Annotated in this window: 107 protein-coding genes, 1 tRNA gene and 2 pseudogenes (1 of these 110 cut by a window edge); 46 read left to right on the top strand and 64 right to left on the bottom strand. The window is 66.9% G+C overall.

The genetic code is table 11. The features are described 5' to 3' along the window. Nucleotides 1–655, top strand: partial view of a DUF3488 and transglutaminase-like domain-containing protein gene (locus tag MMF96_RS06005; protein ID WP_309145220.1) — the 3' end only. It extends 1952 nt beyond the left edge of the window; only the last 655 of its 2607 coding nucleotides appear in the window; its start codon lies beyond the left edge, outside the window; it ends in the stop codon at nt 653–655. Nucleotides 656–672: 17 nt separating this feature from the next. Here MMF96_RS06005 and MMF96_RS06000 read toward each other — a convergent pair whose 3' ends face one another. Further along, nucleotides 673–2166 carry an NAD-dependent succinate-semialdehyde dehydrogenase gene (locus MMF96_RS06000; protein ID WP_256882898.1) on the bottom strand — a complete coding sequence of 498 codons (1494 nt, stop codon included), beginning with the start codon at nt 2164–2166 and terminating at the stop codon, nt 673–675. A gap of 400 nt (nt 2167–2566) precedes the next feature. Then, complete coding sequence (gene rsmI, locus MMF96_RS05995) at nt 2567–3574, bottom strand: 16S rRNA (cytidine(1402)-2'-O)-methyltransferase (RefSeq protein WP_256882897.1); 1008 nt, start codon at nt 3572–3574, stop codon at nt 2567–2569. Nucleotides 3575–3697: 123 nt separating this feature from the next. Here rsmI and MMF96_RS05990 point away from each other — a divergent pair, with 123 nt between their 5' ends. The 4 genes from MMF96_RS05990 to MMF96_RS05975 all read left to right on the top strand — a co-directional run bounded on the left by MMF96_RS05990 (nt 3698) and on the right by MMF96_RS05975 (nt 7097). Continuing rightward, a complete protein-coding gene (locus tag MMF96_RS05990; RefSeq protein ID WP_256882896.1) occupies nt 3698–4300 on the top strand; it encodes a DUF1214 domain-containing protein in 603 nt (200 codons plus the stop codon). A gap of 1 nt (nt 4301) precedes the next feature. Next, a complete protein-coding gene (locus MMF96_RS05985; protein WP_256882895.1) occupies nt 4302–4958 on the top strand; it encodes a DUF1254 domain-containing protein in 657 nt (218 codons plus the stop codon). An 11-nt stretch (nt 4959–4969) separates the two neighbouring features. Then, the gene (locus MMF96_RS05980; protein ID WP_256882894.1) at nt 4970–5275 is read left to right on the top strand and encodes a hypothetical protein; all 306 of its coding nucleotides are present in this window, start codon (nt 4970–4972) and stop codon (nt 5273–5275) included. A gap of 88 nt (nt 5276–5363) precedes the next feature. After that, nucleotides 5364–7097 carry a dolichyl-phosphate-mannose--protein mannosyltransferase gene (locus MMF96_RS05975; protein ID WP_256882893.1) on the top strand — a complete coding sequence of 578 codons (1734 nt, stop codon included), beginning with the start codon at nt 5364–5366 and terminating at the stop codon, nt 7095–7097. 55 nt (nt 7098–7152) lie between these two features. On the opposite strand, the gene MMF96_RS05970 is transcribed toward MMF96_RS05975, so the two are convergent. The 3 genes from MMF96_RS05970 to MMF96_RS05960 all read right to left on the bottom strand — a co-directional run bounded on the left by MMF96_RS05970 (nt 7153) and on the right by MMF96_RS05960 (nt 8981). Further along, on the bottom strand, nt 7153–7716 hold the full coding sequence (locus MMF96_RS05970; protein WP_256882892.1) for a hypothetical protein: 564 nt from the start codon (nt 7714–7716) through the stop codon (nt 7153–7155). A gap of 93 nt (nt 7717–7809) precedes the next feature. After that, the gene (locus MMF96_RS05965; protein ID WP_256882891.1) at nt 7810–8625 is read right to left on the bottom strand and encodes an ImmA/IrrE family metallo-endopeptidase; all 816 of its coding nucleotides are present in this window, start codon (nt 8623–8625) and stop codon (nt 7810–7812) included. A gap of 20 nt (nt 8626–8645) precedes the next feature. Continuing rightward, a complete protein-coding gene (locus MMF96_RS05960; RefSeq protein WP_256882890.1) occupies nt 8646–8981 on the bottom strand; it encodes a helix-turn-helix transcriptional regulator in 336 nt (111 codons plus the stop codon). A gap of 96 nt (nt 8982–9077) precedes the next feature. Between MMF96_RS05960 and MMF96_RS05955 the strand changes: the two genes are divergently transcribed. Both MMF96_RS05955 and MMF96_RS05950 read left to right on the top strand, forming a co-directional pair. Beyond that, complete coding sequence (locus tag MMF96_RS05955; protein WP_256882889.1) at nt 9078–9305, top strand: hypothetical protein; 228 nt, start codon at nt 9078–9080, stop codon at nt 9303–9305. Between the two features lie 89 nt (nt 9306–9394). Next, a complete protein-coding gene (locus MMF96_RS05950; RefSeq protein ID WP_256882888.1) occupies nt 9395–10600 on the top strand; it encodes a Fic family protein in 1206 nt (401 codons plus the stop codon). A 656-nt stretch (nt 10601–11256) separates the two neighbouring features. Here MMF96_RS05950 and MMF96_RS05945 read toward each other — a convergent pair. Together MMF96_RS05945 and MMF96_RS05940 are read right to left on the bottom strand one after the other, a co-directional pair. Then, nucleotides 11257–12606 (bottom strand): TIGR01906 family membrane protein, encoded by a 1350-nt coding sequence (locus MMF96_RS05945; protein ID WP_256882887.1) that lies wholly within the window; start codon nt 12604–12606, stop codon nt 11257–11259. 85 nt (nt 12607–12691) lie between these two features. Next, the gene (locus MMF96_RS05940) at nt 12692–13684 is read right to left on the bottom strand and encodes a stage II sporulation protein M (protein WP_256882886.1); all 993 of its coding nucleotides are present in this window, start codon (nt 13682–13684) and stop codon (nt 12692–12694) included. Nucleotides 13685–13738: 54 nt separating this feature from the next. Between MMF96_RS05940 and MMF96_RS05935 the strand changes: the two genes are divergently transcribed. The 11 genes from MMF96_RS05935 (at nt 13739) to MMF96_RS05885 (ending at nt 24015) form a co-directional block, all read left to right on the top strand. After that, nucleotides 13739–14542, top strand: a complete 804-nt coding sequence (locus tag MMF96_RS05935; RefSeq protein WP_256882885.1) for an RDD family protein — start codon at nt 13739–13741, stop codon at nt 14540–14542. Nucleotides 14543–14724: 182 nt separating this feature from the next. Continuing rightward, nucleotides 14725–14952 carry a Flp family type IVb pilin gene (locus MMF96_RS05930; RefSeq protein WP_256882884.1) on the top strand — a complete coding sequence of 76 codons (228 nt, stop codon included), beginning with the start codon at nt 14725–14727 and terminating at the stop codon, nt 14950–14952. A gap of 513 nt (nt 14953–15465) precedes the next feature. Further along, nucleotides 15466–15660 carry a Flp family type IVb pilin gene (locus tag MMF96_RS05925; RefSeq protein WP_256882883.1) on the top strand — a complete coding sequence of 65 codons (195 nt, stop codon included), beginning with the start codon at nt 15466–15468 and terminating at the stop codon, nt 15658–15660. Nucleotides 15661–15862: 202 nt separating this feature from the next. Beyond that, nucleotides 15863–16240 carry a TadE/TadG family type IV pilus assembly protein gene (locus tag MMF96_RS05920; protein ID WP_256882959.1) on the top strand — a complete coding sequence of 126 codons (378 nt, stop codon included), beginning with the start codon at nt 15863–15865 and terminating at the stop codon, nt 16238–16240. 38 nt (nt 16241–16278) lie between these two features. Next, nucleotides 16279–17253 carry a TadE/TadG family type IV pilus assembly protein gene (locus MMF96_RS05915; RefSeq protein ID WP_256882882.1) on the top strand — a complete coding sequence of 325 codons (975 nt, stop codon included), beginning with the start codon at nt 16279–16281 and terminating at the stop codon, nt 17251–17253. Nucleotides 17254–17274: 21 nt separating this feature from the next. Continuing rightward, on the top strand, nt 17275–18036 hold the full coding sequence (locus MMF96_RS05910) for an RcpC/CpaB family pilus assembly protein (RefSeq protein ID WP_256882881.1): 762 nt from the start codon (nt 17275–17277) through the stop codon (nt 18034–18036). After that, on the top strand, nt 18033–19232 hold the full coding sequence (locus MMF96_RS05905; protein ID WP_256882880.1) for an AAA family ATPase: 1200 nt from the start codon (nt 18033–18035) through the stop codon (nt 19230–19232). Before MMF96_RS05910 ends, MMF96_RS05905 begins: the two co-directional genes overlap by 4 nt. After that, on the top strand, nt 19229–20698 hold the full coding sequence (locus MMF96_RS05900) for a CpaF family protein (RefSeq protein WP_256882879.1): 1470 nt from the start codon (nt 19229–19231) through the stop codon (nt 20696–20698). The genes MMF96_RS05905 and MMF96_RS05900 overlap by 4 nt, the downstream gene beginning before the upstream one ends. Next, nucleotides 20695–21648: a type II secretion system F family protein gene (locus MMF96_RS05895; protein ID WP_256882878.1), complete on the top strand. Its 954-nt coding sequence runs from the start codon at nt 20695–20697 to the stop codon at nt 21646–21648. Before MMF96_RS05900 ends, MMF96_RS05895 begins: the two co-directional genes overlap by 4 nt. 11 nt (nt 21649–21659) lie before the next feature. After that, nucleotides 21660–22553, top strand: coding sequence for a type II secretion system F family protein (locus MMF96_RS05890; RefSeq protein WP_256882877.1), 894 nt, complete (start codon nt 21660–21662; stop codon nt 22551–22553). 79 nt (nt 22554–22632) lie between these two features. Beyond that, complete coding sequence (locus MMF96_RS05885) at nt 22633–24015, top strand: glycosyltransferase family 87 protein (RefSeq protein ID WP_256882876.1); 1383 nt, start codon at nt 22633–22635, stop codon at nt 24013–24015. Here MMF96_RS05885 and MMF96_RS05880 read toward each other — a convergent pair. From MMF96_RS05880 to MMF96_RS05865, 5 genes are all read right to left on the bottom strand, one after another. Then, nucleotides 23975–24478, bottom strand: coding sequence for an A24 family peptidase (locus tag MMF96_RS05880; RefSeq protein ID WP_256882875.1), 504 nt, complete (start codon nt 24476–24478; stop codon nt 23975–23977). The genes MMF96_RS05885 and MMF96_RS05880 overlap by 41 nt on opposite strands. Nucleotides 24479–24508: 30 nt before the next feature. Beyond that, nucleotides 24509–25753 (bottom strand): Ig-like domain-containing protein, encoded by a 1245-nt coding sequence (locus tag MMF96_RS05875; protein WP_256882874.1) that lies wholly within the window; start codon nt 25751–25753, stop codon nt 24509–24511. 1284 nt (nt 25754–27037) lie between these two features. Continuing rightward, nucleotides 27038–27430 carry a DUF6188 family protein gene (locus MMF96_RS19860; protein ID WP_375141406.1) on the bottom strand — a complete coding sequence of 131 codons (393 nt, stop codon included), beginning with the start codon at nt 27428–27430 and terminating at the stop codon, nt 27038–27040. Further along, nucleotides 27430–28986, bottom strand: coding sequence for an RHS repeat domain-containing protein (locus MMF96_RS05870; protein WP_256882873.1), 1557 nt, complete (start codon nt 28984–28986; stop codon nt 27430–27432). Before MMF96_RS05870 ends, MMF96_RS19860 begins: the two co-directional genes overlap by 1 nt. After that, nucleotides 28959–29543: an RHS repeat domain-containing protein gene (locus MMF96_RS05865; protein WP_256882872.1), complete on the bottom strand. Its 585-nt coding sequence runs from the start codon at nt 29541–29543 to the stop codon at nt 28959–28961. The genes MMF96_RS05870 and MMF96_RS05865 overlap by 28 nt, the downstream gene beginning before the upstream one ends. 2505 nt (nt 29544–32048) lie before the next feature. Here MMF96_RS05865 and MMF96_RS05860 point away from each other — a divergent pair. The 3 genes and pseudogenes from MMF96_RS05860 to MMF96_RS05850 form a co-directional block, all read left to right on the top strand. Then, nucleotides 32049–32294, top strand: a pseudogene (locus MMF96_RS05860) (transposase); the annotation flags it as partial. A gap of 319 nt (nt 32295–32613) precedes the next feature. Continuing rightward, nucleotides 32614–32970, top strand: a complete 357-nt coding sequence (locus MMF96_RS05855) for a hypothetical protein (RefSeq protein ID WP_256882871.1) — start codon at nt 32614–32616, stop codon at nt 32968–32970. After that, the gene (locus MMF96_RS05850; protein WP_256882870.1) at nt 32967–33956 is read left to right on the top strand and encodes a pentapeptide repeat-containing protein; all 990 of its coding nucleotides are present in this window, start codon (nt 32967–32969) and stop codon (nt 33954–33956) included. The genes MMF96_RS05855 and MMF96_RS05850 overlap by 4 nt, the downstream gene beginning before the upstream one ends. Nucleotides 33957–34421: 465 nt before the next feature. On the opposite strand, the gene MMF96_RS05845 is transcribed toward MMF96_RS05850, so the two are convergent. After that, the gene (locus MMF96_RS05845; RefSeq protein WP_256882869.1) at nt 34422–34994 is read right to left on the bottom strand and encodes a hypothetical protein; all 573 of its coding nucleotides are present in this window, start codon (nt 34992–34994) and stop codon (nt 34422–34424) included. A 27-nt stretch (nt 34995–35021) separates the two neighbouring features. Here MMF96_RS05845 and MMF96_RS05840 point away from each other — a divergent pair, with 27 nt between their 5' ends. The 3 genes from MMF96_RS05840 to MMF96_RS05835 all read left to right on the top strand — a co-directional run bounded on the left by MMF96_RS05840 (nt 35022) and on the right by MMF96_RS05835 (nt 36128). Further along, entirely contained in the window at nt 35022–35351 is a 330-nt protein-coding gene (locus tag MMF96_RS05840) for a helix-turn-helix domain-containing protein (RefSeq protein ID WP_256882868.1), read from the top strand. Nucleotides 35352–35463: 112 nt separating this feature from the next. Next, nucleotides 35464–35694 carry a helix-turn-helix domain-containing protein gene (locus tag MMF96_RS19855; RefSeq protein WP_176617254.1) on the top strand — a complete coding sequence of 77 codons (231 nt, stop codon included), beginning with the start codon at nt 35464–35466 and terminating at the stop codon, nt 35692–35694. A 44-nt stretch (nt 35695–35738) separates the two neighbouring features. Continuing rightward, nucleotides 35739–36128: a hypothetical protein gene (locus tag MMF96_RS05835; protein WP_256882867.1), complete on the top strand. Its 390-nt coding sequence runs from the start codon at nt 35739–35741 to the stop codon at nt 36126–36128. A 557-nt stretch (nt 36129–36685) separates the two neighbouring features. Here the strand turns inward: MMF96_RS05835 and MMF96_RS05830 are convergent. The 3 genes from MMF96_RS05830 to MMF96_RS05820 are packed head-to-tail and all read right to left on the bottom strand — an operon-like array spanning nt 36686 to nt 39809. Continuing rightward, nucleotides 36686–37603, bottom strand: coding sequence for a diacylglycerol kinase family protein (locus MMF96_RS05830; protein WP_256882866.1), 918 nt, complete (start codon nt 37601–37603; stop codon nt 36686–36688). After that, nucleotides 37600–39171 carry a glycerol-3-phosphate dehydrogenase/oxidase gene (locus MMF96_RS05825; protein ID WP_256882865.1) on the bottom strand — a complete coding sequence of 524 codons (1572 nt, stop codon included), beginning with the start codon at nt 39169–39171 and terminating at the stop codon, nt 37600–37602. The genes MMF96_RS05830 and MMF96_RS05825 overlap by 4 nt, the downstream gene beginning before the upstream one ends. Nucleotides 39172–39173: 2 nt before the next feature. Then, nucleotides 39174–39809: a TetR/AcrR family transcriptional regulator gene (locus tag MMF96_RS05820; protein ID WP_256882864.1), complete on the bottom strand. Its 636-nt coding sequence runs from the start codon at nt 39807–39809 to the stop codon at nt 39174–39176. Nucleotides 39810–39826: 17 nt separating this feature from the next. Between MMF96_RS05820 and MMF96_RS05815 the strand changes: the two genes are divergently transcribed. Further along, the gene (locus tag MMF96_RS05815; protein WP_256882863.1) at nt 39827–41524 is read left to right on the top strand and encodes an FAD-binding oxidoreductase; all 1698 of its coding nucleotides are present in this window, start codon (nt 39827–39829) and stop codon (nt 41522–41524) included. Then, complete coding sequence (locus MMF96_RS05810) at nt 41521–42348, top strand: SDR family oxidoreductase (RefSeq protein WP_256882862.1); 828 nt, start codon at nt 41521–41523, stop codon at nt 42346–42348. Before MMF96_RS05815 ends, MMF96_RS05810 begins: the two co-directional genes overlap by 4 nt. On the opposite strand, the gene MMF96_RS05805 is transcribed toward MMF96_RS05810, so the two are convergent. From MMF96_RS05805 to MMF96_RS05790, 4 genes are all read right to left on the bottom strand, one after another. Next, nucleotides 42332–43174, bottom strand: a complete 843-nt coding sequence (locus tag MMF96_RS05805) for an MBL fold metallo-hydrolase (protein ID WP_256882861.1) — start codon at nt 43172–43174, stop codon at nt 42332–42334. The genes MMF96_RS05810 and MMF96_RS05805 overlap by 17 nt on opposite strands. A gap of 3 nt (nt 43175–43177) precedes the next feature. Next, nucleotides 43178–44671 (bottom strand): adenosylhomocysteinase, encoded by a 1494-nt coding sequence (ahcY, locus tag MMF96_RS05800; RefSeq protein ID WP_256882860.1) that lies wholly within the window; start codon nt 44669–44671, stop codon nt 43178–43180. Between the two features lie 46 nt (nt 44672–44717). Further along, entirely contained in the window at nt 44718–44897 is a 180-nt protein-coding gene (locus MMF96_RS05795) for a hypothetical protein (RefSeq protein ID WP_176617263.1), read from the bottom strand. A 320-nt stretch (nt 44898–45217) separates the two neighbouring features. Further along, complete coding sequence (locus tag MMF96_RS05790) at nt 45218–45604, bottom strand: DUF3499 domain-containing protein (protein WP_256882859.1); 387 nt, start codon at nt 45602–45604, stop codon at nt 45218–45220. A 72-nt stretch (nt 45605–45676) separates the two neighbouring features. On the opposite strand from MMF96_RS05790, the gene MMF96_RS05785 reads away from it, so the two are divergent. Further along, nucleotides 45677–46183, top strand: coding sequence for a metallopeptidase family protein (locus MMF96_RS05785; protein ID WP_256127926.1), 507 nt, complete (start codon nt 45677–45679; stop codon nt 46181–46183). 3 nt (nt 46184–46186) lie between these two features. Here MMF96_RS05785 and MMF96_RS05780 read toward each other — a convergent pair whose 3' ends face one another. From MMF96_RS05780 to MMF96_RS05770, 3 genes are read right to left on the bottom strand one after another with little or no spacing between them, the layout of a single operon-like run. Further along, nucleotides 46187–47986, bottom strand: coding sequence for a DUF5719 family protein (locus MMF96_RS05780; RefSeq protein ID WP_256882858.1), 1800 nt, complete (start codon nt 47984–47986; stop codon nt 46187–46189). Then, a complete protein-coding gene (locus MMF96_RS05775; protein WP_256882857.1) occupies nt 47979–51533 on the bottom strand; it encodes a glycosyltransferase family 2 protein in 3555 nt (1184 codons plus the stop codon). Before MMF96_RS05775 ends, MMF96_RS05780 begins: the two co-directional genes overlap by 8 nt. A gap of 29 nt (nt 51534–51562) precedes the next feature. Then, complete coding sequence (locus MMF96_RS05770) at nt 51563–52087, bottom strand: WhiB family transcriptional regulator (RefSeq protein ID WP_256882958.1); 525 nt, start codon at nt 52085–52087, stop codon at nt 51563–51565. A 520-nt stretch (nt 52088–52607) separates the two neighbouring features. Between MMF96_RS05770 and MMF96_RS05765 the strand changes: the two genes are divergently transcribed. After that, nucleotides 52608–53474 carry a TIGR03089 family protein gene (locus MMF96_RS05765; RefSeq protein ID WP_256882856.1) on the top strand — a complete coding sequence of 289 codons (867 nt, stop codon included), beginning with the start codon at nt 52608–52610 and terminating at the stop codon, nt 53472–53474. A 9-nt stretch (nt 53475–53483) separates the two neighbouring features. Here MMF96_RS05765 and MMF96_RS05760 read toward each other — a convergent pair whose 3' ends face one another. Further along, complete coding sequence (locus MMF96_RS05760; RefSeq protein ID WP_218063144.1) at nt 53484–53987, bottom strand: GtrA family protein; 504 nt, start codon at nt 53985–53987, stop codon at nt 53484–53486. Nucleotides 53988–54185: 198 nt separating this feature from the next. On the opposite strand from MMF96_RS05760, the gene MMF96_RS05755 reads away from it, so the two are divergent. From MMF96_RS05755 to manA, 4 genes are read left to right on the top strand one after another with little or no spacing between them, the layout of a single operon-like run. Next, the gene (locus tag MMF96_RS05755) at nt 54186–55340 is read left to right on the top strand and encodes a 5-(carboxyamino)imidazole ribonucleotide synthase (protein ID WP_256882855.1); all 1155 of its coding nucleotides are present in this window, start codon (nt 54186–54188) and stop codon (nt 55338–55340) included. Between the two features lie 12 nt (nt 55341–55352). Next, nucleotides 55353–55907, top strand: a complete 555-nt coding sequence (purE, locus tag MMF96_RS05750) for a 5-(carboxyamino)imidazole ribonucleotide mutase (protein ID WP_256882854.1) — start codon at nt 55353–55355, stop codon at nt 55905–55907. Nucleotides 55908–55916: 9 nt separating this feature from the next. Continuing rightward, nucleotides 55917–57563 carry an LCP family protein gene (locus MMF96_RS05745; protein WP_176617271.1) on the top strand — a complete coding sequence of 549 codons (1647 nt, stop codon included), beginning with the start codon at nt 55917–55919 and terminating at the stop codon, nt 57561–57563. A 43-nt stretch (nt 57564–57606) separates the two neighbouring features. Then, nucleotides 57607–58854, top strand: coding sequence for a mannose-6-phosphate isomerase, class I (gene manA, locus MMF96_RS05740; protein WP_256882853.1), 1248 nt, complete (start codon nt 57607–57609; stop codon nt 58852–58854). A 225-nt stretch (nt 58855–59079) separates the two neighbouring features. Here manA and MMF96_RS05735 read toward each other — a convergent pair whose 3' ends face one another. From MMF96_RS05735 to glpX, 3 genes are all read right to left on the bottom strand, one after another. After that, nucleotides 59080–60015 carry a hypothetical protein gene (locus MMF96_RS05735; protein WP_256882852.1) on the bottom strand — a complete coding sequence of 312 codons (936 nt, stop codon included), beginning with the start codon at nt 60013–60015 and terminating at the stop codon, nt 59080–59082. A 248-nt stretch (nt 60016–60263) separates the two neighbouring features. After that, nucleotides 60264–61271, bottom strand: coding sequence for a peptidoglycan bridge formation glycyltransferase FemA/FemB family protein (locus tag MMF96_RS05730; protein WP_256882851.1), 1008 nt, complete (start codon nt 61269–61271; stop codon nt 60264–60266). 144 nt (nt 61272–61415) lie between these two features. Continuing rightward, nucleotides 61416–62453 (bottom strand): class II fructose-bisphosphatase, encoded by a 1038-nt coding sequence (glpX, locus tag MMF96_RS05725; protein WP_176617275.1) that lies wholly within the window; start codon nt 62451–62453, stop codon nt 61416–61418. Between the two features lie 213 nt (nt 62454–62666). Between glpX and MMF96_RS05720 the strand changes: the two genes are divergently transcribed. The 6 genes from MMF96_RS05720 (at nt 62667) to MMF96_RS05695 (ending at nt 68431) form a co-directional block, all read left to right on the top strand. Continuing rightward, the gene (locus tag MMF96_RS05720) at nt 62667–63302 is read left to right on the top strand and encodes a DUF4245 domain-containing protein (RefSeq protein WP_256882850.1); all 636 of its coding nucleotides are present in this window, start codon (nt 62667–62669) and stop codon (nt 63300–63302) included. 29 nt (nt 63303–63331) lie between these two features. Beyond that, nucleotides 63332–63955 (top strand): carbonic anhydrase, encoded by a 624-nt coding sequence (locus MMF96_RS05715; RefSeq protein WP_309145222.1) that lies wholly within the window; start codon nt 63332–63334, stop codon nt 63953–63955. A 115-nt stretch (nt 63956–64070) separates the two neighbouring features. Further along, nucleotides 64071–65501, top strand: a complete 1431-nt coding sequence (locus MMF96_RS05710; RefSeq protein WP_256882849.1) for a class II fumarate hydratase — start codon at nt 64071–64073, stop codon at nt 65499–65501. A 203-nt stretch (nt 65502–65704) separates the two neighbouring features. Beyond that, a complete protein-coding gene (locus tag MMF96_RS05705) occupies nt 65705–66373 on the top strand; it encodes a TetR family transcriptional regulator (RefSeq protein WP_256882848.1) in 669 nt (222 codons plus the stop codon). After that, nucleotides 66370–68043 carry an MDR family MFS transporter gene (locus MMF96_RS05700; protein ID WP_256882847.1) on the top strand — a complete coding sequence of 558 codons (1674 nt, stop codon included), beginning with the start codon at nt 66370–66372 and terminating at the stop codon, nt 68041–68043. The genes MMF96_RS05705 and MMF96_RS05700 overlap by 4 nt, the downstream gene beginning before the upstream one ends. A gap of 163 nt (nt 68044–68206) precedes the next feature. Continuing rightward, nucleotides 68207–68431, top strand: coding sequence for a helix-turn-helix domain-containing protein (locus MMF96_RS05695; protein WP_256882846.1), 225 nt, complete (start codon nt 68207–68209; stop codon nt 68429–68431). Between the two features lie 132 nt (nt 68432–68563). On the opposite strand, the gene MMF96_RS05690 is transcribed toward MMF96_RS05695, so the two are convergent. Together MMF96_RS05690 and MMF96_RS05685 are read right to left on the bottom strand one after the other, a co-directional pair. Beyond that, complete coding sequence (locus MMF96_RS05690) at nt 68564–69034, bottom strand: NUDIX domain-containing protein (protein ID WP_176617925.1); 471 nt, start codon at nt 69032–69034, stop codon at nt 68564–68566. 135 nt (nt 69035–69169) lie between these two features. Beyond that, nucleotides 69170–69685, bottom strand: a complete 516-nt coding sequence (locus tag MMF96_RS05685) for an A24 family peptidase (RefSeq protein ID WP_176617924.1) — start codon at nt 69683–69685, stop codon at nt 69170–69172. 69 nt (nt 69686–69754) lie between these two features. Between MMF96_RS05685 and MMF96_RS05680 the strand changes: the two genes are divergently transcribed. Then, the gene (locus MMF96_RS05680) at nt 69755–70543 is read left to right on the top strand and encodes a hypothetical protein (RefSeq protein WP_256882845.1); all 789 of its coding nucleotides are present in this window, start codon (nt 69755–69757) and stop codon (nt 70541–70543) included. 58 nt (nt 70544–70601) lie between these two features. Here MMF96_RS05680 and MMF96_RS05675 read toward each other — a convergent pair whose 3' ends face one another. The 4 genes from MMF96_RS05675 to MMF96_RS05660 form a co-directional block, all read right to left on the bottom strand. Further along, nucleotides 70602–71531 carry a DMT family transporter gene (locus MMF96_RS05675; protein WP_256882844.1) on the bottom strand — a complete coding sequence of 310 codons (930 nt, stop codon included), beginning with the start codon at nt 71529–71531 and terminating at the stop codon, nt 70602–70604. Nucleotides 71532–71645: 114 nt separating this feature from the next. After that, on the bottom strand, nt 71646–72974 hold the full coding sequence (locus MMF96_RS05670) for a PhoH family protein (protein ID WP_256882957.1): 1329 nt from the start codon (nt 72972–72974) through the stop codon (nt 71646–71648). A 167-nt stretch (nt 72975–73141) separates the two neighbouring features. Continuing rightward, on the bottom strand, nt 73142–73762 hold the full coding sequence (locus MMF96_RS05665) for a YoaK family protein (protein ID WP_256882843.1): 621 nt from the start codon (nt 73760–73762) through the stop codon (nt 73142–73144). A 43-nt stretch (nt 73763–73805) separates the two neighbouring features. Continuing rightward, on the bottom strand, nt 73806–74588 hold the full coding sequence (locus MMF96_RS05660) for an isoprenyl transferase (RefSeq protein WP_176617920.1): 783 nt from the start codon (nt 74586–74588) through the stop codon (nt 73806–73808). 152 nt (nt 74589–74740) lie between these two features. Here MMF96_RS05660 and MMF96_RS05655 point away from each other — a divergent pair, with 152 nt between their 5' ends. After that, nucleotides 74741–75400 carry a hemolysin III family protein gene (locus MMF96_RS05655; RefSeq protein WP_176617919.1) on the top strand — a complete coding sequence of 220 codons (660 nt, stop codon included), beginning with the start codon at nt 74741–74743 and terminating at the stop codon, nt 75398–75400. Nucleotides 75401–75505: 105 nt separating this feature from the next. On the opposite strand, the gene MMF96_RS05650 is transcribed toward MMF96_RS05655, so the two are convergent. From MMF96_RS05650 to mca, 3 genes are all read right to left on the bottom strand, one after another. Next, nucleotides 75506–77716, bottom strand: coding sequence for a thioredoxin domain-containing protein (locus MMF96_RS05650; RefSeq protein ID WP_256882842.1), 2211 nt, complete (start codon nt 77714–77716; stop codon nt 75506–75508). 21 nt (nt 77717–77737) lie between these two features. Beyond that, a complete protein-coding gene (locus MMF96_RS05645; RefSeq protein ID WP_256882841.1) occupies nt 77738–78100 on the bottom strand; it encodes a hypothetical protein in 363 nt (120 codons plus the stop codon). A 74-nt stretch (nt 78101–78174) separates the two neighbouring features. Next, nucleotides 78175–79077, bottom strand: a complete 903-nt coding sequence (gene mca / locus MMF96_RS05640) for a mycothiol conjugate amidase Mca (RefSeq protein ID WP_371131029.1) — start codon at nt 79075–79077, stop codon at nt 78175–78177. Nucleotides 79078–79288: 211 nt separating this feature from the next. On the opposite strand from mca, the gene MMF96_RS05635 reads away from it, so the two are divergent. Then, nucleotides 79289–79654: a DUF4307 domain-containing protein gene (locus MMF96_RS05635; protein ID WP_256882840.1), complete on the top strand. Its 366-nt coding sequence runs from the start codon at nt 79289–79291 to the stop codon at nt 79652–79654. Nucleotides 79655–79799: 145 nt separating this feature from the next. Beyond that, entirely contained in the window at nt 79800–80291 is a 492-nt protein-coding gene (greA, locus tag MMF96_RS05630) for a transcription elongation factor GreA (protein WP_176617914.1), read from the top strand. Nucleotides 80292–80388: 97 nt separating this feature from the next. Here the strand turns inward: greA and ilvA are convergent, their stop codons facing one another. From ilvA to MMF96_RS05615, 3 genes are all read right to left on the bottom strand, one after another. Next, nucleotides 80389–81627, bottom strand: coding sequence for a threonine ammonia-lyase (ilvA, locus tag MMF96_RS05625; RefSeq protein WP_256882839.1), 1239 nt, complete (start codon nt 81625–81627; stop codon nt 80389–80391). Nucleotides 81628–81678: 51 nt separating this feature from the next. Continuing rightward, nucleotides 81679–82899, bottom strand: coding sequence for an AI-2E family transporter (locus MMF96_RS05620; RefSeq protein WP_256882838.1), 1221 nt, complete (start codon nt 82897–82899; stop codon nt 81679–81681). A gap of 87 nt (nt 82900–82986) precedes the next feature. Next, entirely contained in the window at nt 82987–83940 is a 954-nt protein-coding gene (locus MMF96_RS05615) for an aldose 1-epimerase family protein (protein ID WP_256882837.1), read from the bottom strand. A gap of 159 nt (nt 83941–84099) precedes the next feature. Between MMF96_RS05615 and MMF96_RS05610 the strand changes: the two genes are divergently transcribed. From MMF96_RS05610 to galK, 3 genes are read left to right on the top strand one after another with little or no spacing between them, the layout of a single operon-like run. Next, the gene (locus MMF96_RS05610; protein ID WP_256882836.1) at nt 84100–84927 is read left to right on the top strand and encodes a DeoR/GlpR family DNA-binding transcription regulator; all 828 of its coding nucleotides are present in this window, start codon (nt 84100–84102) and stop codon (nt 84925–84927) included. Then, a complete protein-coding gene (gene galT, locus MMF96_RS05605; RefSeq protein ID WP_176617909.1) occupies nt 84924–86078 on the top strand; it encodes a galactose-1-phosphate uridylyltransferase in 1155 nt (384 codons plus the stop codon). The genes MMF96_RS05610 and galT overlap by 4 nt, the downstream gene beginning before the upstream one ends. Then, the gene (gene galK / locus MMF96_RS05600) at nt 86075–87292 is read left to right on the top strand and encodes a galactokinase (protein ID WP_256882835.1); all 1218 of its coding nucleotides are present in this window, start codon (nt 86075–86077) and stop codon (nt 87290–87292) included. Before galT ends, galK begins: the two co-directional genes overlap by 4 nt. 89 nt (nt 87293–87381) lie before the next feature. Here galK and MMF96_RS05595 read toward each other — a convergent pair whose 3' ends face one another. From MMF96_RS05595 to eno, 11 genes are all read right to left on the bottom strand, one after another. Then, nucleotides 87382–88569, bottom strand: a complete 1188-nt coding sequence (locus MMF96_RS05595; RefSeq protein WP_176617907.1) for a TerC family protein — start codon at nt 88567–88569, stop codon at nt 87382–87384. Between the two features lie 107 nt (nt 88570–88676). Then, nucleotides 88677–89522 carry a Bax inhibitor-1/YccA family protein gene (locus MMF96_RS05590; RefSeq protein ID WP_256882834.1) on the bottom strand — a complete coding sequence of 282 codons (846 nt, stop codon included), beginning with the start codon at nt 89520–89522 and terminating at the stop codon, nt 88677–88679. Nucleotides 89523–89723: 201 nt separating this feature from the next. After that, nucleotides 89724–89799 (bottom strand) — tRNA-Leu (locus MMF96_RS05585). 66 nt (nt 89800–89865) lie between these two features. Then, nucleotides 89866–90366, bottom strand: coding sequence for a GNAT family N-acetyltransferase (locus MMF96_RS05580; protein ID WP_176617905.1), 501 nt, complete (start codon nt 90364–90366; stop codon nt 89866–89868). 192 nt (nt 90367–90558) lie between these two features. Next, a complete protein-coding gene (locus MMF96_RS05575; protein WP_176617904.1) occupies nt 90559–92034 on the bottom strand; it encodes an NAD(P)/FAD-dependent oxidoreductase in 1476 nt (491 codons plus the stop codon). Nucleotides 92035–92147: 113 nt separating this feature from the next. Further along, nucleotides 92148–92660, bottom strand: coding sequence for a hypothetical protein (locus tag MMF96_RS05570; RefSeq protein WP_256882833.1), 513 nt, complete (start codon nt 92658–92660; stop codon nt 92148–92150). Between the two features lie 100 nt (nt 92661–92760). After that, the gene (locus MMF96_RS05565; protein ID WP_375141405.1) at nt 92761–94251 is read right to left on the bottom strand and encodes a S8 family serine peptidase; all 1491 of its coding nucleotides are present in this window, start codon (nt 94249–94251) and stop codon (nt 92761–92763) included. A 32-nt stretch (nt 94252–94283) separates the two neighbouring features. After that, nucleotides 94284–95258 (bottom strand): Ppx/GppA phosphatase family protein, encoded by a 975-nt coding sequence (locus MMF96_RS05560; protein WP_176617902.1) that lies wholly within the window; start codon nt 95256–95258, stop codon nt 94284–94286. Nucleotides 95259–95306: 48 nt separating this feature from the next. After that, the gene (locus MMF96_RS05555) at nt 95307–95918 is read right to left on the bottom strand and encodes a DUF501 domain-containing protein (RefSeq protein ID WP_256882832.1); all 612 of its coding nucleotides are present in this window, start codon (nt 95916–95918) and stop codon (nt 95307–95309) included. Nucleotides 95919–96089: 171 nt separating this feature from the next. Continuing rightward, complete coding sequence (locus tag MMF96_RS05550) at nt 96090–96848, bottom strand: septum formation initiator family protein (RefSeq protein ID WP_256882831.1); 759 nt, start codon at nt 96846–96848, stop codon at nt 96090–96092. 133 nt (nt 96849–96981) lie between these two features. Then, complete coding sequence (eno, locus tag MMF96_RS05545) at nt 96982–98262, bottom strand: phosphopyruvate hydratase (RefSeq protein WP_176617900.1); 1281 nt, start codon at nt 98260–98262, stop codon at nt 96982–96984. 489 nt (nt 98263–98751) lie between these two features. On the opposite strand from eno, the gene MMF96_RS19580 reads away from it, so the two are divergent. Next, complete coding sequence (locus MMF96_RS19580; RefSeq protein ID WP_306295728.1) at nt 98752–99666, top strand: PadR family transcriptional regulator; 915 nt, start codon at nt 98752–98754, stop codon at nt 99664–99666. Nucleotides 99667–99760: 94 nt separating this feature from the next. Here the strand turns inward: MMF96_RS19580 and MMF96_RS05535 are convergent, their stop codons facing one another. From MMF96_RS05535 to MMF96_RS05470, 14 genes and pseudogenes are all read right to left on the bottom strand, one after another. Continuing rightward, nucleotides 99761–100465 carry a MazG nucleotide pyrophosphohydrolase domain-containing protein gene (locus tag MMF96_RS05535; protein WP_176617898.1) on the bottom strand — a complete coding sequence of 235 codons (705 nt, stop codon included), beginning with the start codon at nt 100463–100465 and terminating at the stop codon, nt 99761–99763. After that, nucleotides 100452–101600 (bottom strand): adenosine deaminase, encoded by a 1149-nt coding sequence (locus tag MMF96_RS05530; protein ID WP_256882830.1) that lies wholly within the window; start codon nt 101598–101600, stop codon nt 100452–100454. Before MMF96_RS05530 ends, MMF96_RS05535 begins: the two co-directional genes overlap by 14 nt. 34 nt (nt 101601–101634) lie before the next feature. After that, on the bottom strand, nt 101635–102531 hold the full coding sequence (locus MMF96_RS05525) for a DedA family protein (RefSeq protein WP_256882829.1): 897 nt from the start codon (nt 102529–102531) through the stop codon (nt 101635–101637). A gap of 282 nt (nt 102532–102813) precedes the next feature. Next, on the bottom strand, nt 102814–104136 hold the full coding sequence (locus MMF96_RS05520) for a thymidine phosphorylase (protein ID WP_256882828.1): 1323 nt from the start codon (nt 104134–104136) through the stop codon (nt 102814–102816). After that, the gene (locus MMF96_RS05515) at nt 104133–104591 is read right to left on the bottom strand and encodes a cytidine deaminase (RefSeq protein ID WP_256882827.1); all 459 of its coding nucleotides are present in this window, start codon (nt 104589–104591) and stop codon (nt 104133–104135) included. Before MMF96_RS05515 ends, MMF96_RS05520 begins: the two co-directional genes overlap by 4 nt. Nucleotides 104592–104599: 8 nt before the next feature. Beyond that, the gene (locus MMF96_RS05510) at nt 104600–105895 is read right to left on the bottom strand and encodes an ABC transporter permease (RefSeq protein WP_176617894.1); all 1296 of its coding nucleotides are present in this window, start codon (nt 105893–105895) and stop codon (nt 104600–104602) included. Then, nucleotides 105892–107100: an ABC transporter permease gene (locus tag MMF96_RS05505; RefSeq protein WP_256882826.1), complete on the bottom strand. Its 1209-nt coding sequence runs from the start codon at nt 107098–107100 to the stop codon at nt 105892–105894. The genes MMF96_RS05510 and MMF96_RS05505 overlap by 4 nt, the downstream gene beginning before the upstream one ends. Continuing rightward, entirely contained in the window at nt 107093–108697 is a 1605-nt protein-coding gene (locus tag MMF96_RS05500; protein WP_256882825.1) for an ABC transporter ATP-binding protein, read from the bottom strand. Before MMF96_RS05500 ends, MMF96_RS05505 begins: the two co-directional genes overlap by 8 nt. Nucleotides 108698–108818: 121 nt before the next feature. Then, nucleotides 108819–109868 (bottom strand): BMP family protein, encoded by a 1050-nt coding sequence (locus tag MMF96_RS05495; RefSeq protein WP_176617929.1) that lies wholly within the window; start codon nt 109866–109868, stop codon nt 108819–108821. A 230-nt stretch (nt 109869–110098) separates the two neighbouring features. Beyond that, complete coding sequence (locus MMF96_RS05490; RefSeq protein WP_256882824.1) at nt 110099–111112, bottom strand: NADP-dependent oxidoreductase; 1014 nt, start codon at nt 111110–111112, stop codon at nt 110099–110101. Continuing rightward, nucleotides 111109–111543, bottom strand: a complete 435-nt coding sequence (locus tag MMF96_RS05485) for an organic hydroperoxide resistance protein (protein ID WP_176617890.1) — start codon at nt 111541–111543, stop codon at nt 111109–111111. The genes MMF96_RS05490 and MMF96_RS05485 overlap by 4 nt, the downstream gene beginning before the upstream one ends. A 60-nt stretch (nt 111544–111603) precedes the next feature. Beyond that, nucleotides 111604–112053 carry a MarR family winged helix-turn-helix transcriptional regulator gene (locus tag MMF96_RS05480; protein WP_176617889.1) on the bottom strand — a complete coding sequence of 150 codons (450 nt, stop codon included), beginning with the start codon at nt 112051–112053 and terminating at the stop codon, nt 111604–111606. Between the two features lie 123 nt (nt 112054–112176). After that, a complete protein-coding gene (locus tag MMF96_RS05475; protein ID WP_176617888.1) occupies nt 112177–113379 on the bottom strand; it encodes an amidohydrolase in 1203 nt (400 codons plus the stop codon). 89 nt (nt 113380–113468) lie between these two features. Then, nucleotides 113469–113665, bottom strand: a pseudogene (locus tag MMF96_RS05470) (mannose-1-phosphate guanylyltransferase); the annotation flags it as partial.

The raw sequence follows: 113665 nt of genomic DNA, 5'->3' as shown, positions 1-113665 counted from the left end.
GCGCCCGGAACGGATCAGCGCTTCGGTGGTGGGCGTGCTGCTGGTGCTGCTGGGGCTGGCCGCCCCGGCCTTTGCCCGCAGCCAGCTACGACGCCGGCGCCTGGCCCAGGTGCGCGGCGCCGGGTCCGGCGGGCGCGGGCGTGCCGGCGGGCGCAGGCCTGCCGGCGGGCGCAGGCCTGCCGGCGGGCCGCCTGAAGCGCCGGAGCTGCTGGCGTGGCGGGAGTTCATCGACTCGGCCATCGACTACGGCTACCGTTACAACCCATCCGAAACGCCGTCACTGCAGGCGGCCGGCATTGCCCGGCTGGCCGGGCTCGGGGGCCCGGAATTCGCAGGCGCCGGCATTGCCCGGCTGGCCGGGCTCGGGGGCGCCGCGGAATTCGCGGGCACCCCGGCCGGCACCCCGGGATCTGCCCCGGCAGCGGGCAGCGCCCCGGCCGGCACCAGGACCGCGGCAAAATCCGCCGCGGAGCTGCTGCGCGATGCCTACGAAAACGCGGTCTACGGTCCCCCGCCGGAGGAGCCTGCCGCCGCCCGCGACGACCTGGCCGACGCCGTCGAAACCGTCATCGGGCGGCTGAAGGGCCGGGCGGGAACGTGGGCGCGCCTCCGGGCGGCAGCGTTGCCGCCGTCGCTGTTCAGCCGCAACCGCTGATTCCCGCCCCCGTCAGGTCAGGCGTTCTGCGGGTTCGGGAAGCCGATGTACTGGGTGTACTGGTATTCCTCGATGCCTTCCACACTGCCTTCGCGGCCCAGGCCGGACTGCTTGACGCCGCCGAACGGTGCCGCGGCGTTGGAGATGACGCCTGCGTTCAGGCCCATCATGCCGGTCTCGATGCGGTTGGCCATGCGCAGGCCGCGGGCGTAGTCCTTGGTGAAGACGTAGGCGACCAGGCCGTATTCGGTGTCGTTGGCCAGGGCCACGGCCTCGTCCTCGTTCTTGAACGTGACGATGGGCGCCACCGGGCCAAAGATTTCCTCGCTCAGGATCCGGGCGCCGGGCTCCACGCCCTGCAGCACGGTGGGCTGGTAAAAGTAGCCGGGTCCGTCCACGAGGGCGCCGCCCACCACCGCACGGGCGCCGTCGGCCACGGCGTCGGTGACGAGTGAGTGCACCTTGTCCCGGCTCTTGGCGTCGATCAGCGGGCCCACCTTGGTTTCCGGTGCCGTGCCGCGCCCCACGGCGGCGCCGCCCATTTTCGCGGCGAACTTGGCGGCGAATTCCTCCGCGACCGATTCGTGCACCAGGAAGCGGTTGGCGGCCGTGCAGGCCTCGCCCATGTTGCGCATCTTGGCCGCCATGGCGCCGTCCACCGCGGCGTCGAGGTCGGCGTCGTCGAACACCAGGAACGGGGCGTTGCCGCCAAGCTCCATGGAGGTGCGCAGGACGGTGTTGGAGGCGTCGGCGAGCAGGCGGCGGCCCACGGGGGTGGAGCCGGTGAAGGACAGCTTGCGCAGGCGCGGGTCCTGGATCAGCGGTCCGGTGACGGCGCCGGCGGTCGACGTCGTGACGACGTTAAGCACCCCGGCCGGCAGCCCGGCCTCGAGCAGCACCTTGGCGAACAGCTGGCTGGTGAGCGGGGTGAGGTTGGCGGGCTTGAGCACCATGGTGCAGCCGGCGGCGATGGCGGGGGCGATCTTGCGGGTGGCCATGGCGAGCGGGAAGTTCCAGGGGGTGATCAGCAGGCACGGGCCCACGGGCTTCTTCTGGACCAGTATCTGCGCGGTGCCTTCGGGGTTGCCCGAGTAGCGGCCGAACGAGCGCACCGCCTCCTCGGAGAACCAGCGCAGGAATTCGGCGCCGTACTTGACCTCGCCCATGGACTCGGCCAGCGGCTTGCCCATTTCCAGGGTCATCAGGAGGGCAAAGTCGTCGGCGCGGGCCGTGACGATGTCGAAGGCGCGCCGCAGGATCTCGCCGCGTTCGCGCGGTGCCGTGGCGGCCCACGCGTCCTGGGCGGCGACGGCGGCGTCGAGCGCGGCGGCCCCGTCCGCGGCGCCGGCGTCGGCCAGCGTCAGCAGGGCCTTGCCTGTTGACGGGTCCTCGACGTCGAACGTCTTGCCGGATGCCGCCGGGCGCCACTGGCCGTCGATCAGCAGTCCGGTGGGGACGCCTGCCAGGAGGGCGCTTTCGCGTTCGGTCAGTTCGGTGGCGGTCACAGTCATGATGACTCCTTCGTCTGTCGGCGGGCCCGGGCGTGGCGCACTGGGCAGCAGCATGGTGCTATGCGTCCCACGCTAGTTCTCCGGCGCCGGGGGTGTCTACGCATGCACGCACTACTGGCACGGGTTTTGCTGTGCATTTGTCCAACGGGGGTTGCGTGCTTCCGTGCGCCGGCGGTCCGCGCTGCGGGGCCTTGCTTTATGCGCCGGATTCGCCGCGGGTTTGGCGCACGTTGTCCTGTAGCGCCAAACCCGGAATGGGTCCGGCGCATAAGAAAACCCGCCGTACCTTATGCGCCGGACTGACACCTGGGTTTGGCGCATAAAGGGAAGCACGACGCCGGGCACCCCCTCCCCTGCCCCGTCACCGTGCGCCGGGCGCACGCGGGGCGCCGCGCCGGGACTACCCCCGGGCGGCGAGCACGGCGCTGTACAGTTCGCGCTTGCTGACGTGGACGTCGTGGGCAATGACGGCCACGGCCTCCTTCATGCGCATGCCCTGGCCCATCAGTTCGTTCACGGCGGCCACGTGGTCCTCGGGCGTGCCGGGGTCGGCGGCGGGTGCTCCGGCCACCACGATGGCAATTTCGCCGCGGATCTCCGCTGCCTCGGCCCATTCGAGCAGGCCGGAGAGCGGTTTGCGGATCACTTCCTCGTAGGTCTTGGTCAGTTCCCGGCACACTGCGCCCTGGCGCGACGGCCCAAAGGCGGTGTGCAGCGCCCGCAGCATGGCCTCGAGCCGGTGCGGCGCCTCAAAGAACACCATGGTGCGTGGTTCCAGGGCCAGCTCGTGTAGCCGCGTGGCGCGCTCACCGGACTTCCGTGGCAGGAACCCTTCAAAGCAGAAGCGGTCGGTGGGCAGCCCGGACAGGGCCAGCGCGGTCAGCACGGCGGACGGCCCCGGGGCAACCGTCACCCGGATGCCGGCGGCCACGGCGGCTTCCACCAGCCGGTAGCCGGGATCGGACACGGAGGGCATGCCGGCGTCGGTCACCATGAGCAGCACCTTGCCGGACTGCACCTGGGCCAGCAGTTCGGGGGTCTTGGCGGCCTCGTTGTGCTCGTGGTAGCTGACAATGCGGCCGGAGACGGTCACGCCCAGCGAGGTGACGAGCCGGTGCAGCCGCCGCGTGTCCTCGGCCGCCACGATGTCCGCGTGCCCGAGCCAGGAAACCAGCCGGGCGGAGGCGTCGCCCATGTTCCCGATGGGCGTGGCGGCCAGGACAATGTACCCTTCGCCGGGAGCCGTTGCGGGCGCCAGCGACGCATCCTGCACGGCGTCTGACACGGCGCCCGGCGCATCCGATTCGTCACCAAAATCCGCCTCAGCCGGGCGGCTCCCGGGCCCGCCCGGCACCGGGCCAGGCCCTGAGTCGTTGCCGGCGGGTTCGGGGTCCAGGTGTTCTTCCATGACTCAAGCGTAGTTGGCCCCGCCCGGCCGGATGCCCGCGGCACCACGGCGGTGCTGCCGGCCGGCAGATTCGATGATGACGTCCACCGGCTAAAAGGGCTGGCCAGCGGGTACTGTGTGGACATGACGAACGTCCTCGCGTGGGTCTCGGGTTCCGGTGTGGTGCAGGGCATCATCATCGGCGGCACACTGGCGTTCCTATCAGCGGTGGTCATCATGAACGTGGTGGGCAGGACCCTCACCACCACGGTCAACGGCTGGAGCAGCATCCGCCAATGCGGCCAGCCGGGCAACGGGATCCTGGTACGTGCCGCCTGCGCCAAGGCGCTGCCCGCCGTGAACGTGTTTGAAGAGGCGGCGTATTGGACCAGCACCACGGATGCCTCGGGACAACGGTTGACCAGCAGCCATGACTACGTCCTGCATTTTCCGGCCGGGCAGTTCCCGCCGAATGACGCCTTCTGGACGCTCACGGCCACCGACATGGTCGGCTACATGGTGAACAATCCGGCCAACCGCCTGGGCATCGGCAGCCGGTCAACCCTCGCAAAAAACCCTGACGGTTCCACCGATATCCATCTCCAGTCGAAGGCGCCGGACAGACACGCGGAGAACTGGCTGCCGACGCCGTCCGGGAACTTCAAGCTCATGCTGCGCGCCTACCTGCCCGGTGCGGCCATTCTTGACGGCAGCTACCAGGTGCCGCACGTTGCCAGGACGCAGTGACATGAACCGCCTGATCCTGAAATACGGGTATCCCTTGACGGCAGCCATACTGCTCGTCTTCGCCTGGGTGGTGTACCGGCGGATCGCAGTCGGGAGCACGATCCTCCCGCTCGTCGTCGCGGCCGTCGTCGTCTGGGTGATCGGTGCGCCTGCCTTCATTTACCTCTGGCCGCGCCTGACGGTCGGCGGCTACAAGCGGGCGATCCTCAAGCATGGTTTCGGTGCCGGCCCCATCCCCGTCAACAGCCTGTACGCCGTGCCCGGCACTTTTTCCCCGTCGACGGCGAGCGGGAGCCTGCTAGCCACCGGAACCAACGACCTGCTCTACATCGGCGGCTGGATCGACCTGAAGAACGGGCCGCAAGTCCTGCACGTACCGGACATGGCCGGCCGTTACTACAGCCTGCAGTTCACCGATCCGTCGACGGGCGCCAATTTTGCCTACGTGGGCAAGCGCACCACCGGAACCCAGGCGGGCGACTATGTCCTCACCGGGCCCGGCTGGAAGGGATCCCTGCCGGCTGGCATGGCTCGGATTTCCGCGCCCACTAATTCCCTGCTCGCCATCGGCCGGGTGATCATCGAGAACGACGACGACGTTCCCGCCGCGTATGGGCTGGCGAAGCAAATTCAGCTCGCACCGCTGCAACAACCATAAGGAGATCGGCCATGTCCGCAACGCTGAAACTGGCACACAGGGCCATCGGGGTGGAGGTCCGCCGCGGCCCCTACGACGCCGTGGTCGACGGCCAATTTGTCCGGAGCCTGACTATGAACGAGACCATCGACATTCCGGTGGAACCCGGACACCACACCCTCCAGGTCCGCAGCGGCCGAAACTCCAGCCGCATCAGGACCTTCGACGTCGCCGACGGCGAAGTTGCCAGCTTCCGGTGCACCGGCAAGAGCATCCTGCCGGTCTTCCTCCTGTCCTTCGTGGTGCCCAGCCTGGGCATCTCGCTCAAGCGCGAGTAGCGCCAGCAGCGCCAGTAGCGCCAGTAGCGCAATCAGTCCGGGTGGCGGGAACGCGCCACGCAAGGCCCATCGCCGCCAGAAAGGTAGCATGGGCAAGGTGCATACCAACGCCGCGGAACCCGACGTCCCCACCCCGGACCTCCCCGCAGAAGCGTCCACAGCACCATCCACGGCAACGGCGGCGACGCCCGTACTTCAGGCGCCCGCCGCACGGCGCTGGCTCGTCGACCCGGCCCAGGCGTTCACGCGGACGGCCCTCGCGCAAAGGCTGAACGGCGTCCGTGCCGGTTTCCGCCAGACCCCGGCCAGCCTGCGCCTCTGGTTCTGGCTGGCACCGGTGCTGACGGCGGTGGTCGGCGGCGTGCTGCGCTTTGTCCGCCTCGGCCAGCCGCACTCCCTCGTGTTCGACGAGACCTATTACGTCAAGGACGCCTACAGCCTCCTGCAAAGCGGCTACGAGCGCAATTGGGCCGAGAAGGCGAACGACCTCTTCACCAAGGGGGACTTCTCCGGCCTCCAGGGCACGCCCGAGTACGTGGTGCATCCGCCCGTCGGCAAGTGGATGATCGCGTTCGGCATGTGGCTGTTCGGCCCGGACAGCTCGTTCGGCTGGCGGTTCTCGGCCGCCCTGGTGGGCACCCTTTCGATCTTCCTGCTCGCGCTGATCGCCCAAAAAATGTTCCGCTCCACCATCCTGGGCGCCGTCGCCGGGCTGCTGTTCGCCGTCGACGGGCACGCAATCGTGCAGTCGCGCACCTCGCTGCTGGACATTTTTGTCATGTTTTGGGCGCTGGTGGCCTTTGGCGCCCTGCTCCTGGACCGTGATGACGGACGACGCCGGCTGGCCGCCCGGCTCTCCCATCTCGCCTCCCCGGACGGCCGGGTCCCGGCGAAGAATCTGCTGTATGGCCCGTGGCTGGGCATGAGGTGGTGGCGGCTGGCGGCCGGAATTTCGCTGGGCCTGTGCACGGGCACCAAGTGGTCGGGGGTGTTCTTCCTGGCTGCCTTTGGCGTGATGACCGTGGTGTGGGACATGAGCGCCCGCCGCATCGCGGGGGTCCGGTACTGGGCCACCGGTGCCATCGTCAAGGACGGCGTGCTTGCCTTCGTCAGCATGGTCCCGGTGGCCGCGGCCACCTACCTGGCCTCGTGGACGGGCTGGTTCCTTTCCACGAACGGGTACGACCGCAACTGGGCCGCGACCAACCCGGGCGGGGCGTGGGACTGGGTCCCGGCGTCGCTCCGGTCCCTGTGGCACTACCACCTGACGGCCTACAACTTCCACACCGGCCTCGAGACGGACCACCCCTACAAGGCGAACGCGTGGTCGTGGCTGGTGATGGGCCGCCCGACGTCGTTTTACGCGCAGTATCCGCTCAAGGGCCAGTCGGGCTGCACGGCGGACAAATGCGCGGCCATGGTCACCAGCCTGGGCAACCCGCTGATCTGGTGGTGCGGCACGCTGGCCCTGCTGTTCCTGGTGGGCGTCTGGGCCGCCCGGCGCGACTGGCGCGCGGCCGCCATCCTGGTGGGCTTCGCGGCCGGATTCGTCCCGTGGCTGCTGTACCCGGAACGGACCATCTTCTTCTTTTATGCCATCGCGTACGAGCCGTACATGATCCTGGGTGTCACGCTGGTGCTGGGCATGATCATGGGCAAGGCGTCCGCTCCCCCATGGCGCAGGCAGCAGGGCGCCCTCTTCGCCGGCATCTTCGTGGTGCTGGCGGTGGCGTTGAGCGCCTACTTCTACCCCCTCTGGTCCGCCGAGGTGGTCCCGTTCGACTACTGGCGCCAGCACATGTGGCTGCCGTCCTGGATCTAGGCGTTCGGCGGTGGTTCACCCAACCGTGGTCCTCGCTACTCGGGATACAAACAGCCTAAGGTTGCTTCCTTGATTTAAAGGCTTCGATCTTGCGCCAATGGTCTTTGTCGAGGAGCCCGGTCTGAGCTACGGGCAAGAGTGCGGAGTCCAATGGCTGCATCCGGGCATAGAGTTTGGACATCTCGGCCCGGTTGCCGATTTTTCCCATGTAAGCGGCAAGACGAAGAACCTGAACGGTATCGATGATCTTAATTGAGTTGTCGGCTGCCAACTGTTGCCCCATCCCATCCTCAATGAGTAGGATCGCTTCCCGGCCTTGGCGACGGAGGACTACGGCATGGGCGACTGCCATAATTTCACCCAGATCACGAGGATTCAACTTGCGTTCCTCCATTGCCAGCCCCGTCAGCCGGCGGACCTCGCGATCCAGAACTTCATAGCCCGGAGTGCCCATGGAGGAGTCCAGAATCGCAACATGACCATTCCCGGTGAGCTTCTTCCAGTTGGCCGATACATTCGAGAAATCAGCTTGTGGCCCGCGGTTGCCCTTCATTCTGGCGACCTCTACGTCCACCTCGGCAGGAACCATGAGCTCATACCGCTGGCGCAATACCTCCAACAGCAGCCCTTGCCGGGACACAGCACAAAAGGTGATGCAAGGGCCCGCGTCCATGATGGCGGGCTGTTGGGGGGAACATGTGAGGATCTGGACTCACACGGCGTCCAGCCCGAAAAAGTCGGCGTCGCTTACCCTGCTGTCCTCGACAGATGGCCGTGGCTGGGGGACGATTCCGGCGTCCTTAAGTTCTGCCAAAAAGGCAAGAGGGTCTTCACCGCCTAGTCGCGCGAGTGCATTGAGGTGAATTACGTGCTTCTCGTAGCCTTCGGTCGCACGTTCCATGAGGCTCCGAGGTGGCCGTGGAGTGCTTGATTCTGTTGCACTGGCTTTGTAGTCGTCCAACCAGCCGAAGCGGGTGCTGAGTGTACGGGCTGAATAAGTCCGAAAGTCTTCAGCTTGGCTTGGTGTAATGAGGCCCAGAATTGAAAGCTGGATGAGGATGACGGATGGGGAGACATTGAAGTGACGTGTCAGTGAAGACAAATCGCGCAACTCCAGTGGCCTGCCACGGGCAATGTTGCTTACAAAGCCTCGAATGCCTTCCAAGGGAGCCAAGAGGTGGCGGGCAAAGGTGTCCGCGTCTTTCTCACTGTCCGTCCTGGCGGAGCAGTCGGGGGGGATCTCATCCAAATAATCGTCATGGACGATGTGAGCCAGTTCGTGGGCCAGCGACAGCCTTTGGCGTCCGGGTACGTTGGTAGTGGCAACACCCACCACGGTGCGGTGTCGTTTAGGGTCCTTGACGACCATCGCATCCATGCCCTCTGGCATCGGGAGGACGGCAACCAGTATCGCCGAACCCATCGTTTCGACAAGCTCGTGCATATCGGCGATGGGGGCGACGCCCAGACCATAATGGCCTCGGAGTGCGGCTGTCTCACGGTGGGCGGCTCGTTCCCTTGGGTTCATTGCCGGGAGGCTGGCCGCACTCATCGTGCAGGTATCCCTTGATGGTCGAGAAATTCGTCCATCTCAAGGAAATAAACCAGGCGGTCTTTGACCGACTCGGCGTCAGCCGACGGCTTGTTGGCTCTGGTGGCGACCAAAACGCGGTCCTCCAACGGGCATTCGTCGAGGATGGAGCCCAAGCTGCGTCCGAGCGCTTGGGCGATCAGGGCGATCTCGCCCAATTGGGCCTGGCGTGATGCGCTCTCGATGCGGGAAAGCGTGGACTGGGGCACGCCTGAGGCCGCAGCCAGCTGCCGCTGGGACATGCGCGCCTGAGTTCTAAGGGCAACGATGCGGCCCGGAACGTGCGATGACATTATGCCTTCCAATTCACTGAATCACTTTTCATCCTTATTGATTCAATCATACCTTCATTCTTTCTGGCTTCGAAGTGTCGCACAGGCCCAGGAACCGTGTCCATCGGACTTGGGCGGATGCCTGTTGATGGAAAACCAAGGGTCGTTCCGGTCATGGGCAAGGCGTCGGCTCCCCCATGGCGCAGGCAGCAGGGCGCCCTCTTCGCCGGCATCTTCGTGGTGCTGGCGGTGGCATTGAGCGCCTACTTCTACCCCTTGTGGTCCGCCGAGGTGATCCCGTTCGACTACTGGCGCCAGCACATGTGGCTGCCGTCCTGGATCTAGGCGTTCGGCGGCCGCGGGCGGTTGCTCATAAGATCGCCACTTATTTTTATGACTAACTCCTGTTAGTCATAAAAATAGCACGGCGCTTTATGAGTACCGATGCCCTGGGCCAAGGTGGGGGCCAGTGGCCCAACAATCAGCGGGAGCAGCAGACTTGGGTCCCGGCCACCGCTGGCCAAGCGATGTACCGGCAATCCCAGGTCAACCGATACAAGTCGGCCGTGCCGCCAATGATCGCCGCCCAGACTCCCAGTCCTGACGACGAGGCGCTCCAACTTGCCGAGCGGGCCACCTCCGAGTTAACCAGGTTTGATGCGGAGATCGGACACAAGGTGGCAACGTTTGCCCCTGTATTGCTACGTTCCGAGTCAGCCTCGTCCTCACAGATCGAGAACCTGACGGGCAGCGCCCAGGCCATCTTCAGCGCCGAGCTCGGACTCAAGAAGAGCCGAAATGCCGAATTGATCGCCGCCAACACCAAGGCAATGACGGCTGCGCTTCAACTCGCGGGGAACATCTCGTCGAACTCCATCTTGGAGATGCACGGCGTGCTCATGGACAACCAAAGTATCCACGCTGCCGGTCGACGGCGTGATGAGCCAGTCTGGATCGGCACACGAAGCGACACTCCCATTGGGGCCGATTTCGTCGCTCCGCACCACAGCAGGGTGCCCGGAATTGTCGACGATGTTGTCGCCTTCTCGTCCCGCCTCGACGTGCCGGCGCTGGTATCGGTGGCGGTGAGCCATGCCCAGTTTGAGACGATCCACCCATTTACGGACGGCAACGGTCGAACAGGGCGCGCCCTGGCCCAGTCCATTCTCCGATTCCGTGGTGTAACCACAAACGTGGCCATTCCGGTATCAGCCGGCTTGCTGGCCGACATCGGGGGCTACCACATGGCCCTCACTGCATACCGAGCCGGGGATGTCAGCCCCATAGTCCGTGCGTTCGCCAACGCCGCCCTGCGGGCGGTGTCCAACACGAGCGAGCTGGTCGAAGGGATTGAGGCCATCCAGGCCTCGTGGAAGCATCGTCTCACTGCACGCAAGGGCAGCAACGCATGGCGGATTTTGGCGCTGGTGGCTCGGCGCCCGGTCATCGACTCGGCCACGACTGCCCTGGAACTGGGGGTCAAGCAACCCAATGTTTACCCTCCACTGAAAACCTTGGTCGACGCCGGAATCCTGAAATCCAAGGCCGAACACAAGCCCGGACCGTTCTGGCGCAGCGACGAAATTTTGGAAGCCATCGATGGGTTCGCCAAACGAGCCGGGCGCCGGCAGAAGTCCTAATCCCGACGTTCCACCGCCCCTTGCGAATTTTCATGACCGACCCGGGGCGCTTCCTTTCAGCTGCACATCACCAAATCTGATAAACGTCAGACAGTATGGGCTCATGGATACCAAGGCCACTTTTACAGAGCTTCTCCGGTCACCGAAGGATGTCTTGTCGCATATTGATGAGGGCGACATCATCGTTTCCCGCCGTGACGGAGACTTCATCGCCCGCCTGCACCAACCCTTTCCGGGATCACATTCCTCTCCGCTGAGGGGAAGAAGTTGTTTGCCGAAGAGGAGGTGGGCGTTGCCCGCGGCTGTGCGGCCATCGGACATTACAGCCGACCCGCTGTCACGATTACAGCATGGGAAGCCACGGCGGCTGCATTGGCGGAGGGACTCTCAGGTGAGGGCTCTGATCTCCACTACCTTGCGGAGCCCGTCACGGTTCAGCGCCCCTGAACACCGTGGTGAAAAGGACTGTCCTATCAGGGCAGTCCTTCGACAGGTACCAGGACAAACTTAACTACAGTGGCCGCATTTGGCATGCCGTTATCGCTATTGCCGGCAAGGGGTCCACACGTACGCCCGGGCGCGTTCTCATTGAGACGATTGCCGGCGCCCACTGCCGCGAGGCGCCCTAACCTCGACGGCGGCGGGCGGGTGGAGCGTTACTGGGCGGCGGCGCGGCGTCCGGGGCGTTTGGCACGGACCACGGCCTGGCGGCGGTCCTTCGTGGGCCAGGTGAAGGCCAGCGTCAGGGAGGAGACCACCAGCACGAACGCACCGATGAAGATGCCGGCGTCGGACCAGAACTGGCTCGGAAACAGGCGGATCAGGGTGTCGTCCGTGTAGAACGTCCAGGTGCCGTTGGCGAAGAAGATCCGGTGGAAGTCGGTGAAGAACGTCTCCCAGCCCATGAACGCCAGGACGCCCAGGCCAATGATCAGCACCAGTGTCACAATGGACCCGGCGAACAACCCGCGCCGCACCCCGCCCGTACTGCGCCGGGACAGGTAGATGATGCCGATGACCATGACGATGGCCAGCACCAGGCCCAGCAGGAACGCAAAGTCGATCAACGACTTCACATCCGCCATGTGTGCCACCTCCCGTTCCAGGAACAGCGGGGTGCCCTGCGGGTTGACCAGGTCGCCAAGGTAGCGGCGGCCGGCAAAGTTCAGCAGGTAGTCCACGGTGTAGGAGCCGTAGGTGAGGCGGTCGTCCGTGGAGAAGCCAAAGGAATCCACGGGGAAGCCCGGGCGGTGGTACTCGATCCAGAGGAACGCGTTGGTGGTGACGAGCCGGATGGCCAGCACCAGCAGCACCACGGGGTAAAACACGGCCAGCAGCACCTGGAACACGCGGGGCAGCACGGGCTTGGTGTTGGCGGCCTGTTGCCGGGCGGCCAGGCGGCGGTCCACCTCCTCCTGCGGCGGGCGGACCTGCAGCATGCTGGTGGGCGACTGCTCCACGTATACGTCCTCCGTGCCGGCGTCCACCGCTTCGGCCTTGGCGGGCCCGGCGTTATTGCCGGCCGACGCCGGTGCCGTTGCGTAAGTGCCCTGCGAGGCGGAAGGCGCCGTGGCCGCGCCCGGCCCGGATGCACGAGCCGCCCCGGCCTGGGCACTGTCCGCCGATTCCGGATCGGAGTCGGCGGGCAACTTGGGCATGCGTGTGGCGGGGCGCATGGGTTCGGGAATGCCGTCGGCGGGCATGTCGATCTTGATCCTGCTGGCGGAGGACTGTGCCGGGGCGGGACGTTGCCCCGGGGCGCCGGCAGGTGCAGCTGCGCCGCTGCCGGCAGTGACCGGAGCCCCATCGGCACCCGTGGAAGCCGCGGAATCGGCAGAAACCGCCGGATCCGCCGCGGGCGTGCCGGAGCCGGCGCCGGGGTATGCGGCGGGCGCAGCACCTGACGGGGCAGCCCCGGAAGGTGCGACCCCGGGCTTGGCAGGGGTTGCGGGGGTGGAGTCGGCGGCGGGCACGGCGGGGGCTTTTGGGGGCTGGTTCTCTGTCACACCCGCAAGGATACCGGCGGATCCTGCCCCGGTGCTGGTGCCACCCCGGGCGCCGCCAAACTGGCGCCGCACTCACAGGTGGGGTTCAGGTGGAAGGGGCGGCAGCCCCGGCGTCGTCCGCGGAAAGGTCACCGCGCTCCCCGGCCAGCCAGGCGCGCCGGCCCAACACCAGGGTGTACGTCCAATACGCGGCCAGGACCAGGGCGCCGATGGTGATCTTGGCCCAGACGGGCAGCGGGCTGGGGGTGACGTAGGCTTCCACGAGCCCGGAGACGAACAGGACAAAGACCAGTCCGACGGCGGTGGTCATCAGGGAGCGGCCCTCCAGTGCCAGGGAGTCGAGCCGGCTGCGCGGCCCGGGGCTCACCCAGGCCCAGAAGATGCGCAGCCCGGCGGCGGAGGCGATGAAGATGCTGGTCAGTTCCATGAGCCCGTGCGGGAGGATGTAGCTGAAAAAGGTGTCGCCGCGGCCGTAGGCGAACATGACGCCGCCGGTGATGCCCACGTTTTGGGCGTTCGTGAACAGCGAGTACGGCACAAACACGCCGGTGATGCCCAGGGCCACGCATTGGGCGGCGATCCAGGCGTTGTTGGTCCACACGGCGCCGGCGAAGGAGGCGGCGGGGTTTTCGGAGTAGTAGTTGACGAAGTCGTGGTTGACCAGTTGCTGGAGGCTGGCGTCGCTGCCCAGCGCGGCGAGCACGGCCGGGTTGCCGGCGGCCCACGCCGCGAAGAGCGCTGCGATGACGATGAAGACGGCGCCCACAATGACCGTCAGCCAGCGCAGCCGGTAAAAGGCCGCGGGCAGCGAGATCGTGAAGAAGCGGGCCACGTCCACGAACACGTTGGACTTCGCGCCGGTGAAGCGGGTGCGGGCGTTGGCCAGGATGGCGGAGAGGGAGGCGGAGAGGGCGCCTTCGGCGGCCACGGAGCGGATCAGGGACAGCTGGGCGGAGGTGCTTTGGTACAGCTCCAGGAGCTCGTCCGCCTCGCCGCCGGTGAGCCGGCGTTTCCGGGCAAGCGAATTCAGCCGCTCCCACTGCGGGCGGTGCACTGCGGTAAACGCGTCCAGGTCCACGCAGCCAGCCTACCGGGAAGCGTGGCTTGGCGGCGGCCTCACTAGACTGGTTTCATGTCCGCGATCATTACCGGCGAGGCCGTTGTCCTGGAACTGCGGCCGGCCTCGTTTGCCGCCCGCTCGCTGGGTTCCGCCATCGACGTCCTGGTGACCGTGGTGCTGGCTGTCGGCGCCATTTTTGTGATGGGCGCCGTGCCGGGGCTGCTGGACGGGGCCGCGGCCCGCGCCGTCGTCCTGGTGACGTTGGTGGGCATTGTGGTGGCGCTGCCCGTCGCGGTGGAGACCGTGACGCGCGGCAAGTCCGTGGGCAAGCTGGTCATGGGCTTGCGCATAGTGCGCGACGACGGCGGCTCCATCCGCTTCCGGCAGGCCCTGGTCCGTGGTCTGCTGGCGGTATTTGAGATTTACATGTCCCTGGGCTCCGTGGCGTTTTTGGTGTGCCTGTTCAACGACAAGTCCAAGCGCCTGGGTGACATGATGGCCGGTACCTATGCCATCCGCGACCGGGCACCCAAGTACCAGCCGCTGCAGGTGCACACCGTGCCGGCGCTGGCACCGTGGGCACAGCTGGCGGACATCGGCCGGCTGCCGGACCCGCTGGCCCGGCGCATCTCCGTGTTTCTGCGGCAGGGCGCGCGGATGGCGGAGTCTTCGCGTAGCTCGATGGGCCTGGCGTTGGCGGACGAGGCAGCGGCCTTTGTGGCACCGCTGCCGCCGGCCGGCACTCCCCCGGAGGTGTTTCTGGCCGCCCTGATTTCGGAGCGCCGGGACCGAGAATTTGCCCGGTTGACGGCCGGCGAAGCGCAGGCGGCGCAGCTGCGTACCCGCCTGAACGCCCATGGCGTTGGAAGCAAGTAGTGGGTCTGAGTACTTGTTTTTCTGCTGCTTCGCGTAAACGAGTGCCCGCCACTCTATAAGGCCGAGTACTTGCCGGTGTTTAGTTGGTCCTAATCGGGCCGGCTGATTGCCGGCACGGGGGCAGCTTCCAGCCGAGGTTGCCTGGTCTCAGGCGGGAAACCGCCGCTTTGAAGGGCACTGACATGTTGATGATGTACGTGTTTGCTTCCGCAGTCCCGGCCGCTTGGTGGGCCAGGATGCGGTTGACTGGGGAGGAATCCGGGGAAAAGGGCGCCACCGCCACTGAGTACGCGATTCTGGTGGGGTTCATTGCCGTGGCCATTGTTGGCGGCGTGACAGCGTTCGGCACGGCCTTGGACGGGTACTATACCGACATTACCGCGGCCGTCAGCGCGGCACTCAACCCGTAACCGCGATTTTTCGCGAATTTTACCAATTCCGTAATTGATTGCGCGGTCCAATAGGCCGTGAATTTGTCATGCACAAATATTATTCACGAATTTTCAGCTGAAAATCGGTTAGCTTCTTGACCGTGATCACGAATTGATCACGGAGCCCAACAAGTAGTACCCGAAGCCGCCCGAATTTTTGATTGAAAATCATCCGATCACCGGTGCGAAACTGCCCCCGTTCCCAGCATCCGCGCGGAATCTTTTGAATAAAAAAACGTTTTCGAAAGTAGAGTGTTGACCACTCTAGAGACGAACAGGCCGGCTGGAGTTTAGTTGTTCTCAGCCGGGGGAAAAGATTTCACCGGGCATCAACCGAAGTTCCACAGCTGGTCTCACAAGGTCTCTCGCAAGGGTCACTCATAGGTCTCTCACCAGGTCTCACATTGATCCTTCGCACGATTCCCCGGACCCGCCTACGGTCTTCGGCCAAATTGGTCACCTTTCATGAAAGTAGGCAAGACAATGTTGAAGATGTACGTAACCCTTCAGTCCCTGTTCATCGCCGGCGTCGACCGTGTCAAGGACGGTGAGCGTGGAGCAACCGCAACAGAGTACGCCCTGCTCGTAGCCTTCATCGCCCTGGCCATCGTCGGAGGCGTCACCGCATTCGGCACCAACCTCGGATCGTTTTTCAACGGCCTGGGTAGCAAGGTCGGCATTCTTTAGCCTTGAATTCACTCTGTTGGCCGGTGTGCCAGGAATTGACACACCGGCCAACAGGCTCAAGCATTCTGGTCAAAGTGTTGCGTATATCGGCAATCAATATTTTTGTTTTCAATTTTCGATCTCCCCGCACCAAGCGGCTCTCGGTCTAAGCGGACCAAGCACAGTCCGGCAGTGCGAGACAAACAACTTCTGGGGTGGCGTGATGAAGAACCAGCGATCAGAAAAGGGCGCAGCGGCCGTCGAGTTCGCGCTGGTCGTGCCGCTGTTGTTCCTAATTCTTTTCGGGATCATCGATTTTGGACGCGCTTACAACGCCCAAATTTCCCTAACCCAAGCGGCCAGGGCTGCAGTACGCAGCCTGGTGGTATCGAACGACACGGCAAAGGCTGACACTGCGGCTTTTGCCAACACTGTGGGGCTTTCCGGTGTGGTGCCCGTCTATAGTCCCGCGGGGTGTCCCAACCCGGCCACCGTGCCGGCCACCACCGTGACAGCCACTGTCACATACACACTCGATGCCATAGGAGGCTTTCTCCCTCTGACACTTACCGGCACAGCGAGCATGCAATGCGGTGGCTAAGCAAGTGCCTCAGGCTTTTCAAAGGACCGGAGACCGCGATGAAGAACGAACGAGACAATGAACGTGGCGCCGTCACCGTTCTCACCGCTGTGTGCATGGTGGTTCTCCTGATGATGGTGGCCATGGTGATCGACGCAGGCATGGCCTACGCAGAAAAGGCGCAGCTGCAGAACGGCGCCGACGCAGCGGCCCTGGCCGTTGCCGGCAACTGCGCCAAGAACCCGGCGTCCTGCACCGCAGCCACCCAGCAGGGGTTGGCCAATTCCATGGCAAACCGAAATTCCAACGATGGATCCAGCAGCGTATCTTTGGACATCACCTCCGCCACCGTCACGGCCACCACGTCGACGGTCAGCGGAGGTAACAGCTTCCTTTCGATGCCTCTTTCCGCCATCACTGGTTTTTCAACTGCCCAGGTACGGGCCCAAGCCGCGGCGTCGTGGGGGGGGATTTACTCAGGCACTCCAATACTGCCCTTGACAGTCGGTGCCTGTGAACTTGACCCGACGAAGTATCCCATGGACGGGACGGACAGGGTCGTGGCCATGCACGGTACCTTTGGCGGAACTGGGGCAAACAAGGAAGTCAAGTGTAGTTCGTGGAATCCTGATGCCGGCCTGAACATGCCTGGCGGTTTTGGATGGCTCGACACCACCAGCAGTTGCCAACCGAATGTCACCATCGACAATCCTTGGGTGGACTCAGGGACCGGTAACAGTATCCCCACAGGCTGCACAAGCCTCTTTTCGTCCAGTCTCGTGGGCCAAACGGTACTCATCCCAATCTTTGGATATGCCGACGGCACGGGCGCCACTGGCACGTACAAGATCCTGGGGTGGGGCGTTTTTGTAGTCAAAGGCTGGAATTTCCCGAGCACAAAGGTCAACTGGCCCTCGGGAAGCAGCACCACAGGGCTCTATGGCCATTTCACCAAGCAGATCAGCTACGCAGAGGGCTTCACGATGGGTGGAACCACTACCTACGGAGCAACCCAAGTGAATCTCGTCAAGTAGCAAAATCAAAGGAGAATTACCGTGAAAGCACGCCTTCTGGGGGGCATCGCAGCCATAGTATTAGCCATTCTTGGCACTGTGATGCTGGTCAATTACGTAAACGGTGCCGATACCCGGGCACTCGCAGGAACCGAGACCACAAGTGTTGTCGTGGTTCAAAAGGCAATCGCCTCCGGCACCGCAGTCTCAAGTTTTGGAGACGCCGTCGCAGTGAAAATGGTCCCCAAGAACATGATGGCGGAGGGCGCACTTTCCGATCTCAAGTCGGTCCAGAACAAAGTGGCCGCGATGAACCTTTTGCCAGGCGACCAGATCTCCGATGCCAGGCTCACGGATGCCGCCACCTACAAGGGCAGCAATCCGGCCAATGTACCTAACACGATGCAAGAGATCAGCTTCTCGGTCACAGCAGATCGCGTCGTTGGAGGCCAACTCCAGCCCGGAGACACAGCTGCTCTCTACTTCAGCTACGACGAATCCACAGTCGTCGCCAAGCCGGGACCTTCTACTAAGGCCGCTCTCCGCAAAGTATTGGTTGTAGGCATGCAGGCTGCAGTCCAAGGTTCGTCCAGCACACCCACATCGGCCAGCACTCCGGCACCGACAACTGCACCCTCGACCGTGGGCCCAGCCAGTTACGTGGTCACCGTGGCATTGGCCCCGGCAGACGCCATCAAACTGGTCCATGCAGCCGAATTTGGGCACGTCTGGGTGGCGAAGGAAGCCGCCGGGACCGTTGGAGCTTCACCAGCGCCACTGTTCAAGGGGGATGTGTTCAAGTGAGCCGCTTCAATGTGATCACCACCGTGCCGGAGTTCGAGCGCCGGGTGCGCTCGGCAGCCAGCGGTACGCTGACCGGCACCGTGCAGTCCATCCCAAGTGTTCCGTTCCCGGCCGGCCCGGAGGAAATTCTGGCCCGGCAGACCGGTGAACCTGTGGAAGTTGTTGTGGTGGGGCCTGGGGTACCGGTGGACAAGGCCATCAAGCTGGCGTCCGTATTCGACCTCATGTACCCGGAAATCAGTGTCCTGCTGGTACATGAAACGACGGAAGACCTCGCGCTGCAGGCCATGCGCAGTGGCGTCCGTGACCTGCTCAGTCCCGATGCCGACATCGACACCATCCGGGTCATGCTGGAACGCGCCAGCCTGGCTGCTGCCAGCCGGCGCCGGGGCCTCACCCCCGCCCATGAACCGGAACGCGAGCAGGGACGTGTCATCGCCGTCATGTCACCAAAGGGCGGGGTTGGCAAAACCACCGTTTCGACCAATTTGGCCATCGGCCTGGCCAAACTTGCCCCCATGTCGGTCGTACTGGTCGACTTTGATGTGCAGTTCGGTGACGTGGCCTCCGGACTGCAGTTAAGCCCCGAGCACACCTTGGCGGACGCCGTAAGAGGCGCTGCGGCCAATGACTCCATGGTGCTCAAGGCCTACCTGACGGTCCACCCGGCCGGCATCTACGTCTTGGCTGCACCGATCAGTCCCAACGAATCGGAGCATATTACCGGCGAGCAGGTGGGCCGGGTCCTGGCGCAACTGGCAGCCGAGTTTGCCTATGTGGTGGTGGATTCGTCCCCCGGACTGGGCGACCATGTCATTGCCACCCTGGAACAGGCCACCGATGCAGTGTGGGTCTGTGGCATGGACATTCCCAGCATCAAGGGCCTCCGCGCCGCCCTCGGAGTGCTTCACGAGATCAACCTGGTGCCGCCGGGCCGGCATGTGGTGCTGAACTTTGCCGACAAATACAGCGGCCTGCGCGTCCAGGACGTGGAGGAGACGCTGGGAATTCCTGTGGATGTGGTGCTTCCCCGGTCCAAGAGCATACCGCTTTCCACCAACCGGGGCGTTCCCTTGTTGCAGGACAAGGTTCGTGACGCAGCAGCCAAGGGCCTGCGCAAACTCGTTGCACGTTTCGATCCGAAGGTATTGGCACAGCCACAGAAGAAGGTACACAGGAGGGTGGTCATCTCATGAATCTCTCAGAACGTCTTGCCGCCGCGCGCGGCGAGTCCCCCAAAGTGGCACAACAAGAAGCCGCGCCCAACGTCCAAACGTCCTCAGGCTACGCGCATCCGGGACTGTATCTGCCTCCCAACCCCAACACCCCGGATAAAAGCGACTCCGAGCAGGATCACGCTGTTCGACAGCCGCTTGCTGACGGACTGTCCGGTCTCAAGGCCAGGGCCACAGAAACCCTTTTCGAACGGCTGGGAGCACGCTTAAGTGATCCCACCATGGTCGAGGAGGAGCTCAACAAGCTTGCCAGCGCCGAACTGGCAGGCATCATCGCCGAGGAACAGGCGGCGCTTTCCGGCGACGAACGGCGTCGGCTTATTAAGGAAGTCTCCGACGATGTCCTGGGGTACGGCCCGCTCCAGGAAATGCTGGACGACCCCACAATCACTGAAATCATGGTCAACGGCACGGATGCCATCTACATTGAACGGCTGGGGCAGATTGTCCACACTAACCACCGGTTCGGCTCCGAAGCGCAACTTAGGCGGGTCATTGACAAGATCGTTTCCCGCGTAGGCCGTCGAATTGACGAGTCCTCGCCCTTGGTTGATGCCCGTCTGGAAGACGGCTCACGTGTCAACGTCATCATCCCGCCGCTGGCCGTCAATGGCCCCACCATGACCATTCGGAAATTCAGCCATGTTCCGCTCACGGTGCAAAACCTCATCGACTTTGGCACCTTGTCAGTGGAGATGGCCGAACTCCTCAACGCCTGTGTATGGGCACGGATGAACATCCTGGTCTCCGGTGGTACGGGCACCGGGAAGACCACCCTGCTCAATGTATTGTCTTCCTTCATTCCGCCCAGTGACCGCATCATAACCATTGAAGATGCCGTGGAATTGCAATTACAGCAGGATCATGTGATTCGCCTGGAAAGCCGGCCGCCCAACATTGAGGGCAAAGGTGAAGTTGCCATTCGCGAACTGGTCAGGAACTCGCTGCGCATGCGCCCTGACCGCATTGTGGTGGGGGAGGTCCGCGGCGGTGAAAGCCTGGACATGCTCCAGGCCATGAACACCGGCCACGACGGCTCCCTCTCCACAGTTCACGCCAATTCCCCTCGGGACTGCATTTCCCGTTTGGAAACCCTTGTCATGATGGCCGGAATTGAGCTCCCGCTGCGGGCCATTCGGGAACAGGTCTCGTCCGCAGTGGATTTGATAGTCCAAATTACTCGGTTGCGCGACGGCACTCGCCGGGTAACCCACGTAACTGAGGTCCAGGGCATGGAGGGGGACATGGTCACCCTCCAGGACGCATTCCTCTTCGACTACTCGGCAGGTGTGGATTCCAACGGGCGGTTCCTTGGAAAACCCGTTGCCACAGGAATCCGGCCCAGGTTCGTCGAACGGTTTGCCGATCTCGGAATTCAGATTTCCCCTCACATCTTTGACGTTCCCGTTCAAGGGGGAAGACGATGAGCCCCGCAATGATCGTGGTTGGGGTGCTGCTTTGTCTGGCGGCACTTCTGCTCGTCGTGTTCGTGGTGTTCAAACCCAAGCACGGCAGAGTTTCCAAGGACCGGCTCGGCACTCGCCAGCCGGGATCAAAAGCCAAAGTGGACAAGAAGCTGGGACAAGTCACGGAATCCACGGTTGAGGCCATCAATGGCTTCCTGGACCGCCGCGGCGTGCGTTACACCACCGGCACGGCGCTGGAATTGGCAGGAATCAAGACCCGCCCGGCCGACTTCATCATCTGGGTTGGCGCCGCTACAGCGGTCGCAGCTGTGGCCTTCTTCCTTTTAGACGTACCGGTGCTGAGCTTCTTCATGCTACCGCTGGTCCCATTGCTGGCATGGGCATTTGTTCGGATCAAGACCGAGCGCCGCAGGTCTGCCTTTAATGACCAGCTCGGCGACACGCTGCAGTTGCTCACCGGAGGCCTCCGGGCAGGGCACAGCATGATGCACGCAATTGACGCTGCAGCCACAGACTCCGATACCCCCATGTCTGAGGAGCTTGCGCGGGTGGTCAACGAGACACGCCTGGGCCGCGACACCGGCGATTCCCTGCTGTCCACGGCGGAGCGCATGCACAGCGAAGACTTCAACTGGGTGGCCCAGGCCATTGAGATCAACAGGGAAGCCGGCGGAGACTTGGCAGATGTCTTGGACCATGTGGGCGATACGATTCGAGACCGAGGCCAAATCAGGCGCCAAGTAGAAGCGCTTAGCGCGGAGGGAAGAATGTCAGCACTGGTGCTGTTTTGCCTCCCGTTCGGCGTGGGCGGCATCATGTTTTTCATGAACCCCACGTACTTTTCTGTCTTGTTCCAATCACTCTTGGGGATCGCGCTGATAGTTGTCGTTGCCGTGTTACTCGGTATCGGCGCCCTTTGGCTCAGGGCCGTCGTCAAGATTAAGTTCTAGGGGGAAATCTCATGTCACCAATAGCCTGGGCGGCCATCCTGCTCATCACGCTGCCCATCGGTTTGCTGCTGTTTCAGACGCTGGCAGCCGACACCGGAACCCGCAAGCTTGTGCGGCAAAACCTGATCGAAGGCACTGCCCCAGTCAAGGCCAAAAAGGCCAAAACCCCGAACGAGAATCTCAACGAGATTGCCAGGAAACTGGCACCAAAATCATACGTGGGATGGCTCAACAAGCTACTCAACCGTGCAGGGCGTCCCGCAGAAATGCCGCTGCAACGGCTCCTGGTCGTAAAGCCACTTCTCGCATTGACGGTATTTTTGGTAGGTTTCCTGTTCCTTTCCAGGGATCCAGGAAAGCTTGGGCTGCTGATGTTGATCGGTGCCACTGTTTTGGCGTACTTCGCCCCTGACATCCTGTTGGATTCCCGCGCAAAGTCTCGGCAGGAAGAAATCACATTGGAACTTCCCAACACCTTGGACCAAATGCTCATCTCTGTTGAAGCGGGGCTCGGCTTTGAGTCGGCCATGGGCCGTGCGGCTTCCTCGGGCAAGGGCCCCCTCGCCGTTGAATTGAAACGGACGATGCAGGACATCCAAATGGGGCGCAATCGCGCAGAATCCTATTTGGCCCTCGTGGAAAGGACACAGGTCAAAGACCTGAAATCGTTTGTCCGGGCCGTCATCCAGGCTGACAAATACGGCATCGCCATCGGGCGGGTGCTGCGCACCCAGGCAGACGAGCTGAGGACCAAGCGCCGTCAGCGGGCCGAGGAAAAGGCCATGAAGGTCCCCGTGAAAATCCTGTTTCCGCTGATCTTTACCATCCTTCCTGTTCTCTTCATCGTGATGCTCAGCCCCGCCATAGTGGGAATAGTAAACCTGTTCAGCAAGGGCGGCCTGTAGTTCCGGCGTGTCACGGCAGTACCAGTGACTAATGATTGTGACACACCTACCGCGACCAGACGAGACAGGACCACACGCCTTGAAACCACGTCGAAACAAGCTATCCAACATCAGAGATCGATCAGCCAACCGGCGATTCCAATTTGTACCGCAACGACTCATCTCGAACATTGACAAGTTCATTACCTTGGAGAGAATTCGCAATTACTCAATTATCTTCGTGGTCATAGGTGCCCTCATGGCAACCGGGGATTCGATCTTCAGGGTCGGTCACCCGGCCGTCCGGGGTGCTTTCCTTCCGGACTACCTGGCACATTGGACCGGGGGAAAATTGATATATCTTGGTCAAGCAACTTCACTTTTTGACCCCGCCAGCCAACAAACCGTTCAAGACAGTGTCCTCGGGCCCACAACTTTTTTTTCCTGGTTCGTATCGCTGCCCGTTGTCGCAGCTCTCTACGCGCCACTCGCGGCAGTGAATTACAACCTAAGTGCCGCTATCTGGCTCATCCTTAATGTGGCTCTACTCATTTGGTGTGTCCGCAGCCTCGAACCATTCGCTCCAAGGCTTTACCGCCACCACCGAAAACTGGTCTTCCTAGCTGTCCTGGCGTCAGCCCCTGTGCTCGAGTTGATTGGATGCGGGCAGGACACGGCATTCATGCTTGCTGTCTGGCTCATGGGCATCCGGCTGTTGACCACAAGCCACCAAGCAGCAGCGGGTGCTGTGTTCGGTCTCGCGGTACTTAAGCCCCAGCTCGCGATCCTCATCCCTTTCGTTCTGCTATTTACTCGGCGGTACAAGGCGCTGGCGGCGTTTACCCTGGTGGCCGTCGTTCTTGTGGGGGCCTCCACGTTGCTGGTTGGGCCGAACGGCATGCGGCAATGGATTGCAACCATCTCCAGCCCTCTGTTCACAGACCTAGTGCAGCACGGCCAGGCGTGGAAAATGACGAGCATCCCGGCATTCATTGTGTCCATCGCTCCACCGGTGGCGGCCGCCTGGCTGGCCGCGAACCTGACATGGCTTTCATTTGGCGCCGGGCTTATTGTCATCGGCATCATCTTGCGTCGGAATCACGCGCCAAGGCTTGATCCGCAAACGCTATGGGTAGCAACCTTGGCCACAACATTGGTCTGCTCTTCACACCTGCTCCTCTACGACGCTGTCCTATTTCTCCCCGTTGTCCTCTTCGTACTGGAGAGGCGGCCTTCCGCCTATACCAGGGTCATGGTCCTGGCGGCCTTCGCTTTGACGGTGGTAAGCAACGTGATTCATATGGCGACTGCCTCACTGATCTGGCCACTCTCCATCACTGGTGCACCATGGTCCGCGCTGCCTCTGGCTGCGCTGGGACTTGAGTCAATCAGAATAGTTCGCAGCCGTTTCAAGGCTCCGCCCGCGGCCCCCGTGGCACTTTCTACCCCGCCACCAGCATCACCAGCGCACCGGCCAGCATGAACGGCCCGAACGGGATCTGGGACTTGCGGCTGCCACGGCGTGAGACCATCAGGGCCAGCCCCCACAGGGCGCCGAACACAAAGGCCAGGAACGTCCCCCACAGCACGGCGCCCCAGCCCACGAAGCCCAGGTACAGCCCCAGCACAAACGCCAGCTTCACGTCGCCGTAGCCCATCCCGGCCGGGTACACGAGCCGCAGGACCACATATACGGCCCACAGCACCGCTCCCCCAAGGACCGTGCGCAAGGCGGCTCCGGCGTCGAGCATGAACAGGCTGGCCAACAGCAGCAGCACCCCGGCAATGGCCGCGGACGGGAACACGATCCGGTTGGGCAGCAGCTTGCTCCTGATGTCGACGACGGTGAGCCGCCAGGCCATGACCAGGTAGTAGAGGCCGGCAATCAGCACCAGCCAAAAGGCGAGGGGCGCAGTCCCCCACAAGTCGCGCAGAACAGTGATCATCAGCCAGTCGTCCCGGGGTCCGTAGGAGGGTTACTTGTTGGCGTAGTGGGCGAAGGGGATGTTCCAGTCGCCGAAGCCGTCGGTTGGTGCAATGGTGTTGGTGGGGTCCAGCGTGCCGGTGGTGTGCACGAGGTCGCCCGGCTTCATGTTGTTGAACACCCAGGAGGCGCCTTCGCGGTCCAGGCCGATGCAGCCGTGGGAGAGGTTGACCTTGCCCAGGTACGGGATGGCAACGGGCGCCGCCAGGTGGATGAAGATGCCGCTGTTGGCCAGTCGCGTGGCGTATTCGACCTTGAGCTTGCCGTAGTAGGCGGGATCGCCGGGCTTGAGGCCGATGGTGGAGGCGTCGAACGTGGCGTGGCGCTGCTTGTCCGCCGTGAGCACCAGGAAGCCCGACGCCGACGGGAAGCGTTCGTCGCCCATCGAGGCCAGGAACGTCTTGGCCAGGTGGTCATTGACGTAGATGTGGACGATCTTGGCGGAGGCGTCGGCCTCCATGACCACCTTGTCGCCGATGTTGATGGTGTTGGTCTTGTTGAAGTTGCCGATCTGGCCGTTGCCGTAGTCGACGCCGAACAGCTTGATGTCAACCTTGAGGGCGGTATTGGCCGGCCAGTACGTGGCGGCGCGGTAGCGGGCCAAGGTGTCCGAATACCAGTGGAACGCGCCCTTCTGCCCCGTCGCGGAGGTGATCCTGATGGCCTTTTCCACGGCGGCCTTGTTGGTCACCGGTTCACTGAAGTGGAACTCCAGCGGCTGGGCCACGCCCACGGTGGAGTTGTTGGCCGGGTACATCCACATGTCCGCCTCATTGGCGGCCGGGACCGTGGAGAAGGTGGTGGCGTTGGTATCCAGGTTGCCGTGCCCATCCATGGTGGTGACGCTGAACGTGTAGTTCGTGTCGAACGCCAGCGCGGAGCCGGAGACCCACTTGCGACCGCCGTCGGACAGCTCGCCGTCCGTGGTGGCGCCGGTTTCGGTTTCCTTCAGGATGGCGCTGTAAATGGTGCCGGTCTTGACCTGGGCCGTGACGGGCACTGCCGGGTTGTAGCCTTCCGCGCCTTGCCCGGGGGCCACCGTAAGTTCAACGGGGGCGGCCGGCGGGGTGGTGGTCGGGACCGCCGACGGCGTGGGGGCGCCCGCCTCGTTGCCTGCGACCCACGAATTGGCCGTGGCGGCTCCGACGCCGCCCATCCCGATGGCCACGGCGACCGCCGCAACCACTGCGATCTTCCAGCCCCTGCGAGGCTTCCGGGCGGATTCCAACTCCGGCATTCAACCTCCCCAAAACTGTGGGCCAGCCCCACGGCGGAAGCACGTGACCTTACACGGCTAAGTCACAATTTTACGGCACGGCCTTGTTTTGGACGCGTAGGCCAAGGGTGTTTGGGGTTGCGATTGGGTAACCTCTGGCGGTCGCGGGCTGCACGCTTTGCTGTCCCTGGTGAGCCCAGCCTGGGGCCGCATCAACTTGGCGTGGCTTGTGAAAAAGTAAAATATCCGACGCTAAGCGTGTATTTCCGTACCGATCTTCCTTGTGGTCGAGGTTCGCGCCTTCAAATGATGAAATCTGAACGGCACGGTCCCAAAGCCTCACGTCTGGGCAGGATGCCTTCCGGGTTCTGCAGTCGGTGTTCGAAGTGCCGGAGAGACGGAAGCTTGGCAGCGCGGTGTCAGTAAGATCCAAGCGCTCCCAGTCGGCACTGATGTGTTCGACACTGGTCAGAACCCCCAGTGCCCCTCACCAGTTCCTACGTGCCCGGGGCGAGCCGGCACCCCGGCTTCTAGACCTTCGGAGACCGACCCGGCCATCACGCCCGGCCGACGGCCCCCGCGCAGCCACGCGAGCACCTCTTTGGAGAGCATGCGGCCCTACTGCGTCGACCTGCGGCTGCACGGTGATCGCATGTCGTCCGCCCAGACGAGATCGTCGTCATCTTCTCTCATCGATGGAAGACCTCATCGAATAGTAGCGGCTGGGCTACTGCTCGTCTTGAAGAGGGCCTGGGACTGATGATGGTTCCTCGCCTCGGAGGACGGCTTGTGCAATTTTGTTGCCGCGCGGTGTGTTGGCCAACCAAGCAATAGCGCCCGGTGTGGGTAACTCGTCTCCCCATTCGGTAAGCCACTCGCGAGTGATCCGTTCAATGCTTCACCAGGCGAGCACGGCCAAGGATGATGTCCCTGCTCGTCTACATCGCCCGCAACCATGAGCCCCTCAACGAGCAATTCGGCAATAAGGCCAAGAGCGAAGGTCCTCCTTGATGCGGAGTCACGAAGCCCTGCGAGTCGGGTACTGCCATAAATCCATGAGGCGTACTGCCAGTCATCCAACCCGCCCACTAGGGCGTCATCTCTAGGAGATCGCTCGCTCATGCCGATCAACCAATGTGGATCTTGAACGGATCTTGGCCAGGGATTCTTATGTCGATGGTCGATCCTCCCGAGCCCGACGTTCCGCGCATACCGATCTGCGTGCTATTGGGCATTTCAAAGACCTCCCCACTGTAGTTCTTCCATTCCGATTAGCAGTACAGTCATGAAATTTGAATGTACCGGTTAGTCCCCCCACGCTGGGTGAGATGCTGGCCAATAGGAGACTCCACCGCCGGGCATGCAAACAGCCCGCTCACCCGTGGCCGCCACCAACGTCCACGCCTCGAACCCGTCGTCAGGCAAGCACTGAAGGTATTGGCCACTCGCAAAACGCAGGGACAACTCTCCCGATTCACGGATTGATGCCTCCGTAATTTTTACGTTAAGGAGCCGAACTACAACTGAGCCGGTCTCCCGGAGCAAGTCCGGGAGCACCTCATCAGGGGGCATGCTTTCTGCCGCGAACAAGTTGAATGGAGATTCGATCCGCAGCTCAGTACCATCGATGGTCTCCAGAACTACTGAGTAGTCGAAACAGATTCGACTAATCTCCTGTCCTTGCAACGAGTATTCCATCAGTCACCCCAGCCCTTAGGGAGTGCGTATGTACCGTCCGGATTGAGGGGGATGTGCGTCTCCGACGGCGGGCCCGGTTTGCCGTTTATTCCGATCGGCTGGCCTGACTCGTTGTAGAACCTGACGTAGCCGTTCGGGTACTGCTGATTCGGCTCCATAATCCGAATCGTACCCGCATTGCCGGCCGAGCCTGGTGCACGCCAGACCATTCCCTTCCCATTGCTTGCGACTTGCGATAAAAAGCCCTCCGCGACACCGGCGGGGCGTGCTGCCATGCCGGCAACCTCGTCTGCGGCCCTTGCGCCAATTCTGTTCATGGCTCCGAGGCCGAATGCCCCGCCAGCGACGAGGAGGGCGCCTTGGAGGACTGCTCCTGCGCATCCTCCTTTGCCGGAGAAGCAGCGCATGGTGTTGTCTGAGGTTGCCCAGGAGACTGCCCCGGCGACGAGCGCCAGCGGGGCTGTGATGACGTCGAGTTCGGCGCAGACGAGGCTGATTCCGCCGGCGACCAGGGTGACGCCGGTGGCGATGTTGTGCACAATGGCGATCCAGTCTTTGCCTGTGTTGCCGGTGGGGTCCAGGACGGACATGGGGTTGGCGCTGGCGTAGCCGTAGCCGAGGCCGCCTGCCCGGGCGGGGTCTGGTGAGAGGAAAATGCCAAGGTCCGGGCGGTATTCACGGCTGCCCATGCGGTAGCTTCCGCCGTCGTTGTAGTTGTGCTGGTAGATCAGCGGGTAGTTGATGGGGTTCTTGCCGGTAGTGGTCGTGGTGATTTTGCCGTAGGGGTCGTAGGTGTAGGCGTATTGGAGTGCCCCGCTGGAGTCGGTGAGGGCTCGAATGGCTCCCTTGCCATCCTGGAGGTAGTTGTAGGCTTTGCCGGCGGCGATAAATCCCAGGGCTGCGAGGCCGTAGGTGTACTGACGGATGATGTTGCCGTTGGCGGCCTGCTCCTGGGCGAGCTGCCCGGTGATCGGATCGGTGAGGAGTGTGGTGGTGGTGTTTGCCTGGGTGATGCCGGTGCGATGGTTGAGCGCGTCGTACGCGTAGCCGGTGGTTGCGCCGGCGGTGGTGGTCGAGGCGAGGTTGCCTGCAAGGTTCCAGGCGTAGCTCGTTGTGCCATCACTGGTGAGGTTGCCGTCGGCGTCGTAACTGTACGTGGCCGGGCCGTCGGCACCGGTGCGGGAGGTGAGCTGTCCGGCGGGGCCGTAGCCCCAGGCGGTGCAGGTGGCTGCGCCGGTACAGATGGTTGTGCCGTAGCAGGCCTTGGTGAGCCTGTTGAGGGCGTCATAGCTGTAGGAATCGGTGGTGCTGTCTGCGTTGGCAATCTGGGTGCGGTTCCCGTCGGCGTCGAGCGTGCAGGTGCTCGAGGCCAAGGTGGTGGCGCCTGCTTTGGACGTGATGGACTTGGGCCGGTTGGCGGGGCCGAACGTCGTGGTGGTGGCCACGCCCGGCTGGGTTAACGTCATCGTCCCGGTGGGCGTGCCGTAGGAGTAGGAGACCAGTGTGGTGGTGCCTGATACGACGGATGTCAGCCGCCCGTCAGTGTCATACGCCATCGTCTGGGCGGCTGTCCCCGGCTGGGTGGCGCTGGTTTGGTGGCTGCCGTTGTCGCATGTGTATGACCATGTGAGCTGGCCTTTGCCGTAGCCCTGGGTTGCGCCCACAACCTGGTGAGGGCGTTGTACTGGTAGATGGTCGCCGCCGCGCCGTCGAGCTGGCTTCGGGTGCGGTTTCCATTGGCATCGAAGGAGTAGCTGGCCTGGCTGGCGTTGGTGCCGTCGGAATAGGTGATCAGCCAGATCGCCCCTGTGGGGCTGCGACCGTAGGTGGTGGTATGGCCTGAGGGGAACTTTTCCGAGGCGAGCCGACCGTTGGAGTTGTAGCTGAAGGACCAGGTCCCGGCAGGGGTGGTGAGGCTGGTGGGGTGGTTGGTCTTGTCGTAGGTGTAACTGGTGGTCACGCCTCCCGGCGTGGTCGAAGACGCGACGTTGCCGTCGGGGTCGTAGGCGGTCGTCGCCGCCGAAGCCTGTAATTCCGCGCCCGTGCTATTTGGACACGTACTCCAAGATCTGCCCGAAATGCCGATCCTCGTGCAGGATGGCGGACAGCTCATGAATAGGGCAGGGGAATATACGCTTCGGTTCGTCTTGACTGTACAGCGCACCAGCCTACGGAATCGGCAGAAGTCCCTCCACGCCAAGTGTCCATTCAATGTTCCAACCACGGGCGCCTGTTGGCGAAGCGTTTATCGGCGAGCTGCGCATCAGTGGCCACATGGCTCAGCGATGCCCGGGTGTGCAATTCATTCCCATGTCAGATACGCCCCCACCCAACGCCGGACTCAATCTCAGGATGTCCTTTGCCTCATGCCGCCGGACTTCCTTGGCTGGGGTGTTTGCGCTGAACTTTGGCGATGGCCTGCGGCGATGCCAATGAAGCGTGGTTCCCGATCGGGGGAATGCCTTTCTCAGCCAAGTAGTTGTCGAAGACCTCAGGATCCCACAGGGCGAAACGGAGGATCCGTCGTTGGCGGCACTACGGCAGCCGGCCTAGGTACTCCCACGCTTGGAGGCCCGCCCGCTTACGGCGCACAGAGAACCTCGCCATCACCAGGTAGCTAACCGAGAGTCCCACGACAATAGAAATCCCCATCAAAATGCTGAACCATGCCGGCATGGTTTGCATGCGGAATGTCGCTATGCCCATGAAAAACATGACTGCCACGCACGCGTAGGCGAGACGGATGTACTGGTATGCGCTTTAGAGCGTTTGTGCAGCTTCAGTCCCGATTCTCGGTTCCCAGTCTTCAGTGTTCACATCATGCCTTCCCCCGCGGCTCACACCGCCTAGTGAACGCCCAGACATGAAGTTGCGCCGATAGAGGATCCGCTGGAGCCAATCCAGCCACTCCCACGGTCCCGGCCGGCCGGCCTGCCGGCAACTACCTCTTGCGCGCCGAAGATGACCTCTCCACTGCCGCTGGCCAATGTTCCGGCTCTAAATGACATAGCAGCCAGGGCGAATCCGGCGCATGCAGAGCGGTCAATTAGACCAATAGCCGAAAAACGCATGCCATTCCGCCGATTGCTGTGCTGACGCCGCCGGCAACCAGCGCCACCGTACCAGCGTGTTTCGGCGACAGCTGCCGCGCCCTCGACACCAGCTGCCCCCAAGCTCCGCAACCAGACCGCCACCCATTGCCACAACGACGACCGCGCCCATCACCACACCAACAGTCGCGACGACCCTCCATGTATCCGAGGACCAAGATCACGAACCAGCAGCCAGTCTGGCGAAAACAATCTCCACCGTCACTCCGATGGCAACGGCAACGCAAGTCCAAACAACGAGGTCACGGAAGATGCTTCCCCGGGCCTACACTGACTGTCGCGGCACTTCCCACTCAGGTTCTTAGACTGTCTTCATGCCAAGAGCATAGGGCGGCTCGAAGGTAAAATACGCCAAAATCGATCCTGAATCTCAGCGCTGGGGTTAATTCCTTCCCGCTCCAGGCTATTTGGTGTTGAGCTAAAATCAGGACTTTGCTGGCTCCGCCTTCTACTTGGGCACCCTGTCGACTCGTGGCTTTGAGGGCCACGTGGTGTACCCCAAACGTCGTTCAGCGTTATACGGGCGCAAAGCAAAGCCGGCAACGATCATGAGGCAGAAACCTGATGCAGCGAAGGCGGAAAGCGGAACCCAGAGCATCCAAGGCTGTGAAGGGTGAGTGTTTCGGCCAATAAAGGCAAACACCACCATGACCACCAGCAATACGAGGACTACCTTGATGATCTGGTTGCACTTCACCCAATAGGACCCCGCGGTGGGCTGGACGGGTTGGTTGCCCCACTCGGCACGAGGCACCACTCGGATAGGTTCCACCTTCAACACCTTATTCGTTGAGTCCATGGAGCAGCGCCGCCATTAACCGCGCCGACTGCCAGAACCTTTTACCTACGAGGAGAATCTGAAAACTGATGCAACGTATGCGAGAAGGACCACATACTCGACCGCGAATAGCGTCTGATAGGGCCACCGTGTCCGTTCTACTTTACCTAATTCTACGGAACGCCTGCCTAACGATTCCACACCCCAGCTCCATGGTGCTGGGCGTTTAACGGCTCTTCGCCTCTAAGCGTGGTTAGGTCCGGCTGAGTTTCGGGTTTTGGGTGTGTCCGGCGTGGCGGGCAATGAGAGACGTCAGGGTCTCTTTGAATTGGTAGCGACCAAGCTTCCAACTTCATAAGAGACCCTGACATGTTCAACTCTACTCCCTGCAGGGACGGCAAATGGTGTGCCCTCTCCGATGCCCTCCTCGGCGTCCCCGGCGTTCACATCACGGCTGTCTCCGAGGCCGCCAGTACCCTGATCGTCCATGTTGAAACCGACCAAACACCGGCTGGCTGCCCTGCTTGCGGCGTTGTTGCCGTTGGCCATGGCCGGCGCCGCATCCGCCTTCATGACGTTCCGTGTTTCGGCCGCCCGTCCGGCTGATCTGGGCCAAACGCTTGTGGCGGTGTCAAGACAAACACTGCCCCAAAAAAGTTTTCAGCGAACACCATCCCCTGGCCGGGAAACGGGCCGTCCTCACTAACCGGGCCATCCGTTGGGCCACCGACCTGGCTGCCCAATCCCGGAAGTCGCCCGGCTCGGACGGAGCCTGCGCGTCTGGAAAGCGGCGGTCCTGGCCTACTTCGATACCGGTGGCGCCTCGAACGGCCACACCGAATCAATCAATGGCGTCATCGAAACCACCCGCCGGATCGCCCGCGGATTCCGCAACTTCGAGAACTACAGAATCAGAAACCTACTCGCAACCGGAGGCCAACGCCCGTACCGGAAGAAATCACCCAACCACGCTTAGAGACGAAGAGCCGCCATGGGACCGCAGGCGGGTGCATCTGCTCGAAGAGTTCGCAATCGCCTGCCCGCGTGGGGAAGAAACACTCGTCAGTCTTCCTCCCCTATCGCACGGGCAATGACTGCTGCATCCCTCGATGACGTCAAGAACGGTGCGCATCACGAGACCATTTGATGCATACAGTTTTCCCCAGATAACAACGGTTGGCTGGCCAACTCTGCCATGGATCAGGCAAGGCTGACGGTTTTAGGCCCGGATAGTACGCCGAGCAAAAACCGCCCGACCCGATCAACAAGTTGATGGACGGGATTAGGATGTGACCATGATGGAGAGCATAGCGAGCCCCCTCCCCACCGTCACTCTGACCTGGCTCAGCTCCCGGGAGGGCGGACGCAAGAGCGGCCGCCCCACGGCTCCGGTCCATGTCCCCACTTGTGTCTTCCCCCTTGGCGGCGAAAAGGCCGTCCAGCCGGGATGGCCCGCAGTAGCCGATGAGATATTCAGCATCCTGCTCGAGGAAATCGGAACCGCTGGAAGTCCAAGCACACGCCGATACAACGTTGACTTCGTGGCCCCTGATCTGGTCGCGCGCTTCGTCCAGCCGGGGGCGGACGTCGTTGTGCTGGAAGGCGGGAAGGTGGTGGCCTTGGGCCGCTTCGACGAGGTCGTCCAGCGATGAGAGGAGATGATGACGATCTTGCCTCGCTGGACGACATGCGGTCATTGCGCGGCCGCTGGTCGATGCGGGAGGGCCTCGTCCTCTCCAAAGAGGTACTCGCGTGGCTGCGCGGGGGCCGCCGGCCGAGCGGCCTCACCGAGCATGAGGGCCGGATCGATCTCCGAGGCTTGGCAGCCGAGCCCCCTGCTCTCACCGGCCGTGTAGGAACAGGCGAGACAGCTTTCGGCGTTCTGGCAGGTGTTGAGCACATCAGGGCCAACTGGGAGCGCTTGGACCTCAGCGGGGCCGTACTGCCAAGCCTCCGCTTCTCCGGAACCTCGATCACCGACTGCATTTTCCGGAAGACATCCTGCCCAGACATGAGGCTCTGGGACTGCACCGTTCGGGATTCTTCCTTTGAAGGTGCCGACCTTCGGGGATCGGCATTGGGAACATGGCACGACCACAAGGCCAACTGCTGGATCAACGTCTCATTCGATGCCGCAGACCTACGCGACGCGCTCTTTTATGGCGGGGAAATCCGATGCTGCTCGTTCCGTGGGTCCAAGCTCGCGAGGGCGCAGTTTCTCCAGGCAACGATCGAGAAGACGGTCATTGCCTCTGACCTGCGGGAGGTCATGTTCGATGGACGGGAACTATCCGACAAACCGACAGCGGGCCCCCTGAGGGATGTCGACTTTTCAGGCGCGGCTTTCGCGGACACAGAATTCCGCGGCTACCGTTTCGAGCGGGTACAGCTGCCTCCTGGCGCCCGGCCCATCCCTAACTACCCGGTCGTGGCGCGAAGAGCGCTGGACCTCGTAGCCGATAATGCTTCCAAGGAGGCCCGGATGCTCACGGGAGAGCTGCGCAACGCACTCAAGATGCTCGGAACACGCGACGCCACAGGGGTCTTCAACCGGGCAGACTATGTCGTGGCCGGAGGAGAAGCACTGGCCGACCTGGCCGAGTCCGTCCTCAGACGGGCCGAGGGCACTCCCGCCTGAGAAGTAGCGTAACCGGCAGAGGTCCCACGCCGGAGTCCTTGAGCCATGGGAGGCTGTGCATGGCTGCCGGGCAAACAAGGCAAGTTCCCAAAGCCAACCGCCGGAATAACTCCCCCCTCGAGACAGCAAACCTTCCCGGGGGGTGCCTTTTGTACATAACCCCCATGACGGAAATTCCACTTGTTCACGTGCCACCCGAAATTTGTGATGTTGCTCGTGGATCCCGGAGTTACGGACCTGGAAACCGGGCTGCGGCCCGCATGAGCGGTAGCCGACCGGCTTGGGCTTTCCCAATCGACTGTCGCGGACTTCGAGCGTCCTGGCTATGATCCCGCGGCTTGGGACATGGTTGCGGCCAGCCGGCAGCAGCCTGCAGTTGCGCTTACTGCCCTTCCACCGGCATTTTCATTTGGTTGATCGGCCTGCCGCGCCACAGCCGGGCCGGTGGCACGTGCGCCAGAGTAGTCAGTAAAGCGCCTCCACGAGTTCTTCCTCACTCACCGGCCACTGAATCTCAGCCGCCCGGCGCTTGGCGTCGTCGATGACCATCCGAAGCGCCGCTGTCTCCGTGGCCGCAGCCGGGCTGGAAGCCAAACGGTCAGTGCCGCCGTCGTGCGTGAGAACGCCGACGCGCAGCAGCGGCCCAAGGGTCAACCGGATGGTTTCCGCGGGCAGGGCCGGAAGGGCGTCGGCCACAAAGTCAATGTACCCGGCCAGGCTGAGGGGCTGGCCGGCGGACAGGGCTACGCGGATGACGTCCGAGAGGATGAAGTGCCCCGGGTAGAGAACGGCCGGCATCCTCGGGCCCAGCACCATGCGAATAAGTTCCGGCGATTTCAGGTCCCGGTCCAGAAGGTGCGGCAGTGCGTCGCTGTAGTCCAGGTAATCGGCATGGACCACGGCCAGGGACTTATCTTCAAAACGGACCACGTGGTACTCAGTCCCGGCCAAGGCATATTGGAGCACCATGTAAAGCCGCGGAAATCCGGATTCCGCCGAAGAATAGTCCTGGATGGCTTCCCTCAGTTTGTTTCCCATCGATCCCAATGCCACTCTGTGGGATTCATGGTCCCGGACCGCAAGGGGTTGGCCGTCACCATCACTCCACGCTCACTCACGTTGACTACGCAACAGGCTGCCGAGCTCTTGGGTGTGACGCGGCCGACAATCGAACGCATCCTCGACGCTGGAAAGATTCCGTTTGAGAAGGCCGGAACGCATCGTCGCATCAAGCTGGAGGACATCCTGTCATTCAAGGAGGCCCGCAAGGCGGAACAATGCCGAGCCCTAACTTCCCTTGGCACACCGGGTGATGAAGACCCGAAAATCGCCCTTGCCCGGATGAAGCACGCCCACACCGAGGCGGGCCTGAGGCGGCGGAGGCAAAGCAAATGAGACCAAACGGCACGGCGCCCGTAGAAGCGCGGCCTGCTCATTGCCTTGAACATTCGCCACACATGTGTGGACGACTATTTCACAAACCACCCGACTACGGCAGTATCGTGCAATGGTTTTGGGAGCAAACGATGTCGCAAAAAGGCTGGGCGTGGGCCCCGAGAGGGTTCGCGAACTAATCCATGAAGGCCGCCTGAAGGCTCAAAAGGTCGGCGGACAATGGGTTGTCGACGAGGGAGACGTCGTCGACAAAATATGGAACAAATCTGCGGGACGACCACTGTCCCCCAAAATGCCATGGCCCTGGCGCAAGCGTTGGAGGGGAAGGACTCGCCTGGTCTAAGCGCAGTGGAGCGACATAGGCTGCGGAGGCATATCCGAAACCTCATGGCTCATGGAAACCCGGAGGGCCAACTGCGGGCGTGGCTGTCAGCCAGCGCCGGAGCAGTAGATTTCGCCATCGGCAATGCCGACATTCCAGAACTTAGGGAAGATCCCAATATCCGGCTCTCCGGCATCTCCGACGCCCGCTCCGGATTACTGCCCGGCAATGAAGTGGAAGCCTATGTAGCGAAGGCCGACCTCGACCGCATCAGGGCCGATTGGTTTCTGGTGCCGGCTGGCCGCGGCCGGCGGGCCAATGTGGTTCTTCGCGCCGTCCATAATATTCCCGATGAGGTGCCGGCCATCTTCTCGGCCATGGACCTTGCCGAGTGCCCCGGTTCCCGGGAGCAGTCAGCAGCCGATTCCATCATCAGGAGCGTCCTTGCCCATTAAACTGCCGCCCATGCTTTCGGAGCAGGAAGAGTCCTGGCGGGCCATTTTCGAAAGCTTCGAAGCACTCCCCGGCCGGAGAGTCCCTTGAAGGGCATCAACATCGATGGCTGCGCGGCAATGCCATGGTCGATGTACTCATTCCCCGATTCACCGGCGAGCGCAGCGAGAGGCGACACGGCGCGACCGGCGGAACAACAATTGCGGCACCGGCGTCCCAGCAGGCTTTCCACCAGGCAGAGTTCGTTGAAGTTCAGGCTGGATCCTCCAACGGCAAGGTCAATCGACCCAATCTCATGGCACTCCCATAGGCAAAGCCGCCGCCCTGGAGATCATGGACAATCCCGGCAGAGAACGCCATGTCACCGCTTTTCTGACACTGGCCAGCGTGGTTACGGCCCGTGATCTCCGTCGCCATCATTACCAGCCAGCGGCACGACGTCACTTGGCTAATATGCCCGGCAACTTAGCCAGGAAGCCGCAGTGGATGGACCTCGTTCCCGAGGGCGCCGAAGGCGTTGAACGCTTGCGAATTTCCCTAACACTCAAAGCTAGGCCCGTCACCCTACAACCCCTGCCCCCTCCGGCACCAGCACCTTGACCGCCCCGGGCGCAATCCCCACCGTCACTGGCAACGCGGATACCCGCTCACCGTCCGCATAAACGTTCAGCGGCCTGTTGGCACTGACCACCACCTCACTCCCCCGCCGCAGGCTGACATTGGCCCGGCCCAGGTGCGCCCCGCGGTACGAGCGCAGGAACGTTGCCACTACCTCCAGGATCGACGCCTTCCCCAGCGAGACCACGTCCAGCAGTCCGTCGTCGGCCCTTGCCTGCGGGCAGATCCGCAGCCCTCCCCCGTACTGGCCCACGTTCCCCACGGCGACAAACCAGCCTGGAAAACTAGTTTCCCGGCCGTCCACGGCCACCGTAAACGTCACGTTCCGCCACTCCCTGAACGCCTTGAGCCCGCCATACAGGTACACAAACGGACCCAGGTTCAGCCGCGCGCCGTTGCCGTATTCATTGGCCAGCCCGTCGAAGCCCACATTGGCCACACCCAGGTACGGGTGCCCGTTGACCAGCCCCAGGTCGAGGTCCCGGACCGCCAGGCGGCCCATGCCCGCCACCGCCTTCACGGGGTCCAGCGGCAGTCCCAGCCGGCGCACCGTGTCGTTGCCCCGTCCCCCTGCCAGCGGAAGCACGACGGCGCCCGACTCCCGCGCCCCTGTGGCGGCGGCCCCGAGGAAACCATCCCCGCCCAGGACGGCCACCACGCTTCCCGGCGCTGCCGCGCAGGCCCGTGCCGTGGCGTCCGCCAGGCTGTCCGTGACACAAGCCGTGGGCGTGTACCCTGCGGCCCGCAGCGCGTCCGCGGTCCGGGGCAGCAGGCGCAGCGCGCGGCCGCGGCCCGATGCCGGATTGGCCAGCAGCAGCACCGGGCCGCCCGCCGGGGCCCGACCAGGCGCCGCGCTCACCCTGCTGCCTCTGCGGTGCCGGTCCCAAAAGTGCCGGCGAGCGCCAGGATCTCGGCGGCCCGGCCGCGCGCCCGTTCGGCATCGGCGGGAACGAAGGACAGCCGGGTGCGCCGTTCCAGCAGGTCCTCCACGGAGGCAGCCCCCTCGGCCCGCACGGCAAACAGCAGCTCGGCGCCGGTGATCTCCGTGCCGTCAAACAGCGGTGCCGCCAGCAGCGGGTCCACCCGGGAAAGCGCCAGCACGTCCGCGGCCTCCGTGCCGTACTTCGCCACCAGCCGGGCCGGCGCGGCCACGTCCGCAAGCTCCCGGACGGAGGCGGCGCCGGCCAGCGGCAGGTCCCGGGTCCGGCACGGGGCGAAAATCCCGAGCCGGCCAACCACGGCATCCACGGCGTCCTGGGCCATCCGCCGGTAGGTGGTCAGCTTTCCGCCCACCACCGTGACGGGGGTGCCGGGCACGTCCCGGACCAGGTGCCGGCGCGAGATGTCGGCCGTGCCGTCCGGCCCCTCGCCGTGCGCGGCCGCCGCGAGGGGCCGCAGCCCCGCAAAGGCGCCCACCACGTCGTCGCGCGCCAGGGGCACGGCCAGGGTGGTGTTGACAATGTCCAGGAGGAAGCCGACGTCGTGCTCCGGGACTGCGGGATGGTGGCCATCGGCGCCGTGGTCCTCCTCATCCGTCAGCCCGATATACACAAGGCCGCCGGGCTGCGGCAGCACAAAGACGTAGCGTCCAAAGTGCCCCGGCACGGCGACGGTGTGGGCGGCGTGCGGATTGCCGAGGCGCTCCGCGCGGACCACCAGGTGGGTGCCGCGGCTGGGTGTCACCGTCAGCTCCGGCTCAAACCCGGCGGCCCACACGCCCGTCGCGTTCACCACCACCTTCGCCCGGAGCTGCAGCGGCGCCCCGGTCCGGACGTCGACGGCGTCCACCGTGGTGTCCGTGAGGGCCGCGGCCCTGACGTCGCGCAGCACGTGCGCGCCCAGGCCGGCGGCCGTCCGGAGCACGCCGAGCACCAACCGGCAGTCGTCCACCGCCTGCCCGTCCCAGTACAGGATTCCGCGGCGCAGCGCCTGCGCATCGAGGGCCGGGACCAGGGCCGCCACAGCCTGGCGGGACAGCAGCTGGGGCCGCGGCAGCACCGTGCCGTCCGTCCCGGTCAGCCGGCGCATCACGTCATAGAGGACCGCCCCGAACCCTTCCGCCCCCGATTCCCAGGCCGGGGCGCCGCGCGTGACGGGGATGACGAAGCCCAGCGGCCGGACCAGGTGCGGGGCGATCCGTTCGATGAGCCGGCGCCGCTCCACGGCCGATTCCCACGCCACGGCAAAATCCCCCTTGGCCAGGTAGCGCAGTCCGCCGTGGATGAGCTTGGAGCTGTAGCCGCTGGTCCCCGAGGCAAAGTCCCCGCCCTCCACCAGCGCCACGCCCAGTCCCCGGCTCGCGGCGTCCAGGGCCACCCCGGCGCCCGTAATGCCGCCGCCCACCACGGCCACGTCCAGCGTGTGTGCGGCCACGTGCTCCAGCGAGCGCCGGCGGGTTTCATCGTTGATCCACGTCCGGTTGTCCATGTTCAGGCCCTTCCCGCCGTGGCGTCCGACGGCGTGAGGTAGCGTTCCAGCATCGTCCCCAGTTCCGCCAGGGCGGCGTCAAACGCGCCGGTCCGGATCAGGACCCGTGCGGACAGCGCCACCCCCTGGACCGCCAGCAGCAGCGCCGTGGCGGTGCCGGCCCTGGCCTCGATGCTGCCGTCGGCCGTGCCGGCGTCGAGCAGTGCGTGCAGCTGGTCCAGGACGATCTGCTGGCTGGCCCCGAAGCGGTCCGTCACGTACGGGACCAGGAACTCGGGGTCCCGCTCGGCAATGGAGGCGACCAGCTCCGAGGTGGCAAAGACCCTCACGCTTTCCACCGCGAAGTGCACCAGCTGGGCGCGCCCGGTGCCGGCGGGAGTGCCGGTCCGCACAGCGCCGGCCCGGCTGCGGAACTCCTCGGTGAGGGTGGCCAGCACCGCGTTTTCCACCGAGCCCATGCGGCGGTAGAACGTCATGCGGGAGATGCCGGCGCGCTCGGCAATATCGTTGACGGTGGTGCGCCGCACGCCGTGGAGCACCACGGCGTCCCGGGTGGCCGCCAGCAGCTTCGCCTCGGCCGGCGGCGCCCCGGCACCCGATGCCCCGGCCCGCGGCATGCTGGTACGGTGTGACTCCATGTGTCACACTGTATCCCATGGTGACCCAGCTCACAGAAATTATTTCCCGGTCCGTCTGGTACGGCTGGGGCGACCCCGCCCGCGCCAGGCCCCTGGACGCGCGGACCCTCAGGCACCTGCGCCGCATGCTCCGGCTGGAAAGCGTCGACGCCAGCCACCCGCCCGTCAACCTCGCCGACGTCCGGGTGGGCCCCGTGCGCCTGGACCAGTCCGTGCTGTCGGAACTGCGCGCCATCGTGGGCCCGGGGCACGTGTCCACCGCGGCTACGGAGCGCATCCTCCACGCCGGCGGCAAAAGCACCCCGGACCTGCTGCGCCGCCGCAGCGGGGACGCGCTCGGCGCCCCGGACGCCGTCGTCTTCCCCGGCAGCAGCGACGAAGTGGGCGCGCTGCTGGCCCTGTGCGCCCGGCGGCAGCTGGCGGTGGTGGCCTTCGGCGGCGGCACCTCCGTGGTGGGCGGGGTGGAGCCGCTGCGCGGGGGCCTGGCCGGCGCCGTCACCCTCGACCTGCGCCGCATGGACCGGCTGCTGGACGTGGACCCGCTCGCCCGCACGGCCACCTTCGAGGCCGGCATCCGGGGCCCGGCCATCGAGGCCGCACTGGCCCCGCACGGCTTCACGCTGGGCCACTTTCCGCAAAGCCACCAGGAGGCCACGCTGGGCGGCTACGTGGCCACCCGGTCCGCCGGCCAGGCATCCACCGGCTACGGCCGTTCCGACCAGCTGGTCAAGGCCGTGCACCTGGAGACCCCCGCGGGCCCGTTCGACGCCGGCTCCCTCGCGCCCGGTTCGGCGGCCGGGCCCCGGCTGCTGGATGTCGTGGTCGGCAGTGAAGGCACGCTGGGCGTCATCACCCGGGCCACGGTCAAGGTGTCCCCCGCGCCGGAAAGCAAGGTCCACGGCGCCTGGTCCTTCCCGTCCTTCGGTGCCGGGGCGGAGGCCCTGCGGCTGTTGCGGCACCACGGTGTCCGGGGCGACATGCCGCACGTGTGCCGGCTCAGCGACACGGAGGAAACGGCGTCGACCTTCCGGCTGGGCGGCTGGAAGGCCGGAGCGCTGTCCCGCTACCTGGCGCTTCGGGGGCAGCAGGCCCCGGCGCTGGCGCTGTTTGTGTGGGAAGGCGACGCGCGGGAGGTGCGGGCCCGGCGCCGGCGCAGCGCGCGCATCCTGCGGCGGGCCGGCGGCATCCCGCTGGGACCGGTGCCCGGGAAATCCTGGGAACACGCCCGGTTCGCCGGCCCCTACCTGCGCGACAGGCTGCTGACCCGCGGCGTGTTCGTGGAGACGCTGGAGACGGCCGCCACCTGGGGGCGGCTCGCGGACACCTACGGCAGCGTCCGCCGCGCCATCCAGGAGGCCCTGGAGGCCCGCGGCGCCGCGGCCCACGTCCAGACGCACATTTCCCATGTGTACCCGGACGGCGCCTCCCTGTATTTCACGTTCCTGGCCGGGCTGGAGGAGGACGGGCTGGCGCAAAACGCGCGGGTGAAGGCGGCGGCGTCGCACGCCATCCTGGCCGCCGGCGCCACCATCACCCACCACCACGCCGTCGGCCTGGACCACGCACCCTACCTGGCGGCCGAGATCGGGGGGCTCGGCGTGCGCGTGCTGCGCAGCATCAAGGACACGCTGGACCCGTCCGGCATCATGAACCCCGGCAAGCTCATCCCGGCGCTGCCGGGCGAAACCGCAACCAACACGGAGGAAACACCATGACCCTTCAATCCCTGGCCGGCACCACCGTCCTGGTCACCGGCGCAGCCATGGGCATGGGCAGGATGTACGCCGAACTGGCGGTGGCCGACCACGCCAAACACGTGGTGCTGTGGGACATCAACGCCGAACTGCTGGCGGCGGCCGCCGCGGAACTGTCCGGGCGGGGCACCGAAGTCCACAGCTACGCGGTGGACGTGGGCAGCCTCGAGGCGATCGAGGCGGCGGCGGAGAAGGTGCGCAATGACGTCGGCAGCCCGGACATCCTCATCAACAACGCCGGCATTGTGCGCGGCAAGTACTTTTGGGAGCACGACCAGCGCGCCGACATTGCCGCGACCATGGCCGTCAACACGCTGGCGCTGATGCACATCACCCGCGAGTTCCTGCCCGCCATGATCGCCGGCGGCCGGCCGTCCCGGATCGTGAACGTGGCCTCGGCCGCCGGGCTGCTCGCCAACCCGCGCATGAGCGTGTATTCATCCTCCAAGTGGGCCGTGGTGGGCTGGAGCGACTCGCTCCGGCTGGAACTGGCGCAGGCCGGCCACCGCCACATCAAGGTGACCACCTTCTGCCCGTCCTACATCAAGACCGGCATGTTTGAGGGCGCGCGCGGGCCGCTGCTGACCCCGCTGCTGGAACCCGGCGACGTGACGAAACGGGTGTGGCAGGCCATGAAGGAGGGCACGCCGATCCTCATGATGCCCTGGACGGTGAAGCTGAGCACGGCCCTGCGCGGCGTGCTGCCCGTGGCCGCCTGGGACCTGGTGGCGGGGCGCGTCTTCGGCGTCTACAGGTCCATGGAGCACTTCACCGGGCGGAAGTAGCACCCCGCAGGTAGTCCAGCTGCGCCTGCACCGAAAGCTGCGCCGCGCCCTGCAGGTTCGCCGGCACGTCCCCGTACACGAGGGCTGCCACCGCGGCGGCGGCGGGCTCCCCGCCCAATTGCTCGACGGCGGCCCGCACCTGGGCGAGCCGCTCCTGCCGGTGCGCCTGGTAGGCGGCCGCGGCGGCAGCCAGGTCCGGCAGCACCGGCCCGTGGCCCGGCAGCACGGCGACGGGCCGGCCGGCCGCGGCGTGCGCGCCGGCCGCGCCGGCCAGGGCCCGGGTGCCCAGGCCATGCAGCTTCCCCAGGGAGTCCAGGTAGTCGCCCAGCCGGCCGTCCGGGTAGTCGAGCACGGTGCTTCCCTGGCCCAGCACGGTGTCGCCGGTGAGCACCTGGGGGGTGCCGCCGTCGTGCTTCAGGGAGGGGTCCTTCAGGACAAAGCAGACCGAGTCCGAGGTGTGGCCGGGGGTGGCGAGCACCTCGATTTCCACGCCGGCGGCACGGATCAGCTCGCCGTCGCGCAGGGGTGCGCCGCCGTGGCAGAAATCCGGGTGGGCGGCGCGGACCGGGGCGCCGGTGAGCTCGCGGAGGCGGGCGCTGCCCTCCGTGTGGTCGGCGTGCCGGTGCGTGACGAGGATGAGCTCCACGGGGCCCGCGGCCAGCGCGGCCAGGTGGTCCTCGAGCAGCGGGCCGGGGTCAACCACCACCACGGTGGCGGAGCCGGGCGCGGCCAGCACGTAGCTGTTGGTGCCGTCCAGCGTCATGGGACCCGGGTTGGCCGCGCGCAGGGTGCGGCTGAGCGGGCCCGTCTGCTGCCAGTCCGCCATGGCCTAGTACCGGTAGTGGCCGGGCTTGTAGGGGCCCGCCGGGTCGAGGTCCAGGTAGGAGGCCTGCTCCGGGGTGAGCTCGGTCAGCTCCACGCCCAGGGCGGCCAGGTGCAGGCGGGCCACCTTCTCGTCGAGAATCTTCGGCAGCACGTACACCTGCTTTTGGTACTCGTCGGTGTCCGTCTTCGTGAAGATCTCCACCTGTGCAATGACCTGGTTGGTGAACGAGTTGGACATGACGAACGACGGGTGGCCCGTGGCGTTGCCCAGGTTCAGCAGGCGGCCCTCGGAGAGCACGATGATGGAGCGCTCCCCTTCCGTGCCCTTGTCAAAGACCCACTCGTGGACCTGCGGCTTGATCTCCACTTTTTCCACGCCGGGAATCCGGGCCAGGCCGGCCATGTCGATCTCATTGTCAAAGTGGCCCACGTTGCCCACGATCGCCTTGTTCTTCATCTTCAGCATGTCCGCGGCCGTGATGATGCCCAGGCCGCCGGTGGTGGTGATGAAGATGTCGCCCTGGCCGATGACCGATTCGAGCCTGGCCACCTGGTAGCCGTCCATGGCGGCCTGGAGCGCGCAGATGGGGTCGATCTCGGTGACGATGACGCGCGAGCCCTGGCCGCGCAGGGCCTCGGCCGCGCCCTTGCCGACGTCGCCGTAGCCGCAGACCACGGCCACCTTGCCGCCCAGCAGCACATCGGTGGCGCGCATGAGGCCGTCCGGCAGGGAGTGGCGGATGCCGTACTTGTTGTCGAACTTGGATTTCGTGACGGAGTCGTTGACGTTGATGGCCGGGAACAGCAGCTTGCCCTCGGCGGCCAGCTGGTACAGGCGGTGCACGCCCGTGGTGGTTTCCTCCGTGACGCCGTGGATCTGCGCGGCGATCCGCGTCCACTTTTGGCTGTCCTTTGTCAGCGATTCGCGCAGGGCGGCCAGGAACACGGCGCCTTCCTCCGAATCCGCGTCCGTGGTGTCCGGGACCTTGCCGGCGGCCTCGAATTCGGCGCCCTTGTGGACCAGCATGGTGGCGTCGCCGCCGTCGTCCAGGATCATGTTGGCGCCCTTGGCCGGGTCCGTGTCCGCGCCGGGCCAGGTGAGGATCTGCTGGGCCGTCCACCAGTAGTCCTCCAGGCTCTCGCCCTTCCAGGCGAAGACGGGGACGCCCTGCGGTTTTTCCGGGGTGCCCTTGCCGACGACGATGGCGGCCGCGGCCTCATCCTGGGTGGAGAAGATGTTGCACGAGGCCCAGCGGACCTCGGCGCCCAGGGCCGTCAGCGTCTCGATGAGCACGGCGGTCTGGACGGTCATGTGCAGGGAGCCGGCAATGCGGGCGCCCGCCAGCGGCTGGCTGACCTTGTATTCCTCGCGCAGGCTCATCAGGCCCGGCATCTCAAATTCGGCCAGGCGGATCTGGTGCCGGCCGGCGGCCGCCAGGGTGATGTCGGCGACCTTGTAGTCTTCGGGGCTGAGGGTCTTGACAGCGGTGGTGCTCATGGGTGTGTTGTCCTTTGCTGGGCGCGGGGTTGTTCGGGAGGCGGGGTCAGGAGGCCAGCTGCTCGGGGCGCAGCAGCAGGGGGATGCCTTCATCGATGGCGTAGCGCAGCGGCACCCCGGCCGGGCCCGGCACCGTGGTGAGCAGTTCGTTGTCCTCCTGGACCAGCGTGGATCCGGTCACCGGGCAGCGCAGCAGGCCCAGCAGTTCGTCACTCAATTTCGCCATGGATTTCTCTTCTCCTCAGGTGGCCGGCTGAAAAGGCCCTGGCTGCCCAGTCTAGTCAAGCCCCACCCCCTGCACCGACCCTCGGTTGCAACCGGGGCAAATTCTGCGGACCCTCGGTTGCAAACGGGGCATTATTTCCCGACCCTCGGTTGCAAACGGGGCGAATTCTGCGGACCCTTCGGCACGGTTGCGCGGGAGCGTTTGCCAAAAGTCCCCCGGTTGCAACCGAGCGTTCGTTGGGGCTGCCCGTGACTGGGAGGGAGTGCGGGAGCGTCGGGAAAAACACCCCCGATTGCAACCGAGCGTTGGGGGGCGGGCGGTCAGTCCCGCAGGATGTGCAGGTGGCCGCGGCGTCCCGTGGCCGGGGCTCCGCTGGGGCGCTCCAGCGTGGGGCGGGCCTCGCGCTGGGGGGCGGGTCCGGCGTCGTGCGGGTCGGCGTTGGCGGCCTCACGCACGGCGTCCGCCAGGGCCAGCAGGTCATCGGGCCCGGGCGGCGGGGGTGTGTCCGAGCGCGCCAGCCGGATGACTTCCCACCCGCGCGGGACGGTGAGCCGGGCCGAATGCTTGGAGCACAGGTCGTAGCAGTGCGGTTCGGCGAAGGTTGCCAGCGGGCCAAGGACGGCGGTGGAGTCGGCGTAGACATACGTCAAGGTGGCCACGGCCGGCTCGCGGCAGGCGGATCGGGTGCATTGACGAAGGGTTCCCACGATTCCCAAGATTACCCGTTTTGAGCGGATATTCCCGCCGCGGCGCACCTTGCCGGCGTGAACTAGAGTGAAATGATGCAGTCCAATGCCCCGGAACCAGGTTTTAGCGTCTCGTTCACCGACGGCCCTGCCGCGCCCGGACGCCCCTTTGACCGGCGCCGGCGCAACCGCCACGGCCGGGGGCTGCGCGGGCCCATCATGCTGCCCGGGCTGCCGGGGGCACGGACCCGCAGCGAAAAGTTCGAGGACCTGGTGGTGGACTCCGCCGAGCGCCTCCGCGAACTGTGGAGTGCGCAGCTGGCCGGCGTGGAATACCTTGTCGAAGAGGTGCCGGACAACCTGGAGGCGCTCATTGCCTCGGGCGAGCAGGCCCCGCTGGGCAAATACACCATGGTGACGGAGGCCGGCCATCCGCTGATTGTCATTTACCGCCACCCTGTCGAGGCGCTCTGCGACTCCCCCGGGCAGGTGCGCGAACTGGTCCACGAGGTCCTCATCGAGCAGGTGGCCGGAGTGCTGAACATTGACCCGGACAGGGTGGATCCGCTGTTTGGGCGGTTCCGGCGCGGCGGCAGCTGACCCTCAGTACCCCGTCGAGATCGCCAGGGTGTGCGACTCCGCACCGGTGCCCGCGAACGGCAGCACGGCAATGTTGGCCGACCCCTTGGTCCCGAGCAGCTGCGTGCCGTAGGCCGGCTCGCCCGCCGCCGAAACCAGCGCGGCCACGGCGTCCTTGCCCAGCAGCGCGGCGGGATCCACAACCGTCGTGACCCCGGCCCTGAGGTTGATGGTCCTGGCCGATCCCAGCACGCCCGTGGCGGAAACGGGCACCATCGTAATGGCCGCGGCTCCGGTGGGCGCGGTGAAGGCAAAGCTGGAAGCCACTCCCCCGGGCAGCGTGGCCAGGTGGTTGACACCCAGCCTGCTGCCGGACGGCGCAAGGGCAAGGTCGACGGCGCTGCCCGGCTTTGTCGAATTGGCCAGCCGGACGCCGGCCACCACGGCGGAATCGGACGTCACGCTCAGCGAGTAGGTGCCCTGCGGCAGTCCGGCCAGCGGCAGCGAACTGACCTTTCCGGCCGGGGCCGTGAACACGCCGCCGCCGGGGAGTGCCGCTTGGCCGGACGGCCCGTACGCCTTGACCGCAACCACGGCGTCCGTGGCACCCGGAACCGTGACCTGCAAGGTTGTGGAGGCGTCCGAATAGCCGTCCTGGGCGCTGATCTTGGCGGCGGCGGCCGGGTCCTGCACCTGCACGCCCGGGATCACGGTGCTCGCCGCGGGCCCCTCGACCGGTTGCAGGAAATCCACGCCGCCGGGGGTCAGCCCGCGCAGCACCGACTGCTGGATGGTGCCGCTGACGGCTCCCCCTACGCTCCTGACGTGCACCGACAGCTGCTGCTGGTCAGGCGCCAGGCCGGACAGCACCACGGACTGCACGGCACCCGGAGCAATCACCAGCGACTTGCCGCCCGGCGCCTGGATGGGGCCGGAGGCACCAAACAGGTCCAGGGACACGGTTGCCGAGCTCTGGGTGGAGTTGGCCAGCGTCAAAACGGCCGTGCGGCCCACGGTGGTGCTCGCACCGGTCAGCCAAAAATCGTTCGACGGCGTCTGGCACGTCGCCGCGGCCAGCCCCCGGAGGTCGCCGTCGGCAGCCGTCACCACCACCGAGCCGGCACTGCGCGCACGCTGCCCGGCGAAGGGCAGCGCCTTGAGCACCGAGGGTGTGCCCATCGCTTCATCCCGTACGACGGCGGCCTTCGCCTTCGCCTCTCCCGTCAGGGGCGCCAGCGTGGCTGGGGCGGAGGCGCCTGGGGACGCCGGTGGCGCCGTGGGCGTGGGCGAAACGCTGAACAGCTCCTTCGCGTTCGATCCCAGGGAGGACACCGAAGTGCCAGGGACAACGCCGTTGGCATCGCTCAGCGCCAGTGCGTTGAGCACCGTCTTGGTGGACGAGGAGTTCGGCGAAAATTGCGGGTCCGTCCCTGCCGCGGACCCGGAGAGCAGCTGCGTGGGGCCGGGGCAGTTGGCCAGTGTGACGCCGACGGGCAGCACCTCGGTGCGGGGTTTGACGGTGGCCGTGGCGTCGAAGCCCGGCAGGGCACTGCCGGCAGCCACGGCAACCACGGCGAGGGCCGCCGTCGTCGATCCGGCCAGGACGGCAGGCCAGCGGCGGGCACGCGGGCGGACCTTCCGGCGCGGCGCCCGGCCAGGCTTCGCCGCGCTGGCGGCTTGTTCCGGCGCGGCGGCTGGCTTCGCGCGCTTTGAGGCCTTCGCAGGCTTTCCCTGCCCGGCGGCGGCAATTGCGGGAGCGTCACCCGAAACCACCCCCGATTGCGCGGGAGCGTTGCCGTCCTTGTTCTTCTGGTCCTCAGACACCTCTACCTACCTTGTGCAATGATGCCTCGTCGCGGTATGCGCCGGCCCGGCCGCGGCGTGCGCGCACCGGGATGGCCAGCAGCAGGGTCAGCCCCAGCAGCACGACCTGCACCAGGCCCAACACGGCCGCCCAGGGCTCGACGTAGCGAATGTGAAGTTTTCCGCCGGCGGCCGGCAGCTCAAATGCCTGCGACCAGCCGTCCTGCACGGCCTTCAGGTCCTTGCCGTCGAGCTGCGCCTGCCAGCCTTGGTCGAACCGTTCGGCGAGGACCACGCGGCGCCCGGCAGTCCCGGCCGGCACGGTCGTGTCCACGCCCGTGCCGTTGGAGGCCACCGGCGCCACGGCGGCGCCCTGGGCATCCACCAGCCGGACACGGTTCACCACGTCGGTGGCGCCGGTCTTCTGGTACGTGGGCTGCACGCGCCACAGCCAGCCGGACTCCGTGGGGCCCACGGTGTCCAGGCCGGGCACGGCCTCAAGCTCGCCGGCCACCAGCTCGGCGGCCGTGTCCCCCTTTTGCAGGACCACAAAGCCCACGCCGAGCTGCAGGAATTCGGGCCGGGGGTCCACGCCGGACTTGGCCATCAGCGCCGCCACGGTGGTGCGCAGCATGGCCGTGGCCGCATCCGGGTCACGCACCGCTTCCGCCCCGGGCGCACCCGTGATGTCCGCGGCCGCGGCAATGGTGGACAAGGAATCCAGCGTGGTGCCCGACCCCTGCATCAGCGTGGCCTGCACCCCGCCGGCGGGAAGCACGCGCAGCACCAGGGTGCGGCTGGCCTCCGGTCCCGTGCCGCGGTCGGCCGCGGTGGCCGGAATGGAGCCGTTGTCCAACGGCGCCACCAGCGATGCCCCCGCCAGTCCGGGCGTGTTGCCGTTCAGGCTGTTGACCGTCCACAGCCCCAGGCTGGCGATGGGCGCCGCCACCAACACCACAGACAGCACGACGGCGGTGGTCCGGCTCCCGCCATGGGCCGACCCGCCGCTGTTGGCCCGGCCCGCAACGGTTCCGCCGCTTTCGGCCGGGTCGAAGGCGCGGCGGTGGACGGCGTCGAACCCCAGGAGCGCGGCGCCCAGGAGCGCGAACAGGGCCACGGAAACGGCCGGGCCGTTGAACGGGGTGGCCAGGGTGCTGCCGTCCAGGGAGACGGCCACCAGCCTCGTGGCGTAGGCGGTGGCCAGGGCCAGCAGGGCCACGAGCCACAGGGTGCGGACAGTGCCTGCGCGGCGCAGCGGCGCCAGCAGGGCGATGAACGCCACCACCACCACGGGCGCACCGACCAGCAGCACGGCCGCCCACGTCCAGACGTCCCCGGCGGCGGCAGCGGTGCCGCCAAACAGCTTCGCCAGCGGGGCCACGGCGTTGGGGAAACCAAGCAGCTGCTCCCAGGCCGGGCCGGAGTGGCCGGCCAGCGGCACGCCCGGATCGCCCAGCAGCGCCCGCAGATTGGACCTGGCGGACCAGGCGAAGGGCAGGAACAACGCGATGGGCGGCACCAGCGACCACCACATCGTCTTGCCGCGGCGGCCCAGCAACACGGAACAGATCAGCACCACCACAATGGCCGGCGCAAACAGGCTCGGGGCTGCGGCCGTGACGGCGGCAAGGGCCAGGCCGGCGGCTGCGGCGGCCGTCCATGACGGGGTGCGGTCCACGCCGGGCCGGCCCAGCTTCACCGTCAGGGGCCGGCGGAGCGTGGCAGCGGCGTCCGGTGCCGCGCCGGAGGTGCCCGGCTGCACGGCGCCCCGGGCCCGGTCCGTGCGGCCACCGGCCAGCGGCTCGGTGGTGCCGCCGGCACCGACGGCACCGCCGGCGGCCCGGACCAGGCCCAGCACCACCAGCGGGATCAGCACATGCGCCAGCAGGGCTCCCAGCCGGCCCTGGCCCATCGCGACCTGGAGCACTGGCGCCCCGGCCCAGACCAGCCCGGCGACCAGGCGCGGCCAGCGGTGGCGGGAGAACGCCCCGGCGGCCAGCCAGCCGGTGAAGGCGGAGAGCGGGATGGCCAGCAGCACCAGCCACAGCACGGCGGCGGAGCCGTTGCCAAAGCCCATGACACCGAGGATCCACAGCACAAAGTCAAACGGGTCGCCGCGGCCCGGCAGGCCCGAGCCCAGGGAAACCCACCAGTCCGTGGCGTGCTGCCAGATGGCGCCCAGCTGCGTGGACACCGGCAGCAGCCCGCCACCGGTCAGGGCGGAGGCCCCGATCAGGCGGCCCAGGACCACCAGCGAGAGCACCGCCAGCAACAGCACCAGCCCAACGGCACTGACAAGGGGCGCCGTGCGGCCGGTTGCCAGGGGCGTGACCGCCTCGTGGTGGATGTCGCCGGTGGGTTCGAGGATCGACGGCGCAGCCTGGGCGGGCCCGGCCGCCTCCTCGTCGGGTCCCACCGCTTCACGCAGGGACTTCAGCTGGTTGCGGGCCTCGGCCGACGTGGCCGTCAGGCCCTTGTGCGCAGACCGTGATTGCACCCGGCTGCGGGCCAGCGCGCGGCGGCTGCGGGCCAGGGCCAGCGGGTGGAACAGGCCGGCAAAGGTGGCGGCGAACATCTGTACCGCGTGTCCCGGCGCCTTGAGCAGGAAGCCGGCGAAAAGCCAGTACACGGCCGAGAGCACGGCACCGGCCGCCAGGAACGGCAGCTGCCACAGCGGGGCGTGCTTGAGGCGGGTAAAAATTGCGGCCTTGCGAGCGGCAACGGGCGATCCCAACGGGTGGTCGCGGTCCACCACATGGAAAACCTTCGCCCCGGGCACCACCAGCACGCGGTGCCCGGCCAGGCGGACCCGGGCACAAAAGTCAAGGTCGTCGCCCGGGCCGGGGATGGCCGGGTCAAAACCGCCGAGCTTCTCCCAGACGTCGCGGCGCACCAGCATGCCGGCGGCGTTCACGGCGAAGAAGTCGGTGCGGCCGTCGTACTGGCCCTGGTCCAGCTCGTCAAGGTTCACCAGGGCGAAGCGGTCAAACCACTTGTTGGCCTTCAGCCCGACGTCGACCAGCTTGCGCGGCTGGTCCCAGTCGAGCTGCTTGCACCCGGCCACCGTGGCGGTGGTGGAGCGTTCGACGGCGTCCAGCAGCCGTTCCAGCGCGTCCGGGGCCGGGGCGGCGTCGTCCTGCAGCAGCCAAATCCATTCATACCTCGACGCCGTCAAGGTGGCCGGGTCCGGATCGGCGGCCGCCAGCGCGGGAGCGGCGGAGTCCGCCACGACGGCACGGGAGGTGCCGGCGGAGGGGGCTCCGGCGTCGTGCCGGGAAGGGGTGGAAGGCGGTCCGGCAGGGACGGGGGCACCGGCGCCGACGGGGACCACGGCCTGCCCGGCACGCATCCTTTGGTAGTCCAGCACTGCCTTGACGGCGGCGCCGTAGCCGCCCCGCCGGCCGTCGAAGTTGATGACGCTGCCTTCGCCCAGCTCCCGGCGCAGCAGTTCCCCGGAATTGTCCGTGGAGCCCACGTCGGCGGCCAGGACGGAGGTGGCCTGGCGCGTTTGGGCCGCCAGGGCGCTTAAGACCGTGGGAAGGTAGGCACCGCCGTTGTGGGCAACCAAAACGGCAGTGACTTTTACTGCTTCAAGAATTAGACCGCTCGCTTCCGCAGCCGCCGGCGTTCACGCTCGGACAGGCCGCCCCAGATTCCAAACCGCTCGTCATTGGCGAGAGCGTATTCCAGACACTGTGCCTTGACGTTGCAGGCGCCGCACACCTTTTTGGCGTCGCGGGTTGAGCCGCCCTTCTCCGGGAAAAATGCCTCCGGATCTGTCTGTGCACACAACGCGTCCGTCTGCCAGCCTAGTTCACCTTCGCCGCTGAAGTCGTCAAGGCCGGGCCGGAATCCAATCCATACGGGTTCGGCCACGCAGATTTCCCGTGCCGCAGCACCAGACCCTCCGCTGCCGCTTTCGGATTCATGTGCCCGCAGGAATGCGGTGGCTGCATCCTCGAGGGAGTTGCGGCCGGCCGCCTCGTGGCCGGCTGCGGCCTGCGGGTCCGCCGGGTCCACAAACCAGTCCGCCGGCACGCCCTTCAACCGGTACTGCGTGGCGGCCTGCGCCTGCACAGATCCGTCACGGTCATTCTCTACACTCAGCTGCGCTTGCCCCATGGTCGTCCTCCTGAATGTTGCCGTCTTGGCTGCCACGGCCGAAGCGTCCGCCATGTGCGGCCCCTTGCACCTTCGGCAGCGGTTCGTGCGTCTAATTACATCCGTGTAAGTCTCCGTTCGTCAAGCGGGAGGGCGATCATATCCAGTTACCTGCACGTACAAGCTGCGCGCCACGCCCGGGAATTTAACGCCGACACGCGCAGAGGGGCGGGGGTTTTGATCCCCCAACTGGGAATTTCCTGATAATTTCCGCGGCATTTCGCGAGTTTCGGCGTGTCGGACATGACAGCCATGTGACGCATTTCACGCTGCAGTTTGCTTTTGTACAATCGGCGGACTAAAAGGGCGGGAATGTGGCCGCGGGAGCGGCGGGGCCACAGCGATGCGGCCGGCCGGCGCCGGGCCGCAGCCGGTCCGCGTCCGGTCCGCGTCCGGGCCGGGGCCGGTCCGCGTCCGGTCCGCGGCCGGTCCGCAGGCAGGCATGGCGCGATTCTCCCGCCCGCATGGAAAGATCGGTTCCATGGCCCAGATCCCCAGCACCGTCCCCCAGTTCCTGAACGCCCTGCGCACGCTGAACCCCACCGCGCCGCGCCTGACCTGGTACGGACCCGATTCCGAACGCGTGGAACTCTCCGGCCGGGTCCTGGACAACTGGGTGGCCAAGACCGCGAACTTCCTGGCTGACGAGCTCGACGCCGGACCCGGCACCGTGGTGGCCCTGGACCTGCCCGTGCACTGGCGGTCGTTCGTGTGGCTGCTGGCCACCTGGGCCGTGGGCGCAACGGCCGTGGTTGGCGGCTCGGCCGGCGGCGCGGGCGACGGCGACGCCGGGGAAGGCGCCGACGGCGGCAACGTGCCCCTTGGCTTCGGCCGGGCGGACATTGTGGCCACGACGGATCCGGTTGCCGCGGCCGGCAGCATCACTGCCGCGCGTGCGGCCCTGACCGCAGAAGGCGGTTCCGGCCCGGCCGGCCCCAACCCGCTGCTGGTGGCGGTGGCGCTGCCCGCCCTGGCCATGCGCTGGACGGGTGCGCTGCCCGATGGGGCCGTGGACTACTCCGGCCAAGTCAGGGCCCACGCCGACGTCCACTTCCCCGACGACGAACCCGCCGGTGACGACCCTGCATGGGAAACGTCCGCCGGCACGGCGACCTTCGCCCAGCTGCTGCCCGCGCCCACTGTGGCCCAGGACGCGAACGGGCAAGACGCGACCGGGCCGGACGCGACCGGGCCACAGCGGGTGCTGCTGGAGGCGCGGAACGGATGGGACGGCGTCGTCCGTGAGGCGCTGGCCACGTGGGCACACGGCGGGTCCATTGTGTTGCTGGACCCCTCAGCGGAAGCCACGGACCGCCTGCGCGCCACGGAAAACGTCACCCGCGGCTAAGGACGGAAATCAGGCGTTGGGCTCGGTTTCGAGGATCTGGCGGTCGTGCTCAAAGCCGGGCTCGGTGTCCAGTTCCTCGGTGAACACCCAAAAGCGGTAGGCGAAGAAGCGGAAGATGGTGCCCAGGATCAGGCCCACCACGGAGCCGGCAATGAAGTCGGCGGTGGTGGATTCAAAGCCCAGCACCCAGTGGGAAACATAGACGCACGCCCCGGCGATGGCAATGCCGACGAAGTTCATGACCACAAACATGGTGGCTTCGCGCAGCATGTTCGCCTGGCGGCGGTGGCGGAACGTCCAGTAGCGGTTGGCCACCCAGGAGAACACGGTGGCCACCACGGCGGAGATGATCTTGGCCTTGGTGGGATGCCCCGCCATGGAACCGTTGAGCAGCCAGAGGTAAATGCCTGAATCTATGACAAATGCCACGCCGCCCACGACGCCGAATTTGGCCACTTCACGCCAAAACAGGCCGAAAAGGCCCCTGATGCGTGCCGTGATTGCCTTGAACAATGGTCCTCCGTGGTGCGTGTGGCGCTGCAAATTGGCGCAATAACCCGAGGGAATGCCCCCCGTCAGCTTAAATTCTACGGCGCGCCGCACGCCCGGCCCACGCAAAACAGGCCCCGGAAAGCTGGCAGAATGCCGGGAACCGGCCTCCGCAAAAACGCAAAAGCAGGAATCGCCACGCACCTTCGGTACTCTGGGACCGTGACTTTTCCAGTAATCGGTGTTGTAGGCGGCGGCCAGTTGGCCCGCATGATGGCCCCGGCGGCCGTGGCCCTCGGTATTCATTTGCACGTCCTGGCCGAAGCGCAGGACGTGTCCGCAGTGGACGCAGTGGCCCACGCCCCCGTGGGCGACTACCGCGACCTGGAGACGCTGCGGAAGTTTGCCAGGGACGTGGACGTGCTGACCTTTGATCACGAACACGTGCCCAACGAGCACCTACAGGCGCTGATTGCCGACGGCGTGAACGTCCAGCCCCGCCCGGACGCCCTGGTGAATGCCCAGGACAAGCTCGTGATGCGCGCCGCGATTGAGCGGCTGGGCCTGCCCAACCCCGCCTGGGCCGCCGTCGCCTCCGTGGCCGACATCCACGCCTTTGGCGAGGCAAACGGCTGGCCGGTGGTGCTGAAGATGCCGCGCGGCGGCTACGACGGCAAGGGCGTCAAGGTGCTGCGCAGCGCCGCGGACGCCGCCTCCGCCGCCGACTGGTTTGAGGCGATGAAGCCGCTGCTGGTCGAAGAGATGGTCGATTTCTCCCGCGAACTGTCAGCCCTCGTGGCCCGCACCCCCTCCGGCGACGCAAGGGCATGGCCCGTGGCCGAGTCCATCCAGGTGGCCGGCGTCTGTGACGAAGTCATCGCCCCCGCCCCGGAGCTGCCTGCCGAGGTCGAGGCCGCCGCCGAATCCGCCGCCCTGCGCATTGCCGAGGCCCTCGGCGTCACGGGCGTCATGGCCGCCGAGCTGTTTGAAACGCCCGGCCGCTCCCCCGGCTACCTCATCAACGAACTGGCCATGCGCCCCCACAACACCGGCCACTGGACCATGGACGGCGCCATCACGGGCCAGTTTGAACAGCACCTGCGCGCAGTCCTGGACCTGCCGCTGGGCGCCACCGACGCCCTCGGGGACATCGTGGTCATGAAGAACTTCCTCGGCGGCGCCAACCAGGACCTCTTCAGCGCCTACCCCAAGGCCCTCGCCGCCGAGCCCACCGTGAAGGTGCACAGCTACGGCAAGTCGGTGCGCCCGGGACGCAAGATCGGCCACGTCAACGTGATCGGCTCACCGCACGACGACGTGGCCGCCGTCCGCGCCCGCGCCACCACCGTGGCAAACATCATCCGTGACGGACAGTAAGGAACTTCCAGCATGAGCACGAACACCACACCCCTCGTGGGCATTGTCATGGGGTCGGATTCCGACTGGCCCGTCATGGAAGCCGCCGCAGCGGCCCTGTCCGAATTCGGCATCCCCTTCGAAACCGATGTGGTCTCCGCCCACCGCATGCCCGCCGAGATGATCGCCTACGGCCAGGGCGCCGCCGCCCGCGGCCTGCGCGTCATCATCGCCGGGGCCGGCGGGGCGGCCCACCTGCCCGGCATGCTGGCCTCCGTCACCACGCTGCCCGTGGTGGGCGTGCCCGTGCCGCTCAAAACGCTCGACGGCATGGACTCGCTGCTGTCCATCGTCCAGATGCCCGCCGGCGTGCCGGTGGCCACCGTGTCCATCGGCGGCGCCCGCAACGCGGGGCTGCTCGCGGTGCGCATGCTCGCCTCCGGCACCGATGGGCTGGCGGCGCAGCTGGCCGGCAAGCTGGCCGAGTTCGCGCAGGAACTGAACAGCCAGGCCTCCGCCAAGGGTGCCGCCCTGCGTGAGAAGGCCGGTGCCGCCTACCCCCTGGCCATCATGGCGGAACAGGGATAAAGGAACCGTATGAGCTTCAGCAGTCCCAAGGTGTCCCGTGCCTCCGATAAGCCACCGGTGCTGACCAACCCCGTCCGGTACCCGGAATCGGCGTCGGCGCCCATTCGCTCCAAGCGGGCCTGGCTGCTGTTGGTGCTCACCCTCGTGCTGCCGGGCAGCGCCCAGACCGTGGCGGGGAACAAGCGCCTGGGGCGCGTGGCCCTGCGCTGCACACTGGTGGCCTGGGCCTTGGTGATTGCCGGCGTCGTACTGGCGCTGGTGAGCCGCGAGGAACTGCTGAACCTCTTCACGAACCCGTTGACGTCCCTGGTGCTGGTGGTGCTGCTCGCCGCCGCGGCCGTGGGCTGGGCGGTCATGTTCCTGAATACGCTGGCCATCATCCGGCCCTCGCTGCTGGCGCCGGGCATGCGCGGCATGGTCGGGGCGGCACTGGTGGTGCTCATGGTGGCCACCAGCGGCAGCCTCGGGTACGGCGCCTACCTGCTGAACACGGGGCGCAACGCCATTGGCAGCATTTTTGCCTCCGGGCCGGACATGTTGCCGGTGGACGGGCGCTACAACTTCCTGGTCATGGGCGGCGACGCCGGTGCGCAGCGGATTGGGCGCCGGCCGGACTCGATCATCGTGGTCAGCGTGGACGCCAAGACCGGCCAGGCCGCCACCATCAGCATCCCCCGGAACCTGCAAAACGCGCAGTTCTCCCCCGGTTCGCCCCTGTGGAAGGCCTACCCGGACGGCTTCAACTGCGGCGACAACTGCATCATCAACTTCCTCTACACGGACGTCACCGAACACCACAAGGACCTCTACCCGCACGCCGCCGACCCCGGCGCGGCGGCCATGATGGATGCGGCTGGCGGAGTGCTGGGCCTGAAGATCCAGGGCTATGTGCTGGTGGACATGGCCGGCTTCTCCAAGTTGATTGATGCCCTGGGCGGGGTGAAAATCAAAGCCGGCGGCTGGGTTCCGCTGACCGGCAATGACATTCCCGGCACCACCCTGCACGAACCCCCGACCGGCTGGATCCACCCCGGCCTGCAAACCCTGGACGGCTACCACGCCCTCTGGTATGCCCGTTCCCGGCAGTGGGTGCTGGAGTATTCCCGCAGCCAGCGCCAGCAGTGCATCCAGCAGGCCCTGCTCAAGCAGATGGACCCGGCCACGGTGCTCACCAAGTTCAATGCCATCGCCGACGCCGGCACGAAGGTCATCGAGTCCGACCTGCCCGCCCAGCAGCTGGGCAGCTTCGTCTCGCTGGCACTCAAGGCCAAGGGCCACGACCTCAAGCGGATGACGATCGGGCCGCCGGACTTCCCGGTCGAGTTCTCCACCTACCCCGACTTCGGTGTGATCCACAAGCGCGTGCAGGCACTGCTCAACCCCCCGCCGCCCAAGCCTGCCGCCCCCGCCGCACCGAAGAAGTCCGCTCCGGGGAGTGCGCCTGCAGCCGGCTCGCCGGCGGCAGGCGCTGCCCCTGCAGCTCCTGCTGCCCCGGCAGCCCCGGCGACGACGGCGGCCCAGGCACCTGCCGCACCGGCCACGCCGTCGAACACCCCGCCCATCACGCAGCAGTACCTGCAGCAGCTGGCCGTGAACGGCAACACCGACATGCTCGTGGCGCTGCTAGCCAACAACGGCACCTGCTCCCCGGGGTAACCTGCTTTTAGACCGATCGCCCCGCCAATTCCAGGAGTGAACAATGTTTGCGCTGACCAACACGCTGCGTGACTACCCGTGGGGATCCGCCACGGCCATCGCGGAGCTTCTGGGCACCGCTCCCGGCGGCGGTCCCGAGGCGGAGCTGTGGATGGGCGCGCACCCGGATTCGCCGTCCATTGCCGACACCCCGGACGGCCCCGTTCCGCTCGACGCGCTCATCGCCGCGAACCCTGACGCCATGCTGGGGGCCGAGGCCGCTGCCGCCTTTGGTGCGCGGCTGCCCTTCCTGGCCAAGCTGCTGGCCGCCGGCGCGCCCCTGTCCCTCCAGGTGCATCCCACGCTGGAGCGCGCCCGCCAGCGCTTTGCCGAGGAGGAAGCCGCCGGCATCCCCCGCAACGCAGCGGAGCGCAATTACAAGGATGACAACCACAAGCCCGAAATGCTTTACGCGCTGACCGACTTCGAGGCCCTGTGCGGCTTCCGGCCCTGTGGCGAGGCCGCGGCGCTTTTCCGGGCGGTGGGCGATGCCATTGACGCCTCCGGTGCGCCGGTGCCCGAACTGCTGACGCTGGTTGCCTCAACGCTGGGCGGGGGCATGGCCGAGCCCACCGTGATCCGCCTTGCGTTTGAGGCCTTGATCGGCGGCGGGGATGCTGCCCGCGACCTGGTGGAGCTCGCCGCCGCGGCTTTGGCGCGGCAGGAGCCCGGCGGGGGGATGGACCCGGCGCTGCGCACCGTCGTCGACCTTTCCCGGCAGTACCCGGGCGACCCGGGCGTGCTGATTTCGCTGCTGCTGAACAGGGTCTCGCTGGTGCCGGGGCAGGCCGTCTACATGCCCGCCGGCAATATCCATGCCTACCTGTCCGGGCTGTGCGTGGAAGTCATGGCGTCTTCGGACAATGTGTTGCGCGGCGGTCTGACGGGCAAGCATGTGGATGTGCCGGAGCTGCTGGCCACCGTGGACTTCAAGTCCACCGCTGTCCCGTTTGTGCCGGTCCGCACCACCGAGCTGGGTCAGCAGGTCTGGGAGCCGCCCTTCAAGGAATTTGCGCTGCAGCGGGTGGAACTGGCCCCGGATGGCGAACCGGTGCCGCTGGTGCAGAACGGGCCGCTGGTGGTGCTGGCCGCCTCCGGCGCCGTGCTGCTCGACTCCCCCCGCGGCGACATGGTCCTCCCCCGCGGCGCCTCGGTGTTTGTGCCGGCGGTGGAAAATCCGGTCATGGTCCACCCGCATGTGGATGCCGCGGGTCAGCCGTCGGTGGTCTTCGCCGTGACGGTGGCCGGCTAGCTTGCCGGGAATTTGCGGCGGGCCGGGCGGGTTTCCCGGCGCCGGCTGAGCCCCTGTGGCGGGTGCGGGCGCTGCCGGGGCCTTCCTCCAGCCTTGTGAATTCGATGGTTCATGCAATGCGGGCTGAATGCCGATCAGCCCACCGAAGCTGCACCGCCGAATCCGATCCGGGCCCACAACCCACCGAAGCTGCACCGCCAGTTTCCCGGACTGATGCCCACCTGACTACCCGGGGTTCCATCCGTGCTCCCGGAGAGCCTCTCTGAACATTCCGGCCACCCAGGCGTCCCCGCGCTGCATGTCCTTCTTGAAGACCTTGACCTGCAGCCAGCCACGGGCAGCCGTCCGCATGTCCCTGTTCCGGTCGAACAGCTGTTTCTCGGGGGTCAGGTGCACTTCGCCCTCATACTCGCCGCAGACGCGGAATTCTTCACATGCAAGGTCGGGGAAAACCGTCCGTTCCCCTGGAGCGCCCGGAATTCTGTGGTTCGTGGTGAATTCCGGCAGGCCTGCCCGCTGGAGCAGCAGGCGCAACCGGGTTTCCGGGGGTGAATCGACGCCCACCCTCATCAATTCCATGGCAGCCTGTGCATTCCCCAGCCCTCGAATGAACCGCTTGGAGGCGATGTAGGCCCGGAGCCCGGCGGCCGTAACGATGGCAATTTTGGGGGCCTCGAAATCCCTGTCGTGCTCGCAGATCAGATGGTCGGCAGCGGCCACCAGCTCGCCCAGGGTGAGAATCGCGGACAAGTCCAGAAGGGTCCTGGCCGGCGTGGTGACGGGAATCCCGTCAACCAGCGTGCATTCTTCCGGGGACAGGGCCCGCTTATGCCCTGTGACGCCCTTTCGCCGGGGGATCATGGTTCCGGCGGGCCGCGTCAGGTGGACCGACCTCGCCTGCTCATGGACATACGGCATGGGGATCCCGTGCAGGATGGCGGCCGACGTATGCGAGATATAGTTCTCCACCCCGAGCTCCGTATAGGGCCGGACCCGGTCGCGATAGCTTTGCTGCGCTCCGAGGGGCACCCTGATTTCGCGGCTGGGTACGTAGAGGTCCTTTGCCCGCATGCGGCTGATGGTCAGGCCGCCGCGGGCCCCTTCACTTCTGGTGAAGGACCGCATGGCCAGGTGTGGCGGCAGCTCCGGTCGGTGTCCCATGCCCAAATTCTTCGGCAAAAAGGGAAATCCCGCCGAAAGTTATCCACACCCAGCCTTCCGGCGCACTGGTCCAAAATTGACGGTGCAGCTCATGCGGGTTGGCGGCCCACCGGCCCGCTTTACCTGCACCGCCGAATTCGGAGCGAGGCCGCAGCCCGCCTTACCTGCACCGCCGAATTCGGGCCCAGGCCGCAGCCCGCTTTACCTGCACCGCCGAATCCGGAAGACACCCCCCCGGACACGGCCGACTACCGCTTGAGCAGGCCCCGGGCCTTCCGTACCGCCTTGCGGGCCAGCGGCAGCGCCTTGGCGAACACGGGGTACAGCGGCGACAGCCCCTTGTCCCAGGTTCCGGCCAGCATGTCCTCGTGGTCCGCGAAGCCGAACTTGAACTTGGAGACGCCGTCGTTGAGCAGGCCGTTGAAATCGTAACGGGTAATGCCGCGGGCCTTCATCTCCTGGATGGCCAGCCACTTCAGCGAGAAGTTCGCGCGCAGGTTGCTGCCGGCGTCGGTCATGCCGCCGTACAGCTCAAACGCGGTGGCGTTGCTGGCCGCCAGCCACAGGAAGGAGACGACGGTGCCGCCGTCGAACGCTGCGTAGACGGGTGAGCCCCCGCCCAGGTTGTTGAAAATGTCCAGGTAGTAGCCGTCGGCGTGGATGCCGAAGTTGGCGCGCCGGGCGGTTTCCTTGTACACGGCCAGGCACTGCGGCAGCTCGGCGGCGGTGACGGCCCGGTACGCCAGCTCCTCCCGGCCCGACTTGCGGATGTACTGCCGCGTCTTCTTGGACATCGCGGCCAGGAGTTCGTCCTCGCTGCGGTTCAGGTCCAGGATGAGGGTGCGCGGGATCAGGATGGTGCTGTCGCTGCGCTGCCACCCGGCCGACGGCAGCCCTGCCGTGGGCAGGGCGGCGACGTCCCAGTCAGGTTCAATGCTCAGCGCCACGGATCTGTGGACGGTCTTCACATGCTGTGCGACGGCGTCAAGCACCGCGATCTCCCGGCCCGCCGCGGCCTGTGGTCCCCTTGCCAGGTAGGCCAGCGACCGGAAGGGGAACGGCAGCTTGCGCAGCAGGATCTGGGCCGATCCGACGAGCGCGCCGGCCGCGTCCTTGACGAACACCCGGTCAACGCTCCAGTTGTGCGCGGCCTTCGTTTCGCCCCAACCCCACAGCTGCATGGGGTGCCCCTGCTGGCTGTTGACGGCGGAATCCCACTGCTCCCGGACATGGCAAGGCACAACACTCAAAGTCATGCTTCAACCCTACCGGCTGACGGCGCCCGGACCCGATCCCGCGGCGGAGCCGGCATTTTTACAGGTAACGCAAAGGAGACGCCAAAGGCCGCCCGCGGCCGGGCCTGCCGAAATCAGGGTCTCGACAGGCCCGGCCGGCGGGTACTAGGACCGGCGGGCGTAGGTCTCCCACTTGTGTGCCTGGTGCTCGCCCTCGACAAAGCGGACGGTGCCGGACTTGGAGCGCATCACGATCGACTGGGTCAGCACGCGGCCCTTGTCGTAACGCACACCGCGCAGCAGGTCGCCGTCGGTGATGCCGGTGGCGGCGAAGTAGCAGTTGTCGCTCGTGACCAGGTCGTTGGTGGACAGAACGCGGTCCAGGTCGTGGCCGGCGTCGAGCGCCTTCTGCTTCTCGTCGTCGTCAGTGGGCCAGAGGCGGCCCTGGATGACGCCGCCCAGGGTCTTGATGGCACAGGCGGCCACGATGCCCTCGGGCGTTCCGCCGATGCCCATGAGTGCATCCACCCCGGTGCCTGCGCGGGCGGCGGCAATGGCGCCGGCCACGTCGCCGTCGAGGATGATCTTGGTGCGGGCGCCGGCGTCGCGGATTTCCTGGATGAGCGGCTGGTGGCGGTCGCGGTCCAGGACCATGACGGTGAGCTGGTTGACCTTCACGCCCTTGGCCTTGGCGATCAGGTGCAGGTTCTGCTTGACGGGCAGGCGCAGGTCCACCATGTCGGCGGCTTCCGGCCCGGTGACCAGCTTTTCCATGTAGAACACGGCGGAGGGGTCGAACATGGTGCCGCGTTCGGCCACTGCCAGCACGGCCAGGGCGTTGTTGATGCCCATGGCGGTCAGGCGGGTGCCGTCGATGGGGTCCACGGCGACGTCGCACTCGGGGCCCGAGCCGTCACCCACCATTTCGCCGTTGAACAGCATGGGGGCCTCGTCCTTTTCGCCTTCGCCGATGACCACAACGCCGTTGAAGTGGACCGTGGAAAGCAGGGAACGCATGGCGTCGACGGCGGCGCCGTCGGCCAGGTTTTTCTCGCCGAAGCCAACCCAGTGGCCGCCGGCAATGGCGGCCGCCTCGGTGACCCGGACCAGTTCCAGTGCGAGGTTGCGGTCCGGCTCGTCGTCACCGACTGCCAGGGAGCGGGAGAGCTGGGAAAAGTCTAGTTGTGATGCTTTTTGAGCCACGTAAAAACCTCATTATGTGAAGTAGGAACAGGGTCACCGCGTGCCACGGTGCACGCCCCTCCCGTATGGACACCTACTCCATCAATCATAGGCGCACCGAGGCCCGCCGGGCCCGTGTGTAACACCGCATTACCTGCCCACAGGCCAAACGTGAGCTGGGCCACGGCGCCGGCGCCCGGCGTCGTCGGAGGAATTTTCTGGGAGAATGGAGGCGTGACTGATTCCCCCCAGAACGCCCCGGTCAAGCCCGTCATCTCCCCGGGCGCCGCCAAGCGGGCCAACGCCTCCATGATCGGCATGCTGCTGGCTGTGCTGTCCACCTTCGCCATTGTGCTGACCATTGTGTGGCTCAACCCGCACCGCGACGCCGCCTCCTACCGCCAGCCGGTGGATGTGGCCGCCATCGCCGCCAATGCCGCGGACCCCGCGGGCTTCCAGCCGGCCACCCCCAAGCTGCCGTCCGGCTGGTACGCCAACTACGCCCGGTGGAACGCTGCCGGGGCCGACGGCGTGGCCTACTGGGATGTGGGGTTTGTCACCGCCGACGACACCTTCATTGCGCTGCGGCAGTCCGCGGACGCCAACCCGAGTTGGGTCGCCGCCCAGGCGGAAGACGCCGCCGTGACGGGCACGCGCACCATTTCCGGACACACCTGGGAACTGCGTGATAAACCTAAAGGTGACCGCAGCCTGGTGCTCAAGGTCGGCGGAACCACCATTGTCCTGACCGGGGCGGCCGAGTTCAAGGACTTCGACACCCTGGCCGCGGCTGCACTTGCTTCCACCGGTGCCCAGGCGCATCCCTCCACGGCGGCATCCACCTCGACTGCAAAGGACGCAAAATCATGACTGGCGGCGAAGACGGCAACATCAACGCAATTTCCACCCCGCACACCCCCGCGGAGGCTTGGACCACCCTCATGGACGGCAACCGCCGCTTCGTGGAGGCCAGCGCCTCGCACCCGAACCAGGACGCTGCCCGGCGCGCGTCCCTGCTGGCCACCCAGCACCCCTTCGTCATGATCTTTGGCTGCTCGGACTCGCGCCTGGCCGCCGAGATCATCTTCGACCTGGGTCTGGGCGACGCCTTTGTGGTGCGCACCGCCGGCCATGTGATCGACAACACCGCGCTCGGCTCGCTTGAGTATGGCATCGAGTACCTGGGCATCCCGCTCGTCGTGGTCCTGGGCCACGACAGCTGCGGCGCCGTCACGGCCACCAAGGGCGCCGTGGCGACCGGGGACATGCCGGCCGGATTCGTCCGCGACCTCGTTGAGCGCATCACCCCCTCGGTGCTGGCCTCCCTGCGCAAGGACAAGGACAGCGACGTCAACTCCATGGTGGAGGAGCATGTGAAGCAGACCGCCGCGCGCCTCGTGGAAAACTCCCCCATCATCGCCAACGCCGTGGCACGGCAAAAGACCGCTGTCGTCGGGTTGACCTACCGCCTCGACGAGGGCCGCGCCGACCTCGTGTACAGCAACGGCCCCATCTCGCACTAGGCCGGCCCCGGCGCAAGGTAGGACGACGGCGGAGCCCAGGGTTCCGGCGTCGTCCTTTCCTTAACACGGTGGCCGGGTTTTTGGGAGCATGCGCGGCGGCGATATGGTAGGAAGCATGACTGACACTGCCGCGGCCACCGCACAAGAGTTCCGTATTGAACATGACACGATGGGCGAGGTCCGGGTCCCGGTCAACGCCCTCTACCGCGCCCAGACGCAGCGCGCCGTTGAGAACTTCCCGATCTCGGGCAAGACGCTGGAGCGGGCGCACATCGAGGCGCTGGCCCGGATCAAGAAGGCTGCCGCGCGTGCCAACGAGGACCTCGGCGTGATTGACGCCGACCTGGCGGACGCCATTGCCGACGCCGCCGAGCGCGTTGCCGCCGGCGAGTTTGACGGCCACTTCCCGATCGACGTCTTCCAGACCGGCTCCGGCACGTCGTCGAACATGAACATGAACGAGGTCATTGCCGAACTCGCCACGCGGGCGCTGAAGGCAAAGGGCAGCGACAAGGTGGTCCACCCGAACGACCACGTCAACGCCTCGCAGTCCTCGAACGACGTCTTCCCCACCTCGGTGCACGTTGCCGCCACGAACGCGCTGCTCAACGACCTCATCCCGGCCCTGACCTACCTGGCGGCGTCGTTCTCCCGCAAGGCCGACGAGTTCAAGGACGTGGTGAAGTCCGGCCGCACGCACCTCATGGATGCCACGCCCGTGACGCTCGGCCAGGAGTTCGGCGGCTACGAGGCCCAGCTCCGGTACGGCATTGAGCGCATCGAGTCCTCCCTGCCGCGCGTGGCCGAGGTCCCGCTGGGCGGCACCGCCGTGGGCACCGGCATCAACACCCCGGCCGGCTTCCCGCAGCGCGTCATCGCGCTGCTGGCCGAGGACACGGCCCTGCCGATCACCGAGGCCCGGAACCACTTCGAGGCCCAGGCCAACCGCGACGGGCTGATCGAGGCTTCCGGCCAGCTGCGCAACATTGCGTACTCGGTCATGAAGATCGCCAACGACCTGCGCTGGCTCGGCTCCGGCCCCAACACCGGCCTGGGCGAGATCGCCATCCCCGACCTGCAGCCGGGCTCCTCCATCATGCCGGGCAAGGTCAACCCGGTCATCTGCGAGGCAGCCATCATGGTCGCCGCCCAGGTGATCGGCAACGACACCACCATCGCCCTGTCCTCCACCAACGGCGCCTTCGAACTCAACGTCGGCATCCCGGTCATGGCCGCGAACCTGCTCGAGTCGATCCGCCTGCTGACCAACACGGCCCGCGTCATGGCGGACAAGATGGTGGACGGCATCACCGCCAACGTGGAGCGCGCCCGCTTCCTGGCCGAAGCCTCCCCCTCGATCGTGACCCCGCTGAACAAGTACATCGGCTACGAGAACGCCGCCAAGATCGCCAAGCATGCCATCAAGGAAGGGCTGACCATCCGCGAAGCCGTCCTGGCCCTGGGCTTCGTGGACCGCGGCGAACTGACCATGGAGCAGCTGGACCAGGGCCTGGACGTCATGGCCATGACCCGCGCGCCCAAGTAACCTCTCCTCTTCCTCACCCGCGCGGTGAGGGCGTGCCAGGCTGCTGGCGGCGGGTGAAATTTCACCCGCCCCGGACGGCATGGCACGCCGCCGTCGTACTTTCCCCTGCATGGGGTGACGAATGCTACCCTTCGACAATTTTGCACCTTTACTTAAATAGTGCAAACTTTTACTTTGTGACTGAAAGTGCAAATATTTGTGGCGTGCATGGACTCCGTGCACGCAAGCGCGAGGCAACCCGGTCCGCCATCACCTCGGCGGCCCGGCGGTTTACCGCGACGCGCGGACTCAACGGCTACACGGTTGAGCAGCTGTGCGAGGACGTCGGCATCTCCCGCCGGACGTTCTTCAACTACTTCCCGTCCAAGGAAGACGCCATTGTGGGGCACCTGCTGGACGAGTTCCCGGCCGATGCCCTGGCGGCCTTCCTGGCAGGCGGCAGCGCCGGACCGGGCGGCAGCGCCGGGCCGGGCGCGGAACGCGGGCCGCAAGGGCTGAGCCGGGACCTGCTGCGCGACCTGTTCGAGCTGACGTGCGCCATGGCCGATGAGATGGACTTCACGCGGGAAAACGTCCACGCGCTCATCGAGGTCATGAAGGTGGAACCCCAGCTCATGATCAAGATGATGGGCAGCGCCGAATCCCGGGAGCACGACTTTGCGGACATCATCGCCCAGCGGGAGGGCCTTGCCCCCAATGACCCGGTCGCCTTGCTGGTGGCAGGCCTGTTCGGCAACCTGTCCCGCCGCGCCAGCCACCGGTTTTTCTCCGAGGGCAACACCCTGCAGTACCGCGACATCCTGGCCGGCCACCTGGCCCAGGCCCGGCAATTCTTTGTTTATTCCGATCTGACCTATGAAGGGACCAGATGAGCACCGCCATCAAGGCAGGGCAACCCCTCCTGCTGACCCAAAGGAGGATCTGGATCATCTTCTCCGCGCTCATCGCGGGCATGCTGCTTTCCAGCCTCGACCAGACCATCGTCTCCACCGCGATGCCCACCATCGTCGGCAAGCTGGGCGGGGTGGAACACCAGACGTGGATCACCACCGCCTACCTGCTGGCCACCACCATCGTGATGCCCATCTACGGCAAGTTCGGCGACATCCTGGGCCGCCGGAACCTGTTCCTGGCCGCCATCGCCATCTTCACGCTGGCCTCCGTGGGCTGCGCCTTCGCCACCGGCTTCTGGGGCTTCGTGGTCTTCCGCGCCGTCCAGGGACTCGGCGGCGGCGGCCTGATGATCCTCTCACAGGCCATCATCGCGGACATCGTCCCGGCCAACGAGCGCGGCAAGTACATGGGCCCGCTCGGTGCCATCTTCGGCCTGGCCGCCGTGGCAGGTCCCCTGCTGGGCGGCTACTTCGTGGACCACCTGACCTGGGAATGGTGCTTCTACATCAATATCCCGGTGGGCATCATCGCCTTCGTGATCGCGTTCTTCACCCTGACGCTGCCGAACAAGAAGGCGACGATGAAGATCGACTTCATGGGCGTGGTGTTCCTCTCCATCGCCACGACCTGCCTGATCTTCTTCACCGACTTTGGCGGCAAGGCCGGCGGCTGGACGTCGCTGACCACCTGGAGCTGGGGTGCCGGCCTGGCCGCCGCCGTCGCACTGTTCATCTTCACCGAGGCCCGCGCCGAGGACCCGATCATCCCGCTCGCGCTGTTCAGGAACCCCATCTTCCTCAACTCCACGGCGATCGGCTTCGTGCTGGGCATGGGCATGTTCGCCGCCTTGGCGTTTGTGCCCACGTTCCTGCAGATGTCCTCGGGCACCTCCGCCGCGGAATCCGGACTGCTCATGCTGCCGATGATGGCCGGCCTGATGGGAACGTCCATCTGGTCCGGCATCCGGATGACGAAGACCGGCAAGTACAAGATGTTCCCGATCGCCGGTTCAGTGCTGACCATTGTCACCATGTGGTGGATGACCACGCTGTCCGCCGACACGCCCATCTGGGTCATCTGCGCCCAGCTGTTCGTGTTCGGTGCCGGCCTGGGCCTGATCATGCAGATCGTGGTCATCGTGGTGCAGAACTCGGTCCCCGCCGCCCAGCTGGGCACCGCCACCAGCACGAACAACTACTTCCGCGAGGTTGGTTCCGCCCTGGGCGTGGCCGTCTTCGGCGCCATGTTCACCACCCGCCTGGCCAACTCCCTCACGGAACTGTTCACGCAGGCCGGGGCGTCCCCGGAGCAGGCCGGCAAGTCGATGGCCACGCTGGACCCGCAGGCGCTGGCGCAGCTGCCCCCGGCCGTCAAGGACGGCATCATCAACGCCTACGCCAACTCGCTGGCGCCCGTGTTCTGGTACCTGATCCCGTTCATGGCCATCGCGCTCATCCTGGCGCTGACCATGAAGGTCATCCCACTCTCGGACACCGCCGGCATGGTGGCCCGCGGCGAGGCGGTTGGCGGCGAGGAGGCGGACCGCCTGGAGGCCGAGCGCGCGGGAGCCGCCGGCGCGCTGCTGCCGGCCCACGACAAGTCAGGGCCGGGCGAGACCGGGCCGGGCCAGGCTCCGGAGCAGCTGTAACCCTTCCACAAGCAGGTACCGCACGGGAAAAAGCAGGTAGCACCACTTCTGTTGCGGTCCTTGTAGTTGCCGCTAACATGTGGACCACGTGGGGCCGGTGGTTGGCGGTGCCTGCGTCTGGTTGGCCGTCGCGAACACGATGGGCACTGCGGCTGGAGGGGCAATGGTTGATCTGCAGAGATTCGAGGACGCGCATTACCTCACGGTGGCCGAGGTGGCCCAGGCGATGCGCGTGTCAAAAATGACCGTATACCGGATGGTCCATGCCGGTGACCTGCCTGCCGTGCGGTTCGGCCGATCGTTCCGCGTGCCTGAACGGGCGGTGGAGGAATACCTCGTCGCCGAGCAGCACGCGGCGGCTCCGGTCCACCGGGTTCGGGGCTCCTGACGGGGCAGCCTGGCCAGTCCAATTCGAAGCGAACAGCCGGCGGGCAGGCGGGCGTCCAAAAAAAATTTGGCGGTGCAGCTCGTGCGGGCCGGCGGGCAGCCAGGTCACCGAAGCTGCACCGCCGGTCCCGGCTCAGCGCTGGAAGTGCGGCTCGCCGTCGAACGCCAGGGCCCGCTGGATGCAGGCAAGGTGGCCTGGGCGCAGGGGCGGCAGCTCCGCGGGGTCGAACCAGCCCACGGCGAGGGATTCGTCGTCGTTCACGCGGGCGGTGCCGCTGACGTGGCGGCAGATGAATTCGATGTTCAGGAAGTCGCAGACGTCGCCGTTGGGGAAGGTCACCGGGCCCACGGCGGCCAGGCCAAGCAGGTGCTCGATCTCGGCCACGACCGCGGTTTCCTCGAAGATTTCCCGCAGCATGCCCGGGCCGGGTTCCTCGCCCGGTTCCAGGATGCCGGTGATCAGCGCCCAGCCGCCGGTGTCGGAGCGCTCGCCCAGCAGGACGCGCCCGTCCGCGTCGAACACGACGGCGCGCACGCCGGGCAGCCAGAGCGGGTCATGGCCGATCTTCTTGCGGAGGTTGACGATGAATTCCGGTGAGCCCATGCCTCCAGCCTAGCGGGACGAAAGAAGCCCCCGCTGGACAACTAGGTCGCAGTAGTTGCCGTTTTCGGGCCCGTTTCCGCCCGAATTCTGTCATAACTGCGACCTGGTTGAGTCCCGGGGCGCGGGCGGGGCGGTTCAGACGGCGGGGACCAGCAGCATCGTGCCCATGGCGCCGGCCAGCATGGACGGTCCGAACGGGATGCGGGACCGGGCGGTGCCGCGACGGGCGGCGATCAGGGCGATGCCCCAGAGCCCGCCGGCCACAAAACCGGCCGCCGCGCCAAGCAGGACGTGGTTCCACCCCAGGAACCCGAGGTAGAGGCCCAGCAGGCCGGCCAGCTTCACGTCGCCATAGCCCATGCCCGTCGGATGCACGGCCCAGAGGACCCAGTACAGGGCACCCAGGGCCAGCAGCCCGGCCAGGGCCCGCCACAGGTGGCCAGGCTGTCCGGACAGGAGGGCGCCGGCCCCCAGCAGTATCCCGGCCACGGGGTAGGCCGGCAGGACCAGCCGGTCAGGCAGGGTGTGGGTGCGGATGTCAATCACGCTCAGTGCGGCTGCGAGGAACAGCAGGTACAGGCACGCGGCGGCCGCGCAGGCAGCGGCAACAGCCTGGGAGGCCTCCCACATTTCCAGCAGCCGGGTCACCATAGCCGTGATCCTACGCCATCGCGGAACCGCACGCGGCGGCATTTCGCGCTCCCGGCGTAAGCTGTGGATATGACCGGTGTGCCCATGACCCCCGACACCTTCCGCCACTTGTGCCGGTCGTCGCCGTGGCGCTGGCAAAGCCTGCGGTTTGAGCTCCACCGGCGTGATTCCGCCGCCGTCCGGGAGGAACGCGCCCGGGCCGGGCAGCCGGCGTCGGGCCCGGTGGTGGCGGCCATGAACTTCTGGGTGCGGCGCCCCGGCGCCCTGCGCGTGGAGACGCTGGAGGGGCAGCTGCTGGCGAGCACCACCAGGATCAACGAGTCCAAGGATTCGCTGTTCATCAGCGGCAACCGCAAACCGTGGCTGCTGCGGCCCAGCCTGGTCAACCCCGTCAAGGACGCCGACGGCTTTGTGGTGCGCCGCCCCGAGGCGCTCTACGGCGAGCCCGCCTACGGTTCCGGGCGCTTTGCCGCCGCCCTGGACCCCGTGGAGCTGGCGGGTGAACGGCCGGTGCCGTTGGAGAAGCCCTTTGCCAACGTGGCCGAGATCTCCGACATCGCCATGGTGGACCACCACGGCCGGCCCGCAGTGGATGCCATCCTCACGGCCAATCCGTCCTACATGCCGCTCTTTCCCGACGCCCCGCTGCTGTACCCCGGGCGGACGGCCGTGCGGATCGACCTGGAGACGGCCGTGTGCGTCGCGAGCCAGTCGCTCGACGGCGACACCTCCGGGGCGGGGCACGCCATGATCCTGCGGGGCATCGACGAATACATGCTGGACGACCTCTTCGAGGAGGTCAGCATGGGCCTGACCGACGTGCGGGCCCACATCCCCTGGGACCTGCCCGGTTCGTAGGCCTGCCCCGCTAGCGGGCGCGGCCGGAGGAGGCGTGCACCGGCGCCGGGTTCCGCCGTCAGGGCGCGGCGGCGATGACGACGGCGATCAGGGTCAGCGCGGTGCCGAGCACGGTGGCCGTGCCGACCGCCGCCACGGGTGACGGGAAGGCAAGGTCAAGCAGCACGGAGCCGACCAGCTGGCCGGCCACGCCTCCCAGTCCCAGCAGCAGGACGCCGATCCGCCGAACCAGCGCCGCACTGAGGAAGACCACCACGATGCCCAGCGGCCCGGCGGAATAGAGCCACCAATCGTGCGGCAGGGCGTGGGCCGGCGGGGAGAACGGCAGCTTGATGAGCCACGCGGCCAGCAGCACCACGGTGCCGGCGGCGAAATTGGTCAGCGTGGGGGTCAACGGCGTGCCCGCCACGGCCCCGATACGTCCGTTCATCGCCTGCTGGAAACCGTAGAACAGGCCCGCCAGCAGGGGCAGCAGAAGAAGTGCGGGGGCGCCGGGACCGAGCGTGGTGAACTTGGCGGAGACGGCCCAGGCCACCGCGGCCAGCGTCAGCACCGAGCCGGCCAGCCGCGGGGCTGTCAGCCGCTTCCGGCCGCCGGCACCGAAACCCACCCGGTCCACCAGCAACCCGCCGACGGTCTGTCCGGCCACCAACGCAATGGTGAACAGCGCGACACCCACCGTCCCGACGGCGACCCCCTGGCCCAACACCAGCGAGGCACCAATCGTGCCGGCCGCCAGGTACCAGGGCGGCAGCTCGCGGCGGGACAGGGCACCGCGCAGGGCCGACGCCCCGGCCCGCCCGGCCCGCGTGCCCAGCGTCAGCAGGACCATGACCAGCAGCCCGGAGCCGAAGCTGACCAGCGCGGCCGCCAGCCCGTCGTCCAGCCGCTGCCCCATGGTTCCGGTGATGCGGGACTGCAGGGCGAGGGCCAGCCCCGCCACCATGGCCAGGCCGAGTCCGGTCGGCAGGGGAACGTGTCGGGGCATGGGGTTGATTCTATCCCCGGAACCGCCTGCCCCAGGACGTCCTGCCCAACGCCGAAGGGGCCCTTGACGGTGAAACATCCCCGTCCAGTGCCCGTTGGCGGGGCGGCGCCGCGGCTAGATTTCGGCCCGCTCCAGCATCTCAGTCACGAGCGCGGCGATGGGCGAGCGCTCCGAACGGGTCAGCGTGACGTGGCCGAAGAGCGGGTGCCCCTTGAGCGTTTCGACGACGGCGGCGATCCCGTCGTGGCGGCCGACGCGGAGGTTGTCCCGCTGGGCGACGTCGTGGGTGAGCACGATCTTGGAATTCTGGCCGATCCGGCTCATGACGGTCAGGAGCACGTTCTTCTCCAGCGACTGGGCCTCGTCAACGATCACAAAGGAATCATGCAGCGAACGGCCGCGGATGTGGGTCAGCGGCAGCACCTCGAGCAGTCCCCGCTCCATGATCTCGTCCATGACCCGGTCGCTGACCACCGAGCCGAGCGTGTCAAAGACGGCCTGCGCCCAGGGGTTCATCTTCTCGCCCTCCGAACCGGGAAGGAAGCCCAGCTCCTGGCCGCCCACGGCGTAGAGGGGGCGGAACACCACCACCTTGCGGTGCTCGTTGCGTTCCAGGACCGCCTCAAGCCCGGCGCACAGGGCCAGTGCGCTCTTGCCCGTGCCGGCGCGGCCGCCCAGCGAGACGATGCCGACGTCGGGGTCCATGAGCAGGTCCAGGGCCAGGCGCTGCTCGGCGGAGCGGCCGTGGAGGCCGAACACCTCCCGGTCGCCCTTGACGAGGCGCACCTGCTGGTCCGCACCCACCCGGCCCAGCGCCGACCCGCGGTTGCTGGTGAGCACCAGGGAGGTGTTGACGGGGAGCACGGCCGCCTCGGGGATGGCCACCTCCTCGTGGTTGTAGAGCGCCGCCATCTCCTCCTCGGTGGTGTCGATCTCCGCCACGCCGGTCCAGCCGGAGTCCTTGACCAGTTCGTTGCGGTATTCGTCCGCCGCCAGCCCCATGGCCGACGCCTTCACGCGCATGGGCACGTCCTTGGACACCAGGGTGACGTTCATGCCCTCGTTGGCCAGGTTCTTCGCGACGGCCAGGATGCGCGAATCGTTGTCCGTGCCCCGGAATCCCGCGGGAAGCACCTCAGCGGAAATGTGGTTGAGCTCCACACGGAAGGTCCCGCCGTCGTCCCCCAGGGGAATGGGGCTGGCCAGGCCGCCGTGCTGTTCGCGGAGTTCGTCCAGCAGGCGCAGCGCCGTGCGGGCAAAGTAGCCCAGTTCCGGATCGTGGCGCTTGGATTCCAGCTCGGAAATGACCACGATCGGCACAATCACCTCGTGCTCGGCGAAACGCAGGATGGCCCGCGGGTCCGAAAGAAGCACGGACGTGTCAATTACGTAGCTGCGCAACCCGGTGGGTGCCGCCTGCGGGGCATGCTGTTCGAGTTTCATCGTCTCAACCACGTCGACTCCAGCCTTTCCAGGCCTGCCGTGCACCTGGAACTCAATAGGTACGTCGGGCGGAGTTGCCCTCCGTTACTGCCCAAGGTACCCGCGTGGAAGGGAAGGCCTGGGGCGCCACGCGCAACGGGCCGGCGAACGCGGGGTGAACACTTCGGCTAGACGGTCTCCGGCGTCCGGGAGCGGACATTGACCGCCATGGCCAGCACAAAAATTCCCACGGAAACCCACAGGGCGTTGAGGTTGAACGCAAAATACGCGAATCCGCCCACAATCGACCCCATGGTCAGGGACAGCCACAGGAAGAGGTAGCGGACCCAGCCCAGCCGGTCCTCCCCGGCCAGGGCCGCCGCCATCCGCTGGCCCATCTTCACCAGCGTGCCGGTCATGTAGGTCAGGCCGATGCTGACCTCGCCGTCGCGTTCAAAGATGACGTTTTCCGCACCCATGGCCAGCGCCATGACCGGCGGCGCCAGCCAGACAGCCAGGTCCAGGTCATAAAGTACGACGGCGGACCCCAGTGCCGCCGCCACGTACAGCAGGACCCACATCCGTTTGCGGGACGGGACCAGCCGGCGCAGGATCGAGGCCGAGATGACCCCGGCCGTAAACGCCCCCACCAGCCCCATCGCCAGCAGGAAGCCGAGCGGGTGGCCCTCGGCCAGGGCTGCGCCGGCGCGGGTGGAGTTGCCGCTCATGAAGGAGACGAAGTACCCGCCGAGGTGGATGAAGCCGACCGCGTCAACAAATCCGGCGGCCAGCGACAGCGCACCGGCCATGACGACTTCATTCCTGTGGTGTCTTTGCATGGCAGCGTTGCGGCTAGGCGCCGAAGCGGCGGCTGCGTCCGGCGTAGTCGCGCAGGGCCCGCAGGAAGTCGATGCGGCGGAACGCGGGCCAGAGTGCTTCGCAAAAATAAAATTCGCTATAGGCGCTTTGCCACATGAGGAAGCCGGAGAGGCGCTGCTCCCCGGACGTCCGGATGACCAGGTCCGGGTCCGGCTGGCCGCGGGTGTAGAGGAACTTGGAGATGTCGTCCACGGTGAGGGTGTCCGCAACCTCCGCCATGGTGCGCCCCCGGGTGTCGGCGTCGTGCAGGAGCTCACTGACGGCGTCGACAATCTCGCGGCGGCCGCCATAGCCGATGGCCATGTTGACGTGGATGCGTTCCTTGGCGGGCACGCGCGTGGTGAGCGAGGACAGGCGCTTGGCCAGGTAGTCGGGCAGCAGTTCCGGGGCGCCCATGGCGTGGACGCTGATGTCGGCGTCGGCGTCGAGCAGGTCAAGGGTGTTGGCGATGATGCCCATGAGTTCGTCGAGTTCCTCGGGCGAGCGGCTCATGTTGTCCGTGGAGAGCATGTAGAGCGTGACCACCTTGATGCCCAGGTCCTGGCACCAGCCCAGGAATTCGAGGATCTTGTCCGCACCGGCCTGGTGGCCCTGGCTGGTGGGGGCGTTGAACTGCCGTGCCCACCGGCGGTTTCCGTCCACCATGACGCCGATGTGCCGGGGGACGCTGCTGAGGTCCAGGGACCTGCCCAGGCGCCGTTCATAGTAGTTGTACAGGAATTTGGGCATCCGGACGGGGCCGGAAAACAAATGCATGGGTGGTGCGCCAGACCTTCCGGATCATGGCCAGGCGGCCGGGGAAACTTGCTAACCCTAGGTTACCCGCCGGTCCCCGGATTTGCGGACAGGCTGTGGACGCGTGCTGCCGGCCCTGGGCTGCCGGCGGATGGCTGGCGGGCGTCCCGACTATGATTTCGTCTATGACACCCCCTCCCTTGGCCGACACAAAACCGAGCTGGCGGGGTTGGCTGCACGCGGGAACCGCCCCCGTGGTGCTGGTGGCGGGCCTGGTGCTGGTGCTGCTGGCACCGGGTGGCACGGCCAAGGTGACCACCGCCATTTACACGTTTACGGGGGTGCTTTTATTTGGCACAAGTGCGTTGTATCACCGGCTTGATTGGCAGCCGCGGGCCAAGAGGCTGCTGAAACGGCTGGACCACAGCAACATCATGCTGGTCATTGCCGGCACCTACACGCCGCTGTCGGCGCTCATGCTGCCGCAGCCCACCGCCACGCTTTTGCTGCGTTTGATTTGGACCGGCGCCGTGCTGGGCGTGGTGTTCCGCGTGCTGTGGGTGGGCGCGCCGCGGTGGCTGTATGTGCCCCTCTATGTGCTCTTGGGCATCACGGCGCTGTTCTTCCTGCCCCAGTTTTGGGCGGCCGCCGTTGCCCCCACCCTGCTGATCTGCCTGGGCGGGGTCTTTTACATAGCGGGGGCCGTCATCTACGGGATCAAGCGGCCCAACTTCAGCGCACGGCACTTTGGCTTCCATGAGCTCTTTCATGCCCTGACCGTGGCCGGGTTCGCGTCCCATTTTGCGGCCGTGGCCCTGGTGCTGTTCCCCTGATCCGCAGCGCACCGCGGGAGCGTTGGCCGAAAGCGCCCCGGTTGCAACCGGGGGTCATGGGAAAGCGCCCCGGTTGCAACCGGGCGTTGGGGGACGGGCGGGCGGCTAGAGGAGCCGGGCCAGCTCTTCGACGGAGGCGGCCGGGCGGGCACACACCATGTTGCGGCACACGTACGCCAGCGGCGGGCCGCCGGCCGGTGCTCGCCCTTCCAGCAGCGGCACGGCGGGCGCACCGGTTCCATCCCAGACGGCCACCACCATGCCGGGCGACGGCGACGCCCACGCCCGCCGGAGCAGCGACTCCCGCTCCGGGCCGGGCGCGCCCACAACGGCCGTCTCCACGGGCCCGGCCGCCAGGGCCTGCCCCACGGCCAGCAGGCCGCCGGCGGACCGGGGTGCGCGCCGGGCGAGCTCCGGCAGCGTCGCCAGCAGCCTCTCCGCCAGCACGCGGTGCTCCGTGGATCCCGTGTACGCGGCAAACGTGGCCAGCGAGCCGGCCAGCAGTGCCACGGGCCCGGTGGTCGCGTTGTCGAACGGGTCGGCAAAACGCGCGCCGGCCGGGGCGCCGCCCAACGCCGCGCCGCCGGCGCTGTTGAACACCGTGCCGTCCTGGACAAACTTCTGCGCGGCGGCCAGCAGCGCTGCCGCAAAATCAAACCACTGGCCGTCGCCGGTCGCGGCATAGAGCGCCAGGAAGCCGTCCGCGCAGGCGGCGTAATCCTCCAGCAGCCCCTCGATCCCCTGCGCCCTGCCGTCATGTGAAACCCGCCGCAGCATCCCGCCGTCCCAGTGGACCCGGCGTACATACCGCCCCAGTTCCACCGCGTCACCCAGCCAGCCAGGTTCGTCCAGCACCATGGCGGCCTCGGCCAGGGCTGCCAGGAGCATGCCGTTCCACGACGCCACCACCTTGTCATCCCGCGCCGGCATGGCGCGCGCGGCCCGCTGTTCGCGCAGCCCGGGAAGCAGGCGCTCCCACGCGGCGCGTTCGGCAGCCGTCAGCGCCCGGCCGGGGTGCAGCGGCCCCGCGCCGGAGGCCGGAATCCCCATGAAATGCCCGACGGCGGACGCGGCTGCCGCCCCTTCCGCGCCTGCCGCCCGGCGCAGCTCCGCCAGGCTCCACTTGTAGCTGGCGCCTTCACGGTGGACGCCGTCCACCACGGTGTCGGCGTCGAGCGAGGAGGCAAACGCCCCGCCGGGCAGCCGAAGCTCGGCCAGCAGCCAGGTGACGGTTGCCGCCACGGCCCGGCGGGCCTCCGCCGGCGGCAGCGGCACGGGCCTGGCCGTGGCGTGGATGTGGTGTACCGGTTCCACCGGCGCGGCGGCCTCCAAGGCGGCAAGCCCTTCCGGCCGTGCCTCTGCCAGCCGCACCCAGTGGACCAGGACGCGCAGCAGCCCGGCGTTGTCGTACAGCATTTTTTCGTAGTGCGGTTCGGACCAGTCCGCCGTGACGCTGTAGCGGGCAAAGCCGCCGCCCACCTGGTCGAACAACGCGGAATTGACCATGGCGCCAAGCGTCCTGCCGGCCAGTCCGAACGCCTGGCGCGCGGACTCCCCCGGACCGGCTGCGTGCCGGACAAGGAATTCGAGCCCGGGCGTGGGCGGGAACTTTGGGGCCGTGCCGAATCCGCCCTGGACGGGGTCTTCGGCCGCGGCCATCGCCACCACCGCGCCGGCCGCGGCGGCGGACAGCGACCGCGCCCACACGGCAGGATCGGAGCCTTCGGGGCTCACCGGACCGGCGCCCGGACCGGCGGCCGCGCCGGTGGCCGGACCTGTGGCCGCGCCCGCAGCTGCCCCGTCAGTGCGCACCCGCCACACGGGATCCGCCAGGGCCGCCGCCACGGCAGCGGCGGTGGCCTGGACCTCCTCCGGCCGCTGCGTCCAGGCCTCGACCACCGCCTCCAGCACCTGCCGGAAGGACGGCCGGCCGGAGAGCTGCTGCGGCGGAAAATACGTTCCGGCGTAAAAAGCCTGGCCCGAAGGCGTCAGGAAAACGCTCATGGGCCAGCCGCCCTGCCCGCTCAGGGCCTGGGTGGCCGCCATGTAGGCATCGTCCACGTCGGGGCGCTCCTCGCGGTCCACCTTGATGGAGACAAAATGCCCGCGGAGATAGGCGGCAATGGCCGGGTCCTCGAAGGATTCCCCGGCCATGACATGGCACCAGTGGCAGGCGGCATAGCCGATGGACAGGAAAACCGGAACGTTGCGGGCCCGCGCCTCAGCAAAGGCCGCCTCGTCAAAGGGCTGCCAGTCCACCGGGTTTCCGGCATGTTGGCGCAGGTAGGCGCTGGGTTCGCCGGCCAGCCGATTCATGGCTTCCCCCTGGTTGCTGTCCTAGTCCTGGTCCTGGTCCGCTTCGGGCTTAGGTGCATCCGGCGCATCCCCGGCCAGGGTGTCGGTGCGCTTGGCACCTGCTGCACGGGCGGCGTCGTTGGTCATGATGGGAATGCCCAGGTGCCCGGCAGCCGGGCCGTGTGGGCCGTCCATGGCAGCCTCAGCGACCTGGGCCCGGTAACGGACGCGGCGGATGCGCTTGACCATGTCGCGGATCAGGAAAAACATGATGGCCACGATGAAGGCCATGGCCAGGAAGCCCAGGAAACCGGGGCCGGTCGTGTCGTAGGTGAAGTCCTTCGTGAGGGCGGGGACCGTGGGGCTCGGGGCCGGTGTGGCGGCGAGCAATATCAATGAGTGCACAATTCGTCTTTCGTTTCATCCCCCGCAGGCGGTTGTCCCGGAAGGCTTGGCGCCGTGCGGGACGTGTCCACTATCTATCGTAGGCCAGCAAACAGGTCGTTTTCCGGCAGGATGGACTGAACGCGGGATTCGATGAGCGAATAGTCCTCCCACGGCCACACCTTCCGCTGCATGTCCGGGCTGACGGCGAAGAAAAAGCCGTCCGGGTCCACCTGGGTGGCATGGGCGCGCAGGGCCTCGTCGCGCTTTTCAAAGAATTCGCCACAGTCCACCTGCGTGGTGGTGGGATGGGTGCCCGCCGGCGGGGTGTGGCCTTCGGAATCCGCCTCCAGCCAGGCAGCCAGCCGCTGGGCGTACGGGGACGCCAGCCCGGCCTCCTGCAGGGCAAAGTGGAGGGCGCGGAAGCGCTGCGGGTTGAAGGCGAGGTCGTAATACAGCTTCTGCGGCGTCCAGGGCTCCCCCGTGCCCGGATACTTCTCCGGGTCCGCGGCAGCGTGGAACGCCTCCACGGCCACCTTGTGGGCCATGATGTGGTCCGGGTGGGGATAGCCGCCTTTTTCGTCGTAGGAGACCATCACGTGCGGCCGGAAACGGCGCACCAGTCGCACCAGGGGCGCGGCGGCAATCTCCAACGGCTTCAGGGCAAAGCAATTGACGGGCAGCGGCGGGAGCGGGTCGCCCTCGGGCAGGCCGGAGTCGGTGAACCCCAGCCATTGGTGCTCGATGCCCAGGATCTTTGCCGCCCGGGCCATCTCCATCCTGCGCGCGCCGCCCATGTCGCGGGCCGCATGGGCCTCGCCCACCATGGCCGGGTTCTGGATGCCGCCGCGTTCCCCGCCGGTGCAGGTGGCAACCATGACCCGTTCCCCCGCCGCCACATAGGATGCCATCATGGCCGCACCCTTGCTGGCTTCGTCATCGGGGTGGGCGTGGACGGCCAACAGGCGCAGGGGTTCGGTGGTGTGCCCGTTGTTGATGGTCACGTCGGCTACCTTCGATTCTTAGTGCTGTGTGGGCGAAAAACGTGTGCGGGAATAAACGCTAAACTTGTCCTGTCCTTAACGCCCCTTCCAGGGCGGCCAGCCCCCGGCCCAGCCGTGGATCAAGACACCAGTGGATGCAGTGACAAATTCTGAAACTCCCGCAACTAACAGCCTAGCCAATCGGTACGGCACGCCCAAGCGGACCATGTCCAGGCGGACGCGCATCCTGGTGCTGTCCCTCGTGGCCGCATTGGGCCTCTTCTGGGTTTTTTGGGCCACGGTGGCAAACAACTCGGGCGTTTCCAACAAGCTTGTCAGCTACAACGTGGTGGATTCCACCCTCGCCACGGTGGACCTGGCCGTGACCAAGGATCCGGCCACCACGGCCAAGTGCTCACTCGAGGCGATGAACGATTCCTACGCCGTGGTGGGCTACAAGGTGATCACCATCGGCCCCGGCGGTGCGAACACGCCTGACGGCCGGACAATGCCGGTACGCGCCCAGGTCCGCACGGACTCCCTCGCCGTGACCGGGGTGGTCGAGGATTGCTGGATTGTGCAGCAGCCGTAACATTCAACACCCCCCATTCTTGGGTTTATCCGGCTTGTTGACTAAACTTGTCATTATTATCTTCACCCCGCTTGGTTAACCGTGGAACCACTACGGAACCGCTGTGAGCGGGGTCTTTGTTTTATGTACCTTCGAGGAGAACTTCGTGCCTACCACTAACAGTCCGTCCGCTGCCTGGCTGACCAAGGAAGCCTTTGACCGGCTTCAGGCGGAGCTGACGCAGCTTTCCGGCCCCGGCCGCGCCGAAATCGTCGCCAAGATCGAACAGGCCCGCTCCGAGGGGGACCTGAAGGAGAATGGCGGCTACCACGCTGCGAAGGACGAACAGGGCAAGATCGAGGCCCGCATCCGCCAGTTGAGCGAACTTCTGCGCACCGCCCACGTGGGCGAGGCCCCGGCCGACGACGGCATTGTGGAGCAGGGCATGGTGGTTGGCGCCACCATCGCCGGCGACGAAACGACGTTCCTGCTCGGCAGCCGCGAAGTGGGCGCCGGGGACCTGGAAGTCTACAGCGAACGCTCCCCCCTGGGCATGGCCATCATGGGCCACAAGGTGGGCGACACCCTCAGCTACGTTGCACCCAACGGCAAGACGATCGAGGTTGCGATCCTCTCCGCCAAGCCCTACGACAGCTAGCCACACCCCCCCCTCAACTGGGTCGCAGTTGTTACAGAATTCGCCCGATTTTCGGCGCAGATCCTGCAACAACTGCGACCCAGTTGTTTAAGCGGGGCTAGTGGACCACGATCGGCTGGAAGCCTTCGGAGCGCAGTGCCGTAAGGACCTGCTCGCAGTGCTCGTGGCCCTTCGTTTCCAGGTTCACGGTGATGGAGACGTCGCCCATGGAGATGGAGCCGCCCACGCGGGTGTGGTCCACGCCGGTGACGTTGGCGTCGTTCTCGGCGATGATCCTAGAAATGGTGGCCAGCGAGCCGGGCCGGTCGTTGAGCATCATGCGCACGGTCATGAACCGTCCGGCGGCGGCGAGGCCGCGCTGGATGACCTTGAGCATGAGCATGGGGTCGATGTTGCCGCCGGAAAGGATCACCGCCGTGGTGCCCGGGTTCTCAATCTTGCCTTCCATCAGGGCGGCAACGCCCACGGCGCCGGCCGGTTCCACCACCATCTTGGCCCGTTCCAGCAGGAAGATCAGCGCCCGGGCCAGGGAGTCCTCGCTGACCGTGATGACGTCGTCGACGAGTTCACGGATGATCGAGAACGGCAGCTGCCCGGGCCGGCCCACGGCAATGCCGTCGGCCATGGTGGACACCTTCGTCAGCGGCACCAGCGCGTCGGCGGCCAGCGAGGGCGGGTAGGCTGCGGCGTTTTCGGCCTGCACGCCGATCACCCGGATCTCCCGGCCCAGTTCCTTGGCCCGCGCCTTCACGGCCACGGCGACGCCGGCCAGCAGCCCGCCGCCGCCAACGCCCATGATGATGGTGTCCACGTTGGGGACCTGGTCCAGGATTTCCAGGCCGATGGTGCCCTGCCCGGACACCACGTCCACGTTGTTGAACGGGTGGACAAAAACGGCGCCGTGCTCAGTGGCGTAGCGTTCGGCCTCGGCCAGTGACTCGTCCACGTTGTAGCCGTGCAGCACCACCTCGGCGCCATGCCCGCGCGTGGCCGCCAGCTTGGGCAGGGCCACGCCCACGGGCATGTAGATGCGGGCCTTGATGCCCAGCGCCTTCGCCGCCACGGCCACGCCCTGGGCATGGTTGCCGGCCGACGCCGCCACCACGCCGCGCGCGCGTTCCTCCGGGGTGAGCCGCGCCATGCGCACATAGGCCCCGCGCACCTTGAACGACCCCGCACGCTGCAGGTTCTCGCACTTGAAGAACACCTCGGAGCCGGTGATCCGCCCCAGCGCCCGCGAACTCTCGATCGGTGTGAGCGCAATAATTTCCTTCAACAGCTCCCGTGCGGCCTCCACATCGGCAAGGGTTACTGGAAGGGTGCTGGTTGCGTTCACTGTGTTATCTCTTTCCATGGTTGTTGCGGGGGTAAAAACTTGGGGGCGGCGCTAGGGCTGGGTGCCCGGCACTGCCCTGGCGTTCGACGCCGGACCGTCCGTCCGGCGTTCCTGCCCACCTTCCGGGGCGGCCGGGGAGGGCGGGGCGGACGGCGGGACGTCAAGGTCCCGGGCGCCGGGCGCGGTGTCCCAGCCGCGTCCGGCAATGTAACGGATGAAGGAATTGGCCACGGCCAGCACCGGCACGGCAAACAAGGCGCCCAGGATGCCGGCCACGGTGGAGCCGGCCGCCACGGCCATGATGACCGCCACGGGGTGCAGGGAGACGGCGCGGCCCATGACGAAGGGCTGGAGCAGGTGGCTTTCGAGCTGTTGGACCAGCAGCACAATGCCCAGCATGATCAGCGCGTTCACCCAGCCGTTGGCCACCAGGGCCAGCAGCACGGCCACGGCACCGGTCACCAGGGCGCCCACCACGGGGATGAAGGACCCCACGAACACCAGTACGCCCAGCGGCAGGGCCAGCGGCACCTGGATGATGGCGGCGCCCGCGCCGATGCCCACGGCATCCACGGCGGCCACGAGGATCTGGACACGCACGTAGTTGCCCAGCGACAGCCAGCCGCGGCGGCCGGCCCCGTCCACGGCCGGGCGGGCGCGGCGGGGGAAGAAGCGAATCAGGAACTCCCAGATCCGCTCGCCTTCCAGGAGGTAGAAGATCAACACAAACACCGTCAGCAGCAGCCCCGCCGCGAAGTGGCCGAAGCTGCTGCCGATGCCCAGGGCCTGGGAGAGGATGGCGCTGCTGTTGTTTTGCAGGGCGTCGAGGGCCTGCGCCAGGTAGCTGTCGATCTGGTCGTTGCTGAGACCCAGGGGCCCGGCGGTCAGCCAGTCCTGGATTTGGATCAGGCCCTTGACGGCCTGCTGGCTCAGGCTGGCGATGCCCGTGACCATTTGGCGCCCGGCCAGGAACAGCCCGCCCAGCACCAGGGCAATCAGGCCCACCAGGGTGGCGGCTACGGCCAGCCCCTGCGGCACGCCCACCCGGCGCAACCACTTCACCACGGGCATCAGCAGGGCACTGAAAAGCGCGGCGACCATGAGGGGGATGACGAGCAGGCTGATCTGGCCCAGCAGCCACAGCAACATGGCGGAGACCACCAGGACCAGCCCGACGCGCCAGGCCCATGCCGCCGCCACCTGCATGCCAATCGGGACTGCCGGCTGGTCATGGCTGTGGGGGCGCTCAGGTTGCTGCTGCACGGGCGTCATAGACCAATAATTCCCCATTCAACAAAAATACGTAAAACGGCGTCCATTTCAGGGCCGGTGCCGCAGGGTCGTCGCCGCTTGGGCCGGCTACAGTTCCGCGTCGATTCCCCAACGCATGGTGAACGACTCCCCGGGCTCCAGCCACCTGAGCCCGTCCCCGGAGTTGAACGCGTTGGCCGGGCCCGTCATGGGTTCCATGGCCACGGCCAGCGGCCGCCCCGGGAAGTCGGGGGTGATGAAGACATGGACAAAGGCAACCGAGCGGTCGTGCCACAGGCTCACGCTGCGGCCGTCGGGGGCCTGCAGCGTGTGGCGGGTGCCGCCGTCGTCCGCCCCGGGCCCGCCAAGAGACGGCCCGCCAAGGGCCAGGCCGGTGAAGGCCGTGTCCATGACAACCTCCGGGAGCAGGCGGCCGCGCCTGAGGTCGTGGGCTGCGTCCACCGGCAGGGTCGCGGTGGGGATCATGCGGTCGTTGGCGGCGAGGTAGCTGGCGGCGTCGACGGTGATCCGCAGTTCCTCCGGCGCGGTGTCCCCCAGCCGGAAGTACGGGTGTGCGCCCAGGACGAAGGGGGCCCGCCGCGGGGAGTCGTTGGTGAGCGTCTGGTCCACGCGCAGGGCCCCGCCCGCCGTGAGTTCGTAGCGGACCCGGTGGCGGGCCAGGAACGGGTAGCCGTGCTGCGGATAGATGGCCGCCTCGAGCACCACGTGCTGCCCCGAGGACTCCAGGGCCGTGTAGCCGGTGTTGCGCAGCAGTCCGTGGATGGCGTTGTTGCGCGCGACCTCGGTGATGTCCAGCTGCTGGGCCTTGCCGTCCAGCTCCCACCGGCCGCCGTCCACGCGGTTGGCGAAGGGCGCCAGGGTGATGCCGGCGGCTCCCGGGGCGGTCTCGCCGCTGCCGTAGCCCTCCACCAGGGCCACGCCCCCGCGGTCGTAGTGGCGCAGGCCCGCGGCCAGCGAGGCCACGATGGCGGTGGCGCCGGCACGCCGCAGGGTGAACTGGGGGCCGGACGCGGCAGGGACAACTGGTGTGGTGTCAGTCATGCACGCCACGTTACAGGCTCCGGCACCGGAAAATCGCTACATTTCCCAGCTGTCCCCCACAACCGATCATCGTTAATGTAAGATTTTGTTTGAAACTATTGTTTTTCGTTACCGGCGCCGCCGACGCCGGGAAAAGCCGCAACAGAACAGGGGTCCGCCATGCTGGCACCCGAACGCCAGGCCCGCATCCTGCGGGAGCTCCAGCTCCACGAGGCGGTGCGGGTGGCCGACGTCGCCGCTGCCCTCAAGGTCAGCGAAATGACCATCCGGCGCGACATCGAGATGCTGGACGCCAACGGGCTCGCCCGCAAGGTCCACGGCGGCGCCATGCGGCTGGCCCGGCTCAGCGCCCTGGAACCGGGCTTCCAGCTCAACGCCGACAAGGAGCTCGAGGCCAAGCTGGGAATTGCCGCCGAGGCCCTGAAACTGATCCGGCCGGGCATGACCCTGGCCCTGACCGGGGGCACCACCACCTACCAGCTGGCCGTCCACCTGTCCGCCGTCCTCGAGCAGCTCCAGGAACTGACGGTGGTCACCAATTCCCTCAAGGTGGCCGAGCTGCTCTACCAGCAGCAGGGCAGCTCCTCCTGTACGGTCATTGTCACCGGCGGGGAGCGCACGCCGTCGGAAGCCCTGGTGGGTCCCGTGGCCCGCCGGGCGCTGCAGAACCTGAACACCGACCTGTGCTTCATGGGCGTCCACGGCCTGGACGCCTGGCGCGGGCTGACCAGCCCCAACCTGCTGGAGGCCGAAACCAACGCCGCCTTCGTCGAATCCACCGGCCGGCTGGTGGTCCTGGCCGACAGCACCAAGTTCCACGTCCGCTCGCTCGCCGTGATTGCCCCGCTCTCCGCCGTGGACACCGTCATCACCGACGACCGCGCCAGCGCGGCCGTGCGCGAAGAGTTCGCCTCCCGCGTTCCCACCTTTACCGTCTCCCCGGCCGGTGCCAAGTCCGCCACCAACCCCACCAGGATGTCCTCATGACGATTCCCACCAGCACGCGCCTGGCCGACGGCCGTGAACTGATCTACTTCGACGACGGCGCCACCGCCCGTCCCCACACGGCCGTGGACACCCGCCCCCTGGACCCCCGGAGCGGGGCCGACACCGGGGAGCTGCGCTTTGACGCCCTGACCGGCGATTGGGTGGCCGTGGCCGCCCACCGCCAGGGCCGCACCTACCTGCCGCCGGCCGACCAGTGCCCGCTGTGCCCCAGCACGGGTGCCAACCACTCGGAAATTCCGGACTCCACGTACGACGTCGCCGTGTTTGAAAACCGCTTCCCCTCCCTGGGGCCGGCGGTGGGGCCGGTGCCGGACAACCCCGCCTGGGGCACGCGCGGGCGGGCCTTTGGCCGCTGCGAGGTGGTGGCCTTCACGCCCGAGCACACCGGTTCCTTTGGCGCCCTGTCCCCCGAGCGGGCCCGGACGGTCATCGACGCGTGGGCGCACCGCACGGAGGCGCTCAGCGCGCTGCCGGGCATCAAGCAGGTGTTCCCCTTTGAAAACCGCGGCCAGGACATCGGCGTGACGCTGCACCACCCGCACGGGCAGATCTACGCCTACTCCTACGTCCCGCCCCGCAGCGCCGTCATGGCCGCCGCGGCCCTCGCCCATTTCCAGGCCCACGACGGGCGGGAGACCCTGCTGGGCGCCATCCTCGCCCGGGAGTCCGGGTCCGGCGATCGCATGGTGGCCCAGGGCGAACACTTCAGCGCCTACGTGCCCTTTGCCGCCCACATGCCGCTGGAGGTCCACCTCGCCCCGCACCGCCACGTGCCCGACTTCGCCGCGCTCAACGACGCCGAACGCGACGAACTGGCCGTCATGTACCTGGACATCCTGCGCCGCCTGGACAACCTCTACGACACCCCGACCCCCTACATCTCCGCGTGGCACCAGGCCCCCCTGGATCCGCTGCTGCGCCCCGCCGGCCGTTTCCACCTGGAGCTGACCTCGCCGCGGCGCGCTGCGGACAAGCTGAAGTTCCTGGCCGGCTCCGAGGCCGCCATGGGTGCCTTCATCAATGACGTGACGCCCGAGCAGATCGCCGCCGTGCTCCGTGCGGCCTCACCGGCTTCCACGCCTGCGGCCGCCACGGCCACCGGACCCGAACAGAAAGCGGTGCTGTCATGACCGACTCCCCGATTTCCCCCGTCCCTGCCGTCCATGCCCCGGCCGCGGCCCAGGACCCGGATGTCCTGGGCCCGGCGGAGGTTGCCGCCCGGTTTGCCGACGCCTTCGGGCAGGCGCCGGACGGCGTGTGGAGCGCCCCGGGACGGGTCAACCTCATTGGCGAGCACACCGACTACAACGAGGGCTTTGTGCTTCCGTTCGCCATTGACCGCTCCGCCGCCGTCGCGGTGCGGCTTCGCGACGATTCCACGGCCCGCCTGCTGTCCAGCTACGGCGGCCAGGCCGTGGCCAAGGTGGACCTGGACGGGCTGTCGCATGATTCCATGGCGGGCTGGACGGCCTATCCGCTGGGCGTGGTGTGGGTGCTGCGCCAGATGGGCGTGGCGATCGGCGGCTTTGACCTGTTCCTGCATTCCACCGTGCCCACGGGTGCGGGCCTGTCCTCCTCGGCGGCCATCGAGTGTGCCGTGGCGTCGGCTTTCAACGACCTCTGCGATGCCGGCCTGGCCGCCAACGAGCTGGTCCTGGTGGGCCAGCGGGCGGAGAACGAGGTGGTCGGCGCGCCCACGGGCATCCTGGACCAGTCAGCGTCACTCCTGTCCACGGCCGGCCACGCCGTGTTCCTTGACTGCCGCACCCAGGAGTCACGGCTGGTGCCGCTGGACCTGGCCGCGGCGGGCCTGCTGGTGCTGGTGGTGGACACGAAGGTTTCCCACGCGCACGCCACGGGCGGCTATGCTGCCCGCCGCGCGTCGTGCGAGCTGGGGGCGGAGGTGCTCGGCGTGCCCGCGTTGCGCGACGTCGCGGCGGCGGACCTGGCCGAGGCGGCCGGGCTGCTGGATCCCGAGACGTTCCGGCGCGTGCGCCACATTGTCACCGAGGACCAGCGCGTGCTGGACACCGTGGCTGCCCTGGCCGGTGCCGGCCCCGCCGCCATTGGCGCGCTCCTCACCGCCAGCCATGCCTCCATGCGCGACGACTTTGAAATTTCCTGCCCCGAACTGGACCTGGCCGTCGATACGGCACTGGCCAACGGCGCCCTGGGCGCCCGGATGACCGGCGGCGGCTTCGGCGGCTCGGCCATCGCGCTCATCCCGGCGGCCGGCGAGGCCGTGGTGCGCAACGCCGTCGTCCAGGCCTTTGCGGCGGCGGGGTTCACGGCCCCGGACATTTTCGCCGTCTCCCCCGCGCAGGGCGCCCGCCGCGTCCTTTAACCCATCTAGGTCGCAGTTGTTACCGTTTTCGCCCCGTTTTTCGGGGTTTTTCGGTAACAACTGCGACCTAGTTGGACTGGGCGGGGAGGTTAGCGGTTGAGGTGCTCCTGGTGCCGCTCGTGGGCCTGCGCCACCTGCCCGCGGATTTCCGCAACGTCCTTGTGCTTGTTGCGGTGCTTTTCCGCCATGGCCTGGATCTGCCGTTCCTCGTCCATGAGCTGTCCGTAGATCCGCTCACGTTCGGCAGGATCCGCCGTGTACTCCAGGTCCAGGTAGTTCTCGGCGTGGCGGCGGGCGTTGTTGAGCGCCGTCTGGGCCTTGCCGGACTTGCTTACCAGCGAGGCAACCACCGTGACGATGAGGACGCCGATGATCACCGTCAGTGACAGGCCCGTGGAGATCTCAAAGACGGGGACGTGCCCGCCGCCGTTGATGAACGGCAGGTTGTTCTCATGCAGGGCGTGCAGGACCAGCTTGACGCCGATGAACGCCAGGATGGCAGCCAGGCCGTAGGAGAGGTAGATCAGCCTGTCCAGCAGCCCGTCCAGCAGGAAGTACAGCTGGCGCAGGCCCATCAGGGAGAAGGCGGTGGCGGTAAAGACGATGTAGACGTTCTGGGTGAGCCCGAAGATGGCCGGGATCGAGTCCAGCGCGAACAGCAGGTCGGTGCCGCCGATGGCCACCATGACCAGGAGCATCGGCGTCAGCAGCCGCTTGCCGTTGACCACGGTGAACAGCTTGTCGCCATCGTAGTGCTCGGAGGTGTGCAGGAAGCGCTTGGCCAGCTTGATGATGAAGTTGTCTGCGTCGTCGCCCTCGCTGTCCTCCTCCTTGAGCAGGTTGCCCGCCGTGACCAGCAGGATGATGCCGAAGATGTAGAACATCCACGACCAGGTGTTGATGAGTGCCGCGCCGGCAAAGATGAAGGCGGTGCGGGCAATCAGGGCAAAGACGATGCCGAAGAGCAGCACTTTTTGCTGGTCCTCGCGGGGAACCCGGAAGCTGGCCATGATGACGAGGAAGACAAAGAGGTTGTCTACGCTCAGGGCCTTTTCCGTGATGTAGCCGGCGAAGTATTCCCCGCCCATGGTGGCCCCGCCAAAGGCGAAGACCACAATGCCGAACACGATGGCGAGTCCCACGTAAATGGAGGACCAGACGGCGGCCTCGCGCAGGGACGGGACGTGGGCCTTGCGGATGTGGAAGAAGTAGTCAAAGGCCAGCAGGCCCAGAATGACAACTATGGTAATGCCCCAAACCAGCGGGGAGACGTTCATGACTTACTTTCTGTCGTGGATGGCGGCAGAATCCTCCGGCTTTCCAACCGGAGTTCCGTCCGTGGTGCAATAAGCAGAATGGGCGGGCAGAGTGTCTGTTTCCGGGGCTAGTCGTTGCCCCGGAGAATGGCGAGCAGGCGCAGGATCTCCACGTACAGCCACACGAGCGTGACCGTCAGGCCAAATGCGGCCGTCCAGGAGTACCTGGCGGGCAGCCCGTTCTGGACGCCGCGCTCGATGGAGGTGAAGTCCACGATCAGTGAGAACGCGGCCAGGCCGACGGCGAGCAGGCCCAGGGCAAAGCCGAACGGGATGCTGGTGCCGGGGATGTCCACGCCGCGCAGGCCCCACGGGTTGCTGGTGGCGCCGAACATCATCAACCCGAGGTTGATGAGCGAGAAGAGCGCGTAGCCGCCCAGTGCGATCATGAAGAAGCGGGTCATCTTCGGGGTGGCGCGCACCTTGGCATTGCGGAAGAGCAGCAGCGTCACGGCAAACACGCTCAGCGTGCCGATGACGGCCTGGACCACGATGCCGGGGTACATTCCTTCAAGGAATCCGGAGAGTCCGCCGAGGAACATGCCCTCAAAGGCGGCGTAGCACAGGATCAGGGCCGGGGAGGGCTGCTTCTTGAAGGAGTTGACCAGGCCCAGGACCAGTCCAACGATCATGCCCGGCAGCATGAGGACGGGAACGATCCAGCCCAAGGCGGCGCCTGCCAGGACCAGGGCGAGCGTGCCCACGGTCTTCATGATGACGTCGTCGTACGTCATGCGTCCGGTCTGCTGCGCATTCGCGGACGGCTTGCGGTAAAGGTCCTCGAGCTGCTGGGCCGAAAGCGTCCCCTGCGCGCCCATGGTGTCCGTGCTTCCACTGAGGAAGCCGCGCCGCACGGCCGGGCTGTCCTTGAAATTCTTGTTGTTGGCAAAGACCGGGTTTCCACCAAGCGCCATGGTGCTGATTCCTCCAAAATAGGGGGTGGGTAATCCTCCAAGTCTACCAAGGCGCGGGCCGCCGAAAGTCTGCACCGCCTCCCCCAGGCACTCTTGGCACCAGGTGTACAGCAGAAGTTCACCCGCTGTTTACCCAAAGGTGCGCCGCATCACCGCCGACGCCGGATCCCGCCGCGGTCGCAGCCCGTGCGGCCGGCTTGTTGGTACCCCAGGTCGGACTCGAACCGACACTTTGCAGATTTTAAGTCTGTTGCCTCTGCCATTGGGCTACTGGGGCGTGGCCGCGGCTCAATGCCGCCTTCGGCTCCAACTTTACTGGATGAGGTCGCACGGAACCCAACCGTCACAGCTTGCTGAACGGCTCCGCGTAGCGAAAGTGGCCCCGGATGCCGGCATGGAAGCCCGGCAGCGGCAGTGCCATGAAGTGCGATCCCCACGACGGGTCCGGCGAGGCAATCCCGACGGAATCGGCGGGCACAAAACCAAAGCGCGGGTAAAAATCGGTGCTGCCCAGCAGGACTATGGCCGGTTCGCCTTGTTCCCTCGCGGCATCGATGGAGGCATGCATGAGCGCTGCGCCAATGCCTTGGCGGCGCCACTGCGGCAATACGCCAATCGGTCCCAGCCCCACCGCAGGGGTGTCGCCAATCCAGGCGCGGGTGCTGATGACATAGCCCAGGATCTCCGCGTCGGCCGACTCCGCGACGAGGGACAGCTCAGGCAGGTATTCGCGCGAGGCAAACAGCTCGCGCAACAGCCTGGCCTCGACCGGTTCCGGGAAGGCCGCCTCGATCAATGCAAGAATTTCCGGCCGGTCCGGCGCCTGCTCACGTCGAAGGATCATCGCCCCAGTCTATTCCGACAGGTCCGCAGCGGAAACCGTTGGGGTTGGCCGGATGGGCCGCCGTTGCCTGCTCTTGACGGCCAGCGGCAGGACGGGCCCCGCCGGCGGGGTCTCGACCAGCGGGGCCGGAACGGACGACGGCGGCCCTCCCGCGAGTGGGAAGGGCCGCCGTCGGGCCGGGAAAGACGAGGGCTACTTGCCCGCGGTGGCTTCTTCCCGGACCTCAGCCTTGGGGGCCTCGACCGGGGCTTCAGCCTTGGGGGCCTCAGCCTTCGGGGCCTCGACAGGTGCCGCAGCGGCAGGCTTCGGCTTCGGAGTCGCCGCAGTAACGAACGTCACGCGCGGGTTGGCCAGGTTTTCCAGCTGGGTGAGGTCGCGGCCGGTGAACATGGCAATGAACCAGTCCATCAGCACGCGGAACTTGCGCTCCACGGTGGGCATTGCCAGGCCGTGGTAGCCACGGTGTGCCAGCCAGGCCGGGGCGCCCTTGAGCTGGATGCCCATGATCTTGGCAACGCCCTTCCACTCGCCGAAGCCGGCAACGGCCCCAAGGTTCTTGTGCTTGTAGCCCTTGAGCGGCTTGTTGAAGCGGCTGGCCCACAGGTTCTTCGCGAGTCGCTTGGACTGGCGCAGGGCGTGCTGGGCATTGGGGACGCAGGTGCCGTCCGGCAGGCCGCCGGTGACATCCGGAACAGCCGCAACGTCACCGGCAGCCCAGGCGTTTTCAACGACGCCGAACTCGCCGGAAACCTGCAGGTTCACGTTCACCGACACTCGGCCGCGCGGTTCGATCGGGAAGTCGGTGGAGCGGACCATCGGGTTGGCCATGACACCGGCCGTCCAGATGAGGGTCTCGGCATCGAATTCCTGGGCGGGGGTCTTGTCCGGCAGGTTGATGAGCTTGATGTTCTTGTTCTCGGCGTTGTCCAGCGAGGTGTTCAGCAGGACCTCGACGCCGCGGCTGCGCAGGTGCTCGACGACCCAAAGGGCCTGGGCTGCGGTGACCTCGGGCATGATGCGCCCCATGGCCTCGACGAGCACGAAGCGCAGTTCGGACTGGTCCACGCGGCCGTTCAGCTTGACGGCGGCGCGGGCCATGTCCTCAAGCTCGGCGATGGTCTCGATGCCGGCGAAGCCGCCGCCCACCACGACGAAGGTCAGGGCCTTCTTGCGCTTGGCGGGGTCGGTCTCCGTGGAGGCCTGCTCGATGAGCGAGAGCACCTGGTTGCGCAGGGCAACGGCTTCCTCGATCGACTTCAGGCCGATGCCGGATTCGGCCAGGCCCTTGATGGGGAAGGTGCGCGTGATGGCACCGGCCGCCACGACGACGTCGTGGTAGGGCAGCTCAATGTTGGCGCCGCCGTCCGCGGGGGCGATGACAGCCGTGCGGTTCTCGTGGTCAATGCTGGTGACGGAGCCCTGGATCAGCTCGGTCTCCTTGAGGTGCTTGCGGTGGGAGACCACTGCGTGGCGTGCCTCGATGTTGCCGCCGGCCACCTCGGGCAGGAACGGCTGGTACGTCATGTAGGGCAGGGGATCGACCAGGGTGACGATGCCACCGGACTTTGCGATCTTCTTTTGCAGCTTGAACGCCGTGTAGAGGCCAACGTAACCGCCGCCAACCACCAGGACGCGTGGACGGTCTGAGTATGTGGGAGTGAGTGCCATGTTTTAAGTGTACAACTCTTTGTGAAAACATTCACTAATACGCAGTGGCTGAATATTCACACTTCCGTTCGGGCCTCCCGAGGGGGCTCGAGACGCCCTCCCCCCGGCCCGTTTCAGCCCACGAGCGTAGCGCCGCAGGCCCGCATGGCCTGGATGAACTCGCCGGACGTCCGGCGTTCCCGCAGGGTCTTGAAGTTGTTGCGCGAGATCCGGTTGATGCCTTCGTGGCTCACGGTCAGCAACAACCTGCCGGTGGCTTGGGAGTCCACGGTCAGGTCGCTGTTGGCCAGGACGGAATTCGACCACACGCCGAATGCGGCAGACGGCAGGGACCAGGAAGCCGAGGTGCCGTCGTCAGGAACGAACGTCAGCATCCCGCCGGCCAGCGTCAGCGTGCCAAACCCGGAAAAAGGGTCCAGATGTCCGTCGCGCCGGACGTGTGCGTTCCATTGTCCGGCCGGCCCACCCTGCCCGGCCGGGAACGCGACAGGGCGCGGTGGGCGGGAAGGGGTGCCGGCAGGGTTGCGCGACAGCCTCACCACCACCCACACGACCACCGCGACGACGGCGGCCATCACGAGGATGATCGGGAGCGAGTAAACCAGGGTGGGCAACGTCAGCGACATAAGGGCAGTTTCGCGCGCTTGGGCAAACGACCGCAATGGGGAATGGTGCCCATCGCCCCTCACGACGGCCGCACCCCGGCAGGCAGGGCACGGGCCTTCCCTAGGACTTGCCGCCCCCGGGCCCGACGGCGGAGTCCCGGCCCGCCCCGGTGCCGGAGTCCCGTCCGGCACCGGTGCCGGACTCTGTTCCGGAGGTGCCGGACGCTGTACCGGGGCTGCCGGCAGCCGGTCCTGCGGTGGCGCGGCCGGCCTCTTCGGCCAGCAGCCGGCGCCGGACCAGCAGCACATGGGTGCCGCCCGCGGCGAGCACCACCACCAGCAGCGCCAGGAAGCCGAGCACGATCGCCGCCGGGGCCACGCTGCTCAGCTGGGCGGGCGGCAGCGGCGCGGGCACGGCATGGTCGCTGAAGGTGGCCGCGGGCAGGGGCGAGGTGGTGACGGTGGAACCGCCGGTGGGCGGGGCGGCCTCGCCGCGGCGGTGGACGTGGATCCATTCCTTGATGCTGCCCAGGGGATTCGCCTGCACCACGGGAACGTCGGCGGTCAGGGCCGCGTAGGCGTCAAGGACGCCGTAGCCGTAGAAGGCGTTCGGGATGCCGTTGCCCTTGGGCTTGGCGGTGGTGATGATCCGGTTGATCACCTGCGCGGCAGACATCTTTGGATACTTGGCCCGGATCAGGGCCGCAACGCCGGAAACGATTGGGGCTGCCCCGCTGGTGCCGCTCCACCGGGCATAGCCGCCGCCGGGCAGCCCGCCGGCCAGGTCCTCCGCCGGGGCGGCCACGCCAATGCTGATGCCCTGCGAGGACGAATCCACGCTGGCCACCCCGTCCTTGTCCAGGCCGCCCACGGCCAGCACGCCGGGAATGGTGGCGGGGGCACCGACCTGTTCGCTGCCTGACTTGCGGTTGCCGGCCGCGGCGACGATGACGACGTCCTTGGCTTCGGCGTAGGCGAAGGCGCTGTCCCAACTTTGCGGCCAGGCGGTGGAGGTGCTGCCCAGGGACATGTTGATGACCCTGGCGCCGTGGTCCACGGCCCACCGCACGGCTGCGGGGATTTGGGCATCGATGGTCTTGCCGGAGGGGTTGTCGCTGCCGAGCCAGACGGATACGCTGAGGAGTTCCGCCTTGGGGGCGACGCCGATGACGCCGTCGGGGCCGGCACCCGCCGTGGGGGCCGCCGTCGCACTTTTGGTGGCGGTTGCGCCGGCAGAGGCGCTGGCGTGGCCGCGCCCGGCCAGCATGGTGGCCACGAGGGTGCCATGCTCGGGTTCGGCGCCGACACCCTTGGTGCCCTTGGCATTTCCGGAGCCGGACATGTCCGCACCGCCGACGACGGCACCCTTGAGGTCTATGTGGGCGGCGTCGATGCCGCTGTCAATGACGGCGACCTTCACGCCCTGGCCCTGCGAGATGGTCCAGGCCTTGGTGATGCCGGAGGAGCCGAGCCAGTACTCGCGGTTGCGGATGTCGTCCGCGGATGCCGCCCCCGCGCCGGCCAGGGCCAGCGGCACGACCATGCCAAGCGCGAGCAGTGCAGCGCAGAGGCCGCGCAGCCGTCGCTTGGGCGGCTGTGTCACTTGCGGCATTCAGGCTCGTTTCCGTCGAGGTGCGCGCCGCTTCAGTGGAGTCCTCCGGCGGCGCCCAGGGCGATTCCGTCCAGAATATCGTGTTCGCTGGTCGTTGCCGATTCGAGCCGCCCGTGTGTCAGCTCGGCAAGGCGGCGTAGCACGGTCGCCCAGATCAGCGAGCCGGCGCCGATCACGTCCACCCGCCCGGGGTGCATGAAGCCCAGTGCGGCCCGCTCCGCCCGCGTCATGGCGAGCAGTTCGGTGGCCGCCTGGGCAATCTTTCCCAGGGGCACGACGGCGGCATGGATCACCTCCGGCTCGTACTCCGCCAGCCCGAGGGCCTGGGCCGTAACAGTCGTAATGGTGCCCGCCACGCCCACCACCTTGGTGACGTCGCCCAGCGGCACCTGCGCCATGACGTCGTCGAGCTTGGCCTCGACGGCGGCCTCGGCAGCGGCGATTTCCGCGGCCGTGGGAGGGTCCGAGCGCAGGTAGCGTTCAGTGAAGCGCACGCAGCCCATGTCAGTGCTCAGGGCGGCCTGCACGCCCGCGCCGCTGCCGGCCACAAACTCGGTGCTGCCGCCGCCCAGGTCCACCACCAGGACCAGTTCGCCGGCCAGGGCCGGGAGCGCGCTGGCGGCGCCGGCGAAGGACAGGGCGGCCTCCTCGGCGCCGGAGACGACCTCCGGTGCCACCCCCAGGCGGGCCGTGATGCCGTCGGTGAACTCGGCCCGGTTGCCGGCGTCGCGCGTGGCGCTCGTGGCGACAAAGCGGATGCGCTCCACGGCAGTGCCGTCCGCGGCGCAGTTGCGGATCAGCTCCGCGTAGTCCTCGGCCGCGGCGAAGGTCCGGGCCAGGGCCTCGGGTGCCAGCAGGCCCGTGGCGTCAACACCCTGGCCCAGGCGGACCACGCGCATTTCACGGTGGACGTCGGCCAGGGTGGTGGTGCCGTCGGCGTGCGCCGTGACGTCGGCGATGAGCAGGCGGATGGAGTTGGTTCCGCAGTCAATGGCAGCTACGCGCATGGGGTGGGCAGGTCCTTGTCTTGGGCTGGAGGGGCTGGCGGCGTGCGGTCAGTCCTGGCTGAGGTGCCTGACGTGGCGGCTGAGGTCCTTGCTGGGCACGGGCGCCTGATCGTCCCAGGCACCGGCGCAGTAACATTTGTCCGCCGTCCACCATTCGGCCAGCGCGGCCAGTGCCTCGTCGCCCAAGGGGTTGACGCCAGGGCCGGCGGCCAGTGCGTGGCCCACCAGGACGTGCAGGCACTTGACACGGGTGGGCATGCCGCCGGCGGAGATGCCGTCGATCTCGGGGACCGGCCCCGTGCCAGCCCGCCCGCCGATGGCCGCACGGGCGGCGAGGTAGTGCTCGTGGGCCCGCTGGTAGGCGGCGGCCAGCCCGGCATCCGCGGCGAGGCGGTCCGTCATCTCCGCCATCATGCCGGCCGCTTCCAGCCGCGACGCCGCGGCCGTCAGCACCGGATGGGTCAGGTAGAACGTGGTGGGAAACGGGATGCCGTTGCCCAGCCGTGGCGCGGTGGCGGCCACCAGCGGGTTGCCGCACACGCAGCGGGCGGGAATTTCCACGACGTCGCGGACGGGCCGGTTCAGCTGGCGGCTGAGCGTGTCCAGGTCGTGCTGGGTGGGCACTCGGGGGTCTTCGGCAGTGGTGTCAGGTGCGGGCACCGGCGTCCTTCCTTGCAGGCATTCGTTCCGGGGCACCGGGTGGGTCCGCGGTGCAGCGGCGGTGGCGGGGGTCCGATCAGGCACCCTGTCCAACAGGCCATTTTACAGCCCGGGCGCTCCCCCGCTTTCCGGTCCTGCCGACGGGCCGCGAGAAACTGCCGTCGGGCAGCTCTATTTCGCCGCAGGCTTTGGCGGGGCCTTGGCTGCCGGGGCTGCGGGCTTGACCGCGGCCGATTTCTCCACGGCCTGCCACAGGCTGTCCACCCACGGTTCGGTGGTGACGGTGGTGGCCTTGATTGCCGATTGCCCAGCCGCGGCCGGGGCTGCCGCCGGCGTGCCGTCCGGCTGCGATGCCGCGGCTTCACCGTAGACCCAGTAGCCGGTCTCCCCCGGCATCAGCATGCTCACCCGGTCGCGGGCCTGTTGCTTGACGTAGGCGGGGTCGTCCCAGCGGGCCAGTTCAGACTTCGCCACGCCCTGCTGTGCCGTCTGTGCCACGATGTCCTGCTTCAGCGCGGAAATCTCTGCGCGCTGGTCCATGTAGGTGTGGATGTTGGGGGCCAGCGCCACCGTGACGGCAGCCATGGCCAGGCCCAGCACCAGCAGCCGGCCGTTGAACGACCGGGCGGGCACCGGCGTGTTGGCCGGATCATGGTGCTGGGAGGCATGGCCGGCGGCATGGTTGGCTGCGTGGCTGCCGGTGGTGCGGGCCGGGCCGGCGGCAGCGGGGCTCCGCCCGTTGCCGGGGTTGGTGACGGCCTGGCGGGAAGGCCGTGGCGAGCCGGTCCGGCCCATTGCCGGCTGGCGTGCCCCATGGGAGGTGCCGTGGTCGCCATGGGCGGGGTCCGGCGTCGTACCCGGCTCGGCCGCTGCTTTCTTCGCCCCGGCACTAAATTGTGCGCTGGGCACCTTGGGACGACGTGTAGCCATGGTTCTCCTGGTACTTCCCCGGCGCGCCTCGGGTTTTAACGCCGAAGGGCCGGTGGATGGCTGGGTGTGTATCCACCTTAGCCAACCACCGGCCCAACTCGCGTTATTGACGCGTTTTCCGGCGTCGGGCGAGTTACGCCTTGAAGCGCGGGAAGGCGCTGCGTCCGGCGTAGCGTGCGGCGTCCTCGAGGTCCTCCTCGATGCGCAGCAGCTGGTTGTACTTGGCCACGCGCTCGGAGCGGGCCGGGGCACCGGTCTTGATCTGGCCGGCGTTGGTGGCCACGGCGATGTCCGCGATGGTGGTGTCCTCGGTTTCACCGGAACGGTGCGAGGTGATGGTGGTGTAGCCGGCGCGCTGGGCCATGGACACGGCGTCCAGGGTTTCGGTGAGCGAACCGATCTGGTTCACCTTCACCAGCAGCGAGTTGGCGGTCTTGTTCTCGATGCCGCGGGCCAGGCGCTCCGGGTTGGTGACGAAGAGGTCATCGCCCACGATCTGGACCTTGTCGCCGATGGCGTCGGTCAGGGTCTTCCAGCCCTCCCAGTCGTCTTCATCGAGGGGATCCTCGATGGAGACCAGCGGGTAGTCGCGGACCAGCTCTTCGTAGTACGCGCTCATCTCGGCAGCGGTGAGGGACTTGCCTTCGAACTGGTAGGTGCCATCCTTGAAGAACTCGGAGGAGGCAACGTCCAGGGCCAGGGCAACGTCCTTGCCCGGTTCGTAGCCGGCGCGCTTGATGGCCTCCAGGATCAGGTCCAGGGCGGCACGGTTGGACGGCAGGTTCGGCGCGAAGCCGCCCTCGTCGCCCAGGCCCGTGGAGAGGCCCTTTTCCTGCAGCACGGACTTGAGGTTGTGGTAGACCTCCACGCCCCAGCGCAGGCCCTCGGAGAAGGTGGAGGCACCGAGCGGGACTACCATGAATTCCTGGATGTCGACGTCGGAATCGGCGTGGGAGCCGCCGTTGAGGATGTTCATCAGCGGCACGGGCAGCACGTGGGCGTTGGGGCCGCCCAGGTAGCGGTACAGCGGCAGGTCCGCGGAGACGGCGGCGGCGCTGGCCACGGCCAGGGAGACGCCGAGGATGGCGTTGGCGCCAAGCTTGGACTTGTTGGGGGTGCCGTCCAGTTCCAGCATCATGGAGTCGATGAGGCGCTGCTCCGTGGCGTCGATGCCCTCCAGCTCGGGGGCGATGGCCTCGCGCACAGCCTCGACGGCCTGCAGCACGCCCTTGCCCTGGTAGCGGGCCTTGTCGCCGTCGCGGCGCTCAACGGCCTCAAAGGCGCCGGTCGATGCGCCGGAGGGAACGCCTGCCCGGCCCACGGAGCCGTCCGCAAGAAGAACCTCGACCTCAACGGTCGGGTTTCCCCGGGAATCCAAAATTTCGCGTGCGTGAATGGCTTCAATAAGTGCCACGTATTGCTCCTCTTTTTTGAGCTTCGAGCGGATATAGGTCGACCTCGCTGTCGGCACAATCCTAGCCGGTTGCCGTGACCGGGCACTTTTTACTACGCCGCCTGCACGGCGGGTGACCCGACTTGCGGCCAAGTTGCACCAATGCCGCACGTTAGGGGCCCCTTTCGGGCCGCTTTCGGGCCGCTTTCGGGCCGGAGCGGGGCGTGCCGGGGCCCGAAGCGGGGGCCGTGCCGGCAGTGTTCCTGACAGTTGACCGGGAATGACGCCAGGACCCCTTGACAACGAAATATAGCGATATATCGTTAACTATCGCTAGAAATTGCCAGCGAGAGGAAGCCATCCCCAGCGTGAAGTTCCACGGGCCGCCCACAGCCCGCCGCTTCACATCCAGGCCGGCCCCCACCCGGGAAATCCACGTTCGGATCCTCCCGGGGCAGCCCGGCACCGGCCCTCCACGGACACACCACTTTCACAGAACAGGTTTTCACCATGAACAGCATCAACGACCCGGAAAACAACATCCCAGGGGGCCCCGGACCCCAGGACTTTGGCACCAGGGGCCCCGGCCCCGGGGACACCGGGCCCACGGACCACGACGGCGGGGAATTCGACGGCGACGAGCACGGCGGTTTTCCCGGCGGCCATGGCCACCATGGACACCACCACGGCAAGCGCCGCGGCGGATTTGTCCCGGGCTTCGGACCCGGATTCGGCCGGGACTTCGGCCGGGACGCCGGCTGTGAACCGGGGTTCGGCCCCGGCTTCGGACCCCGCGGGGGCGGGCGCGGCACCCCCTCGGACGACGACGAGGAATTCGGCGGCCGCCCCGGGTTCGGCCCAGGTAGGGGCCCCGGCTTCGGCCCGGGGCCGGGCAGGGGTTTCGGACCGGGCTTCGGCCCCGGCTTTGGCCCGGGCTTCGGTGGCGGCTTCGGCCCCGGCTTCCGGGGCGGATTTGGCCGGGGCGGGCGGGTCCGCAAGGGCAACGTCCGCAGCGCCATCCTGTCCCTGCTCAGCCAGCACAGCTACAACGGCTACGGCATGATCGGCGCCATCGCCACCCACACCGACGGCGCGTGGCGCCCCAGCCCCGGCTCGATCTACCCGGCGCTGGCCGCCCTGCAGGCCGAGGGGCTGATCGAGTCGACGGGCAAGGGCAAGCGGACCGAATTTGAATTGACCGGGGCGGGCCGCAGCTACGTGGCCGAGCACCCGGAGGAGATGGCCGCCGTCTGGGCCGACGTCAGCGAGGAGGCCGGGGCCGGCAGCGAGCTGCGCCAAAGCATCGGCAAGCTGATGGGGGCGGTCCACCAGGTTGGCCACAGCGGCACGGAGGAACAATTGCGGGCCGCCACGGAGGCCCTCGACGCCGCCCGCCGCACCATCTACAAGCTGCTGGCCGAATAACCGCAGGCTCCCCGCGGCGCAAACCGGATGCCGGCGTGGGCCTTTGATCCCGCAAATCCAGCACCAAAGGCCCGTACCGGCATCCTGCGTGCTTTCACTCCCCCGGGGTGTGCTGTTCCTGGAAGCGGCGGACCGCCGTCCGCAGCGCGCGTTCGGCGTCCAGGCCCTGCGCCCGGGCGGCCCGGACGACGTCGAACAGCGCCTCGCCGAGCTCTTCTTCCGTTCGGGGCGTGGCTGGTTGGGCGGAGGGGCCGGCCGTGGCCGGGCCGGCACCGGCGCGTTCCAGGGTTTTTGCGGCGAGCGCCAGGGCGGGCATGGCGGCCGGCAATGAATCAAACACCGACGACGGACCGGTGCGTTCCCGGGCCTTCTCGGCGGTGTAGTTCCGTTCAATGGCCGCGATCGAGTCCGGAAAGGAGGGCTGGAGCGTGCCGTCGGGGCGGAACACGTGGCTGTTGCGCCGGATGAGTTTTTCCGCCAGCTGGTCCGCCACGTCCGCCAGCGTGAAGCCGCCGGCCTCGGACTGCAGCAGGGCGTGCAGCACCACCTGGTAGAGGATGTCCCCGAGTTCGCCCCTGAGCGCCCCAACATCCAGCTCGCCGGGCGCCTCCACAACGTCGGCCAGCTCGTAGGACTCCTCCACCAGGTAGGCGATGAGCGAACGGTGGGTCAGCGCCGCCGTCCACAGGCAGTGCTCCCGCAGGTCGGCCACCACCGAGGCGAGCCGGTCCAGCGCGGCACCGGCACCGCCTGCCACGCCCGCACCCGCCGGGCGGGACTGCGGGTCAGTCCTCGTCATCACCGTCCAGGACGTCGTCGTAGCACTCGATGATGTAGTCGGCCAGCTGTTCGCGTGCCTCGATCGGCAGGAACGCGGCGTGGACGGCGTTGAGGGTCAGCTCCAGGATGGTCTCCAGGTCGTAGCCGAAGGTTTCGGCCAGCAGCTCGAACTCCCCGGTCAGGGTCACCCCGCTCATGAGCCGGTTGTCGGTGTTGACCGTGACGTTGAAGCCGAGCTGGTGGAGCAGGTCGATGGGATGCTCGGAGATCGTGGTGCCGAAGGCGGCCACGGCGCCGGTCTGCAGGTTCGAGGACGGGCACAGCTCCAGCGGGATCTGGCGGTCGCGCACCCACTGGGCCAGGTCGCCCAGGGTGACGGTGCCGACGTCGTGCCCGTCCTCCTCCTGGACGTCCAGGTGGATGTCCTCGGCGATGCGCACGCCGTGGCCCAGGCGCAGGGCGCGGCCGTGGACCAGCGCGTCCTGGATGCTGTCCAGCCCGGCGGCCTCGCCGGCGTGGACGGTGGCCGGGAAGTTGTTTTCGGCCAGGTAGGTGAAGGCCTCGGTGAAGCGGGAGGGCAGGAAGCCGTCCTCGGCGCCGGCAATGTCGAAGCCCACCACGCCGTTGTCGCGGTGGCGCACGGCCAGCTGTGCGATCTCGGAGCCGCGGTCGGCGTGGCGCATGGCGGTGACGAGCTGGCCCACCTCGATGTAGCCGCCGGCCTCGTCCACGGCGTCCATGCCTTCCTCCAGGCCTTCCTGCACGGCCTCGACCGCCTCGTCGAGCGACAGCCCCTTGGTGAGGTGCTGCTCGGGTGCCCAGCGCACCTCGCCGTACACCACGCCGTCGTCCGCCAGGTCCTCGACGAACTCGCGGGCCACGCGCACCAGGGCGTCATGGGTCTGCATCACGGCAATCGTGTGGTCAAAGGTCTCCAGGTAGCGCACCAGGGAGCCGGAATCGGCCGAATCCAGGAACCACTGGCGCAGCCCCTCCGGGTCGGTGGCTGGCAGCTCGTGGCCCACTTCGGCCGCCAGCTCGATGATCGTGGCCGGGCGCAGGCCGCCGTCGAGGTGGTCGTGCAGGGAGACCTTGGGCAGGGTCTTGATGCCCACTGCGGGCTGGGATTCGGGGTGCTCTGTTGGATTAGTCACAAGCCCTACTTTAGGGATGCGGCGCCGGTGCGCGCTAGTTTTGGCCGGTCCGGTGCGCTAAGGGCGTATCCTGCGGGCCTGCCGGCGGCCCGGGTACGACGCCGGCCGGTCCGGCCCCGGCTTGGGCGCCGGCTTGGGAGCCGGCTGACGCGGGGGTTCCCGGGGTGCCATGGCTGCCGGCGGCGCCGTGGCTGCCAGGCTGTGGCCCGGCAGCTTCGGCGCCGGCCGCGTGGGCCGCGGCCGCGGCGAGGGCCTGGGCGGCGAGCTGGGCTGCATGGGCACCGGGTTCGGGGCGCGGGGCCAGCCGTCCGCGCTTCTCCAGCTGGTGGTGCAGGATTTTCATGGCGTGGTCCACGATGAAGCCGATGACGATCGCGAAGGCAATGGCGATGCCCACGCCCAGGAGCGGATTGTGATGCACCCAGCGACCGGCGACCCGTCCCACCGAGGCCGAGTACACGACCCACGTCAGCACCGCGATGCCGTCCAGCAGCACGAACCGCCGCCACGGAAACCGCGTGGCACCTGCCGTGAAGTTGACCGCTATGCGGCCCACGGGGATGTAGCGGGCCGTGAAAATGAGGATGGCCCCGCGCTTGTCGAGTTCGCGTCCTGCCCAGGCGAATGCCTTGGCGCCCCGGGGCTTGCGCATCCATTTGAAACGGGTGGTGCCGAGCTTGTTCCCCATGAAGTAGGCGATGTTGTCGCCAATGATGGCACCAAGGGCGGCGCCGGCCATGAGCAGCCAAATGTTCGGGTGGCCGGTGCGCAGCGAGATGGAGGCCAAGGCCACGATGGCGGTTTCGCTGGGCAGGAAGAGGAAAAACCCGTCGATCAGGCAGAACAGGCCAACCACGGGAATGACCCACCACTGCGCGGAAGAATGCGCAAGGACGTAGTTGATCTGGCTGACGATGTGCAAAAAGTCCACCGGGGATGGTTCCTCTCCTCTGGCGGGGTGTTATCCCTTAGTTTCCCACGTCTACCTGTGTGCAGGCATCCACCCAGCGGCCGACATTTGGTCCGTCTTCCCACACCGCCATATGACCACCAACCCCCGGTTGCAACCGGGGCACATTCCACCGTCCCCCGGTTGCAACCGGGGCACTATTTTGCAACGCTTTTGCCGCTCGCGCGGGAGGGTTTGCCATATGCGCCCCGGTTGCGCGGGAGGGTCGGGAAAAACACCCCCGGTTGCAACCGAGCGTCCGTATTAGGCGATGCGGTCGAGGATGAGCTTCCTGGCCGGGCGGGAACCTTCCGGGGCGATCAACACGGCACCTTCCAGGGCCTCCCTGGCCCGGCCGAACTTCTCCGGCGTGTCCGTCAGCAGCGTCATGAGCGGTTCGCCGGCGCGGACCAGGGCACCGGGCTTGGCGTGCATGCGCACACCCGCGCCCGCCTGCACCACATCCTCCTTGCGGGCCCGGCCCGCACCGAGGCGCCAGGCGGCCACGCCCACGGCCATCGCATCCAGGCCCACCAGCACGCCGTCGGCCGGGGCGTAGACGGTCTCCGACTCGCGGGCCACCGGCAGCGCCGCGTCCGGGTCGCCGCCCTGGGCCGCAATCATCCTCCGCCACAAGTCCATGGCCCGGCCGTCCCGCAGGGCGGCGGCCGGGTCGGCATCATGCACGCCGGCGGCCCGGAGCATCTCCTCTGCCAGCCTCACGGTCAGTTCGACGACGTCCTCCGGCCCCCCGCCGGCCAGCACCTCCACCGACTCCTCCACCTCGATGGCGTTTCCGGCGGTCAGGCCCATCGGCGTGGACATGTCCGTCAGCAGCGCCACCGTGTTGACGCCGGCGTCCCTGCCCAGGGCCACCATGGTTTCCGCCAGTTCACGGGCCATGGATTCGTCCTTCATGAACGCCCCGGAGCCCACCTTGACGTCCAGGACCAGGGCCCCGGTGCCTTCGGCGATCTTCTTGCTCATGATCGAGGAGGCGATCAGCGGGATGGCCTCAACCGTGCCCGTGACGTCGCGCAAGGCGTAGAGCTTCTTGTCCGCCGGGGCCAGGCCGGCACCCGCGGCGCAGATCACGGCGCCCACCTCGGAAAGCTGGCGCATCATCTCCGCGTTGCTGAGGTCCGCACGCCAGCCGGGAATGGCCTCGAGCTTGTCCAGCGTCCCGCCGGTGTGTCCCAGCCCCCGCCCGGACAGCTGCGGGACGGCCACGCCGAACACGGCCACGAGCGGGGCCAGCGGCAGCGTGATCTTGTCCCCCACGCCGCCCGTGGAGTGCTTGTCGGTTGTGGCCATGGGGGCCCCGGCCGGCGTGCGCAGGGCCGCGAAGTCCATCCGCTCCCCCGAGTTGATCATGGCGGTGGTCCATTGCGAGATTTCCGCCCGGTCCATGCCGTTGAGCAGGATGGCCATGTTCAGGGCCGCCATTTGTTCGTCGGCGATGGTTCCGCGCGTGTAGGCGTCGATGGTCCAGGCGATCTGGTCCGCGCCCAGCGTGCCGCGGTCCCGTTTGGTGCGGATGATGTCCACGGCGTCAAAGGCCGGGCCGTTGTAGGCGTGCGCGCTCATGATGGGTCCTCCAGGTTCTCCGGGCCAAAGGCGTCCGGCAGTATTTGTTCCATGGTGCGGATTCCGTGTCCGGTCATCAGCACCATGCCCGGTGCCCGGAATTCGTACAGGAGCTGGCGGCAGCGCCCGCAGGGCATGAGCACGGCACCGGCCGCATCCACGCAGTAAAAGGCGCGGATGCGACCGCCGCCGCCCATCTGCAGGGCGCCCACCATGGTGCATTCGGCGCACAGCGTCAGCCCGTAGCTGGCATTTTCGACGTTGCAGCCGGACACCACCCGCCCGTCGTCGAGCAGGGCTGCGGCGCCCACGGGGTACTTCGAATACGGCGCGTAGGCCCGGCCCATGGCGGCGGCGGCCGCCGCGTGCAGCGCGTCCCAGTCCGCCTGGCCGATGTCCGCAGCAGCGGCGAAGCCGGCCCCGGCGCCCTGGGCGGCGTTGTCCATGGTGTCCATCTGCTCCCCTATCCCTTGATGTACGGTTCGCCGTCGGCCGCGGGCGCACGGGACTTGCCCACGAATCCGGAGACGGCCAGGATGGTCAGCGCATACGGCAGCATGGCCAGGAACTGTCCGTCGATGGGCGTGCCGGCCAGCGAGAGGATGCTCTGCAGGTTGCCGGCAACGCCAAACAACAGGGCCGCAAGCGCTGCGCCGATCGGGTTCCAGCGGCCAAAGATCAACGCCGCCAGGGCGATGAACCCGAGCCCGCCGGTCATGTCCTTGCTGAAGCTGCTCACCGCCACGAGCGTGAAGTAGGCACCGCCGACGCCGGCCACGGCACCGCCGGCCAGCACGTTCAGGAAACGGGTCCGGTTGACGTTGATGCCCACCGTGTCGGCCGCCTTGGGGTGCTCGCCGACCGCCCGGATGCGCAGCCCCCAGCGGGTGCGGAACAGGCCGAACCAGACGGCGGCCACCAGCACCAGCATGAGGTAGCCGATGATGGACTGGCGGAACAGGGTGGGCCCGATGACCGGGATCTGCGACAGGAACGGGATGGGCACCTCCGGCAGCTGGGCCGGCTGGTTGTAGATGGTGGCGCCGTCGACCTTGATCTTCATGATCTTTTCAAACAGGAAGCCGGTCAGCCCGGACACCAGCACGTTCAGCACCACGCCCACAATGATCTGGTTGACCACGTACTTGATGCTGAATGCGGCCAGCAGGAAGGAAACCAGCACGCCCGCCACCGCGGCGGCGAACAGGCCCGCGTAGGCGTTGTGCGTGATGGAGGAGACCAGCGACGCCGTAAAGGCGCCGGCCAGCAGCTGGCCCTCAATGGCGATGTTGACCACGCCGGAGCGCTCACACAGCACGCCGGACAGCGAGCCGAAAACGAGCGGAGTGGTGATCAACATGGCGCCGGTGAACAAGCCCACCAGGGTGATGTTCTGCGTCTTGGTGCCGCCGATGATCCACACGAGCAGCCCGATGACGAACGCCGCGGTGAACGTCATCGCCACCCACTTGTCAATGCGGCCCTCGTTTTTCATCTGCCGGTACGCGCGCACGGCCAGCAGGACGCAAAGGGCGGCAACGACGACGCCGAACACCTTGGCGGGCACGGCCAGGTCCGGCACCTGCCACGCGTCCCCCTCCTGGGAGATGCGGAACGTTGCGTCCCCGTCCGGTCCCAGCACGGCAAAGACGATGACGGCGAACAGGGCCAGCACGCCGAACAGGACGGGAAGCTTCCAGCTGCGGACGGCGACGCGGTCCGCGGCCCTGGACGGCGTGATGTTGGCTGTGACGCTCATGCGCTGGCTCCTTCACGGCGGGCGGCCTTGATGCGGAAGATGGACCGGATCAAGGGCGGGGCGGCGATGAACAGCACGATCAGTGACTGCACCACCGCAACAATGTCAATGGAAACGTCGGCGTTGACCGCCATGGAGGTGCCGCCTGCCTTGAACGCGCCAAAGAGCAGGGCGGCAAAGAAGGTGCCCCACGGCTTGGAGCGTCCCAGCAGCGCCACGGTGATGGCGTCAAAGCCGATGCTGCCGGCAATTTCCGAGTCGAGGGATTTCTCCGTGCCGGCAATTTGGGCCACGCCGGCCAGGCCCGCCAGGGCGCCGGAGATGAGCATGACGGTGATGTAGCCGCGGGAGACCAGCATGCCCGCGGTGCGTGCGGCCTTGGGATTGGCGCCGATGGCGCGGTATTCAAAGCCGAGCGTGGAGCGGTTCAGCAGCCAGGACACGCCAATCACGGCCAAGATGGCGATGATCAGCCCCGCGTGGACCCGGAAGTTGGGACCCAGCAGCAGCGGCAACACCGCGTTGTCGTCCATCTGCGGGCTGATCGGGTTGGTGCTGTTGGGGTCCTTGAGCTGGTTTTTCAGCAGGTACAGGACCAGGGAGATGGCAATGTAGTTGAGCATGATCGTCACGATCACCTCGTGGGCGCCGGTCCTCGCCTTCAGGAATCCGGCGATGCCGCCCCAGATCGCGCCGCCAATGGCGCCGGCCAGGATCACAACCAACAGGTGGATGACCGGCGGAAGGTGCATGCCGAAGCCGACGGCGCCGGCAAAGGTGGCGCCGAGGATGATCTGGCCCTGCGCACCAATGTTGAACAGGCCCGTGCGGAACGCCAGCGTCACTGCCAGGCCGGCGAGTATCAGCGGGGTGGCGAAGGTCAGCGTCTCAAAAATGCCCAGCTGGCCCTGCCAGGTGCGGGCCGTGGGATCGTAGGTGGCCCCGCGCCACAGGGCGCCGTAGGCCTCCGACACCGCGGACCAGATGGCCGAAAACGTGGCGCCGGGATCGGCGAAAAAGTAGCCCGAGGCGGTGGCGACGCGCGGATCGGTGACGGCGATCAGGATGCCGCCGATCACCAGGGCCACGACGACGGCGAGCACGGAGATGAGGGCGTTGCCGCCCATGATCTCCCGGATGACCTGCGATCCCTGGCCTTCCTTCGCCGGGGGCACGGGTTCCTTGACTGTCTGCGTCTCACTCATGAGCGCCTCCTTCGGTGTTTCCGGCGGTGCTGTCCCCTGCGGGGGCGTCCCCTACTGTGCTATCCCCTACGGGGGCGTCCAGCTGCGCCTGTGCCTCTTCGGCGGTCAGCCCCGCCATCATCAGGCCCAGCAGTTCACGGCTGGACTTTCCGGGGACAATGCCCATGAGCCTGCCGGCGAACAGCACGGCGATCCTGTCGCCGAGCTCGAGCACCTCGTCCAGCTCGGTGGAGACGATGATGACGGGCGTGCCGGCGTCGCGCTCGGCCACAATGCGCTTGTGCAGGAACTCGATGGACCCCACGTCCACGCCACGGGTGGGCTGGGAGGCGATGAACAGCTTCAGCGGGCGGGCCAATTCGCGGGCCAGCACCACCTTCTGCTGGTTTCCGCCCGAGAGGGTGTCCGCCGCGTCCTGCGCGGACTGGGCGCGGACGTCAAATTCGGCAACCTTTTCCTGCGCACTTTTGGCGATGACGGCCCGGTTCATGGCACCAAACCGTGAGTACGGTTCCTTGGTGTAGAGGTCCAGGACCAGGTTTTCGGCGATGGAGAACTCCCCCACGAGGCCGTCGTCCTGCCGGTCCTCGGGGACAAAGCCGACGCCGGCGTCGAGGACCTGGCGGACGCTGCGGCCCACCAGTTCCTTCCCGTCCAGCATGATGGATCCCTGGACGTGCTTGTGGAGCCCCAGCACGGCCTCGGTCAGTTCGGTCTGGCCGTTGCCCTGGACACCGGCGACGGCGAGGATCTCCCCGTCCGCCACGGCGAAGGTGACGTCGTCCACGAGGCGCTGGCCGGCGTCGTTCATCACCGTCAGCCCGGTGACCTTGAAGCTCTCCTCGCCGGGCTGGGCGTCGGCCTTCTCCAGGGTGAGGCTGACGGAGCGGCCCACCATCATGGAGGCCAGCTCCGTGGTGGAGGCGTCCGGATCGGCGGAGCCCACCACCTTGCCGCGGCGGATGACGGTGATGGTGTCCGAGACGGCCTTCACCTCGCGCAGCTTGTGGGAAATGAACACGATGGATGTCCCTCCGGCCTTCAACTGGGCCATGATGTCCATCAGTTCATCGGTTTCCTGGGGCGTCAGCACGGCGGTGGGCTCGTCCAGGATCAGGATCTTGGCGTTGCGCACCAGCGCCTTGATGATTTCCACGCGCTGCTGCACGCCGACGGGGAGTTCCTCCACGAGCGCGTCGGGGTCCACGTGGAAGCCGAAGCGGGCGGAAATTTCCCGGATCTTCCGGCGCGTGTCCTCCAGGTCAAGGATGCCGGCAAAACCGGTGCTTTCCCCGCCCAGGGCCACGTTCTCGGCAACCGTGAAGACCGGGACCAGCATGAAGTGCTGGTGGACCATGCCAATTCCGGCTGCCATGGCATCGGCCGGGCCGGAGAATTTCACGGGTTTGTCGTCAATGAGGATTTCGCCGGCCGTGGGTTCATACAGGCCGTACAGGACATTCATGAGGGTGGATTTGCCGGCGCCGTTTTCGCCAAGGAGGCTGTGAATCTCACCCGAGGCAACCACCAGGTCAATGTGGTCGTTGGCTACGAGGGCACCGAAACTTTTGGTGATGCCCTTGAGTTCAAGTTTCAAGGATTTAACCCGTCTACGAAAAAAAGTTTATGCGGAACGTTGCGGCTGAACGCCACTGTGCGCCGCACCTCCAGCGAGTGCTGTCGGTACGGCGCATCAGTTCAACGATGTTTCGTTTTTCCTACTTCGGGCTGGACTTCGACTCCACCTTGATGGAGCCGTCGATGATGCCCTTCTTGATCGTGGCGAGCTGGCTCTTGGTGTCGGCGCTGACGGCCGAGTCCAGGTCGTGGAACGGGGCCAGGGCCACACCGCCGTTGTCCAGGGTGCCCACGTACGGGGTGGCGCTGTACTTGCCGGCGAGGTCGTCCTTGACGATGGTCTCCACGGCGTCGCCCATGGTCTTGATGACCGAGGTCAGCAGGATGGACTTGTAGGTGGGGGCCGTCAGGTAGCCGTCCGAGTCGACCCAGACCAGCTTGACGTCCTTGCCGCCCTTGTTGGCGGCCAGGATGGCGTCCCCGGCGCCCTTGCCGAGCGGGCCGGCCACCGGCATGACGACGTCGGCGCCCTCACCGATGAGGTTGTTGGTGGCCTTGGTGCCTTCCTGGATGATGTCAAAGGTGTTGGCGAACAGGCCCTGCTGGCTGGCCACGTTCCAGCCCAGCACCTGGACGTTCTTGGACTGCTGCTTGTTGTAGTAGGCAACGCCCTCGGCAAAGCCGTCCATGAAGATGGTGACCGTGGGGATGTTGATGCCGCCAAAGGTGCCCACCTTGCCGGTCTTGGATACGGAGGCCGCCGTGTAGCCGGCCAGGAACGCGGCCTGGGCGGTGTCGTACACCACGGGCTTGACGTTGGGCAGCTTGATGGAGTTGTCATCGATGATGGCGAAGTGCAGCTTGGGATCCGCCGTGGCCACCTTCTTGGTGGCGTCGGCCAGCAGGAAGCCGACCGTGAACGTGAGGTTGCAGCCGGCGTTGGCCATCTGGTTCAGGTTGGGCTCAAAGTCGGCCTTGGTGGTGGACTGGGCCTCCTTCATCTTGATGCCAAGATCCGCCACGGTCTTCTTCAGGCCCTCATAGGATGACTGGTTGAAGGACTGGTCGTCGAAGCCGCCGGAGTCCGAGACGATGCAGCCAAGGTAGTTCGCGGCGGCGGCGTTTCCGCCGGTGCTTCCGCCGCCGGCGGGTGCCGGCGCCTGGCCGCAGCCGGTGAGCAGGAGCGCCATTGCCCCCAGGGCCACAGTGCCCACAGTGGTCCCGCGCTTAAAAGTGTTTTTCAAGGTTCCTCCATAAGGTGACGATTGCGCATGGCCAACCCCCCGGCCGCCTGCGCAGTGTTAGACACCACAGTAATGGTAGTCATTACTGACCGGTAGCCGGTTTCCCGGGGGAGCCCGGCATCGTTGGGGAACCGTTACCAACATCTGCGCCTGCGGGCGACGGGGCGGGGCGGACCCTATGGCAGGGTGACCACCATCTTTCCCGTGTTGGCCCCGCGCATCAGGTCAATGAAGGCCTGCGGGGCATTTTCCAGTCCCTCCACCACGGTTTCGTCGAAGCGGACGGTCCCCGCCGCGAGCCAGCCGGCCATTTTGTCAGCGAATTCACCGGCCAGGTCCTGGTGTGCACCCACCAGGAAGCCGCGCAGCGTGAGCTGCTTGCCGATCGCCGAGGCCAGGTTCCGCGGCGCGGCGGTGGCGTCGGTGGTGTTGTAGGCGGAGATGGCACCGCACAGGGCAATCCGCCCGAACGGGTTCATCACGGAGATGGCCGCCTCCAGCTGCTCGCCGCCCACGTTGTCAAAGTAGACGTCGACGCCGCCGCTGTCCCCCAGCGCCCCGCGGAGCAGCTCCCGGGCCGGGCCGTCGTGGTAGTTGAAGGCCGCGTCAAAGCCGAGGTCCAGAAGGTGCGCCACCTTTTCCGCCGAGCCGGCACTGCCGATGACCCGCGCGGCGCCAAGCGCCTTGGCGGCCTGGCCTACCAGCGATCCCACGGCCCCCGCGGCCCCGGAAACAAAGACCGTCTCGCCCGGCTTGAAGGCGGCCACCCGGGTCAGCCCGGCGTAGGCTGTCAGGCCGGTCATGCCCAGCGCCCCCAGGAATGCCGAGGGCCGGGCCAGCGAGGGGTCCACCTTCCTGGTGCCCTGGCCCGCGAGCACCGCGTAGTCGCGCCACCCCAGTCCATGGACGACGACGTCCCCCTCCTTGCGCACGTCGCTCCTGGAGGCCACCACCTCACCCACGGCGCCGCCGTCGAGCGCGGCATCCAGGGCAAAGGGGGCGCTGTAGGACTTGGCGTCGTTCATCCGCCCGCGCATGTAGGGGTCCACGCTCATGGCCAGGTTGCGGACCAGGACTTCGCCGTCTTCAAGCTCGGGCACGGGCCGTTCCGCGAGCCTGAAGTTCTCCGGGACGGGCCAGCCGTGCGGCCGGGAGGCAAGCTGGATTTCGCGGGACACCAGGGCACTCATGCTGCGGCCCCTTCCGTGGCGAGGGTGAGCCGGATATCCACGTTGCCGCGGGTCGCATTTGAATACGGGCACACCTGGTGGGCCTTTTCGACCAGCGCCCGGGCCGCCTCGGCCCCGACGTGCGGCAGCGAGACTTCCAGCCGCACGGCGATGCCGAACGCCCCGTTGGCAATGGTGCCCAGGTCCACCTCGGCCTGGACGGTCGAACCGGCGGCGTCCACCTTGTCCCGGCGGGCCACGAGGCGCAGGGCCGAATGGAAACAGGCCGCGTAACCGGCGGCGAAAAGCTGTTCCGGGTTGGTGCCCGGGCCGGAACCGCCCATTTCAGGAGGTGAGGCGAGGTCGACGACGAGCCTGCCGTCGTCCGTGCGGGCCTGGCCGTCGCGGCCGTCCCCGGTGGCGAGGGCGCGTGCGGTGTACAAAGCGTTCATGGAAGGATTCCTTCGGTTGGGTGGCGATGGGGTGTTGTCTATTGTGGGCTGCCTTGCGTGCTACGGCGCGGGATCCTTGGCGTGGGCGTGCAGCGCAGCGGTGACCTTGGCGAGCGTGGCGTTCAGCTGTTCCAGCCCGTCGGGCGTCAGGCCGGCCGCCGCGGCTATGTGGGAGGGCACGGCCAGTGCCTTTTCGCGCAGCCCCGCCCCGTGCGGGGTGAGGTGGACCGCGACCCGGCGTTCGTCGTCGGGCGTCCGCCGGCGCTCCAGCATGCCGGCTGCTTCCAGGCGCTTGAGGAGCGGGGACAAGGTGCCGGAATCCAGCTCCAGCTCCTCCCCCAGCTCCCGGACGGAAACGCCGTCGTGCTCCCAGAGCAGCAGCATGACCAGGTACTGGGGGTAGGTCAGGCCCAGGTCCTGGAGCAGTGGCCGGTAGACGGCGGTGGCGGCGCGGGAGGCCGCATACAGGGAGAAGCAGACTTGGCGTTTAAGGATGCTGCGTTCGGGCATGGCACCAGACTACGTCTTAATTTGGATGTACACAACTTAATTGTGCACAACTTAAATTTGACGGTCGCGGCCGGCCGGATCCGAAAGTGGCTGGTTCCGTCGGGAGGCTGGACCGGCGAAGGCTCAGGCCGCGGGGCGGAGGGCCCGCAGGGCGGCAGCCGTCAGCACGCGGATGCCAATGCCCAGCGCGCGCTCGTCCACGATGTAGTCGCCGCGGTGCAGGTCGTATTCCTCCCCGCCCGGCACATGGGTGCCCAGGCGCATCAACGAGCCGGGGACGCCCTGCAGGAACCAGGCAAAGTCCTCCCCGCCCATGGACTGCGGGGCCAGGACCACGGAATCCTCACCGAGTTCGGCACGCGCGGCAGCCTCAATCAGGGCCGTCTCATGTTCGGAGTTGACCACGGGCGGGACACCCCGGGTGTGCTCCAGGTGCACCTCGACGCCGTACGGTGCGGCCACCTGCTGCACCACGTCGTCGAGCAGTTCGCCGGCCGCATGCCAGGCCTCGCGGTCCAGGCAGCGCATGGTCCCGCTCATGACGCCGTGGCCGGGGATCGCGTTCGGCGCCGAGCCGGCGTTGATCTGCCCCCACACCATGGACACGCCGCTGCGCACGTCCACCCGGCGGGACAGCACGGCGGGTACGTTGATGGCGATCTGGGCCAGTGCGAAGACGAGGTCCTCGGTCAGGTGCGGGCGCGAGCTGTGGCCGCCGCGGCCGGTCAGTTCAATCTTGATGGTGTCCGAGGCGCTGGTGATCGGGCCGATCCGGGTGCCGATCCTGCCCACCTCGATGCGGGGGTCGCAGTGCAGCGCCATGATGCGCGGGACGCCCTCGAGCGCGCCCTGGTCGATGCAGGCCAGCGCCCCTCCGGGCAGCGTTTCCTCGGCGGGCTGGAAGATGATGCGCACGGTCCCGCCCAGCGGCTTTTCGTTGTGCATGCGGGAGAGCACCAGGGCGATGCCGAGCATGGCGGCGGTGTGGATGTCGTGCCCGCAGCCGTGGGTGACCCCGTGGTTGCGGGACGCGTAGGGAAGCCCGGTCTCCTCAATGATCGGCAGGGCGTCAATGTCCCCGCGCAGCGCCGTCGCAATGGGTCCTTCGCCCACGTCCACGATCACCCCGGTGCCCTCGAGGCGGCGGGGCGAGAGGCCCGCGGCGGTCAGCCGGTCGTAGATGGCGGCCGTGGTCCGGTGCTCCTGGAAGGACAGTTCCGGGTGGGCGTGCAGGTCGCGGCGGAAGTCGATGACCTCGTCGATGAGGGGCTCCAGCCAGGGACCGACCAATTCCGTGGGGACTGTTTCCAGCGAATAGTTGCGCACAGAACAAACTTTAGCCATGTCACGGTGCCGGGGCGTCATTGCCGGTCGCCGCGTTACGCGCCGGTAATCTACGCGGAGCGCTCCTGCTGCTAGAGGACGTCCATGTCGCCTTGGGCCTTGAGGCCGTCGACGGCGCGCTTGACCAGTTGGGCGTGGGCACGGGTGGTGACCAGCAGCGCGTCCGGGGTGTCCACGACCACGACGTCCTGGATGCCGATCAACGCAATCACCCGCTTGGTGTCCGTCACCACGATCCCGGTGCTGTCCTCGGTAAAGACCCGCGCAC

The sequence above is a fragment of the Arthrobacter sp. STN4 genome, from assembly GCF_024539665.1.
Lineage (GTDB): Bacteria > Actinomycetota > Actinomycetes > Actinomycetales > Micrococcaceae > Specibacter.
This window is presented reverse-complemented; position numbering and strand designations above follow the sequence as displayed.

Bases quoted from the DNA above. Each gene is read 5' to 3' on its own strand.
- MMF96_RS06000 (WP_256882898.1), bottom strand. From the start codon at position 2,166: ATGACTGTGACCGCCACCGAACTGACCGAACGCGAAAGCGCCCTCCTG.
- rsmI (WP_256882897.1), bottom strand. From the start codon at position 3,574: ATGGAAGAACACCTGGACCCCGAACCCGCCGGCAACGACTCAGGGCCT.
- MMF96_RS05990 (WP_256882896.1), top strand. From the start codon at position 3,698: ATGACGAACGTCCTCGCGTGGGTCTCGGGTTCCGGTGTGGTGCAGGGC.
- MMF96_RS05985 (WP_256882895.1), top strand. From the start codon at position 4,302: ATGAACCGCCTGATCCTGAAATACGGGTATCCCTTGACGGCAGCCATA.
- MMF96_RS05980 (WP_256882894.1), top strand. From the start codon at position 4,970: ATGTCCGCAACGCTGAAACTGGCACACAGGGCCATCGGGGTGGAGGTC.
- MMF96_RS05975 (WP_256882893.1), top strand. From the start codon at position 5,364: ATGGGCAAGGTGCATACCAACGCCGCGGAACCCGACGTCCCCACCCCG.
- MMF96_RS05965 (WP_256882891.1), bottom strand. From the start codon at position 8,625: ATGAACCCAAGGGAACGAGCCGCCCACCGTGAGACAGCCGCACTCCGA.
- MMF96_RS05960 (WP_256882890.1), bottom strand. From the start codon at position 8,981: ATGTCATCGCACGTTCCGGGCCGCATCGTTGCCCTTAGAACTCAGGCG.
- MMF96_RS05950 (WP_256882888.1), top strand. From the start codon at position 9,395: ATGAGTACCGATGCCCTGGGCCAAGGTGGGGGCCAGTGGCCCAACAAT.
- MMF96_RS05935 (WP_256882885.1), top strand. From the start codon at position 13,739: ATGTCCGCGATCATTACCGGCGAGGCCGTTGTCCTGGAACTGCGGCCG.
- MMF96_RS05930 (WP_256882884.1), top strand. From the start codon at position 14,725: ATGTTGATGATGTACGTGTTTGCTTCCGCAGTCCCGGCCGCTTGGTGG.
- MMF96_RS05925 (WP_256882883.1), top strand. From the start codon at position 15,466: ATGTACGTAACCCTTCAGTCCCTGTTCATCGCCGGCGTCGACCGTGTC.
- MMF96_RS05920 (WP_256882959.1), top strand. From the start codon at position 15,863: ATGAAGAACCAGCGATCAGAAAAGGGCGCAGCGGCCGTCGAGTTCGCG.
- MMF96_RS05915 (WP_256882882.1), top strand. From the start codon at position 16,279: ATGAAGAACGAACGAGACAATGAACGTGGCGCCGTCACCGTTCTCACC.
- MMF96_RS05900 (WP_256882879.1), top strand. From the start codon at position 19,229: ATGAATCTCTCAGAACGTCTTGCCGCCGCGCGCGGCGAGTCCCCCAAA.
- MMF96_RS05895 (WP_256882878.1), top strand. From the start codon at position 20,695: ATGAGCCCCGCAATGATCGTGGTTGGGGTGCTGCTTTGTCTGGCGGCA.
- MMF96_RS05890 (WP_256882877.1), top strand. From the start codon at position 21,660: ATGTCACCAATAGCCTGGGCGGCCATCCTGCTCATCACGCTGCCCATC.
- MMF96_RS05880 (WP_256882875.1), bottom strand. From the start codon at position 24,478: ATGATCACTGTTCTGCGCGACTTGTGGGGGACTGCGCCCCTCGCCTTT.
- MMF96_RS05875 (WP_256882874.1), bottom strand. From the start codon at position 25,753: ATGCCGGAGTTGGAATCCGCCCGGAAGCCTCGCAGGGGCTGGAAGATC.
- MMF96_RS19860 (WP_375141406.1), bottom strand. From the start codon at position 27,430: ATGGAATACTCGTTGCAAGGACAGGAGATTAGTCGAATCTGTTTCGAC.
- MMF96_RS05870 (WP_256882873.1), bottom strand. From the start codon at position 28,986: ATGGCGTATGACACTGACGGGCGGCTGACATCCGTCGTATCAGGCACC.
- MMF96_RS05865 (WP_256882872.1), bottom strand. From the start codon at position 29,543: ATGAGCTGTCCGCCATCCTGCACGAGGATCGGCATTTCGGGCAGATCT.
- MMF96_RS05855 (WP_256882871.1), top strand. From the start codon at position 32,614: ATGATGGAGAGCATAGCGAGCCCCCTCCCCACCGTCACTCTGACCTGG.
- MMF96_RS05850 (WP_256882870.1), top strand. From the start codon at position 32,967: ATGAGAGGAGATGATGACGATCTTGCCTCGCTGGACGACATGCGGTCA.
- MMF96_RS05845 (WP_256882869.1), bottom strand. From the start codon at position 34,994: ATGGGAAACAAACTGAGGGAAGCCATCCAGGACTATTCTTCGGCGGAA.
- MMF96_RS05840 (WP_256882868.1), top strand. From the start codon at position 35,022: ATGGTCCCGGACCGCAAGGGGTTGGCCGTCACCATCACTCCACGCTCA.
- MMF96_RS19855 (WP_176617254.1), top strand. From the start codon at position 35,464: ATGGTTTTGGGAGCAAACGATGTCGCAAAAAGGCTGGGCGTGGGCCCC.
- MMF96_RS05835 (WP_256882867.1), top strand. From the start codon at position 35,739: ATGGCTCATGGAAACCCGGAGGGCCAACTGCGGGCGTGGCTGTCAGCC.
- MMF96_RS05825 (WP_256882865.1), bottom strand. From the start codon at position 39,171: ATGGACAACCGGACGTGGATCAACGATGAAACCCGCCGGCGCTCGCTG.
- MMF96_RS05820 (WP_256882864.1), bottom strand. From the start codon at position 39,809: ATGGAGTCACACCGTACCAGCATGCCGCGGGCCGGGGCATCGGGTGCC.
- MMF96_RS05815 (WP_256882863.1), top strand. From the start codon at position 39,827: ATGGTGACCCAGCTCACAGAAATTATTTCCCGGTCCGTCTGGTACGGC.
- MMF96_RS05810 (WP_256882862.1), top strand. From the start codon at position 41,521: ATGACCCTTCAATCCCTGGCCGGCACCACCGTCCTGGTCACCGGCGCA.
- MMF96_RS05805 (WP_256882861.1), bottom strand. From the start codon at position 43,174: ATGGCGGACTGGCAGCAGACGGGCCCGCTCAGCCGCACCCTGCGCGCG.
- ahcY (WP_256882860.1), bottom strand. From the start codon at position 44,671: ATGAGCACCACCGCTGTCAAGACCCTCAGCCCCGAAGACTACAAGGTC.
- MMF96_RS05795 (WP_176617263.1), bottom strand. From the start codon at position 44,897: ATGGCGAAATTGAGTGACGAACTGCTGGGCCTGCTGCGCTGCCCGGTG.
- MMF96_RS05785 (WP_256127926.1), top strand. From the start codon at position 45,677: ATGATGCAGTCCAATGCCCCGGAACCAGGTTTTAGCGTCTCGTTCACC.
- MMF96_RS05770 (WP_256882958.1), bottom strand. From the start codon at position 52,087: ATGGGGCAAGCGCAGCTGAGTGTAGAGAATGACCGTGACGGATCTGTG.
- MMF96_RS05765 (WP_256882856.1), top strand. From the start codon at position 52,608: ATGGCCCAGATCCCCAGCACCGTCCCCCAGTTCCTGAACGCCCTGCGC.
- purE (WP_256882854.1), top strand. From the start codon at position 55,353: ATGAGCACGAACACCACACCCCTCGTGGGCATTGTCATGGGGTCGGAT.
- MMF96_RS05745 (WP_176617271.1), top strand. From the start codon at position 55,917: ATGAGCTTCAGCAGTCCCAAGGTGTCCCGTGCCTCCGATAAGCCACCG.
- manA (WP_256882853.1), top strand. From the start codon at position 57,607: ATGTTTGCGCTGACCAACACGCTGCGTGACTACCCGTGGGGATCCGCC.
- MMF96_RS05735 (WP_256882852.1), bottom strand. From the start codon at position 60,015: ATGGGACACCGACCGGAGCTGCCGCCACACCTGGCCATGCGGTCCTTC.
- MMF96_RS05730 (WP_256882851.1), bottom strand. From the start codon at position 61,271: ATGACTTTGAGTGTTGTGCCTTGCCATGTCCGGGAGCAGTGGGATTCC.
- MMF96_RS05710 (WP_256882849.1), top strand. From the start codon at position 64,071: ATGACTGACACTGCCGCGGCCACCGCACAAGAGTTCCGTATTGAACAT.
- MMF96_RS05700 (WP_256882847.1), top strand. From the start codon at position 66,370: ATGAGCACCGCCATCAAGGCAGGGCAACCCCTCCTGCTGACCCAAAGG.
- MMF96_RS05695 (WP_256882846.1), top strand. From the start codon at position 68,207: ATGGTTGATCTGCAGAGATTCGAGGACGCGCATTACCTCACGGTGGCC.
- MMF96_RS05690 (WP_176617925.1), bottom strand. From the start codon at position 69,034: ATGGGCTCACCGGAATTCATCGTCAACCTCCGCAAGAAGATCGGCCAT.
- MMF96_RS05685 (WP_176617924.1), bottom strand. From the start codon at position 69,685: ATGGTGACCCGGCTGCTGGAAATGTGGGAGGCCTCCCAGGCTGTTGCC.
- MMF96_RS05680 (WP_256882845.1), top strand. From the start codon at position 69,755: ATGACCGGTGTGCCCATGACCCCCGACACCTTCCGCCACTTGTGCCGG.
- MMF96_RS05675 (WP_256882844.1), bottom strand. From the start codon at position 71,531: ATGCCCCGACACGTTCCCCTGCCGACCGGACTCGGCCTGGCCATGGTG.
- MMF96_RS05670 (WP_256882957.1), bottom strand. From the start codon at position 72,974: ATGAAACTCGAACAGCATGCCCCGCAGGCGGCACCCACCGGGTTGCGC.
- MMF96_RS05665 (WP_256882843.1), bottom strand. From the start codon at position 73,762: ATGGCCGGTGCGCTGTCGCTGGCCGCCGGATTTGTTGACGCGGTCGGC.
- MMF96_RS05660 (WP_176617920.1), bottom strand. From the start codon at position 74,588: ATGCATTTGTTTTCCGGCCCCGTCCGGATGCCCAAATTCCTGTACAAC.
- MMF96_RS05655 (WP_176617919.1), top strand. From the start codon at position 74,741: ATGATTTCGTCTATGACACCCCCTCCCTTGGCCGACACAAAACCGAGC.
- MMF96_RS05650 (WP_256882842.1), bottom strand. From the start codon at position 77,716: ATGAATCGGCTGGCCGGCGAACCCAGCGCCTACCTGCGCCAACATGCC.
- MMF96_RS05635 (WP_256882840.1), top strand. From the start codon at position 79,289: ATGTCCAGGCGGACGCGCATCCTGGTGCTGTCCCTCGTGGCCGCATTG.
- MMF96_RS05620 (WP_256882838.1), bottom strand. From the start codon at position 82,899: ATGACGCCCGTGCAGCAGCAACCTGAGCGCCCCCACAGCCATGACCAG.
- MMF96_RS05615 (WP_256882837.1), bottom strand. From the start codon at position 83,940: ATGACTGACACCACACCAGTTGTCCCTGCCGCGTCCGGCCCCCAGTTC.
- MMF96_RS05610 (WP_256882836.1), top strand. From the start codon at position 84,100: ATGCTGGCACCCGAACGCCAGGCCCGCATCCTGCGGGAGCTCCAGCTC.
- galT (WP_176617909.1), top strand. From the start codon at position 84,924: ATGACGATTCCCACCAGCACGCGCCTGGCCGACGGCCGTGAACTGATC.
- galK (WP_256882835.1), top strand. From the start codon at position 86,075: ATGACCGACTCCCCGATTTCCCCCGTCCCTGCCGTCCATGCCCCGGCC.
- MMF96_RS05595 (WP_176617907.1), bottom strand. From the start codon at position 88,569: ATGAACGTCTCCCCGCTGGTTTGGGGCATTACCATAGTTGTCATTCTG.
- MMF96_RS05590 (WP_256882834.1), bottom strand. From the start codon at position 89,522: ATGGCGCTTGGTGGAAACCCGGTCTTTGCCAACAACAAGAATTTCAAG.
- MMF96_RS05580 (WP_176617905.1), bottom strand. From the start codon at position 90,366: ATGATCCTTCGACGTGAGCAGGCGCCGGACCGGCCGGAAATTCTTGCA.
- MMF96_RS05575 (WP_176617904.1), bottom strand. From the start codon at position 92,034: ATGGCACTCACTCCCACATACTCAGACCGTCCACGCGTCCTGGTGGTT.
- MMF96_RS05570 (WP_256882833.1), bottom strand. From the start codon at position 92,660: ATGTCGCTGACGTTGCCCACCCTGGTTTACTCGCTCCCGATCATCCTC.
- MMF96_RS05565 (WP_375141405.1), bottom strand. From the start codon at position 94,251: ATGCCGCAAGTGACACAGCCGCCCAAGCGACGGCTGCGCGGCCTCTGC.
- MMF96_RS05560 (WP_176617902.1), bottom strand. From the start codon at position 95,258: ATGCGCGTAGCTGCCATTGACTGCGGAACCAACTCCATCCGCCTGCTC.
- MMF96_RS05550 (WP_256882831.1), bottom strand. From the start codon at position 96,848: ATGGCTACACGTCGTCCCAAGGTGCCCAGCGCACAATTTAGTGCCGGG.
- MMF96_RS19580 (WP_306295728.1), top strand. From the start codon at position 98,752: ATGAACAGCATCAACGACCCGGAAAACAACATCCCAGGGGGCCCCGGA.
- MMF96_RS05535 (WP_176617898.1), bottom strand. From the start codon at position 100,465: ATGACGAGGACTGACCCGCAGTCCCGCCCGGCGGGTGCGGGCGTGGCA.
- MMF96_RS05520 (WP_256882828.1), bottom strand. From the start codon at position 104,136: ATGAGCGCGCACGCCTACAACGGCCCGGCCTTTGACGCCGTGGACATC.
- MMF96_RS05515 (WP_256882827.1), bottom strand. From the start codon at position 104,591: ATGGACACCATGGACAACGCCGCCCAGGGCGCCGGGGCCGGCTTCGCC.
- MMF96_RS05510 (WP_176617894.1), bottom strand. From the start codon at position 105,895: ATGAGCGTCACAGCCAACATCACGCCGTCCAGGGCCGCGGACCGCGTC.
- MMF96_RS05505 (WP_256882826.1), bottom strand. From the start codon at position 107,100: ATGAGTGAGACGCAGACAGTCAAGGAACCCGTGCCCCCGGCGAAGGAA.
- MMF96_RS05495 (WP_176617929.1), bottom strand. From the start codon at position 109,868: ATGGCGCTCCTGCTCACCGGCTGCGGCCAGGCGCCGGCACCCGCCGGC.
- MMF96_RS05490 (WP_256882824.1), bottom strand. From the start codon at position 111,112: ATGAGTGCCCTGGTGTCCCGCGAAATCCAGCTTGCCTCCCGGCCGCAC.
- MMF96_RS05485 (WP_176617890.1), bottom strand. From the start codon at position 111,543: ATGAACGCTTTGTACACCGCACGCGCCCTCGCCACCGGGGACGGCCGC.
- MMF96_RS05480 (WP_176617889.1), bottom strand. From the start codon at position 112,053: ATGCCCGAACGCAGCATCCTTAAACGCCAAGTCTGCTTCTCCCTGTAT.